This is a genomic window from Dyella silvae (genome assembly GCF_026421305.1).
Lineage (GTDB): Bacteria > Pseudomonadota > Gammaproteobacteria > Xanthomonadales > Rhodanobacteraceae > Dyella > Dyella silvae.
Window position 1 is genome coordinate 57,672 of record NZ_JAPJBQ010000007.1, and the last position, 115,343, is coordinate 173,014.

At 62.9% G+C, this 115,343-nt stretch carries 96 protein-coding genes, 1 other RNA gene and 1 riboswitch (1 of these 98 only partly in view); of the genes, 49 read left to right on the top strand and 48 right to left on the bottom strand.

Features of this window, described 5'->3' with window-relative positions; all coding sequences use genetic code 11:
- Nucleotides 1-125 precede the first annotated feature (125 nt).
- The gene (locus tag OQE56_RS15815; protein ID WP_267225613.1) at nt 126-950 is read right to left on the bottom strand and encodes an isocitrate lyase/PEP mutase family protein; all 825 of its coding nucleotides are present in this window, start codon (nt 948-950) and stop codon (nt 126-128) included.
- Nucleotides 951-1,348: 398 nt separating this feature from the next.
- On the opposite strand from OQE56_RS15815, the gene OQE56_RS15820 reads away from it, so the two are divergent.
- Together OQE56_RS15820 and OQE56_RS15825 are read left to right on the top strand one after the other, a co-directional pair.
- Nucleotides 1,349-1,813 carry a hypothetical protein gene (locus OQE56_RS15820; protein WP_267225614.1) on the top strand — a complete coding sequence of 155 codons (465 nt, stop codon included), beginning with the start codon at nt 1,349-1,351 and terminating at the stop codon, nt 1,811-1,813.
- Between the two features lie 20 nt (nt 1,814-1,833).
- A complete protein-coding gene (locus OQE56_RS15825) occupies nt 1,834-2,325 on the top strand; it encodes a hypothetical protein (protein WP_267225615.1) in 492 nt (163 codons plus the stop codon).
- Between the two features lie 72 nt (nt 2,326-2,397).
- Here the strand turns inward: OQE56_RS15825 and OQE56_RS15830 are convergent, their stop codons facing one another.
- The 3 genes from OQE56_RS15830 to OQE56_RS15840 all read right to left on the bottom strand — a co-directional run bounded on the left by OQE56_RS15830 (nt 2,398) and on the right by OQE56_RS15840 (nt 4,330).
- Nucleotides 2,398-2,640, bottom strand: a complete 243-nt coding sequence (locus OQE56_RS15830) for a hypothetical protein (RefSeq protein ID WP_267225616.1) — start codon at nt 2,638-2,640, stop codon at nt 2,398-2,400.
- Nucleotides 2,641-3,212: 572 nt separating this feature from the next.
- Entirely contained in the window at nt 3,213-3,665 is a 453-nt protein-coding gene (locus OQE56_RS15835; RefSeq protein ID WP_267225617.1) for a fasciclin domain-containing protein, read from the bottom strand.
- A 440-nt stretch (nt 3,666-4,105) separates the two neighbouring features.
- The gene (locus tag OQE56_RS15840) at nt 4,106-4,330 is read right to left on the bottom strand and encodes a hypothetical protein (RefSeq protein ID WP_267225618.1); all 225 of its coding nucleotides are present in this window, start codon (nt 4,328-4,330) and stop codon (nt 4,106-4,108) included.
- A gap of 573 nt (nt 4,331-4,903) precedes the next feature.
- On the opposite strand from OQE56_RS15840, the gene OQE56_RS15845 reads away from it, so the two are divergent.
- Together OQE56_RS15845 and OQE56_RS15850 are read left to right on the top strand one after the other, a co-directional pair.
- The gene (locus tag OQE56_RS15845) at nt 4,904-5,284 is read left to right on the top strand and encodes a hypothetical protein (protein WP_267225619.1); all 381 of its coding nucleotides are present in this window, start codon (nt 4,904-4,906) and stop codon (nt 5,282-5,284) included.
- 244 nt (nt 5,285-5,528) lie between these two features.
- Nucleotides 5,529-6,377: a hypothetical protein gene (locus tag OQE56_RS15850; protein WP_267225620.1), complete on the top strand. Its 849-nt coding sequence runs from the start codon at nt 5,529-5,531 to the stop codon at nt 6,375-6,377.
- 296 nt (nt 6,378-6,673) lie between these two features.
- On the opposite strand, the gene OQE56_RS15855 is transcribed toward OQE56_RS15850, so the two are convergent.
- Nucleotides 6,674-7,171 carry a hypothetical protein gene (locus tag OQE56_RS15855; RefSeq protein ID WP_267225621.1) on the bottom strand — a complete coding sequence of 166 codons (498 nt, stop codon included), beginning with the start codon at nt 7,169-7,171 and terminating at the stop codon, nt 6,674-6,676.
- 381 nt (nt 7,172-7,552) lie between these two features.
- On the opposite strand from OQE56_RS15855, the gene OQE56_RS15860 reads away from it, so the two are divergent.
- The 5 genes from OQE56_RS15860 to OQE56_RS15880 all read left to right on the top strand — a co-directional run bounded on the left by OQE56_RS15860 (nt 7,553) and on the right by OQE56_RS15880 (nt 19,800).
- Nucleotides 7,553-9,022 carry a hypothetical protein gene (locus OQE56_RS15860; RefSeq protein ID WP_267225622.1) on the top strand — a complete coding sequence of 490 codons (1,470 nt, stop codon included), beginning with the start codon at nt 7,553-7,555 and terminating at the stop codon, nt 9,020-9,022.
- A 176-nt stretch (nt 9,023-9,198) separates the two neighbouring features.
- Nucleotides 9,199-10,188: a TolB family protein gene (locus OQE56_RS15865; protein ID WP_267225623.1), complete on the top strand. Its 990-nt coding sequence runs from the start codon at nt 9,199-9,201 to the stop codon at nt 10,186-10,188.
- Nucleotides 10,189-10,240: 52 nt separating this feature from the next.
- A riboswitch (cobalamin riboswitch) is annotated at nt 10,241-10,470 on the top strand.
- A gap of 338 nt (nt 10,471-10,808) precedes the next feature.
- A complete protein-coding gene (gene btuB / locus OQE56_RS15870) occupies nt 10,809-12,707 on the top strand; it encodes a TonB-dependent vitamin B12 receptor (RefSeq protein WP_267225624.1) in 1,899 nt (632 codons plus the stop codon).
- 398 nt (nt 12,708-13,105) lie between these two features.
- Nucleotides 13,106-16,261: an efflux RND transporter permease subunit gene (locus OQE56_RS15875; protein WP_267225792.1), complete on the top strand. Its 3,156-nt coding sequence runs from the start codon at nt 13,106-13,108 to the stop codon at nt 16,259-16,261.
- A gap of 383 nt (nt 16,262-16,644) precedes the next feature.
- Entirely contained in the window at nt 16,645-19,800 is a 3,156-nt protein-coding gene (locus tag OQE56_RS15880) for an efflux RND transporter permease subunit (RefSeq protein WP_267225625.1), read from the top strand.
- Between the two features lie 411 nt (nt 19,801-20,211).
- Here OQE56_RS15880 and OQE56_RS15885 read toward each other — a convergent pair whose 3' ends face one another.
- The 6 genes from OQE56_RS15885 to OQE56_RS15910 all read right to left on the bottom strand — a co-directional run bounded on the left by OQE56_RS15885 (nt 20,212) and on the right by OQE56_RS15910 (nt 27,612).
- Nucleotides 20,212-20,685 carry a hypothetical protein gene (locus OQE56_RS15885; RefSeq protein WP_267225626.1) on the bottom strand — a complete coding sequence of 158 codons (474 nt, stop codon included), beginning with the start codon at nt 20,683-20,685 and terminating at the stop codon, nt 20,212-20,214.
- A 73-nt stretch (nt 20,686-20,758) separates the two neighbouring features.
- Nucleotides 20,759-22,801, bottom strand: coding sequence for an alkaline phosphatase family protein (locus OQE56_RS15890; RefSeq protein ID WP_267225627.1), 2,043 nt, complete (start codon nt 22,799-22,801; stop codon nt 20,759-20,761).
- An 842-nt stretch (nt 22,802-23,643) separates the two neighbouring features.
- Nucleotides 23,644-25,290, bottom strand: a complete 1,647-nt coding sequence (locus tag OQE56_RS15895; protein WP_267225628.1) for a multicopper oxidase family protein — start codon at nt 25,288-25,290, stop codon at nt 23,644-23,646.
- A gap of 101 nt (nt 25,291-25,391) precedes the next feature.
- Nucleotides 25,392-25,467, bottom strand: a non-coding RNA gene (locus tag OQE56_RS15900) — sX9 sRNA.
- 61 nt (nt 25,468-25,528) lie between these two features.
- Nucleotides 25,529-26,968 (bottom strand): MATE family efflux transporter, encoded by a 1,440-nt coding sequence (locus OQE56_RS15905; RefSeq protein ID WP_267225629.1) that lies wholly within the window; start codon nt 26,966-26,968, stop codon nt 25,529-25,531.
- A 44-nt stretch (nt 26,969-27,012) separates the two neighbouring features.
- A complete protein-coding gene (locus OQE56_RS15910; RefSeq protein WP_267225630.1) occupies nt 27,013-27,612 on the bottom strand; it encodes a DUF2239 family protein in 600 nt (199 codons plus the stop codon).
- A 317-nt stretch (nt 27,613-27,929) separates the two neighbouring features.
- Between OQE56_RS15910 and OQE56_RS15915 the strand changes: the two genes are divergently transcribed.
- Nucleotides 27,930-28,445 (top strand): acyloxyacyl hydrolase, encoded by a 516-nt coding sequence (locus tag OQE56_RS15915; RefSeq protein WP_267225631.1) that lies wholly within the window; start codon nt 27,930-27,932, stop codon nt 28,443-28,445.
- Between the two features lie 643 nt (nt 28,446-29,088).
- Here the strand turns inward: OQE56_RS15915 and OQE56_RS15920 are convergent.
- The 5 genes from OQE56_RS15920 to OQE56_RS15940 all read right to left on the bottom strand — a co-directional run bounded on the left by OQE56_RS15920 (nt 29,089) and on the right by OQE56_RS15940 (nt 34,209).
- Nucleotides 29,089-30,609, bottom strand: coding sequence for a DHA2 family efflux MFS transporter permease subunit (locus OQE56_RS15920; RefSeq protein WP_267225632.1), 1,521 nt, complete (start codon nt 30,607-30,609; stop codon nt 29,089-29,091).
- 71 nt (nt 30,610-30,680) lie between these two features.
- Complete coding sequence (locus OQE56_RS15925) at nt 30,681-31,910, bottom strand: HlyD/EmrA/EmrK family protein (RefSeq protein ID WP_267225633.1); 1,230 nt, start codon at nt 31,908-31,910, stop codon at nt 30,681-30,683.
- A gap of 11 nt (nt 31,911-31,921) precedes the next feature.
- Nucleotides 31,922-33,391 carry an efflux transporter outer membrane subunit gene (locus tag OQE56_RS15930; protein ID WP_267225634.1) on the bottom strand — a complete coding sequence of 490 codons (1,470 nt, stop codon included), beginning with the start codon at nt 33,389-33,391 and terminating at the stop codon, nt 31,922-31,924.
- A gap of 27 nt (nt 33,392-33,418) precedes the next feature.
- Nucleotides 33,419-33,877 (bottom strand): MarR family winged helix-turn-helix transcriptional regulator, encoded by a 459-nt coding sequence (locus tag OQE56_RS15935; RefSeq protein ID WP_267225635.1) that lies wholly within the window; start codon nt 33,875-33,877, stop codon nt 33,419-33,421.
- 86 nt (nt 33,878-33,963) lie between these two features.
- A complete protein-coding gene (locus OQE56_RS15940) occupies nt 33,964-34,209 on the bottom strand; it encodes a hypothetical protein (RefSeq protein ID WP_267225636.1) in 246 nt (81 codons plus the stop codon).
- 240 nt (nt 34,210-34,449) lie between these two features.
- On the opposite strand from OQE56_RS15940, the gene OQE56_RS15945 reads away from it, so the two are divergent.
- The gene (locus tag OQE56_RS15945; RefSeq protein ID WP_267225637.1) at nt 34,450-35,274 is read left to right on the top strand and encodes an AraC family transcriptional regulator; all 825 of its coding nucleotides are present in this window, start codon (nt 34,450-34,452) and stop codon (nt 35,272-35,274) included.
- Between the two features lie 962 nt (nt 35,275-36,236).
- On the opposite strand, the gene OQE56_RS15950 is transcribed toward OQE56_RS15945, so the two are convergent.
- A complete protein-coding gene (locus tag OQE56_RS15950; RefSeq protein WP_267225638.1) occupies nt 36,237-38,672 on the bottom strand; it encodes a S9 family peptidase in 2,436 nt (811 codons plus the stop codon).
- 215 nt (nt 38,673-38,887) lie between these two features.
- Here OQE56_RS15950 and OQE56_RS15955 point away from each other — a divergent pair, with 215 nt between their 5' ends.
- The 4 genes from OQE56_RS15955 to hemC all read left to right on the top strand — a co-directional run bounded on the left by OQE56_RS15955 (nt 38,888) and on the right by hemC (nt 42,410).
- Nucleotides 38,888-39,553: an alpha/beta hydrolase gene (locus tag OQE56_RS15955; protein WP_267225639.1), complete on the top strand. Its 666-nt coding sequence runs from the start codon at nt 38,888-38,890 to the stop codon at nt 39,551-39,553.
- A gap of 71 nt (nt 39,554-39,624) precedes the next feature.
- Entirely contained in the window at nt 39,625-40,701 is a 1,077-nt protein-coding gene (locus tag OQE56_RS15960) for a sensor histidine kinase (protein ID WP_267225640.1), read from the top strand.
- Nucleotides 40,682-41,386, top strand: coding sequence for a LytR/AlgR family response regulator transcription factor (locus OQE56_RS15965; protein ID WP_267225641.1), 705 nt, complete (start codon nt 40,682-40,684; stop codon nt 41,384-41,386). The genes OQE56_RS15960 and OQE56_RS15965 overlap by 20 nt, the downstream gene beginning before the upstream one ends.
- Before the next feature lie 106 nt (nt 41,387-41,492).
- A complete protein-coding gene (hemC, locus tag OQE56_RS15970; protein ID WP_267225793.1) occupies nt 41,493-42,410 on the top strand; it encodes a hydroxymethylbilane synthase in 918 nt (305 codons plus the stop codon).
- A 46-nt stretch (nt 42,411-42,456) separates the two neighbouring features.
- On the opposite strand, the gene OQE56_RS15975 is transcribed toward hemC, so the two are convergent.
- Complete coding sequence (locus tag OQE56_RS15975; RefSeq protein WP_267225642.1) at nt 42,457-43,281, bottom strand: DUF481 domain-containing protein; 825 nt, start codon at nt 43,279-43,281, stop codon at nt 42,457-42,459.
- Nucleotides 43,282-43,395: 114 nt separating this feature from the next.
- Entirely contained in the window at nt 43,396-44,298 is a 903-nt protein-coding gene (locus OQE56_RS15980; RefSeq protein ID WP_267225643.1) for a hypothetical protein, read from the bottom strand.
- A gap of 143 nt (nt 44,299-44,441) precedes the next feature.
- On the opposite strand from OQE56_RS15980, the gene OQE56_RS15985 reads away from it, so the two are divergent.
- Nucleotides 44,442-45,413 carry a helix-turn-helix transcriptional regulator gene (locus tag OQE56_RS15985; protein ID WP_267225644.1) on the top strand — a complete coding sequence of 324 codons (972 nt, stop codon included), beginning with the start codon at nt 44,442-44,444 and terminating at the stop codon, nt 45,411-45,413.
- A gap of 94 nt (nt 45,414-45,507) precedes the next feature.
- Nucleotides 45,508-46,467, top strand: coding sequence for a patatin-like phospholipase family protein (locus OQE56_RS15990; protein ID WP_267225645.1), 960 nt, complete (start codon nt 45,508-45,510; stop codon nt 46,465-46,467).
- A 4-nt stretch (nt 46,468-46,471) separates the two neighbouring features.
- Here the strand turns inward: OQE56_RS15990 and OQE56_RS15995 are convergent, their stop codons facing one another.
- The 10 genes from OQE56_RS15995 to OQE56_RS16040 all read right to left on the bottom strand — a co-directional run bounded on the left by OQE56_RS15995 (nt 46,472) and on the right by OQE56_RS16040 (nt 56,405).
- Nucleotides 46,472-46,840, bottom strand: a complete 369-nt coding sequence (locus OQE56_RS15995) for a DUF488 domain-containing protein (protein WP_267225646.1) — start codon at nt 46,838-46,840, stop codon at nt 46,472-46,474.
- Between the two features lie 84 nt (nt 46,841-46,924).
- The gene (locus tag OQE56_RS16000; protein ID WP_267225647.1) at nt 46,925-47,641 is read right to left on the bottom strand and encodes a glycosyltransferase; all 717 of its coding nucleotides are present in this window, start codon (nt 47,639-47,641) and stop codon (nt 46,925-46,927) included.
- A 686-nt stretch (nt 47,642-48,327) separates the two neighbouring features.
- Complete coding sequence (locus OQE56_RS16005) at nt 48,328-49,203, bottom strand: ParB/RepB/Spo0J family partition protein (RefSeq protein ID WP_267225648.1); 876 nt, start codon at nt 49,201-49,203, stop codon at nt 48,328-48,330.
- Between the two features lie 2 nt (nt 49,204-49,205).
- Nucleotides 49,206-50,072: a ParA family protein gene (locus tag OQE56_RS16010; RefSeq protein ID WP_267225649.1), complete on the bottom strand. Its 867-nt coding sequence runs from the start codon at nt 50,070-50,072 to the stop codon at nt 49,206-49,208.
- Between the two features lie 40 nt (nt 50,073-50,112).
- The gene (gene rsmG, locus OQE56_RS16015) at nt 50,113-50,760 is read right to left on the bottom strand and encodes a 16S rRNA (guanine(527)-N(7))-methyltransferase RsmG (RefSeq protein WP_267225650.1); all 648 of its coding nucleotides are present in this window, start codon (nt 50,758-50,760) and stop codon (nt 50,113-50,115) included.
- Nucleotides 50,761-50,988: 228 nt separating this feature from the next.
- The gene (locus OQE56_RS16020; protein WP_267225651.1) at nt 50,989-51,447 is read right to left on the bottom strand and encodes an SPFH domain-containing protein; all 459 of its coding nucleotides are present in this window, start codon (nt 51,445-51,447) and stop codon (nt 50,989-50,991) included.
- 360 nt (nt 51,448-51,807) lie between these two features.
- On the bottom strand, nt 51,808-52,641 hold the full coding sequence (locus OQE56_RS16025) for a pirin family protein (RefSeq protein WP_267225652.1): 834 nt from the start codon (nt 52,639-52,641) through the stop codon (nt 51,808-51,810).
- 170 nt (nt 52,642-52,811) lie between these two features.
- Nucleotides 52,812-53,489, bottom strand: coding sequence for a YecA/YgfB family protein (locus OQE56_RS16030; RefSeq protein ID WP_267225653.1), 678 nt, complete (start codon nt 53,487-53,489; stop codon nt 52,812-52,814).
- 30 nt (nt 53,490-53,519) lie between these two features.
- Nucleotides 53,520-54,299, bottom strand: coding sequence for an exodeoxyribonuclease III (xth, locus tag OQE56_RS16035; protein WP_267225654.1), 780 nt, complete (start codon nt 54,297-54,299; stop codon nt 53,520-53,522).
- 63 nt (nt 54,300-54,362) lie between these two features.
- On the bottom strand, nt 54,363-56,405 hold the full coding sequence (locus OQE56_RS16040) for a M3 family metallopeptidase (RefSeq protein WP_267225655.1): 2,043 nt from the start codon (nt 56,403-56,405) through the stop codon (nt 54,363-54,365).
- Nucleotides 56,406-56,556: 151 nt separating this feature from the next.
- On the opposite strand from OQE56_RS16040, the gene OQE56_RS16045 reads away from it, so the two are divergent.
- From OQE56_RS16045 to OQE56_RS16055, 3 genes are all read left to right on the top strand, one after another.
- A complete protein-coding gene (locus OQE56_RS16045) occupies nt 56,557-58,278 on the top strand; it encodes a patatin-like phospholipase family protein (protein WP_267225656.1) in 1,722 nt (573 codons plus the stop codon).
- 114 nt (nt 58,279-58,392) lie between these two features.
- Nucleotides 58,393-58,929, top strand: a complete 537-nt coding sequence (locus OQE56_RS16050; RefSeq protein WP_267225657.1) for a gamma carbonic anhydrase family protein — start codon at nt 58,393-58,395, stop codon at nt 58,927-58,929.
- On the top strand, nt 58,926-59,258 hold the full coding sequence (locus OQE56_RS16055) for a low molecular weight protein tyrosine phosphatase family protein (protein ID WP_267225658.1): 333 nt from the start codon (nt 58,926-58,928) through the stop codon (nt 59,256-59,258). The genes OQE56_RS16050 and OQE56_RS16055 overlap by 4 nt, the downstream gene beginning before the upstream one ends.
- Nucleotides 59,259-59,290: 32 nt before the next feature.
- On the opposite strand, the gene OQE56_RS16060 is transcribed toward OQE56_RS16055, so the two are convergent.
- The 4 genes from OQE56_RS16060 to OQE56_RS16075 all read right to left on the bottom strand — a co-directional run bounded on the left by OQE56_RS16060 (nt 59,291) and on the right by OQE56_RS16075 (nt 63,278).
- Nucleotides 59,291-59,821 carry a hypothetical protein gene (locus OQE56_RS16060; RefSeq protein WP_267225659.1) on the bottom strand — a complete coding sequence of 177 codons (531 nt, stop codon included), beginning with the start codon at nt 59,819-59,821 and terminating at the stop codon, nt 59,291-59,293.
- Between the two features lie 161 nt (nt 59,822-59,982).
- Complete coding sequence (locus OQE56_RS16065) at nt 59,983-60,276, bottom strand: hypothetical protein (RefSeq protein WP_267225660.1); 294 nt, start codon at nt 60,274-60,276, stop codon at nt 59,983-59,985.
- Between the two features lie 49 nt (nt 60,277-60,325).
- Nucleotides 60,326-61,357 carry an energy transducer TonB gene (locus OQE56_RS16070; protein ID WP_267225661.1) on the bottom strand — a complete coding sequence of 344 codons (1,032 nt, stop codon included), beginning with the start codon at nt 61,355-61,357 and terminating at the stop codon, nt 60,326-60,328.
- Nucleotides 61,358-61,508: 151 nt separating this feature from the next.
- Nucleotides 61,509-63,278, bottom strand: coding sequence for a peptide-N4-asparagine amidase (locus tag OQE56_RS16075; RefSeq protein WP_267225662.1), 1,770 nt, complete (start codon nt 63,276-63,278; stop codon nt 61,509-61,511).
- Between the two features lie 337 nt (nt 63,279-63,615).
- Here OQE56_RS16075 and OQE56_RS16080 point away from each other — a divergent pair, with 337 nt between their 5' ends.
- Nucleotides 63,616-64,575, top strand: coding sequence for a transporter (locus tag OQE56_RS16080; protein WP_267225663.1), 960 nt, complete (start codon nt 63,616-63,618; stop codon nt 64,573-64,575).
- 83 nt (nt 64,576-64,658) lie between these two features.
- Here OQE56_RS16080 and aroE read toward each other — a convergent pair whose 3' ends face one another.
- Nucleotides 64,659-65,489, bottom strand: coding sequence for a shikimate dehydrogenase (aroE, locus tag OQE56_RS16085; RefSeq protein ID WP_267225664.1), 831 nt, complete (start codon nt 65,487-65,489; stop codon nt 64,659-64,661).
- 154 nt (nt 65,490-65,643) lie between these two features.
- Here aroE and OQE56_RS16090 point away from each other — a divergent pair, with 154 nt between their 5' ends.
- Nucleotides 65,644-65,901 carry a hypothetical protein gene (locus tag OQE56_RS16090; RefSeq protein ID WP_267225665.1) on the top strand — a complete coding sequence of 86 codons (258 nt, stop codon included), beginning with the start codon at nt 65,644-65,646 and terminating at the stop codon, nt 65,899-65,901.
- Between the two features lie 206 nt (nt 65,902-66,107).
- On the opposite strand, the gene OQE56_RS16095 is transcribed toward OQE56_RS16090, so the two are convergent.
- On the bottom strand, nt 66,108-67,592 hold the full coding sequence (locus OQE56_RS16095) for a RimK family protein (protein ID WP_267225666.1): 1,485 nt from the start codon (nt 67,590-67,592) through the stop codon (nt 66,108-66,110).
- Nucleotides 67,593-67,810: 218 nt separating this feature from the next.
- Between OQE56_RS16095 and OQE56_RS16100 the strand changes: the two genes are divergently transcribed.
- Nucleotides 67,811-68,275: a GNAT family N-acetyltransferase gene (locus OQE56_RS16100; RefSeq protein ID WP_425601639.1), complete on the top strand. Its 465-nt coding sequence runs from the start codon at nt 67,811-67,813 to the stop codon at nt 68,273-68,275.
- Nucleotides 68,276-68,314: 39 nt separating this feature from the next.
- Here the strand turns inward: OQE56_RS16100 and OQE56_RS16105 are convergent, their stop codons facing one another.
- A complete protein-coding gene (locus tag OQE56_RS16105; RefSeq protein ID WP_267225668.1) occupies nt 68,315-69,412 on the bottom strand; it encodes a LysR family transcriptional regulator in 1,098 nt (365 codons plus the stop codon).
- Between OQE56_RS16105 and OQE56_RS16110 the strand changes: the two genes are divergently transcribed.
- Nucleotides 69,390-70,115 carry an SDR family NAD(P)-dependent oxidoreductase gene (locus OQE56_RS16110; RefSeq protein ID WP_267225669.1) on the top strand — a complete coding sequence of 242 codons (726 nt, stop codon included), beginning with the start codon at nt 69,390-69,392 and terminating at the stop codon, nt 70,113-70,115. The genes OQE56_RS16105 and OQE56_RS16110 overlap by 23 nt on opposite strands.
- Here OQE56_RS16110 and OQE56_RS16115 read toward each other — a convergent pair whose 3' ends face one another.
- Nucleotides 70,116-70,787 (bottom strand): hypothetical protein, encoded by a 672-nt coding sequence (locus OQE56_RS16115; protein WP_267225670.1) that lies wholly within the window; start codon nt 70,785-70,787, stop codon nt 70,116-70,118.
- A 408-nt stretch (nt 70,788-71,195) separates the two neighbouring features.
- On the opposite strand from OQE56_RS16115, the gene lptM reads away from it, so the two are divergent.
- The 7 genes from lptM (at nt 71,196) to OQE56_RS16150 (ending at nt 76,823) form a co-directional block, all read left to right on the top strand.
- Nucleotides 71,196-71,549 carry an LPS translocon maturation chaperone LptM gene (lptM, locus tag OQE56_RS16120; RefSeq protein ID WP_267225671.1) on the top strand — a complete coding sequence of 118 codons (354 nt, stop codon included), beginning with the start codon at nt 71,196-71,198 and terminating at the stop codon, nt 71,547-71,549.
- On the top strand, nt 71,549-72,391 hold the full coding sequence (gene dapF / locus OQE56_RS16125) for a diaminopimelate epimerase (RefSeq protein ID WP_267225672.1): 843 nt from the start codon (nt 71,549-71,551) through the stop codon (nt 72,389-72,391). The genes lptM and dapF overlap by 1 nt, the downstream gene beginning before the upstream one ends.
- A gap of 66 nt (nt 72,392-72,457) precedes the next feature.
- Nucleotides 72,458-73,141 (top strand): DUF484 family protein, encoded by a 684-nt coding sequence (locus OQE56_RS16130; RefSeq protein WP_267225673.1) that lies wholly within the window; start codon nt 72,458-72,460, stop codon nt 73,139-73,141.
- An 11-nt stretch (nt 73,142-73,152) separates the two neighbouring features.
- Nucleotides 73,153-74,043 carry a tyrosine recombinase XerC gene (xerC, locus tag OQE56_RS16135; RefSeq protein ID WP_267225674.1) on the top strand — a complete coding sequence of 297 codons (891 nt, stop codon included), beginning with the start codon at nt 73,153-73,155 and terminating at the stop codon, nt 74,041-74,043.
- Between the two features lie 167 nt (nt 74,044-74,210).
- Nucleotides 74,211-74,744: an ATP-dependent protease subunit HslV gene (hslV, locus tag OQE56_RS16140; protein ID WP_267225675.1), complete on the top strand. Its 534-nt coding sequence runs from the start codon at nt 74,211-74,213 to the stop codon at nt 74,742-74,744.
- Between the two features lie 90 nt (nt 74,745-74,834).
- Nucleotides 74,835-76,172, top strand: coding sequence for an ATP-dependent protease ATPase subunit HslU (hslU, locus tag OQE56_RS16145; protein WP_267225676.1), 1,338 nt, complete (start codon nt 74,835-74,837; stop codon nt 76,170-76,172).
- A gap of 36 nt (nt 76,173-76,208) precedes the next feature.
- A complete protein-coding gene (locus OQE56_RS16150; protein ID WP_267225677.1) occupies nt 76,209-76,823 on the top strand; it encodes a hypothetical protein in 615 nt (204 codons plus the stop codon).
- A 229-nt stretch (nt 76,824-77,052) separates the two neighbouring features.
- On the opposite strand, the gene OQE56_RS16155 is transcribed toward OQE56_RS16150, so the two are convergent.
- Complete coding sequence (locus tag OQE56_RS16155) at nt 77,053-79,329, bottom strand: S9 family peptidase (protein WP_267225678.1); 2,277 nt, start codon at nt 79,327-79,329, stop codon at nt 77,053-77,055.
- Between the two features lie 160 nt (nt 79,330-79,489).
- Nucleotides 79,490-80,194, bottom strand: a complete 705-nt coding sequence (locus tag OQE56_RS16160) for a glutathione binding-like protein (RefSeq protein ID WP_267225679.1) — start codon at nt 80,192-80,194, stop codon at nt 79,490-79,492.
- A 136-nt stretch (nt 80,195-80,330) separates the two neighbouring features.
- Between OQE56_RS16160 and OQE56_RS16165 the strand changes: the two genes are divergently transcribed.
- Both OQE56_RS16165 and rbsK read left to right on the top strand, forming a co-directional pair.
- Entirely contained in the window at nt 80,331-80,777 is a 447-nt protein-coding gene (locus OQE56_RS16165; protein WP_267225680.1) for a hypothetical protein, read from the top strand.
- Nucleotides 80,778-80,838: 61 nt separating this feature from the next.
- On the top strand, nt 80,839-81,720 hold the full coding sequence (gene rbsK, locus OQE56_RS16170; RefSeq protein WP_267225681.1) for a ribokinase: 882 nt from the start codon (nt 80,839-80,841) through the stop codon (nt 81,718-81,720).
- Between the two features lie 153 nt (nt 81,721-81,873).
- On the opposite strand, the gene OQE56_RS20090 is transcribed toward rbsK, so the two are convergent.
- The 5 genes from OQE56_RS20090 to rpmH form a co-directional block, all read right to left on the bottom strand.
- Nucleotides 81,874-84,423, bottom strand: a complete 2,550-nt coding sequence (locus tag OQE56_RS20090; RefSeq protein WP_323748591.1) for an FtsK/SpoIIIE family DNA translocase — start codon at nt 84,421-84,423, stop codon at nt 81,874-81,876.
- 108 nt (nt 84,424-84,531) lie between these two features.
- The gene (mnmE, locus tag OQE56_RS16185) at nt 84,532-85,872 is read right to left on the bottom strand and encodes a tRNA uridine-5-carboxymethylaminomethyl(34) synthesis GTPase MnmE (protein WP_267225682.1); all 1,341 of its coding nucleotides are present in this window, start codon (nt 85,870-85,872) and stop codon (nt 84,532-84,534) included.
- Between the two features lie 236 nt (nt 85,873-86,108).
- Nucleotides 86,109-87,809: a membrane protein insertase YidC gene (yidC, locus tag OQE56_RS16190; RefSeq protein ID WP_267225683.1), complete on the bottom strand. Its 1,701-nt coding sequence runs from the start codon at nt 87,807-87,809 to the stop codon at nt 86,109-86,111.
- Between the two features lie 58 nt (nt 87,810-87,867).
- A complete protein-coding gene (gene rnpA / locus OQE56_RS16195) occupies nt 87,868-88,266 on the bottom strand; it encodes a ribonuclease P protein component (protein ID WP_267225684.1) in 399 nt (132 codons plus the stop codon).
- A gap of 13 nt (nt 88,267-88,279) precedes the next feature.
- Nucleotides 88,280-88,417, bottom strand: a complete 138-nt coding sequence (rpmH, locus tag OQE56_RS16200) for a 50S ribosomal protein L34 (RefSeq protein ID WP_019464789.1) — start codon at nt 88,415-88,417, stop codon at nt 88,280-88,282.
- 214 nt (nt 88,418-88,631) lie between these two features.
- Here rpmH and dnaA point away from each other — a divergent pair, with 214 nt between their 5' ends.
- From dnaA to OQE56_RS16245, 9 genes are all read left to right on the top strand, one after another.
- Nucleotides 88,632-89,987: a chromosomal replication initiator protein DnaA gene (gene dnaA / locus OQE56_RS16205; RefSeq protein WP_267225685.1), complete on the top strand. Its 1,356-nt coding sequence runs from the start codon at nt 88,632-88,634 to the stop codon at nt 89,985-89,987.
- 246 nt (nt 89,988-90,233) lie between these two features.
- A complete protein-coding gene (gene dnaN / locus OQE56_RS16210; protein WP_267225686.1) occupies nt 90,234-91,334 on the top strand; it encodes a DNA polymerase III subunit beta in 1,101 nt (366 codons plus the stop codon).
- Between the two features lie 96 nt (nt 91,335-91,430).
- Nucleotides 91,431-92,510, top strand: a complete 1,080-nt coding sequence (gene recF / locus OQE56_RS16215) for a DNA replication/repair protein RecF (RefSeq protein WP_267225687.1) — start codon at nt 91,431-91,433, stop codon at nt 92,508-92,510.
- Between the two features lie 78 nt (nt 92,511-92,588).
- On the top strand, nt 92,589-95,006 hold the full coding sequence (gene gyrB, locus OQE56_RS16220; protein WP_267225688.1) for a DNA topoisomerase (ATP-hydrolyzing) subunit B: 2,418 nt from the start codon (nt 92,589-92,591) through the stop codon (nt 95,004-95,006).
- A gap of 321 nt (nt 95,007-95,327) precedes the next feature.
- Complete coding sequence (locus OQE56_RS16225) at nt 95,328-96,617, top strand: tetratricopeptide repeat protein (protein WP_267225689.1); 1,290 nt, start codon at nt 95,328-95,330, stop codon at nt 96,615-96,617.
- A 315-nt stretch (nt 96,618-96,932) separates the two neighbouring features.
- The gene (locus tag OQE56_RS16230; RefSeq protein ID WP_425601640.1) at nt 96,933-97,478 is read left to right on the top strand and encodes an energy transducer TonB; all 546 of its coding nucleotides are present in this window, start codon (nt 96,933-96,935) and stop codon (nt 97,476-97,478) included.
- 49 nt (nt 97,479-97,527) lie between these two features.
- Nucleotides 97,528-98,274, top strand: a complete 747-nt coding sequence (locus tag OQE56_RS16235; RefSeq protein WP_074549498.1) for a MotA/TolQ/ExbB proton channel family protein — start codon at nt 97,528-97,530, stop codon at nt 98,272-98,274.
- Nucleotides 98,275-98,285: 11 nt separating this feature from the next.
- Nucleotides 98,286-98,699, top strand: a complete 414-nt coding sequence (locus OQE56_RS16240) for an ExbD/TolR family protein (protein WP_267225691.1) — start codon at nt 98,286-98,288, stop codon at nt 98,697-98,699.
- Between the two features lie 5 nt (nt 98,700-98,704).
- Entirely contained in the window at nt 98,705-99,121 is a 417-nt protein-coding gene (locus OQE56_RS16245; RefSeq protein ID WP_267225692.1) for an ExbD/TolR family protein, read from the top strand.
- A 121-nt stretch (nt 99,122-99,242) separates the two neighbouring features.
- Here OQE56_RS16245 and OQE56_RS16250 read toward each other — a convergent pair whose 3' ends face one another.
- The gene (locus OQE56_RS16250) at nt 99,243-99,986 is read right to left on the bottom strand and encodes a pyridoxine 5'-phosphate synthase (RefSeq protein ID WP_267225693.1); all 744 of its coding nucleotides are present in this window, start codon (nt 99,984-99,986) and stop codon (nt 99,243-99,245) included.
- Between the two features lie 72 nt (nt 99,987-100,058).
- Complete coding sequence (locus OQE56_RS16255) at nt 100,059-100,700, bottom strand: 4'-phosphopantetheinyl transferase family protein (protein WP_323748592.1); 642 nt, start codon at nt 100,698-100,700, stop codon at nt 100,059-100,061.
- Between the two features lie 118 nt (nt 100,701-100,818).
- Here OQE56_RS16255 and OQE56_RS16260 point away from each other — a divergent pair, with 118 nt between their 5' ends.
- Nucleotides 100,819-104,283, top strand: a complete 3,465-nt coding sequence (locus OQE56_RS16260) for a PAS domain-containing hybrid sensor histidine kinase/response regulator (protein WP_267225695.1) — start codon at nt 100,819-100,821, stop codon at nt 104,281-104,283.
- Nucleotides 104,284-104,372: 89 nt separating this feature from the next.
- Here the strand turns inward: OQE56_RS16260 and OQE56_RS16265 are convergent, their stop codons facing one another.
- Nucleotides 104,373-105,044, bottom strand: a complete 672-nt coding sequence (locus tag OQE56_RS16265) for a response regulator transcription factor (protein ID WP_267225696.1) — start codon at nt 105,042-105,044, stop codon at nt 104,373-104,375.
- An 85-nt stretch (nt 105,045-105,129) separates the two neighbouring features.
- Complete coding sequence (acs, locus tag OQE56_RS16270; protein ID WP_267225697.1) at nt 105,130-107,070, bottom strand: acetate--CoA ligase; 1,941 nt, start codon at nt 107,068-107,070, stop codon at nt 105,130-105,132.
- A 217-nt stretch (nt 107,071-107,287) separates the two neighbouring features.
- Here acs and OQE56_RS16275 point away from each other — a divergent pair, with 217 nt between their 5' ends.
- The 6 genes from OQE56_RS16275 to OQE56_RS16300 all read left to right on the top strand — a co-directional run.
- Nucleotides 107,288-108,790, top strand: coding sequence for a hypothetical protein (locus tag OQE56_RS16275; RefSeq protein WP_267225698.1), 1,503 nt, complete (start codon nt 107,288-107,290; stop codon nt 108,788-108,790).
- Between the two features lie 177 nt (nt 108,791-108,967).
- A complete protein-coding gene (locus OQE56_RS16280; protein WP_267225699.1) occupies nt 108,968-110,626 on the top strand; it encodes an MFS transporter in 1,659 nt (552 codons plus the stop codon).
- Between the two features lie 98 nt (nt 110,627-110,724).
- A complete protein-coding gene (locus OQE56_RS16285) occupies nt 110,725-112,941 on the top strand; it encodes a hypothetical protein (protein WP_267225700.1) in 2,217 nt (738 codons plus the stop codon).
- A 77-nt stretch (nt 112,942-113,018) separates the two neighbouring features.
- Nucleotides 113,019-114,110, top strand: coding sequence for a PA0069 family radical SAM protein (locus OQE56_RS16290; protein WP_267225701.1), 1,092 nt, complete (start codon nt 113,019-113,021; stop codon nt 114,108-114,110).
- A 265-nt stretch (nt 114,111-114,375) separates the two neighbouring features.
- On the top strand, nt 114,376-115,041 hold the full coding sequence (locus tag OQE56_RS16295; protein ID WP_267225702.1) for a hypothetical protein: 666 nt from the start codon (nt 114,376-114,378) through the stop codon (nt 115,039-115,041).
- Between the two features lie 3 nt (nt 115,042-115,044).
- A protein-coding gene (locus OQE56_RS16300) for a helix-turn-helix transcriptional regulator (RefSeq protein WP_267225703.1) crosses the window boundary here: on the top strand, nt 115,045-115,343 show its beginning. It continues 358 nt past the right edge of the window; 299 of the gene's 657 nt are visible here — the first part of the coding sequence; it begins with the start codon at nt 115,045-115,047; its stop codon lies off the right edge, out of view.

Here is a 115,343-nt window from a genome sequence, read left to right on the forward strand (position 1 = left end):
TTCGAAGCCGATCTCACCGATAGCCAATGATCTCTTTCGGATTCACGCCACCGGATCGATAGCAGACGTCCAGAGAACTGCGCCACCCCTTCTTTCTGACTGTCAGGCGCCCATGTTCCCCTCACTTACTTACTGAATAATGCATTGAGTTCAGTGCCGGAACGAGCACCCGCAAATCCGTCGAAACGTCCCTGCTCGGCGAGCAAGCGGGCCGCGTGCAGGAAGCCACTCCATGCCGCGCGAGCCAGCGCGCCGCCGACACTGATGCGCCTGACGCCAAGATCGGCGAGATCCTGAACCGTCAGTTCGCTCTCCCAGCCAATCAATACATTGACCGGCTTTGGCGCGACGGCTGCGACCACGGCACGGATCTGTTCGCGCGTCCTGATGCCCGGTGCGTACAGGCAATCCGCTCCGGCATCCGCATAGGCTTTCAGACGCATGATGGTGTCGTCGAGATCGGGGCGGCCCAGGAAGAAGTTTTCCGCGCGTCCGATCAGCAAGGTTTCACCACCGCCTGCATCAATCGCGGCGCGCGCCGCACGCATCCGTTCGACCGACTCTGCAAGCCCTCGTATCGGGGCCTGCGGATCGCCGGTCGAGTCCTCGATGGAAAGGCCTGCCACGCCGGTATCGACCGCCATGCGCACGCTTTCGGCCACGCCTTCGGGCGTATCGGCAAATCCACTCTCGAAATCGGCGTTGACGGGCAGGTGGGTGGCCTCGGTCATGGAACGCAGGTGCGCCAGGGTTTCATCGCGCGAGAGCTGTCCGTCTGCCCGCGCACATGACCAGGCGTAGCCCGAGCTGGTCGTTGCCAGGGCTTTGAACCCAAGTCCGGCCAGAACGCTGGCGCTGCCGGCATCCCACGGATTCGGCAGCACGAAGCAACCCGATTGATGCAGCACTCTGAAGTCAGCGCGCTTCTGGGCGACACTGCGAGGGGTCATAAAACCTCCTTGATCATGTGCTCGATCCGGACGGGACGACCGGCTTCATCTCGTCGGACGTTGACGGGTCGCGTCCAGCTCGTTCTGGGTATGGGGGCATCCCTGGCCGAAGTGTAAGCGCTTCCGGTGCCGGTCCTCGTCGAAGCGTCTTTGATGGATGTGTCCGCTCTGGGTCAACGCCGGGCTGCTTATGCCTGCGCGTCACATTCCCCGGCCATTTTGTTATTTCAAAAATGGCGGGCGCCGGCGAATACTCGCCCCTTAGTTCTTGAAGACACGTGCAGAAGGGCCCCTGAAGCGCACGCCATGGGCGCCGGGAAGTACCCGTTCCGGAACTCGGAAATGAGGGCGTGCACGATCACCCCGGAGTCATGACCACGGCGACGGAGCACAGGCATATGACAGACGAACAGTTGACCTATCGGTGGCCCAGGGGCATGCCGCTCTTCAGCCTCATTGGCCTCTACGCCTTGGGCTTCCTGGTGGCAGCGCAGCCAAGTCTCACGAACCTGTTCGTAGGGAAGGTGGGCGTTGCCATCTACTTCCTCATGGCCACTTTGTTCTGCATACACCTGCATCGCTTTCGCGTCATGCTTGACGCCACATCCATACAGTCGGGCAGCTTCTTCCTTAAGAAGATGGCATTCGCCGATGTTGTTCGGGCGGAGTACGTCCAGGGCCATGACAGTGGACAGATCGTCCTCTATGCCAGCCATGGCATGCGAATCGGTGTAGGGGAGAACCTGGGCGATTTCCGGGCGTGCGCCAGGGCGATCAACGCAAGGCTCCCCAAACATCTTTCGATCCCTCATGTCGCCCGGACGTTGCCGTCCGATGTGCTGAGTGGAAGCGACCTGGTTTAGCGGGCGAACGGGTTGAGCTGTTGAATCCACAGCTTTCCGTTAAAGCCCGCAAAAACCGCATGGATAGTCAGCTTCAGTTCCCATCTATCGGCGCACCATCCGAAATGGTTCCGAGTCCTTTTTTGGGCACAAGGAGGCCACTCATGAAACGTTTAATGTTTCCCATGGTTCTTGCCCTCGGCTTCGCTTGCGTCGGACAGGCAAACGCCGCCGTGAGAACCTACACGATTAATCTGAATGGTTACGCGGTCGTGGGTTTCGTCGGATCCACACCTGCCGAAGCCGCCCAGGCGCAACGTCTGGCGAATGCCTGGGAACTTCAGCGTCATCTGATGCTTAAACCGCAATCGATGAAGGCCGTTGCCATCCGCGAGTCGCCGGCCGTCGCTCTGACGGAGGCTGAACTTAGCCGTGCCATCGCTTCGGCGGCACTGCGCAAGCACCCTCAAACGTCGTGGTACGCGGCAACACACGTTCACACCGCCAGCTCGAACTCCAGAAAGGCGCCCTGATGGCTTCCGAAACGGGGTCAGTTTCACTTTCGTTTGACTGGAAGTGAACCTGACCCTGTTTGTTCTTGTTTTTCAACGCGCCACAGGTGTGGCCGCTAGCGACATGAGTCGCGCGGACCGATGGTCCATAACGGCATAGAGCTGGCTCCACCACCAGAGGCGATCTCGTTGATCGACGGTTCGTGTCGACGAATTCACCGTGTGCTCAAGCACCGCTTGAATAGCTTCTTCCGCCACGCCGCCAGCCTCGAGCCTCAGCAGCTCTGCATCCAGCGCAAGCAAGTCGTCAACAAGCTGCGATCTCGTCAGTGCCATGGGGTCTACCGCCGCACGCTTTCCGCAAGAGCGCGAATGAATCTGCGCCATAAGTTGGTTGTCTGTGGCGGCCGGCTCTGCCGCATGACGTACAGCTCCTCGATGGAAGGGGCATGCTGGTACGCGCCGCTGCGAAACGGCCGGAAGAAGTACCTCAACCTTGCAGCTGCACCGATGATCATCGTTCGCGGCCTCGCCGGAGTCTGCGTGCGGACTCCATGGCCACGGACTCTTGATGCCTTTGCGACATAACCAAGCTGGTCCGCGTGTACGGTTCACTGAACATGTGATCGAGCAGATCGCCGAGGTATCGGATGAGTGCGGTTAGCCGCGCGGGTCGGTATAGAGAGTGAAAGTGGCCAGCCATGGGTATCACCTTAAGATGGGTGCCTTACCGATCAGTTCGGCGGTTTGCGAGTCCAGGCGGCCAGCCGCATGTTCCGCTGATCTACCTGCATAGTGATCGGGCTCACCATCGAATTCGACGTGTGCAACTGCGCGACAACGGATCCGCGTCGATGTTTCAGCAGATTCTGTGGTGGGAGCTAGCTCCCACCACAAACACCTGCGAGTTACTGCTTGGTTGGAACGTTCACCTTGTCGATCGCATGGATGACGCCGTTGCTGGATGCGATATCCGTCTCCGTGATGGTGGCTCCGTCAATCTGGAGCTTGTTCCCGTCCTTGGTGACCGCTGCAGTCTGACCCTGCATCATCTTTGGCGCAGTAAGATTTTCGACGTCCGCGCCTGACGCGCGGCCCGGCATAACGTGATACTTCAATACGGAGATCAATTCAGCTTTGTTCTCCGGCTTGAGCCAATTATTCAGTGTTTCCTTGGGCAGCTTCTCGAAAGCTTCATCCGTGGGAGCAAAGACCGTGTAGGGACCGGAGCCCCTCAGGACATTGGTAAGGCCCGCCGCTTCAAGCGCTTTGCCAAGAGTATGAAAGCGGCCATTGGCCGCCGCTGTATCGACGAGGTTCTTGTTGCCGGTGCGAGCAACATTGGTATCGTTATTGGACATGAGTATTTGCCTTCAGTGAGGATCCGTGACACGGACCCAGAGCGGACGAATCCGCAACTCCGATAGAGATCGGAGAAGTACTCAGATGGCGTTAGGAAAAGGACCGCGTGGCTGAGACGCCTGCCAAGGAGGAGGCTTTCTATCCTGGCGCCCAAGCAGGATGCGCTTGTAGTTGTTACGTGATGGTGATGTGGAGCCAGCTGCGGCTCCGAGAGGATCGCGGCTTCAGATAAGTCGATGCCGTCGGTCGGTGGCATGACCGATGACCTGCCGTGAGGAGTGTTCGCTCCGGCTAGACGACAGACGCTACTCGCCTCTCCAACGGGCCATCTACCCCGCACGGATCGTCAAAGTGACTTTGGACTTGGTGTCAGCGCCTGCATTCGCTGGTGAGCCAGCGACAGGAAAAGCAGGCATCGCCACCGGCGAGTGCATCGCAGCTACTCTCCGTGAACGAGCAAGGGCGCAATGCGGTTTTGCACCAGGGCGTGGACAAAGGCGCTATCGAGCAGTGCCAGGTGCGAAGCCTGCAGCAGCTCACCGCCCATTTCCCCCTGGAATTCGCCGTCTCTCCAAAGCAATGCGCGCCACACTGCGTACCGTCGATGTGTCGTATAGGAGCCTTCGTAAGTGTAGGGTCCAAACACGCCACGTAGATTCGTCATCTGGAACCTCTCCGCAAAACGCGTTGAGTGACGTTACTTTCAGCAACGGGTGTTTGACTGAGCCGTCCCGGACCAGCCGCCCTTCACGATACTCCGCTGCGGGAGATGGCAAGTCCATACGCCATCAAGTCGATCTTTTGTTCTGGCTACGTGCCTGGCAGTGGACTCTGATGGTTGCTCATTGCTGTTCGCGCCTCTCTCAAACAGGCGACTGGCGCCAGGCCGCGGCCCAAAACTGTCTGCTTCGTCTTGCGGATTCAACCGTGCGCGGACACTTTCGACTGAGAGCAGCATTTTCCCTCTTGTCCTGGTAGCTCCAGTGGCTCCTTTCGCAGCGGTAGCGATAGGCAAGCTGCGGTACTTAAGGGTGCGCAGTGGATGCGCGCGCTGATCACGGCAAATCTCTGCGACAATGCACAGGCAATAAGCACCGCACAGCTGCAATGTTCCAAAGGCCACGGATTGGCACGTCTTCTCCATGCAGTCAGGGAGACATGCGCGCTAGTCATCATGTACGCCCGAAATGGGCGTTTTTTATCGATGTCCGTACTAACGACTAGATGGAGAGCAGTTATGTTACTTCGCAATACGTCGCCGGCTTTATCCGGCGCGGTGCTGGGCTTGGCGCTTGGCTTCCTCATCAACGCGGTGACACCGTCGGCCGCTCATGCTGACGCTCCGCTGTCGTCAGCGACCAACCAGTACGCCGACATGTGCATGAATCAGGCCACCACCATCCCGGTGCCCTATGGCGAAGCCGATCTGAAAGGAAACCCCAAGCTGGGAGACTACTGCAAGTGTTTCGGCGCGAAGTTTGCGGAGCGTGCGATGGCGTCGATGCAGAGCGGCGGCAAGTCCTCCTCATCGCTGGACGACACCGTGAAGGAAGAGCAGGCCATGCGTAACGGTTGCCGCCAACAAGCGGGCTTGCCGTTACTCAAGTTCAAATCCTGATGCTTGAGAAGAGACGCCTGTTGGTGGGCCCGCAAGGCGGGACTCGCTGAGTAGTCCTGTTATGGGCGTGCATCAACCGAAAGCATTCGCCTCTCGCGCGATAACTATCTGATCGAACTTGCCGGAACTCCGGCAAGTTTTGGCCACGAATGCACAGCGTTGATGGGTCGCACTGGCGTCTACGACGGGATCGTTGGTCCGAAACAATCCTTGCTGGCCTGTTACTTCAAAAGGAAGATGATTTATGCCATTGAATGGCTTTTATGTATCGCGACTTGTGCAGGCTATGCCCATCCTGGCCGCCTGCTGTCTGACCCTGGCGGCATGCGGTAGTTCGGGTTCATCGACCGATAGCCACACCTCTTCCACCTCTGCAGCCACAAGTGCCAGCGCCATCGGCAATGGCTATGAAGTGGTGCTGATCGATCGACCGACTCCCGCCGATGGCATGCTCCATGTCATGGGCGATATGGCCTATAAGCTCTGTGAAGCCGCTGCCGAGTCTGTGCATGTACCGGTCAAGCCTCTCCCACACATGCCTGACGATTACATCACTCAGCGCACAACCTATATTTCCGACGGCCACTCATGGATGAGAAAAACAGAGTCGGTCTATAAGGTCGATCTTGACAATCTGGTGGCGGAAAAAGGTTGCGAGGTCAAGGTCGTACCGGATAAGTCCTTTGAGGTCACCATTGAGCATGCCGGTAAGCAGATCAGCGTGAGCGGGCATGAAGACGGCACGACATCCGTGGAATCGACGGACGACGTTCTGGGCGCCATGAATGCCAAGAATGCCATCGAGACCAATGATGACTACACGGACAAGCGCACGGTCGCTGGTGTCAATCTGCGTTGCCTCCCCAAGACCAGTCCGCTGATCAGCCCGAAGGGCATCATCGACATGTGCGTCTATGAGAAAGACGGTGTCGTGACGACGTCGGACAAGAAGTCCATCGTGCTGTATCAAAACGTCGATCCCGCCAACGCTAGTCCGCTAGCGCCTTATACGATGATTTCTGAGGTGCGGTCATTGAAACTTGGGGCGGCTATCGATCCCAACGTTTTCAAGGCGGAGACCTACACTAAGTAACCGTCCTGAAGAGTTTTCGGGCGCACCAGCAAGGCGCGGCGGTACCTGAGGCGCGGATTGACTTCAGGCCTCTAGCTATTGCTCGATGCGCCCGGATCTCAGGCACCATCACGAGACGCACCCGTCGTCTCGATCATTGGGTGTTGCAACGACCGGTTGAATCCGCAGTCGGAAGCGGACAGTTCTGAATCTACAATGCCACCGAAATTGGATGGTTATTCGCGCTTCCGCCGGAAGGTTCGACGGGGCGCGGCATCACCATGAAGATGCGCGTCGTCGTACCCCGCCAACTTGATTCACCGCGTGCGGCCGCCCTTGGTCATGTCGTCGGTGCGGAACATGGTTTGCCAGTGCAGCGGCATGGGATCCGTCGGGAAGATGACGTCTGGACGCGCTGCGCGAAGCTCGATCTCCCTCAAGCGGCTGGTTAAATCCCGCTTGTCCACCGTCTGGATGACGACGGAACGGCAGTCGTGCGAAACACCGGCATCGAGCGACACGATGCGATTCCCCGACAGCGCTGGCTGCGGGCAGCCTTCGTCGGTGGTCACCAGCCAGACGTCCTTATGCGATCCGTCCACGGTATAGAACGCAACGCGGTGATCGCCGAGCGGATCCACGCTGGTCACTACGGCCGTATCGGCGATGCCTTCCACCGCATGGCCGGCCGATTTGATGTAAGCATCGCGTTCGGCGGCCTGCAGGTCTTTTTGAGAATCCGCCATGGCAACGCCGCTCGCTATCAGCCAGGCGACGCAAGCCAGACTCCAGACTTTACCCGTGCGTATCTTCATGACGACGCTCCTTGGAATGATGATCCGAAAAGCGGGACGGAGGAGGTTAAAGCCGCTACCTATCGCGATGGTATGCGGTGTCCGCCATGGGTCGGAAGCGAGCCTGACGCCCCATCTCGCGACTGCCGTGCACGCACTAATCTCTCCAGAATCGGCTCACGATGTGTGACAGGTGGGCCGCAAGGATGCGACGGATGGCGCGACGGAATCGACAACGTCAGATGGATGAGCATGGCGCTGATGATTCAACTGAGCGGTCGACGGGTACCCAGGAATCTTCATCAAGTGCTTTCAGCGCAATAACTTGCGGTCACTTTGCCACATTGCAACTGAGAATGGTTTCTATTTAAAGTCGCGCCTCTTTCAGCCAGGGGGCGCTCCATGTCTTGCTTTTCTTCCCATCGCCGGGGACGCGGCGTGCTGGGTCTCGCGGTGGTCGGCGCACTGGTTCTGACGCCATTCTCGGCGCAGGCGACTGATGCCGAGCTCAAGGCGCTGATCACTCAAATGCAGCAACGGCTCGACGCGCAGGACGCGCAGCTGAAATCTCAGGCGGCAGAGATCAAGCAACTGCACGAGCAGACGGACCAGATCGCGGCCGTCCAGGGCAAGGCTGCACCTGCTGCTACGACGCCGGCGCAGATGGCATCGGCAAACGCGGTTCCCGCGGCAGCACCGATGCCTTCGACCATCGTTGTCACGGCGCCTTCCACCAGCCCTACGGCGAGCGTGGCGGCAGCACCCGCTTCACCGGCCAGCGCAGGCGGTACGAAGTCGGATACCTCGTTTGGTGGTTATGGCGAGATCAACTACAACAACTATGTGCACGATGGCAGCCGCACACAGGCCGATCTGCGGCGTTTCGTGGTGCTGCTCAGTCACCAGTTTTCCGATCGCCTGAGCTTCAACAGCGAAATGGAATGGGAGCATGCCGTCACCAGCGCCAGCGATCAGGGCGAGAGCGAGATCGAGCAGGCGTTTCTCAACTATCAGATCGCGTCGGGAGTGAACCTCAAGACCGGTCTGTTCCTCATGCCGTTCGGGTTCATCAACCAGGCGCACGAGCCGCCCATGTTCTACGGCGTTGAGCGCAACGAGGTGGAAACCCGGATCATTCCCTCGACGTGGCGCGAGGGTGGCATCGGGCTGTGGGGCAATACCAACGCAGGTCTGGCGTGGGATGTGGGCGTCACCACCGGGTTCGATATCGCCAAGTTCGACAACCCCAGCGCACCGCTGCAATCGGTGCATCAGGAACTGCAGCTGGCCAAGGCGCATGACCTGTCTGTCTATGGTGCGCTCAACTACCAGGGCGTTCCGGGATGGACCATTGGCGGTGGCGTGTTTACCGGCAATTCCACGCATGCCAACGCTGATTACAAAGCCAATCCGGACAACCCCGATCTGTCTGGTGTCCAGGGGCGCGTCACGCTGTGGGACGTCCATACGCGCTGGCAACGCAACGGTTGGGATCTCGAGGCGCTCTACACCCGAGGCACGATCGGTGATGCGGCGAAGATCGACGCGTCGATCCAGGCTTTCAACAACGCCAATCAGGCCACGCGTGCCTACGTGCCGGGAGCTTTCTACGGCTGGTTGCTGCAGGCCGCCTACACGGTGTGGGAACACGGCGACATGTCACTGACGCCTTTCGTGCGCTACGAACGATTCAACACGCAATCGCATATGCCTGCGGGTTTTGCCGCGGATCCGGCGAATGCCGATCACGTCGCCACCGCTGGCCTGACGTTCAGCCCTTATCCGCAAGTGGTGTGCAAGGCCGACTATCAGAAGTATCAAGCCAACCACAAGAACGACCGCTTCAATCTCGGCCTTGGCTACATGTTCTGACGCGATGCCAAGCCGGTTTGCCCGGACAGGGCGCCGGCTTTCCTTGCGCAAGGCTAACGCCGGGCTTCCGGCGCCTTTTCACGTGACTTCAGGCACGTCCTGCCGCTGAACACACGGCAGGAGAATGCGCCACCAAGCGACATCCGCCGTTTTCCAACCTGAAGAAGGATCGGCCTATGAAGTGCATGACGTACACGCGCCTCGCTGCCGTATGCGTGGCTTTGCTGGGTGGTTCGTTCGCTGTACATGCCGCTGATGCACCCGCACCCGAGGTGTTTGCGCCGGGAGTGGTGTCTGGCCCTGCCAATGAGGATTCCGCGGCGTTCACGCCGGATGGCGCGACGGTGTTTTTCGATCGCATCAATTGGCCCAATGCGGTGATTCTGGAATCGCACAAGGTCAACGGTGCGTGGACGGCACCGGTGATCGCGCCGTTCTCGGGGCAGTGGCTGGATCACGATCCGGCGATGGCGCCGGACGGCTCGTTTCTGATCTTCACCTCCAATCGCCCTGATGTGGAGGGTGGCAAACCGCTTGATGCGGTGATGGCCAACGGCAAGGTGTCGGCCGGTTCGGGCGGCCATTTGTGGCGTGTGGATCGCAAAGGCCATGGCTGGGGCCAACCGGTGCGGTTGCCGGACGCGGTGAACAGCAACACGCGCACCTATGCGCCAAGTGTCGCGGCCGATGGCAGCGTGTATTTTCAGCGGCCGGGTGACGACGGTGATTTCAGGCTGTTTCGCACGCAATATCAAAACGGGCGTTATCTGCCACCGGAGCCGGTGGTGCTGGGCGATCCCGCTGCGCACAAGCTGGATCCCGCGATTGCGCCGGATGAATCGTTCATCGTGTTCGACGCCAATGTCGCCGGCAAGGATGATCCCGATCGTCTCTACATTGCGTTCCGCGAGGGCGATCATTGGGGCAAGCCGATCGATCTCGGCAGCAGCATCAATGTGAAAAGCCCCTGGGGTTCGCATCTGGGACCGGATCACCGCACGCTGTATTTCAGCAGCACGCGTTCGGTGCATGTCAGCTACCCGCGCACACGTGAGCAGGCGGCGCAGGATATCCAGCGCATGCAGAGTTGGGACAACGGCAGCGACAACATCTGGTCGGTGTCGCTGGCACCGTGGCTCGATGCACACCAGGCATCGGCGCGCTGATCACGACAGGCAGCCGCAAGGCGCGTGCATTGCCCGCGCCTTGCATCACCGTTAGAATTTCGTTTGTTCGGGTGTCCCGGGGAGTGTCTTTCCCGGGATGAAACGGGAAGCCGGTGCGCTGTACACACAGCCAGTCCGGCGCTGCCCCCGCAACGGTAAGCGAGTGAATCCACCAGCGGACGTGATGCCACTGCGCAGAGGCGCGGGAAGGTGTCCGTTGGTGCATGCAGAAGAAGCATGCCGCTCGCAAGCCCGGAGACCGGCCCGACACGTGGAGCCTGATTCATGTCTCCACGTGGCTTGCGCAGGGAGCTGTTTGCACGCCAGCCAAGGAAGAACGAAGGAGTGTATGTCGATACACGACTGAGTGATGACGCGGGATGGCGGGCAAACAGACCCTGCCCGAAGGGTTGGAAACCAATGGTCGCTGGAAAGCGGCCATTGGTTTCCAACGCGAGCTACGTGGAGACATGAAGCAGGCTCCTTAACGCGTGGCTCGCGGTGGGCGAGGCCGGACGTCGTGCTTTGGCCAAACGCCTGCCGCCGTTTCCTTCTCCACCGTTTCGCCACGCCCTAAGTCATCTGGGGTAGCGCGAGGGTGCGCGCCCGAAGGAATGTGCATGAAGAAGACTCTGCTGGCAGCCGCGCTGCTTTCTGCCACCGTGACCGCCTATGCGGCTGAAGCGGATCAGACGCCGTCGCTGTCCACCGTGATTGTCACGGCCACGCGCACGTCGATCACCACCGACGAGGCGCTGTCCTCGGTGAGCGTGATCACCCGCGCCGATATCGAGCGCCTGCAGCCTGCCTCGGTACGCGATCTGCTGGTGGGTTTGCCTGGCGTGTCGTTTGCGCAGTCGGGCGGGCTGGGGCAGCAGAGTTCGCTGTTTCTGCGTGGCACCAACTCCACGCATGTGCTGGTGCTGATCGATGGTGTGCGTATCGGCGCGGTGGGCGCGGGCCTGCCGGCGTTCGAGCAGATTCCGGTGGATCAGATCGAGCGCATCGAAATCGTGCGCGGCCCGCGTTCGAGCCTGTACGGCGCGGATGCGATCGGTGGCGTGATTCAGATCTTCACCCGCCACGGCGCACAAGACGGCAAGCTTGATCCGTCGCTCAGCCTGTCGACCGGCAGCCACAGCTATGCGGATGGCCACGCGGGCCTCTCCGGTGGCGATTCGCATGCCTGGTTCAACGTGGGCCTGGGTGGCCAGTACACCAGCGGCATCAATGCCTGCCGCTTGGGCGCAGCCGAGCTGGGCGTGGCCTGCTTTGTGGATCAGCCGGACAACGACGCGTATCGCAACTGGAACGGCATGGCCAATGGCGGCTATCGCTGGGACAACGGCACGGAGCTTTCGGCCACCTGGCTGCGCAGCAAGAACTTCGTGGAGTTCGATGGCAGCCCGTATGGCGGCAACCAGGCAGTGAACGAGCAGCAAGTGGCGGGCGCCAAACTGGCGTTTACGCCGCTCGATCTCTGGAAGGTGACGCTGAACGCGGGACAGAGCCGCGATGATTCCACCACCTATTTCCAGGGTGTCTACAACGACCCGTTTGCCGGCACCACGACGTACTTCCCGCGCACGCAGGTGGGTCACGCCAATTCGCGCCGCAACCAGGCGTCGTGGCAGAACGATGTGACGGTGGCCACCGATCAATTGCTGACCGTGGGCGTGGATTACCAGCAGGAACACATCGACAGCGACACCGGCTACCTCAAGAGCACGCGTGAGGACACCGGCGTCTACGCGCAGTACATGGGCACGTTCGGCCGCAACGAAGTGCAGCTGTCGGCACGTCACGATCACAACGACCAGTTCGGCAACCACAACACCGGCGCTGTCGCGTGGGGCTATGCGTTCGACCATGGCCTGCGCGTGTCGGCAAGCTACGGCACGGCGTTCCACGCGCCGACGTTCAACGACGTCTACTATCCGTTCGGGCTGGGCAACCCCAACCTGAAGCCGGAGACGTCGCGTTCGGGCGAGCTGGGCGTGAGCCAGAAGCAGGACTGGTGGAACTGGGCGGTGAACGTGTACCAGACCACCATCAATGACCTGATCGTGCTGGACAGCAATTTCATTCCGCAGAACATCAGCCAGGCGCGTATTCGCGGCCTGGAAGGCCAGTTTGGCGTGAACGTGGCGGGGTGGCAGGTGCAAAGCTACTTCACGCTGATGCAGCCGAAGAACCGCGAAGGCACGTATGACGGCAACCTGCTGCCGCGCCGCCCCGAGCAGACGGCGCGCGTGGATGTGGATCGCCGCTTCGATGCTTTCGGTGTCGGCGCGACGTTCTTCGCCTCCGGCAAGGCTTACGACGACCTGGCCAACACGCATCGCCTGGGTGGCTACACCACGACCGATCTGCGCGCGAGCTACGACTTCCTGCCCCAGTGGCGTCTGGAAGCCAAGCTGGCCAACGTGTTCGATCGCAACTACGAGACGGCGTACTACTACAACCAGCCGGGCCGCACGTGGTATCTGACGGTGCGCTATAGCCCGGCGGTGCGTTGAGGATTGAAGTGATTTAAAGCACAACGGTACCCCTCACTGTCATCCCGGCGAAGGCCGGGATCCAGTGCCTTTTGCTTTTGGTGCTCAACGCAAGAGCATCAAAGTCGCTGGATCCCGGCCTTCGCCGGGATGACGGTGAGGGGGTATGAGCGGTGTGGGGATATGAGCGGTGTGGGTATGAGCGGTGAGCAAGCACTGCGGGTGCGCGGCACCACACTCATTCACGCGTTCCATACAAATGGCTCGGCACGGCGTGACTCACGCCTCTGCCAGACAACCCACTAACGGCACATTCGCCGTTAACCGTTTAGGCGCATAAAGACCGGCGAGGCGGCCTAGCTGACGCGCCACTCGCGCAGGCGCGGCGGGGACGCGCCCTTTTGACGGTCTGGAAACCGGTGAATCTGTTCGCGCCATTGATACGTCGTCCGATCGGCACGTCGGTGCTGGCGATAGGGCTCGCGCTCGCGGGCCTGTGGGCCTATCTGTTGCTCGGCGTCGCGGCGCTGCCTTCGCTCGAGTTCCCGGGCATGGTGGTATATGTGGAAGTGCCGGGCGCCAATGCGCAGACCATGGCCGCTACCGTGGCCGCGCCGCTGGAGCGCCATATTGGCCGCATCCCCGGCATCAAGGAGATGCACTCGGAGAGCAACGACGGCGCCACGTCGATCCGCGTGATATTCAACTTTGGCAACAACACCGATAAACGCGCACGCGATGTGCAGGCAGCCATCAACGCGAGCATGGCGGATCTCCCGTCCAACATGCCGGTGCCGCCGCGTTACTACAAATTCAACACCGCCAATATTCCGGTATTGCTGCTGTCGCTGACATCAAAGACGCAACCGCCAGACAAGCTGTTTGATCTGGCCGATACCTTGATCAACCCCGCGCTGGCGCAAGTGCCCGGCGTGGCGCAGGTGCGTGTGATCGGCGGCCGCCCCCGTGCGGTGCGCGTGGAACTGAATACCGCGGCGCTCGCCGCCAAGGGTCTCACCGCGAACGATGTGGCCAATGCCTTGCGTGCGGCGAATGTCACCTCGCCGCAGGGCATCCTGAGCGACGGCCGCACGCAGATGACGGTCACGGCGAACGACTCGATGCACAACCCGGAGGAGTTCGCCAATCTGTTGATCGCCACCCACAACGGTGCGCCCGTGCGGCTTTCCGACGTAGCGCATGTGGTCAACGGCCAGCAGGATGAGTATCAAGCCGCGTGGTTCAACAACCAGCGCGCGGTGGCCATTCGCATCGGCAAACGCCCCGAGGCGAACGCTGTCGCTACCGCCGACGCGATACGCGCGAAGCTGCCGCAGATCCAGGCCTGGCTGCCCGCCGATCTCCAGATCACGCCCATCTTCGACCTCACGCAGTCCACCAAGTCAGCACTGCATGAAGTGGAAGTAGCCTTGATGCTCAGCGTGCTGATGGTGGCAGCCGTGATGCTGGTGTTTCTGCGCCGCATCGGCCCGACCCTGATTGCCATGCTGAGCGTGCCGTTGTCGCTGGCCGGTGCGTTTGTCGTGATGTGGTCGCTGGGTTACACGCTCAACACGTTGTCGCTGGTGGCGCTGGTGCTGTGCATCGGCTTCGTGGTGGACGATGCGATCGTGGTCATCGAGAACATCGTGCGCCACATGGAGAACGGGGCACCTCCATTGGAAGCGTCGCTGGTGGGCGTGAAGGAAATTGGCTTCACCGTGGTATCCATCACGTTGTCGCTGATCGCAGTATTTGCGCCGCTGCTGTTCGGCAATAACCAGTTCACCACCTTGTTGCGCGAGTTCTCGGTGACGCTGACCGCTGCCGTGGTGATTTCGGCGGTTATTTCGCTCACGCTGACGCCTGCGCTATGCGGACGCTACCTGTCCCTGGAGAGCGCGGGGGGTCGCGAACCCAGCCGATTCGAACGCGCACTGGCACGCTTTGATCGCAGCCTGCACCGCATCTACGAACGCGCGCTGGACTGGGCCATGCGCCATCGCCGCCTGATGCGGTGGCAACCGGTGATTCTGCTGGCGTTGACGTTTGCCATGGCCACGCTGGTGGTGAAAATATTTGGTTTCAACTTCATGCCGCCGGAAGATATCGGCATGATTCAGGGCGACGTGCGCGCCGATGCGAATATCTCACCCACGCTGATGGCTCAGCGTGCCCAACGTGCCGCCGCGATCATGAAAGCGGACCCTGCGGTGCTGGATGTCACCACGTTTCTTGGCAGCGACAATCTGGGCGGCGCGGTGGGCAATCAGGCCACCATGTTTGTGGACCTCAAGCCGCGCGGGCATGGCCCCGGCGAGCGCCCCGAGTCGATCAAGACGGTGATCGAGCGGCTCAACAAGACTTACCAGGCGCTACCGGAGTTGCGTGTGGCGATCAGTTCCATCGGTTTCTTCAATGACAACGAGGACAGCAGCCGCGGTAGCCAGAACTTTCAGCTGATCAGCAGCGAAAATATCGACCTGCAACCCTGGGCGCTCAAGATCACCACGTTGATGCGGCAGCACAAGGAGTTCCACGACGTCAGCAGCGACTATGACGACATCGGCAAGCAGCAGATGCTGGTGGTGGATCGCGCCGCGGCGAGCCGGTTGCATCTGAACATGGGGCTGATCGACACGGCGCTGTACAACGCCTTCGGTCAGCGGCAGGTGTCGATCATCTACTCGAATATCAACCAGTATTGGGTGGTGATCAGCTCATCGGCGGAACGGTCGCTCAGCCCCGACACCTTGCTCAATACCTACGTGCGCAGCGATCTGGGCAGCATGGTGCCGCTGTCGGCGGTGGCGCGTATTGCGCCCAATGTGACACCGACGTTTGTGCTGCATACGAATCAGCTGGAGGCAGCGCAGATCTACTACAACATTGACCACGACTTTCCGCAGGACAAGGCGATGGCGCTGATTGAGCAGATTGTGGCCGACGCCCGTCTGCCGGCCGGTGTGCAGCTGGGTTATTCGGGCAACGCGAAGGATCTGCAGGAAACCCGCTCCAACGCGAATGTGCTGATGATCGGTTCGATTCTGGCGATGTATATCGTGCTGGGCATTCTCTACGAGAGCCTGGGCCATCCGCTGACGATTCTCTCCACGCTGCCTGCGGCGGGCGCGGGGGCGTTCCTGGCGATGCTGACCACAGGCATGTCGCTGTCACTGATGGCGATCATCGCGATCCTGATGCTGATCGGCATCGTGAAGAAGAACGCGATTCTGATGGTGGACTTTGCACTGGTGGCACAACGAGAGCGCGGGTTGTCGCCGCCCGATGCGATCAGGGAGGCGGCGCTGGTGCGCTTCCGCCCGATCACCATGACGACCCTGGTGGCGATGGGTGCCGCGCTGCCGCTGGCCATCGGCTTCGGCGTGGGTTCGGAAATGCGTGCGCCACTGGGCGTGGCCATCGTGGGTGGTTTGCTCGTGTCGCAGCTACTGACCTTGCTGAGTACGCCGGCGATCTATCTGTGGAATTACGACCGCAAGCTGCACAAGGAGGCGCGTCGCGCGAAGAAGGCGGCGAAGCGCGCGCTGAAGGCGCAGACGGCGGCTGGGTGATACGTGCGTAGCCCCTCCCCCTCCGGGGAGCGGGGTTGGGGTGAGGGGCGGGTGCTCGCGGTAGCGCTTCAAGTGACGCTCTCAAGCCCCCTGGGTTCTCGTTGCGCTTCATCCGACTACGAGCTGATGCATGGGTGAGGCCAGATTGCCCCCTCACTCCAGCCCTCTCCCCGGAGGGGAGAGGGAGAAGTGTGGTGTGTCGCCTGGCTCCCCCTGCCTTTCGGCACGGACGGACTTAAGGCACATTCGCGGGACCCGCCTCCCCGGGCGAAAATGGTGGTATGTCCGCGCCTTGCGCCTGCCTTGCGTGTGAACGCGCGCTTTTGCCGGCGGTCTCTCCGGGTGGCGGGCGCTCGCGGCCCCTGATCGGTATGGAAACCTGAGTGAATATCTTCGCCCCTCTGATCCGTCGACCCGTGGGCACCTCGTTGCTCGCGCTGGGCCTGCTGCTGGCGGGTACGTTTGCTTATCGCCTGCTGGGCGTAGCGGCGCTGCCATCGCTGGAATTCCCCGGCGTGTACATCGTGGCGCAGATGCCAGGGGCCAGCGCTCAGACCATGGCGTCCACGGTGCTGGCGCCACTGGAGCGCCATATCGGCCGCATTCCGGGCATCGACGATATGTACGGCAATGCCAGCGAGGGTAGCGCGGCGATCCAGGTGCGTTTCACCATGGACCGCACCGCCGACAAGGCGGCACGCGACGTGCAGGCGGCCATCAATGCCGCCCAGGCCGATCTGCCGGTGATGCCCTCGCCGCCGCAGTACTTCAAGTTTGATACGTCGCAGTTTCCCATCCTGCTGGTCTCGCTGACCTCCACCGGTTTGCCGCAGGACAAGCTCTACGACCTTACCGACACGCTGCTCAAGCCCGCCGTGGCGCAGATTCCCGGCGTCGCCCAGGTGCAGGTGTTCGGCGGCACGCCGCATGCCGTGCGCGTGGAGCTGGACGTCAATGCGCTGGCGGCCAAGGGGCTGACCGCCAATGACGTGAGCAACGCACTGATTGCCGCCAACGTCACCTCGCCGCAGGGCATCCTCACCGACGGCCGGACGCAGATGACGGTGACGGCCAACGACGGCCTGCGCGAGGCATCCGATTTTGCCAATCTGCTGGTCGCCACCCGGAATGGCGCGCCGGTGCGCCTGTCGGACGTGGCCAAGGTGACCAGCGGTCAGCAGGACATCTACCAGGGTGCCTGGTTCAATGGCCAGAACACGGTGGCGATGCAGATCAGCAAACGCGCCGAAGCGAATGCCGTGGAAACGGTGGATGAGATTCGCAAGCGACTGCCGGAGCTGCGCTCGTGGATGCCGGCGGACGTGCAGATCACGCCGATCTTCGACCTGACCCAGACCACCAAGTCCGCGCTGCACGAAGTACAGGTGGCGTTGCTGATCAGTATCGTGATGGTGGTGCTGGTAATGCTGGTGTTCCTGCGCCGCATGCGTCCCACGTTCATCGCATCGTTGAGTGTGCCGCTGTCGCTGGCTGGTGCGTTTGTGGTGATGCTGGCACTGGGTTACACGCTGAACACGTTGTCGCTGGTGGCGTTGGTGTTGTGCATCGGCTTCGTGGTGGACGACGCGATTGTGGTGATCGAGAACATCGTGCGCCACATGGAGAAGGGCGAACCGCCGTTGCAGGCGGCGCTGATCGGCGTGCGCGAGATCGGCTTTACGGTGGTGTCGATCACCCTGTCGCTGGTGGCCGTGTTTGCGCCGCTGTTGTTCGGCAACAACATGCTGATCATGCTGTTGCGCGAGTTCTCGGTGACGCTGGCGGTGGCGGTGGTGATCTCGGCCATTGTCTCGCTCACGCTGACGCCCGCGTTGTGCGGCAGGCTTCTCAAGCACGAGGAACCGGGCGAACGTACGCCGGGCCGCATCGAGCTGGCGCTCGAACGCTTCGACAAGGGTGTCCAGCGCAGGTATGAGCGCGCGCTGGACTGGGCCATGCGTCACCGGCGCCTGATGCGCTGGCAGCCGATTTTGCTCCTGCTTGGAACCTTTGCACTGGGCGCTGCTGTCGTGGCGACGGCGGGCGGCAACTTCATGCCGGAGGAAGACATCGGCATGATCCAGGCGGACATTCGCGCCGACGCCAATATCTCGCCCACCATGATGGCCACTCAGGTGCAGCACGTCGGCAAGATCATGCAGGATGATCCGGCGGTGCTGGATGTGCTCACCATTCTTGGCGGCAACGACAGCAACGGTGCCGTCGGCAATATGGGCACGATGTTCGTGGACCTGAAGCCGCTCGGCAGTGGTCCGCAGGATCGCCACGACAAGATCAAGGTGGTGGTCGATCGCCTGTCCAAGCAATACGACGCCATGCCGGGCGTGCGCGTCACCCTGAGCCCGATGCAATTCCTCGGCGGCGGTGGCAGCGGCGACAAGGGCGGCCAGTACGAATTTCAGCTGATCGGCACCAGTGGCGAGAACCTGCAGCCGTGGACGCTGAAGCTGGTGCAGCAGTTGCGCAAGACGAAAGAGCTGCGCGACGTCGGCAGCAACTTCGACCTGGTGGGCAAGCAGCAGATGCTGAAGGTGGACCGCGATGCCGCCAGCCGCTTGCTGGTGTCCATGGGCGATGTGGACACGGCGTTGTTCAACTCGTTCGGCCAGCGCCAGGTGTCGGTGATCTATTCGGATATCAACCAGTACTGGGTAGTGCTGACATCCAGCTCGGCGACCTCGCTGAGCCCCGAATCGCTGCTCAACGTGCGAGTGCGCAATGTGAAGGGCGAGATGATTCCGCTATCGGCACTCGCGCGCATCGAGCCCAACATGAGCCCGATGCGCGTGCGCCATCACAATCAGCTGCAGGCCTCTACCATCACGTACAACCTTGCCAAGGGTGTGACGCAGGATATCGGCGTGAAGCTGGTGGAAAACGCGGCGCTTGCCGTTGGTCTGCCCGCTGGCGTGCATGTGGAATGGACGGGTCAGAACCAGCGCATGCAGCAGGCCAAGAGCAACGGCATGGTGCTGTTGCTCGCCGCGATCGTCGCCATGTACATCGTGCTGGGCATTCTCTACGAGAGCCTGGGCCATCCGCTGACGATTCTCTCCACGCTGCCTGCGGCGGGCGCGGGCGCGTTCCTGGCGATGCTGGTGACGCAGACGCAATTGACGCTGATGGCGATCATCGCGATTTTGATGCTGATCGGCATCGTGAAGAAAAACGCGATTCTGATGGTGGACTTTGCGCTGGTGGCGCAACGCGAGCATGGGTTGTCACCGCCGGATGCGATCAGAGAAGCAGCACTGGTGCGTTTCCGCCCGATCACCATGACGACCTTGGTGGCGATGGGTGCAGCGTTGCCGCTGGCGATTGGCTTCGGCGTGGGTTCGGAGATGCGCCAGCCGCTGGGTGTGGCGATTGTCGGCGGTTTGCTGGTATCGCAGATGTTGACGCTGCTGAGTACGCCGGCGATCTATCTGTGGAGCTACGACCGCAAGCTGCGTAAGGAAGCGCGTCGCGCGAAGAAGGCAGCGAAGCGGGCGTTGAAGGCGCAGGTAGCGGTAGGTTGAGGTGTCGCTTCTTGGCGTCGGTCGCGAAACTTGAATGACCGGTAGCTAGTCCTCACCGTCATTCCGGCGAAGGCCGGAATCCAGCGTCTTTAGGCCCCAAACGTCACGCCTTGTAGAACTAAAAGGCACTGGATTCCGGCCTTCGCCGGAATGACGGTGAGGGGAGTACAGGCTACCGCAAGATGGGTGGCCCGGATGGAGCCTCCGGCGGAATCCAGGGATACCACGCTCGCCATCCCAGCACGATCCCGCGTTAGACGGCGTCTGGGGGACTTCACCCAATCATGTGAGTTCGCATGCCCCCAGATTTTCGCTGCGCTTCATCCGGCCTACGTGCTGATGAAAAGGTGACGCTAGATTGACCCCTCACCCCAGCCCTCTCCCCGCAGGGGAGAGGGAGCAAAACCATCCTCAGTCCTTCGGACTCGTGCACGCCGCATAGCGGCTTCCTTCCACCTGCACCACATCCTGCCCCTTGAGGCTGATGCTCGCCGTGTAGTGTTCCGCCGAGTCAAAGTTCACGCGCCCGCGCCCGCCGGGTGACGACAAGCCGGGACAACTGACCGACCAGGCGAGAGCGGTGCTGCTGCGATGTTCGTCAGTGCGGTGGCACTGCGTGTATCCGGGCACGCCAAGGTCTGCAAACTCGGTCCACGGGTCAGGGCCCTCGTCTACGCAATGCCATTGCACCTCTGGCTTGCCGGCATGGCCGTGGTCGATGTTGCGCATGACGATCTTCCACAGGCCGGGCATGGCCTGGAAGTCGCCGGGGTCGGCGTGGCTGGGTTCGCCGATCAATGCCGCGCCAAGCAAGACCAACACGGCGAGGGCACGCGCCACGAGAGGGCCTCGGCGGGCCTGCGCGGGTTGGCTGAACTGGTCCATCGATGCAACGACTCCGGCTGAAGCAAATGGAAAGCCCCGCCCGCATGGCGGGCGGGGCTGGGTGCCTATTCCATCAGTCCTGTGTTTCAGCTGATGCCATGTTGTCGTGACCGTGATGGTCAAAATTGAACATGTTCATCAGATTGCCGATGGCCGGGGCGTTGACCGGCACGTACGGGTTGCCGGGCATGGATACCGGGTTGGGCAGGTTGTCACGGCTGCGATGCGAGATGGTCTCGTGCAGACCCCAGTTGGCTTCGACGAATTTGTCGAAGGAGACATGGTCGTAGTAGGTGTGCACCACGCGGCCGCCTTCGGAGAAGCGCGAGACCACCAGCAGCGGGATGCGCGAGCCGTCGCCGAAGAAGTCGACCGGCTGGATGTAGCCCGAGTCGTAGTAACCGCCGCCTTCGTCGAAGGTGACCATGATGACCGTGTCAGCCCACACCTTGGGGTTGGCCTTGGCCATGTCCACGATCTTCTTCACGTAGCCTTCGAACAGATCCAGCTTGGACGATGCCGGGTGACCGTCCAGGATGCCGTCCGGCTTGGCAATCGACACCGCAGGCAGCGTGTCGTTCTGGATGTCGTTGTAGAGATCGTTGAGGTCCTGGTTGTTCGCACGCAGCTTGGGGTTGGTCATGACCTGCGTGGAATACAGGAACGGGTTGCAGATGTTGCAGAACGTGCCGGCTTCGCCGTTCTCCTTGCCGCCCGCCCAGCCTTCGCCGTAGTACTTCCAGCTGACGTGGTGGCGCGTCAGCAGCAGTGCGAGGTTGTCCTGGCGGGACGGCGGAATGGTGAATTGCTTGGCGCCCAGCGGTGCCGGCGTGCCGTCGCCGAGATAACCCGGGTTGTAGTTGTTCACCAGGTAGTAGGCGTTCTTCCGGCAGTCGGTGCCATGGAACGTGTGGTACGGCAGCGACTTGAGATAGTCCTTGACCGCGGCCACACCCGGTTGCGTGTCGTCAGCGCAGTTGACGTAGGAGCCACCGCCGTAGCCGTCCTGCACGTACCAGTTGTTGGTACCCGGCTGCGCATCGGGATTTTCGATCTGGTTGGACGGTGGCACGGCAGGTTCGCCGTTGGCGTCGGCGTAATAGATCAGGTCGCCGAAGCCCAGCATGATGTGGTTGGCACCGGTGCCACCCATCACCGACTGGTGGAAGTTGTCGCTGAGCGCGTAGGTGCGTGCGAGCTCGGCAAAGTAGGGCGCGTCACCCTGGGCGATGTTGAGGAACTGCATCGCCGTCGCACCTTCGTGCGTGCTCTGCTCGTTGAAGCCGGCTGCCTGCGCCTTGCCGTTGGTGCCCGCACCGATGGAGGTTTCGACCCACGGGAACAGGTCGTTGCGGCAACCGCTCGGATTGGCGGACGTTGCCGCACTCACGTCGCAGTCGAGCTGCTGCCACATCTGGAAGAAACGATGCACCGGGCTGTTGGCGTAGTCGTCGTAGTTGAGCGACGCATGCATATCCACCGGTGCGTTCACCAGCGTGGCCGGGAAACGCGTGTCGATGACGTCGTTGGGCAGACCGGTGCCGCCCGCAGCAAGCGAGCCGTAGACGCTGGTGGGCAGGCCCGGCTCAACGGCCTGTGCCTGTGCTGCGGAGGAGAACGGCGCCTGCGTGGGCGCGCCGCCGGTGTTCATCTTCGGCAGTTGCGCGTAAGGGCTGGTGTGCTTGGGTGCCAGCGAGAACTTGCCGGTGTTGCTGGCCTGCCACTGTTGGGCCGCAGCGACGTTCGGGCCCGGCGTACCGTCGGCGTTGACGATGCCTTCGGACAACAGGTTGTTGACCGTCTGTCCCTTGGGCGGCGTGTAGGTGGCGTACACATGATCGAACGTGCGGTTTTCGCCGATCAGCAAAATCACGTGCTTGATGGGCGTGCTGGTGCGATCGCTGTGGTCGTCGCCTTCGCCCGGTGAGTGCAGCACAGCGACGCCACCCGGAAGACCGGCACGATGGCCGACGGCGGCCGCAGGTACCTGATCGCGGAAGTTGGCATCCTGATCGGACGTGTTGGTGGTTTGTGCGCTGACAACGCCGGCAAGACCGGCGGCGAGTGTTCCGATGACAAACGGCAGTAACCGCTTGCGGACATGCGTCATAGACATGACTTCAATCTCCTGCAATCACCCTGTGCGGGCTGCAATCGAGTGGCCCCCCTGATTAGCCAGTGCACATGCGCAACGTTGGTGCACTGACCGGCGGCGAGTCTGGTCCGCGTGGATGACCGTCCCTTGGCGGTTTTGCGACAGTGAGGACGGGCTACGTGACAGTGGGGCTACGGCGCAAAACCTTTCGTATCGACGAAAGCTGAAAGGGCGCTGTGCATGGGGTAGGCGCCGCTGATGGAGATGGCGCATGAGCTATCGGCAAGAAATTGCTTACTGAACGCGTTGTGATGGGATGCAGGAAGTGTGTGGTGTTGCGCGTTTGTAGTTACTCCTGCCTGCATGTCGATGGCGGTAGAAACGCTGAGGCAAGCACCCGCCCCTCACCCCAGCCCTCTCCCCGGAGGGGAGAGGGAGAAGTGGGGTGCCCCCGCGAAAGACGCAGCGCGAACTGAGAGGAAGCGAAGCGACGTTCCGCTTTAAGTCCTCTCCGCTGTGGCGCGTTGCGGTGTAGCCGTACCGCGTGTCGGATGGATCGTGAGGTGCCGATTGCCGAGGCCGCCAAGGCTGGTATTAAACACGACGCTACGAGCCTTTCTAGGCCATTTTCTTTGGGTTACTTTTCTTTTGGGCCAGCAAAAGAAAAGTGACTCGGCCTCCGGCAGGAGGTCGAAACGCCCGCTGCGTAGGCGGCACGCTGGCGGAAGAGCCAGTTCAAGAGCGAAAGTCACTGGATCCCTGCCTTCGCAGGGATGACGGTGAGGGAGAACCCACCCAATCGCGAGTACCCAACCGTCTCCCTCAGGCAAAGATGGAGCACATATTTGCTTCGCGGAAGCGCATCAAGCGGGCAGCAATTGATATGGCCGCATCATGTCGTTGTCTTCGTGCTCAAGCAGATGGCAATGCCACACGTAGCGGCCGGGCTCGCCTTCGAAGCGCGCAATGATCCGCGTGACCATGCCTGGGTCAGCACGCACAGTGTCCTTCCAACCCATTTCTTCCGGTGGCGGTGGTAGCGCCGGGCCGGTGTACTTGAGCGTTTTCGTCGCATTCCAGGCGAACAGGTCGAACGGCCGCCGTTCAAGCACCTGGAAACGCACGAGATGCAAATGCACCGGATGCACGTCGCCGGTGAGATTCATCAGGCTCCATATCTCCACGCTGTTCTGGCGCGGGTTCTCCGTGATGGGTGCCGACCAGTGCTTGCCGTTGAGCAGCATCATCATGGCGCGGCCACCGGCGTCATCCTGTTCGCCCAGCGTGAGCACACGATCATGGACCGCACTCGCCGGATCGATACGCTTCACCGCGCGCAATGCGGCGGGCAGTGCGCTGGTATCGCGGCGGCCGCGATCACGTACGCGGAATGCCATGATCGCTTCGGATTGCTGGCGTAATTGCACCTGCGCACCGTCCATGCCGGAAAAGTCGACAACGACGTCGGCACGCTCAGCGGGATAAAGCGTCACGCGCGAACGCTCGACCGGCGCTGCGAGCAGACCCTGATCGCTGGCGATCTGCTGGAACGGCCGCCCGTTGGAAAGGGAGAGTTCGTAGAAGCGCGTGTTGGCGGCGTTGATCAGGCGCAAGCGATAGCGCCGCGGTTCCACCTCCATGAAGGGATACAGCTTGCCGTTACACAGGATGGCGTTGCCATTGCACTCGGAAACCCACGGCGCATCCGGGTCGTCGGACACGGGGTAGTAGAGCTGTCCGTCCTTCGCGATCAGGCGATCGCACAGGATCAGCGGGACATCATGCTCGCCAGCGGGCAAACCCAGTGCCTGTTCGTCGGCATCGTGCACGATGAAAGCGCCAAGCAACCCGGCGTAGATGTTGAGCCGCGTGATGCCCATGGCGTGGTCGTGGTACCACAGCGTGGCCGCATCCTGCGTGTTGGGATAGTGATAGACGGCCGAACGACCCGACGTAAACCAGGCTTCCGGGTAGCCGTCACTCGCGGCGGGCGCGCGGGCACCGTGCACGTGCGCAACGGTGCGTACCTCCGGCTTGTCGCGCTCCGCGCCGTGGAGCGTGTGATCGATGGGCAGGAAATGGCGGCCGGGCAGGGCGTTGGCCCATTCCACCAATACGGGCTGTTGGCGCGTCACATGGAAAGTCGGCCCGGGAAACGCGCCGCAGTATCCCCACATCGGCGTGGGTGGCAGATCGCGATGCAATTGCGCGTGGAAGGCGCGCATCTCCATGCGATAGAACGGCAGCGACTTGCCCGGATAAGCCGGATGCTCCCGTTCGCCAACGGCTTTCGCTATCGGCGGTATCGGCAACGGATCAACGAAGCGCTCCAACGTCACCGGGTTGACCAGCGGCACCTTGGGCGCGGCCAGTTGCGGCATGGCCATGCGTGCCATGTCATCCGTCTTCGACGCAGGTTTGGACAGGCCGAACAGCCCCATATCGGCAGCCGCGGCCACGCCCACAAGGTCGGCCAGTCCACGCAGGAATTCGCGCCGCGAAAGACTCACGCGATCACGTGTCCGTTGAATGAAAGGGGGCGGTATAAGCGAGCCATGTCACCCACGTTAGGAAGCGTGGGTGACAGTGGCATGGCAGCGGCGCGTAGAGCCGCAAACAAAACGTAGCGAGCGGCCGCGAGGTGGGCGTGGGCGGCGCGCAGGAACCGGAGTGTACGAGTTGTACATGAGGATTCCGAGCACCGACTGCGCCCGCCTCGTGGTCGCGCAGTAGTTTTGTTAGCGGCTCTTACTCGGCGGGTGCCGGCGCCGCTTCTGCTGCGGGGTGAGCCGCACCGCCCTTGGGCATGGACTTGGACAGCATGTGCGCATGCCGCCAGCCGCCCCAGCGGTAATAGCCCATGGCCATCAGCATCGAGGCCAGCGAACCGAGCGGGAAGCTCCACCAAATGGCGTCTGCGCCGATGCTGGACATCAGCGAGAGCGCGAACGGCGGGCGGATCAGCCACATCGAGATGAACAGGATGATCAGTGGCGGCCACACTGCGCCGGTGGAACGCACCACGCCGAACAGCACGAACGTGACGCCGAAGAACATGAAGGACCATACGGCGATGCTGTTGAGATGCTCGGCCAGCGCGAGGGCCACTCCGTCGTTGGGCAGGAACAGACCGAGTACGACCTTGCTGAACAGATAGATCAACAGAATCAGCGAACCGCTCAGCAAGAAGTTGTAGCTGACACCCACGCGTGCGATGCGCTTTACGCGATCCCACAACTGCGCACCCACATTCTGCGCAGCCATCGAGGACACGGCTGCGCCAATGGCCATCGCAGGCATCTGCACGTAGTTCCAAAGCTGTGCGGCAGCGCCATAGGCAGCGACGGTATGCGAGCCATAACCGTTTACCAGGCTCAGCATCAGCATCATCGACGAAGAGATCACGATCATCTGCAGGCCCATCGGCAGGCCCTTGAAGATCAGCGCTCGCAGGATGTCCCAGTCCGGCATGAGGAAGCGGCGCTCGCCGCGCGTAAGACGCAGAAAGTGCTTGCGCGAATACAGCGTGGTCAGCAGGGCGATCAGCGCCACGGTCTGCGCAATCAGCGTCGCGGTGGCCGAACCGGCGATGCCCATGCGCGGAAACGGCCCCACGCCAAAGATCAGTAGCGGGTTGAGCGCGATGTCCAGCAGCACCGACAGGATCATGAACATGAAGGGCGTGCGCGAATCACCTGCGCCGCGCAACGTCATCATCAGGAAGTTGTAGAAGTACATCGACGGCAACGCGATGAAGATGATGTGCAGGTACGGCACGGCGTACTTCAACGCATCTTCCGGCGTACCCAGACGCGCCAGCATCCACGGCGTGCCGACGTAGCCAAGGATGGCGATGATCACGGACAGGCCACAGAAGAAAGTGACGCCGGTGCCTACCACGCGCTTGGCTTCCACGATGTTGCGCGCACCCAGGCTCTGCCCCACCAGAATGGTGCTGGCCATGCTCACGCCGAACACCGCGCTGAGCAGCAGGAACAGAATCTGGTTGGCGTTGCTGATGGCGGTCAGCGCGGCTTCGCCCAGAAAGTGGCCGATCCAGATCGCATTGACCGACGCATTGAGTGACTGCAATACCGTGCTGCCGAGTATCGGCAACGCAAACATCAGCAGCGTCCGTGCGATCGGGCCTTCAGTAAGCAAGGGCTGCCTGGCAGCGAGTGAAGACATCGAGAAGGTTCCGAAGAAAAGAAAACGTGGGGATAGGGGAAGGGTCAGGTAACGACATCCGCGTCGTCCCATGCTCGGGACGCCAAGCGTCGCACATGCTCACGCACATCGGTGGGCCAATGGCCGGTCAGTTGTTCGAACTGGTCGCGCTCTCGCCGCCAGAATGCGCGCGTCGCCTCTTCGTAGCCCGGCAGATTGCCAGCCATGGCCAGCATGAAGCGGTCTACGGCTTCGCCGGCCTGACGGACACGATCGCGATCACGGTTCTGCCGCCGTGCTTCTTCCACCAGACGGCGCAGCGTGGCCGATGCACCGCCAGGTTGTGCGGCGAGCCATTCCCAATGACGGGGCAGCAAGGTGACTTCGCGCGCAACTACACCTAGCCTGGGTCGCCCGGGACCACGCGCCACCGATTCGTCGTCCGGCTCGGCGGGCGACGGCAGCCGGGCCAGTACATCGTCCGGCGAACCACGCAGATCGACTTCCACCGGCAAACTGCTGTGGTCATCAAAGATCAGCACGGGTCCGGCCGCGCCCGCGTCGACGGCCTGTTTGGTGGCAAGCACCACGCTGGCCAGGGCGCCCGAGGCGATAAGGCGATGACCATCGAAAGCGGTGCAAGTCATGGCATCCGGCAGCGACATGATTTTATCCGGGGTTAAAAGAGGACATATATTGTCCGGGTAATATTTAATCGTCAAGCGATCCGGGCGACCGTCACACCGCGACGCCAGTCCAGCAAAGCGTGCCATTTCTGTCGTTTTACGGTGTTTTCGGCGTGAATTTCACGCCGATGAGAACAAACTGACTACCCGCAAGGAGCTGGGGAACAAAGCGCTAGCACCGCCCGCGCAACACGCCATTACTGGGACTCGACCCGTTTCCAAAACCGGCCGGTCCAGTAATTTACTAGACGGTGCGGTGCATGAATACCCCCTCCCCCCATCAAGAAGAAAAGCGCATGCGTTTCCCCTTATGGAGGGGTGCGGTGGCGCTCGCACTGCTGGGTCTTTCCGCGTCAGCCCTCGCCGGCACGCGCATCGAAGTGGCGGGTGGCCGCAGCGATTCCGACGGCTACTGGACCAACACGGCCTGGCTCGAAGCGACCTTCAGCGAACGCGTCATCGGCCACAGCCGCTTCACCTGGGCACCCGACGCCTCGCTGGGTTTCATCAATGGCCGCCACGTGGCCCGCTATGGCGCAACGGTAGCCGACGACGTCTGGCTACTTGCCGGTGGCGTCCGCTTCCACTACGGCGAAAGCAGCGACTGGTATCACCATCTGTTCTGGACCGCGCAGATCGCCATCCAGGCCGGGCGCACGATGGCGTTGAGCAGCGGCGGCGAGTTCGTCAATTCAGTCGGCTGGCAGGGTCATCATTGGTCATTCCAGATACGCCATATATCCAACGCGGGCATCAAAGACCCCAACCGCGGCGAGACGATGGCGCTGGTGGGTGTGGCTTTTGATCCTTGAGGCGGCTTTGACCGAAAGGAACAACAGCGGCCCCGCAAGAGCGGCGTTGCTATTTGGACGTCTAAATGATCAAGGCGCTTCTAGCGCGGCTATCGATCCACTGAGGCAAGATTGGCCCCTCACCCCAGCCCTCTCCCCGGAGGGGAGAGGGAGAAGTGCAACGCCCCGCGAAGCACCCATGCCATCAGCATGCGCCGCTTTAAGTCCTCTCCGCTGTGGCGCGTTGCGGTGTAGCCGTACCGCGTGTCGGATGGATCGTGAGGTGCCGATTACCTCGAGCCCCAAGGCTGGTATTAAACACGACGCTACGAGCCTTTCAGGCCATTTTCTTTGGGTTACTTTTCTTTTGGGCCAGCAAAAGAAAAGTGACTCGGCCTTCGGCAGAAGGTCGAAACGCCCGCTGCGTAAGCGGCCAGGTCGCGGAATCGTGGCAACCGGAGCCCAGAAACAAAGAGCAAAGGCACTGGATCCCAGCTTTCGCTGGGATGACGATTCCTATGAAACGTTCAGGAGAGTCTGAGGCTTCCCATAAGACGTTCTGCGCGCTTAGCGCTTATCGCGCTTTCGCAGGGTTGACGGGAAATGAAGCCAAAAAAGAAAGAGGCCGCATCGCTGCGGCCCCTTTTCAACAAACATCCAGCGATCAGTGATCCGCTCCCGGCCCCGCCTTCGCACTAAACGGCGGCCGCGCCAGCCATACCACCAGAATCAGGCTCAGGAACACCCAACCCAGCATATGGAACACCTCGTTGAACGAGATCTGATAACCCTGCTGCGTGATGAGCTGATCGAGCATCGCATTGCTTGCCGGCCCGCTGATGCCCGCCGCCTGCAGTGTCGTCTGCGGCGAAGAGTCGTAAGCCGTGATGTGCTCGCTCAGGTGAGCGTGATGCACGATGGCGCGGTGATCCCACAGGAACGTGGTAAGCGATGCCGAGAAGCTCGCGCCCAACGTACGCAGGAACGTCGCCAGACCGCCGCCCGAGGCGATCTCGTGCGGTTGAAGATCCGACAGCAGGATGGTGGTCACCGGCATGAAGAACAGCGCTACACCCAGGCCCTGGAACAACTGCACGCCAGCCACATGCATGAAGTCCACCTGCAGGAAAAAGTTCGAACGCAGGAAGCAGGTGGCACCCATGATCAGGAACGCGCACGAGGCCAGCAGCCGCATGTCGGTGCGTGAAGCGTACTTGCCGACGATAAAGGTCAGCATCACCGGCAAGATGCCCAGCGGCGCCGCTGCAAAACCGGCCCAGGTAGACGTGTAGCCCACGTTTCGCTGCAACCATTGCGGCACCAGCAGACCGATCGCGAAGAAGGCCGCGTAGGCCAGCACCAGCGCGATCGTACCGATGCGGAAATTGTGGTGGCGCAGCAGACGCAGGTTGACGATGGGCTCATCGTCGGTCAGTTCCCAGATCAGGAAAATGGCCAGCGCCACGGCCGACACGATGCTGGTGATCACGATGAAGGGCGAGCTGAACCAGTCCTCGTCGTTACCCTTGTCGAGCACGATCTGCAGCGCACCCACACCGACGATCAGCGTGATCAGCCCAACGTAATCCACCTTCGGGCGCGAGGTGGTGTCCGGGCGCAGCTTCATCTGATTGCCGACAACCATGCTGGCGAAAATGCCGATGGGTACGTTGATGAAGAAGATCCACGGCCACGAGTAATTGTCGGTGATCCAGCCACCGAGAATCGGACCCGCGATCGGCGCCACCACAGTCACCATGGCCAATAGCGCCAGCGCCATGCCGCGTTTGGCGGGTGGATAGATCGAGATCAGCAGACTCTGCGTGATCGGATACATCGGACCGGCCACCGCACCCTGGAGGGCACGGAACAGAATCAGCATCGGCATGCTCTGCGCGAGGCCGCACAGGAACGACGCGATGGAGAACAACAGCGTCGACCAGATAAACAGCCTCACCTCGCCGACACGACGGGTGAGGAAGCCGGTGAGCGGCAGCGCAATGGCGGTGCTCACGGCGAAAGAGGTGATGACCCAGGTGCTTTGATTGACGCTGACGCCAAGGTTGCCGGCGATGGTCGGCAGCGACACGTTGGCGATGGTCGTATCGAGCACCTGCATGAAGGTCGCCAACGAGAGGCCGACCGTGGTCAGCGCCAGGTTGGGCGGACGAAATTCATTGCTCATCGCACGAATAACCTTGAAGGGTGAGGCGCCGGCTTAGAGCCGGCGCCATGTGGCTGTGTTGGCCTGAGCGCTCAACGACGAGCCTGGTTGTCGCCATCGGTGTGGCGGACATCGCGATCGCCCGTGGTATTGGCGTGAATGATGTCCTGGATGATGGCGTCGGCCTTGACCAGCTGCTGTTGATACACGTCGGTACTGAAGGTCGGCTGCGTGGGCGCATGCGTGGCCAGCAGCGGACCGGACTGGTCATGCAGGTTCACGTCCACCTTGGTCGACAGGCCGATGCGCAGCGGATGCTCCTGGAGCTGCTTGGGGTCGGTGAAGAACACACGCACCGGCACGCGCTGCACGATCTTGATCCAGTTGCCCGTGGCGTTCTGCGCCGGCAGCAGGGAGAACGCGCTGCCCGTGCCCACGCCGAGGCTTTCCACCTTGGCCTTGTACGTTACCGAACCACCGTAAACGTCGGCACGCACTTCCACCGGCTGACCGATGCGCATGCCGGCAAGCTGCGTTTCCTTGAAGTTGGCGTCGATCCACACTTGATTCAGCGGCACCACGGCCATCAGCGGCGTACCCGGCGATACGCGCTGGCCCAGCTGCACCGAGCGCTTCGCGACATAGCCGTCCACCGGCGCGATGATGGCGCTGCGCACCTCGTCGAGATAGGAAGCGCGCAAGCGGGCGGCAGCGGTCTGCACGTCCGGATGCGAGGCGACGACGGTGTCGTCCACCAACACCTTGTTGCTCTGGAACTGCTGCTGCGCGGTGGTCAGCGCACTCTGCGCCGTGGTCAGCGCATCGAGCGCGTGTGACAACTCTTCGGCCGAAATGGCACCGGACTTGGCAAGATCACGGCGGCGATTGAAGTCGGCCTGAGCCTTGTCCACGGCCGTCCTGCGCACAGCTACTTCGGCCTGGGCGCCGTTGACGTTGCTGTAGAGGCCGCGGACTTTGCGCACCGTGCTGGCGAGGTTGGCCTTGGCCTGCTGCAGCGCGACGGTGGCATCGGCCGGGTCGAGCTTCACCAGCACATCACCCGCGTGCACGAGGTCGCCATCGTCGACACCGATGGTGACCACCGAGCCGGCCACGAGCGGTGTGATCTGCACGAGGTTGCCGTTGACATAGGCGTCATCGGTGCCTTCGTACCAGCGGCCTTCGAGGAAGTACCAGGCGCCCCAGCCGACAGCGGCAAGCACGACCACGGTGCCGAGGGCTTTGAGCATGAAGCCACGGCGATTCTTGGGAGGTTGAACGGCGGCCGCGTTGTCAGCCGCGAGCGGAGTCTGGTTAGACATGGGGAGTGCCTTCAGAGCGAATGTTCGGGGGAGGTTTCAGCGACGGTCTGGGCCGCCTCACCCTGCGGACGGAAACCACCGCCGAGGGCCTGAATGAGTTGTACGGAGGATTCCACTTGTTGGGACTTGAGCGCGGCCAAGCGTTGCTGCGCTCCCAGTAGCTGTTGACGCACGATGAGCGCTTCGAGGTAGCTGCCCACGCCGGACTTGTAGCGCTGGTCGGACAACTGCCACGCCTGGGTGGCAGCATCCACCGCGCGCTGCTGGGCAGCGACCTGCTGCTGCGAGGACTGTACGGCGTCGTAGTCATCCGCCACTTCATTCACCGCGCTGACCAGCGTCTGGTTGTACCGGGCGACGGCCTCATCGTACTGCGCGTCCTTGCCGGCAAGGTTGGAACGCAGGCGGCCGCCATCGAAGATCGGCAGGCTGACCGATGGACCGAAGGTATAGAAGCGTGCCGGCAACTGCAGCGGATTGATGCTGCCAAACGCGGCGAAACCGGCCATGGCGCTGATGCTGACGTTGGGCAGGAACTCGGTCTTGGCGGCTTTGATGTCCTTGCCCGCGGCTTCGACCTGCCAACGCGCAGCGACGAGGTCGGGACGATGGCCCAGCAAGTCGATCGGCAGATCTGCCGGCACGGCGAGCACCACCGGTTCCAGCTCCTGCGGACGGGCGATGTCGAGGCCACGATCGGGGCCCTTGCCCAGCAGCACAGCCAGCGACGAACGCGCGGCGTTGATGGCGCGCTGCGCCGCAGCCAGCTGCTGATCGGCATTGGCCACTTCGGTTTCGCTCTGCTTGAGCTGTAGCTGGCTGTCGAGACCGGCCGCCACGCGCTGCTGCGTCAGCTGACGCGCCGTGCTGGCGCGCTCCTGCTCGGCCTTGGCTACGTCGAGCTGCGCGTAGGCGTAGCCCAGTTGCGTATATGCCCGCGCAACATTGCTGGAGAGTTCGATGCGTGCCGCCTGCGATTCGATGTCCGCGGCACGCTCTTTGCCCAGCGCGGCTTCCCACGCAGCACGCTTGCCACCCCACAGATCGAGGCCCCAGCTGAAGCTGGCGCGGACATCCTTGAACCAGGTGAAGTGACCGCCGCCAAGCTCCGGCGGCGCTGCCGTCAGCGGCAGGCGCTGGCCAATGACGTTGGCACCGGCGCTGACGCTCGGGCCACGATCGGCATCGGCGAAACCGGCCTCGGCCTGCGCCTGGCGGGCGCGTGCATCGGCAATGGCGAGCGAGGGGTTGTCCTTCAACGCTTCGGTGATGAGCGCGCTGAGCTGGGGATCGCCCAGGCCGGTCCACCAGTCTTCAGCCGGCCACGCGGCCGGTGAAACCTTCACGTCGGACAGGCTGCGATCACTCTTGAGGGTGAGGGCATCGATCAACGAACCAGACGGATGCAGGCCGCCGCTGCTGACGCAACCCGCCAGAGCGAGGGTGATGCCGGTGGCTGCTGCAAGGAGTTGCAGACGCATGGGCTTGGTTTCCAGAGATGAAGTGGTTCAGGTCTTGTCGCGGAGCGCGTCGAGCAAGCGCCCCAGGTAGTCGTGCAGTTGCTGCCGCTCGGCTTCGCTCAGCGCGCGCTGGGCGGCTACGAGTACCCGCTCGTTGCAATCGGCCATCCGGCTCCAGAGGGCCGCGCCCTCCGGGGTCAGCGCGATGCGCAGCGCCCTGCGGTCCTGCTCATGCGGTTGCCGGCGTAGCAGACCGCGGCCTTCCAGCTGATCGAGCTGACGGGTCATCGCGCCGCCATCCAGCTCGACAGAGCGGGCCAGTTCGCTGGCCGACATCGGGCCGAGCAGCGCCAGCCGCTTGAGGATCAGGAACTGGGTGAATCGCAGGTCCACACCCGAGGCCTGCAACTCCGCCTCGATGCTGCGCACCAGCTCGGTACGAACCAGCCCGATCAGGACGCCAAGGCTCTCCTGATGCTTCGGAGCGGAAGGGGAATTGGGGATCATGGCCGCGCATTCTATTGCCGAAATTATATTTGTCAAGGCAAATATATGCTGATCCTATTTTGTTCTGGCAAATTTTGTGGGCGCGCTTAACCAGCACTTCTGGCCATCTCGTCCGCCAGCCAGGTGCGCAGCGCCGGATCGCGCAACTCAAACAGCTCGAACACGCCCAGCGCCCGCACCGACGGCAGCAGCGCCAGCAGGCGAGGCTCAATAGCCCGCCGTACCAGCTCGGGCGTGGCGGGGTCCAGCATCTGATGGGCGCACGCCACAAAAGCCTCCAGCGGTGCGGTCACGGTTGCGGCGTCAGGCGCCCTTACAGCGGTCATCGACATGGCTCAGCTCTCCCTGGGCGCCCCGGGGATGGCGCCCCTTGATGAAGCAAGGACGTAGTGTCGGGTGCGGGCGTGACCGGCCGAGATCAAGCAGGAGAAATGGCACGGGTACCGCGAACTGCCACCGACACCACGTTCACACCGCGAGCGGCGGCAGCGGTGGGAATCGGGCAAGCATGATTGAGCAGGCGACCGGGTTACTGTTAGCGTTATTTGGTCAAGTTATATCGAGAATCAGCCATGGGGCATCTTCGCGAAAAAGATGAGAACCGGTTCCACGAGATGATCGAGCGCCTCGATGGACCCTCGGTGATCGCTTACTGGACGGAGGGCGAAGCCACCAGTGAGTACAACGAAGGCACGCGCGAATACGGCTGGCACTCGCACGCGCGCGGGCAGCTGTACTGCGTGGAAAGCGGCCTGGTACATGTACGCACCGCCAAAGGCTCCTGGCTGATGCCACCGCACAGGGCCGGCTGGATGCCGCCGGGCGTGGAGCACACCGTCACCATCAGCGGCCCCATGACTGGCTGGGGCGTTTTTGTCGTCCCCCTCGAATGCGGCTGCCTGCCCGCCGAACCCTGCGTATTGGGCGTCACTGAGCTGATGCGGGCGCTGGTGCGCCGTGCCAGCTCGTGGGTATGGAACACGGAGCTGGACGAAAGCCAGGAACGCATTTCGACAGTTCTGTTGGAAGAAATTTGCCGTGCGCAACGAGAGCGTTTGCACCTGCCGATGCCGTTGGACCGGCGTGCATTGCGCATCGCGCTGGCTCTGCTGGAGAACCCGAACGACAACCGCAGCCTCGACGAGTGGGCGGTGTGGGCGGGTCTGTCGGCGCGTAGCCTGAGTCGTTTGTTTCGCAGCGAAACGGCGTTGAGTTTTGCGCAGTGGCGTCAGCTGGCGAGGCTATCGCGTGGATTGGAACGGCTGGCCGATGGCGAAGCGGTGTCTGCGGTGGCGGATGCGCTTGGCTATGCAAGTGTGAGTGCGTTTGTGGCGATGTTTCGGCGGAGTTTCGGGCAGCCGCCGGCTAGGTATTTTGCGGCGCAGGGGGCGCAGTAGCGCCGCATTCTCGCGACGCCGTGTTCCCTCTCCCCTGCGGGGAGAGGGTTGGGGTGAGGGGCGGGTGCTCGCGGTAGCGTTCAATCCCCTCACCGTCATCCCTGCGTAGGCAGGGATCCAGTGACTTTGCTCTTGGACCTGATCTGGCGTTCCCGCCAGCGTGCCGCCTACGCAGCGGGCGTTTCGACCTCCTGCCGGAGGCCGAGTCACTTTTCTTTTGCTGGCCCAAAAGAAAAGTAACCCAATGAAAATGGCCTGAAGAGCTGGCAGCATTGCGCAGGGATAAGCCCGAACGGTAGAGGATCGTTGTCACTTGGCAACCTTCGCCGCTACACAGCGGGTACTTCAGAGCGCTTCGCAACGCGCCATCGCGGAGAGGGCTTAAAGCAGCTATCGCTACGCTTTCCGACAGCAGGGGCGAAGTAAAGAGGCCGCTACGCCTCCTGATTCTCGTGGAGAACTCGCTGGATAACGGCGTGCCCGCCTGCAGTGAGCCAGGAGCAACGCGCTCTACCAGCGCGATGTGCAGCGCAGCTGCACGAGCCGTCGGCTTTGTGCTTTTGATCTTCCGGGTCCCCGTATGAGGCGGCGGGCGGGTGGAGGAACAGCCCGAAGGGTGGCCGGCATGGATGCCGGCCAGTTTGGCGTCAGGGCAGGATGCCCTGTCGACAAACCCCGCAACCCGATCGCGCACCTGGAGGGCGAAGCCCGGAAGGCGCCTCATCCGGGGGGCCCTTCTCTTTGGTTACTTTCTCTTGGGCAAGCAAGAGAAAGTGACCCGGCCTCCGGCAGGAGGTCGGAAGCCCGCCGCAGGCGAGCCAGGTTGCGGTAGCGCCGAAAAGAGCGAAAGTCGCTGGATCCCAGCCTTCGCTGGGATGACTGTGAGGGAGATCAGCGTTACCGCGAGCACCCGCCCCTCACCCCAACCCTCTCCCCGAAGGGGAGAGGGAGCCAAAAGCGATTTACTGCTTCGCCGGCTTCACATACGTGTTGAACAACTCATCAATCCGACGGTACTCGTCGTACCACGAGTCCGGATGCGTGAAGCCATGACGCTCCATCGGGTACAGCGAGATCCAGAAATTATTCTTGTGCAGCTCGATGAAGCGCTGATAGATGCGCACCGTGTCGCTCGCCAACACGTTGTCGTCGATCAGCCCGTGCTGCAACACCAGCGGGTCCTGCAGCTTGTCGGCATAGTTGATCGGCGAGCTGATCGCGTACGACTCCGGATCGAGCAGAGGATCGTTGAGAATGTTCGAGGTGTATTCGTGGTTGTAGCTGCTCCAGTCCGTCACCGGACGCAGCGCCGAACCCGCCGCGAATTCGCCAGGCGCGCGCAGCAGGGACATCAGCGTCATGAAGCCACCGTAGCTGCCGCCATACATGCCCACCCGCTTGGGATCCACGCCGTGGTTCTTCACCAGCCACGCCTTGCCGTCGAGCAGGTCTTCCAGTTCCGGATGACCCATCTGGCGGTAGATCGCGGTACGCCAGTCGCGGCCGTAGCCTTCCGAGGCGCGGTAGTCCATGTCGAGTACGACAAAGCCCTGCTGCACCAGCAGGTTGTGGAACATCTGCTCGCGGAAGTAGTTGGAGTACGACAGCGTGACGTTCTGCAGGTAGCCGGCGCCGTGCACAAAGATCACCGCCGGACGCGATGCCGCCGCTGCCGGATCAGCCGGGCCGTAGTACTTGGCCCAGATGGTGCCCGCGCCATGCGAGGACGGCACGCCGACGATCTGCGGCTGCAGCCAGGCATGCGCGGAGAATGCAGGCTTCATCGTGTTGGTGAGTTCGCGCGGCGCACCGCCAGCCGCGTCCTGCACGGCAAGCTGCGGCAGCACGTACGGAGATGAGTGCAGCACCGCCAGCTGGCGTCCATCCGGTGACAGCGCGAAGTCGTTCATGCCCTGGTACTGGGTGACGCGGCTCAGTTCACCGCCGCCCGCTGGCACGCGGTAAGCGTCATAGCTGTACGGCGCGACCTGGTTGGCACGCACGTAGAACCACTGGCCGTCGTCGCTGAGCACCGGGTGGCTCACTTCGAACTTGCCGCTGGTCAGCGCTTTGGCCTTGCCGCTCAGGTTCTTGCTATAGAGCTGCGAGTAGCCGGTTTCCTCGCTCAGATACCACAGCGTGCTGTTGTCCTTGAGCCAGCCGAAATCGTTGAAGTTCCAGTTGATCCACCCCTTGTCGGTGAGGCGGTGCTGGTTGACGAGCGCATGCTTGCCTAAGTCCACGCTGGCGATCCAGCGATCCTTGTTGTCGATCGCGCGCAGCTGCACGGCCACATTCTGGCCGTCATCGCTCCACACGATACCGCCACCACCGCCGTCGTCCGCGCTGGAAATGATGCGCACGGCGCGCACGTCAGGCGCCTTCAGCGCTTTTGCCTGATCGCCTTTGCCGTCTTTCTGGAGTGCGGCGATGGCCTTGGCGCGGAGATCTTTGAGCGGATCGTCCTTGATGCCCGGCAGTGCGTCGGTCTTCAGCGGATAGAACTTGGCGGCCGTCAGATCCACCAGCATCAGCGACTGGGGCATGGGATCGTTGCGCCCGACATAGACGCGCGTTTCCTGCTGCTCGGCGTAACCGGACTCGGTGACGTAATGGGTGACCTCGGGCTTCTTGCCGCCCTTGGCGTCCTTGGGCTGGGTAACCACCAGCATCCAGCGGCCATCGGGCGACAGCTCGGTGTCCATCAGCTCGCTGCCTTCGCCGAGGTAGATCGGCTTGGGTGCGCGGCTGGGATCAGCAGCCATCAACGCATCATCGTTGGCGCGTTGTGCGTCCTTGTCGGATTTGTTTTCGCGCAATGCGCGGAACATCTCCATCTGCTGCGCGCCGAGCGCGTCCGGCTGTTTGGCCTGCGGGTCGTCGGCAAAACGCAGCACGGCGGCAGGCGCGCTGACGCCAGCGGCGATGTCGTAGACGAACCAGTTGTTGCCCTGGCGGTACTGCAGGCTGCGGCCATCGCTGGAAAAACGTGGCGACGATTCCGGCTCGCTGCTGCGCGTCACCTGCACGCGGCGGCCACTGCCGAGATCCACCATGAAGACGTCGCCATGAAGCACGAACGCGGCGTGGCGATGCGTGCGGTCGTATACCGCCGGGCCTTCAGCCTGTGCCATGGCGGCCGGCTCCAGCTTGCTGCTCTGGCCGCTGGCCAGGTCGACGCGATAGAGATCACGCACCTTGCTGCCGTCGCGCTTGAGCGCGTAGTACACGCTGCGGCCGTCCACGCTCCAGTACGGCGATTCCACCGCGGCGCCGATCCAGTCCGGATTGGCCATGATGGTTTCCAGATCCAGCTGCCCGCTGTTGGCGGATGGCGACAGGGCCGCCGCAGGTAAGGCGGCGAGGGCGGCAAGGCCGGCGAACAGCATTCGGCGCATGAAGGGCTCCACAGTCAAAACGTTTGAGCATAGCCAAGGTATGCGAGCATTCAAGCGCCGATGGTCCCGGTTCAATCTGGATGCCTAGACAGCTAATCTTTGCGGCTACCCAGTCGTCCCGTGTCGGCTGACCGGCCGTTTGTACGTTCGGTGAGGTTCCGCCGCGTGCCCTTGGGGCATGCTCCCCCCCGACTCGTTGATACCTGCAAACGCCCATGCTCCTGCCCACCGTTGAGACCGAAACCGCCACCCAACCCACCCACAGCGTGCTCTGGCTGCACGGCCTGGGAGCGGATGGCAATGACTTCGCCCCCATCGTGCCGGAGCTGGTGTCGCCCGCGTGGCCGTCGCTGCGCTTCGTGTTTCCCCATGCGCCGGTACGCCCGGTGACGGTCAACGGCGGCATGCCGATGCGCGCGTGGTACGACATCGTGGGCGTGGATCTGGTGTCGCGGCAGGACGAGAGCGGCATGCGCGCCTCCATCGCCAGCGTGGACGCCTTGATCGCCCGCGAGAACGAGCGCGGCGTGCCCACCGCCAACATCCTGCTGGCCGGTTTTTCCCAGGGTGGCGCCATTGCGCTGTCGGCCGGCCTGCGCCATGCGGACAAGCTGGCCGGCATCATCGCGCTGTCCACGTATTTGCCGCTGCAGGATTCCTTTGTCGCCGAGCGCAGCCCCGCCAACGCCAGCACCCCGGTGTTCTGGGGTCATGGCACAGGCGATCCGATCGTGCCGCTGACGCGCGGCGTGGCATCGCGCGATCTGCTGCAGTCGCTGGGCTATCCCGTGTCCTGGCACACCTATCCGATGCCGCATTCGGTGTGTGCGGAGGAAGTGGCCGATCTGCGCGCGTGGATGACCACTCGTCTGTCGGGCTGAGCCGGCCAGTCACTGCGCCGCTGGGATGACGTGCAAGGAAGCGGTCGCATGCTTGCGGCATACTTCCCGGCATGAGGGGATCCATCACTGAACCGCCCGCGCCTCAACGCGCCGAACACCATCAGCTGCCTGATTTCTGCAGCGGCACGGTGATTTTCGCGCTGTTGGTCACGGCCGGGATCACTGTCACCGTGATGTGGCTGGCGCCCAACAATAGTCACGGTTGGCGCGGTTACAGCGTCGGCATGCTGTTCGCCGTGTGGCTGGCGCTGGTGATCGGCCTGGCCTTGTGCAAATTGCGGCCGCTGTTGCAGCGCTTGCCCGGCAACGCCTCGTATGGCGGGGTGTGGTTGGTGATGGTGCTGATCGTTGGGGGCGGCAGCGCCATGGTGTACTGGATGGACCAGGCCATGCAGATGGCCTTGCTCACCGATACCGCCGGGGACTTCGTGCTCAACAACATCGCGATTGCCGCTCTGCTCGGCGCCGCCATGCTGCGCTACTTCTACCTGCTGGCGCAGTGGCAAACGCGCCTGGCCGCCGTCAGCAAGGCGCAGGTGGCGGCGTTGCAGGCACGCATTCGCCCGCATTTTCTGTTCAACAGCATGAACACGGTGGCGGCGCTGGTCCGTGTCGATCCAGACGCAGCGGAACGGACCGTGGAGGATCTCTCCGAACTGTTCCGCGCCGCGCTGGGCGAGCACAGCACGCAGGACGGCACGCTGGGCGAAGAGGTGACGCTGGTGGATCGCTATCTGGCCATCGAGCAGCTGCGCCTTGGACCACGCCTGCGCGTACATCGCGAGTGGGACGAGCTGCCGCTCGCCTTTCCCCTGCCGCGGCTGTTGCTGCAACCACTGGTGGAAAACGCTGTCCGCCACGGCATTCAGCCGCTGCGCGAAGGCGGCGATGTCATCCTGCGCGGCTGGCGCGAGCGCGATGGCGTGATCATCGAAATCGACAACCCTCGCGGCGGCGAGCCATCGCAAGGGGGCCACGGCCATGGCCTGGGCAGCGTGCGCCAGCGTGTGGCCTATCGTTACGGCCCGCGTGCTGAGGTATTGGCGGGCCCCATGGGCGATCGCTTTGTGGTGCGTCTGCAACTTCCGGAACAGGCAGGTTCTATCGATGCGCGTATTGATCGTTGACGACGAGCCTTTGGCCCGCACCCGGCTCGCCGCCCTGCTTGGCGAAAGCAGCGACGTCGAAGTGGTCGGCAGCGTGGCCGATGGCGAAGCGGCGCTCGAGGCGCTTGGCGAACTGCAGCCGGATTTGCTGTTGCTGGACATCAACATGCCAGGGATCAGCGGCACGGCCGTGGCTCAGCGCCTGGCCGGGCGCAGGCGTCCGCAGGTGGTGTTTTGCACGGCGTACGAAAGCCATGCCTTGCACGCCTTTGAGCTCGGTGCGGTGGACTATCTGCTGAAGCCGGTCCGCCTGGAGCGGCTCAACGAGGCCTTGCAGCGCGCACGCCAGCGTCTGCAGCAGACGCCGCGCGAAACGGTCAGTTATCTGCATGGCCGTTTGCGCGGTGAACAAGTGCGTGTGGCGCTGGACGATGTGATCTGTCTGCAGGCCGAGGAAAAGTACGTGGTTGTGCAGCATCGCGGTGGCCAGCTGCTGCTGGAGGAATCGCTGCGGCAGCTGGAAGAGATCCATCCCGAGGCGCTGATCCGCCTGCACCGTAATTGCCTGGTGCCATCGCAACGGCTGGTTGGCCTGAAAACCCTCACCGACGGCCGCGTGCTGGCCCGGCTGAGCGGCACTGAACTGACGCCCGAGGTCAGCCGGCGCAACCTGCCGACGCTGCGCAAGCTGCTGCGCATGGGTTAGACATGCGACCACGTGCAGCGTCTGAAACCGCTGCGCGGAAGGTCTGGATTACGCGACAATGGAGGCCCCCGACGACGCGATGCGCGACGCCTCCACCGAGATCACCATGACGCCATCCATTCTGCGTATTGCCACCCGCAAGAGCGCGCTCGCCCTTTGGCAGGCCGAACACGTCGCCGCCGAGCTGCGAGCCGCGCATCCCGGGCTGGCGGTGGATCTGGTGCCGATGTCGACGCGGGGCGACGAAATTATCGACAGGCCGCTGGCCGACATTGGCGGCAAGGGCCTGTTCCTCAAAGAGCTGGAAGTGGCCATGCTGGAAGGCCGCGCCGATCTCGCCGTGCATTCCCTGAAGGACGTGCCCGCGGAGCTCGAACCGGGCTTCGCACTGCCGGCCATCCTGCCGCGCGCGGACGCCGCCGACGCCTTTATCAGCAACGACTACGCGACCCTCGCCGCGCTGCCGCTCGGTGCCCGCGTGGGCACCTCGTCGCTGCGGCGCCAGGCCCAACTGCGCGCAGTGCGCCCGGACCTCACGCTGCTGGATCTGCGCGGCAACGTCGGCACACGACTGTCCAAGCTCGATGCCGGTCACTACGACGCCATCCTGCTGGCCTGCGCAGGTCTGGAGCGGCTGGGATTGGCCTCGCGTATCCGCAGCCGTCTTGCTGCACCGGACTGGTTGCCGGCGCCGGGGCAGGCCGCCATTGCCATCGAGGCACGCGCCGATCAGCTCGCCGTGCTGGACCTGCTGGCCGCGCTGGACGATCCGCAAACCCGCCTCGCCGTCACCGCCGAGCGTGCGATGAACCACGCCCTGGGCGGCAGCTGCACCGTGCCGGTGGGTGCGTGGTGCACGGTGACCGAACGCGGCTTGCACCTGCGCGGCCTGGTGGGCGACGTGCGCAGCGGCCGCCTGATTCTGGCCGAGGCACAGGCCGAGGGCGATCAAGCGGAGGCGCTCGGCAAGCGCGTGGCTGACGCCTTGTTCGAACAAGGCGCCGGCCAGCTGCTGGGACACTGATCGCACTCTCTGTGGGGTCGCTCCCACAGGTGTGCCTCGCGGCAACTTAGAAGTTGTAGACCAGGTTGGTGGTCAGCAAGGTGTCGGTGCTGTCCGTACCGGGCTGCGCATCGCTGTTGTAGCGCACCTGGTAGCCCAGCTTGAGCGCCATCTTGCGGGTCATGCCGACCGACACGCCGATGTCGTTCTGGTAGTACTTGTTCTTTGAACCCACTTCCATCAGCAGCGTGTCTTCCAGCGCCGTGTTGTCGGTGAGGCGCTGCTTGTAGTTCACCAGGCCACGGCCGACGGCTTCGCTCTGCGTGTCCTGCCGAACGTTGGTGGTGACGCCGTTCACCTGCTCGCTGACATCGGCCGGGCGATAGCGCTTGTAACCGGGGCCAACTTCGAACGACAGCTCGGAGCTATTGGTCTTCAACGCGATGTAGCCGTAGCCGACCGAAACGATGCCCTGCCACAGGTTGGCGCCGAAATCGTCATGCGAGTAACGCGTCGCGGTGACGATGTAGCTGCGCGGGTCGAGCTTGTAGCCCACGGAAGCGCCGGCGTCGTAGCGGTTGGCCGTGGTTTCGAGACGATCCACCTGGTTGCCGGACTGATCGATCACCTTGACCTCGCCCTTGGAGCGCAGGCCATTGAGGAAGAAATTGTTCCTCCACAGATCGTTTTCCTGGTTCAGGCCCAACTTGGCATTGACGTTCTCCGAGCGGGAGTTGCCGTAGGAGGACGCGAAACCGAACTCGCCCGACCCCGACCAGCCGCCGTTGTCGGACGGATTGGACCCGGCCGTGCCAGCCGGCGCATCGTCAGCCTGTGCGCCAAAACTCACCAGCGCCGCGAGCAGGGCGCCCGCCATCAGGGTCTTCTTCATCAACATTTGTTCCTTTTTCGTTAAACAATAGCAGGCCGCCACCTTAGCTCGGTGGATTGAACTCCCTCTGAACAGGGAGGGCTTTTTGCGGGTTAAATGGCGTCAGATAGCCGTTTAGTGGCTATCGGGGAGTGCCGCCAGGGCGCCATCATACAAACTCAGCTCGGTCGCCATGCCGAGACTGCAACTAATGGCCGCGATGGCTGCGATAGCGATGTGCCCCTCGGTGAAGCTCATCAGCATCAGCGCCAGGCTGGGCAGGGCATAGGCCAGGAAGGCGGCGAGATAGCGGCGCGGTTGCAGTTCCAGCCGGGCGCGTGGCCCCGCGACCCGTTGCAGCGCCGCCTGCCAACGCAGGCTTTCAATCAGACCCCGCAGCAAGGCCAGCGACAGCAGGGTGACGATCCATGCCAGCGGATGCCCGTGGCCCTCGCTGTTGTCCTGCCCCGTGGCGCACACCCACAGCCACAGGCCGCCGCCGTAAGCGGCCGACACGACGCGGCTGAGCGGTAATTGCGTGGCCAGATGGATGTCGATGCCAGGCGCCTGACGCCTGGCGTCGCTGTGGGCGGTGATGATCAGGCTGCCCAGGCTACACAAGGTCAGTGCCGAGCCGGCCAGACGCGTGGCCCAGAAGGCGTTGTCGCCTCGGGCCAGCCCTGCCACGGCCATGGCGGGCAACACGGTGGCAAGGGTGATCAAGGCATCGCGCGTGGGTCGCGCACCTTTGCCGATGCGCCAGCCATGCCAGACCGGCATCCAACGCAGATGCATGCACGCCGCGAGCAGACCCACAGCTGCCAGCATGCCGCCCAGCGCCAGCGGCACCAGCACATCGCCACGGCCATCCGGATACACGCCCACCGCCAATGACAGCCCAAGCAGCATCCACGCGCCCAGGCCATCGTAGGCAAGCACGTGCAGGAGCGTCGCCCCCACCGTTCGGGGACGGCGAGGCGCGGCGGCCTGGTCACTGTCGGCGGCCGTGCTCCAGGGGATTTCGTGGCGCGATTTCATGAGCGCGGCGTCTTCTCTGCGTGAAGGGCGAATCACATGCGTATGACCGTTGCGTGATCCAATGCCATTCCACCCTTTGTTGGACTTGCGGCTTCAGCCAACCGTGCGCATGCTACGCGGAGGCTGCCGTCGAAAATCATTTCATGGATCGTTACGAGCGCATTCTGACCCTGCACCGGCTGCTCAAGTCGGCGCATTACCCCGTGCCTCTGCCTCGCCTGATGGACGAGCTGGAGTGCTCGCGCGCCACGCTTTATCGCGATGTGGCGTTTTTGCGCGACGCACTTGGCGCGCCCATCGAAAGTGCGGGTGGCGAACACGCCGCGTTCCGCTATGCCGTCGGCGAGGGCGAACGGTTCGAGTTGCCGGGATTGTGGCTGACTTCCGATGAACTCGCGGCGCTGCTTGCGCTGAACGAACTCATCGGGCGCAGCGGACCTGGTGTGCTCGCCGGTGCGCTCGCACCGTTCAAGGCGCGCATCGAGCATTTGCTGTCCGATCAAGGCAGCGGCAAAGCGTTGCCGATCGAACGCATTCGCGTCATTGCCTGGGGCGAGCGCAAGCTCGACCAGCAGGTGTTTCGCGTGGTCGCCGGCGCGGTGCTTGAACGCAAACAGCTGCGCTTCCGCTATCGCGCGCGCACCACCAATGCCGACAGTCACCGCAAGGTGTCGCCGCAGCGACTGACGCATTACCGCGACAACTGGTATCTGGACGTATGGGATCACGACCGCGAAGCGCTGCGCAGCTTCGCCGTGGACCGCATTGCCGAGCCGCAGGCGCTGGACGAACCCGCGCGCGATGTGGCCGAGCAGGAGCTCAACGATGCGCTGGCCTCCAGCTACGGCATCTTCGCTGGCAAGCCCAAGGCCTGGGCCACGCTGCGATTCTCGCAGCACGCCGCGCGCTGGGTGGCAGACGAGCACTGGCATTCGCAGCAGAAGGGCGAATGGCTGCCCGACGGCCGCTACGAACTGCAGGTGCCCTATTCCAACTCCAAGGAACTGCTGATGGACGTGCTCAAGTACGGCCCGGATGCAGAAGTGGTCGCGCCACTGTCGCTGCGCGAAGAGTTGAAGATCCAGCTGCAGCTGGCGCTGGGTAGCTATAAGTGACAGAAGTGAGTAAACAGGAGTGAGAAGTGCGAGAGAGCCGACACACCCTCTCTCACTTCTCACTCCTCTCCACTCATTTCTTAGCTTTTCACGCATGAGCTCTGTCGACATCGCCGAATCCTCTGCTGCACCTTCCACTTCCGCCGCTACCCGCAAACCGACCATTGCGCTCGCACTTGGTTCCGGCGGCGCGAAGGGTCTCGCGCATATCGGCGCCATTGAAGAAATCGAAGCGCAGGGCTACGACATCGTGGCAATTGCCGGCACCTCGATGGGCGCGGTGATCGGCGGCATCTACGCCGCCGGCAAGCTTGGTGTGTATCGCGACTGGGTGTGTTCGCTGGCCAAGATGGACGTGCTCAAGCTGATTGACTGGACTTTGTCCGGCGGCGGCTTGATCAAGGGTGAACGCATCATCGGCACACTGCGCGACCTGATCGGCGATATCGCCATCGAAGAGCTGCCGATTACGTTCACTGCCGTGGCCACCGATCTGGACCGCGAACGCGAGGTATGGCTGACGCGCGGTCCGCTGTTCGATGCGATTCGCGCGTCTATCGCCATACCGAGCGTGTTCCGCCCTCAGTTGCTGGACAACCGGCGGCTGATCGACGGCGGCCTGCTTAATCCCGTGCCAGTGACGCCGCTGATCCGCGAAACGGCCGACTACCTGTTCGCCGTGAGCATGGACGGCCCCATCGACAACACAGAGCCGGTCGATGCACAGCTCGTTCCAGCAGAGACACCCGATAGCTATCGCGCACGCATCGGCGATTTCATTGGCAAGCTGATGCCGCTCGGCAACGACAAGCCGCGCGAGCCCGGCGTGCTCGAGTTGCTTACCCAATCTATGGACCTGATGCAGGCCAATCTCTCGCGGCTGCGGCTAGCGGCGTATGAGCCTGATCTGCTGATCCGCATGCCGCGCAACGTCGCCACGGTGTACGAGTTCTATCGGGCTCGCGAGCTGATCGAATTGGGCCGGCAACAGGCGCGGCGCATGCTGACCGGCTGGCAGCCGACGCATCGCGGTCACTACACGCAGAATCCGTAGCCGGTCAGTGCGGCCCGTGGCCCTTGAGCCAGGCGTCGAGATAACACTTCAGTGCGACGGCGTTGTTGTGCTCGTCGTCGCGGGCGCCGTAGAGCAGGGTGATGCGCAGGCGCGAAGCCTTGGTCGCCAGGGGTTGCCAGTATTCGGAAACCCCATCCAGCTCCGTCGCATAGCGGTGGCGAAAAGCCTCCCAGCGCGCCGGATCATGGCCAAACCATTTGCGCAGCGCTGACGAGGGCGCCAGCTCCTTGGTCCACGCATCAAGCGCGGCGTCTTCCTTCTTCAAGCCTCGCGGCCAGAGCCGGTCGACCAAGACACGATAGCCGTCGCTTTTGGCGGCAGGCTCATACACGCGCTTGATAGTGATGGACATGGGCGGGCGGCCTCCCAAAAGGAGAATCTTCAGCATACGCCGATGAAAGACGCGTCACGACCCGCCCACGATCTGAGGCAGAGCTCAGATCTCTTCGACCTGAGTCACCTTGCCACGGCGCATCAGCCAGGCCACGCCACGCAGGTCGGCGATACCTACCCACAAGCGATCGAGCATGCCGTACTTAGACGTACCGGCGGTGCGCGGACGATGACCGACCGGCACGCTGGTGCTCTGGAAGCCTGCGCGCTTCACCAGTGCCGGCAGATAGCGGTGCATGTGGTCGAAGTAGGGCAGGCGCAGGAACACGTCGCGATCGAACAGCTTGAGACCGCAGCCGGTATCCGGCGTGCTGTCCTTGAGCATGCGCGAACGCACGGCATTAGCAACTTTCGACGAGATGCGCTTGTTGAAGCTGTCACGGCGCGTGGTGCGCCAGCCGGCGAACAGGCGCACGTTGGCCTGCGCCTTGTCGCGCTCGGCGAGCAGCTTGGGAATATCAGCCGGATTGTTCTGGCCGTCGCCATCGAGCGTGGCGATCCACGGCGAACGCGCGGCGCGCACACCGTTCCACACCGCGGTGCTCTGACCGCTGCGGGTCAGGTGGCGCACAACGCGCAGTTCCGGGTACTTGGATTTTTCCGCAGCAAGCACGGCCACGCTGTCGTCGCTGGAATCGTCGTCCACGTACACGATCTCGAAATCGGTCTTGCCGCGCAGGGCGGTAGCGATTTCGGCGAGCAGCGGCGGGATGTTGTCGCGCTCGTTGAACACCGGCACGACGACGGACAATTGGGGCATGGGGTGGGCCTTGTCTTGAACAGGGGGGCGCCTGGCGCCAGGGGCGATATTCTAGTGGGTGGAGGGCGTCCCGTCAGGAGCGGGGTGGCCGCTGGTTCGGCAGGGCTCATGCTCGCTGAATAATTCCCTCTCCCCGCCGGGGAGCGCACCCTGTGCGCGATGACGGCACGACACGCCCCCTCGAGACCCGTGATGCGATGTGCAGCTCTGCTGCACGAGCCGTGCGCTCTGAGCTTTTGACCTTCGGGCCCCCTGTGCGGCGGTGAGGGGTGGACGATCAGGCCCGCAGGGGGATCGGCAGGGATGCCGATCCCTTTTCGTCAGGGCAGGATGCCCTGTCGAAAAGCCCGGCCGCCCCTCACGGACTGGCCGGCTTCACCGGCCAGCGCCAAGCGGGGGTGCCTTTTCTTTTGGTTACTTTTCTTTGGGCAAGCAAAGAAAAGTGACCCGGCCTCCGGCAGGAGGTCGGAAGCCCGCGGCAGGCGAGCCAGGTCGCCTCACCGTCGACAAGAGCCAAAGTCACTGGATCCCAGCCTTCGCTGGGATGACGGTGAGGGATATGAACCGTGCCGCGAGCACCCACCCCTCACCCCAACCCTCTCCCCGGAGGGGAGAGGGAGCCGGTCTGTCGCACGGCTACGCGCTTCAGCGAGCAAACCCGCAAAAACAAGCCAGGAAAACCCGCCTCAGCGAATCTTGCCCAGAATCCCGTCCAGCTCGTCGTTGCTGTGATAGTGGATCACCAGCTTGCCGCGACCACCGCGTCCCTGGGCCAGCTCAACACGTGTGGCGAAGCGATCGGCCAGCTCACGTTCCAGCGCATCGATGTTGGGATCGCGCGCGGGGGCGTGCTTAGCCTTGCCCTTGGGTGCCGTCTGCGCACGGCGAGCGGCTTCTTCCAGTTCGCGCACGCTCCAGCCCTTGCGCGCTGCTTCCAGCGCCAGGCCTTCAGCCATGCTTTCCGGCAGCGTGATCAGGCAGCGGGCATGGCCCATTTCGAGCTGCCCCTCGTCCAGCAGACGCTTGATCGACTCGGGCAGCTCGGTGAGACGCAGCATGTTGGATACGGAGGCGCGCGAGCGGCCCACGGCATCCGCCGCCTGCTGGTGGGTGAGGTCGAAGTCGTCGATGAGGCGCTTGAGCGCGTCAGCTTCTTCCAGCGGAGTGAGGTCCTGGCGCTGGATGTTTTCGATCAGCGCCATGGCCGGCACGGCCACTTCCGGCACGTCCTTCACCAGCGCCGGCAGCTCATGGAGCTGCGCACGCTGGGCGGCGCGCCAGCGGCGTTCACCGGCAATCAGCTCGTAGCTGTTCTTGCCGATGGCGCGAACCACCACCGGCTGGATCAGGCCCTGCGCGCGGATCGAGGCGGCCAGTTCGTCCAGCGCCTCGTCGTTCCAGTGACGGCGCGGCTGGTATTTACCGGGCTGAATCTGCTGGATCGGCAGCGTGCGCAGCTCGCCTTCCTGCTCCAGTACCGAGGGCTTGCCGGGTTCGTCGGCACCACCACCCAGCAGGGCATCGAGCCCGCGACCCAGGCCCCGTTTTTTCGCAGCAGACATGCTTACTCCTGGTGGATATCGACGACGTCGTCGAGCGTCTCGTCTGAGTCATCGTGCAGCATCGGCGCCGCCACGTCGCCCGCCTGATCCTGCTGCTGGACGTTATGCCCACGCTCGCGGCGGATCATTTCGCCGGCCAGCCCGATATAGGCAATGGCGCCGCGCGAGCTGCGATCGTACAGATGGATCGGCTGGCCGTGGCTGGGCGCTTCGGCCAGGCGGACATTGCGCGGAATGATCGAGCGCAGCACCTTGTCGCCAAAGTGCGTGGTGAGCTGCGCTGACACTTCGTTGCCGAGGTTGTTGCGCACGTCGTACATGGTGCGCAGCAGGCCTTCGATTTCCAGCCCCGGATTGAGGCGCTGACGCACGGCCTTCACCGTATCGAGCAGGCTGGAGAGACCTTCCAACGCAAAGTATTCGCACTGCACCGGAACCAACAGACCATGGGCCGCCGTCAACGCGTTGAGCGTGAGCAGATGCAGCGTGGGCGGGCAGTCGATGAGGATGGTGTCGTAGCGATCAGCCACCTTGGCCAGCTGCTCTTTGAGCCGGCCTTCGCGGGCAATCGCGTCCATCAACTTCAGTTCGGCCGCGGTGAGGTCGCCGTTGCCGGGCAACAGATCGTAGTTTGCCTCGGTCCGGACAATGGCCTTTTCGATCGGCGCTTCGTCCAGCAGCACTTCGCAGCCGTTCGGCTTGGCCTCGTGCTTGTCCACACCCGACGCCATGGTCGCGTTGCCCTGCGGGTCGAGATCGACCAGCAGCACTCTGCGCTTGGCGGCAGCCAGCGCAGCGGCGAGATTGACGGCGGTGGTGGTCTTGCCGACTCCGCCCTTCTGGTTGGCGACAGCGATGATGCGAGCCATGGTGTCGTCGGTACCGTGAACGAGTGAAAAGGGGGCTAGATTAGCAGCCTGCTTGATCGCCTGTGCGGGCCAGCACGATGAGATGGCGCTCGCCGCCCACATCCGGCACTTCCAGCGTATGGATCGCACGCACCTCGAAACCCGGTGGCATATCGGCGAGCTCGTCGTCGGGGTGCTTACCCTTCATGGCGAGCCAGGTGCCGTCTTTGGTCAAAAGATGACCACCCCAGTCCAACATGTCCCGCAGGCTGGCAAAGGCCCGGGCCGTGATGCAGTCGTACTGGCCTTCCACCTCTTCAACCCGCGACTGCACCGCGCGCACGTTCTCAAGCTTAAGTGAGCGGATGGCCTCGCGCAGGAAGCGGACCTTTTTGCCGTTGGAATCCACCAGCAATATCTGGCGTTCCGGCGCAGCGATGGCGAGGGGAATGCCCGGCAGCCCCGGGCCGGTGCCGAGATCCGCCAGCGAGCTGCCCTGCACATACGGCAGGATGGCCAGCGAGTCGACCAGATGACGGCTGATCATGTCAGCCGGGTCGCGGATGGCGGTGAGGTTGTAGGTGGCGTTCCAGCGCGCCAGCAGCGCCTGGTAGTCGAGCAGGCGCTCCACGGCACCGTCCGGCAGCTGCACGCCCAGCGAGGCGATGCCGCGTTCCAGCCGGATTTGCAGGTCGTGACGGGAGGTCATGGGAGTGACGCCTTGGTAAAACGGGGCCGCAAGTATCCGGGTGTGGCGCTCCGGACGCCAGTTTGGGGGCAGGAGTGAGTGAAGAGGAGTGAGGAGTGAGAAGCGAGAGAGAGCCAGACCTTCTCTCACTTCTCAAAGAAAAACCCGCCGAAGCGGGTTTGAAGTGTCTCCCCTGTGGCGGGCGCTCTGGGGCCACCTTCGCCATGGGCCTGCCGGCGTTAAGGCCGGTCAGGCAAATTCCAGCTCCACACGCGTGACCATCATGCCGCGCTCACGCAAAGAGCCGTTCATGCTCTGCTTGAGACGGGAGCCCGAGTCGCGGCGATCCGCGCTGTAGGCTTCCGGCTCTTGCCGCAACGCGGCCAGCGCACCGCCACGGATCAGCTGGTCGGCCTGCTCGATGACGCAGTCGGCACGTTCAGGCTCAAGCACCTGCCAGTACACCGTGCCGCGCACGTCGTGGGCGTTGGGCAGCAGCTCTTCGAAACGGAGAACCTGGCCGCTCAGATCGATGCGGTGTTCCACGCGATCAATCAGCGGGAGGGCCATGTGGGTACCCGGCTGCAACAGGCGGTAAGGGCGGCCCCTGCGATAGAGGCTATGCACCTGGTCGGCCGGCACGCGCTTGATCGCGGTAGCGAACATCGCGATCAGGGCCAGGACAATGAGCGTAATCAGGGCGTTCATAGCAATAAAAACAGCTAGTTATGCGTGGATTCTTCGCAAGGGACTGTAAGTTGATAGTACAGCCGGTTGCGCCCCCTTGGATTAATCCTAATTTAACGGCGAACTAAGGACTTTTTACAATCCGCCTTTCGGGCTAAATGCTTGATTCTGTGAACCCGGTGGCAGGCACGGGTGGACATGCATCGACCACGCCAGGCGCGTCGACGGGGCTGGATTCGCCTTGCGGCCAGGGGGATGGCCGGCGAGGACAGCGGAGGGAGAGAGGAGTGAGTTAAGAGGAGTGAGAAGTGAGAGAGAGCGAAAGCTCGCAAACTTGCGGCTTTCTCTCACTACTCACTTCTCTTCCCTCGTTTCTCGCTCTTAGAACTTGCCGGCGCGGAAATCCGCAATGGCTTCGTGGATCTGTTCGGGCGTGTTCATCACGAACGGCCCATAGCGCGTCACGCTTTCGTTGAGCGGATGCCCGGCCACCAGCAGCACGCGTGCAGCGGTATCGCCGCCCGCGATGCGCAAATCGCCGCTTCGCGTGAGCACTGCCAATTCGCTGCGGGCCAGCGGCTCGCCAGCCACCATGGCACCGGTACCGTCGAACACGTAGGCGAAGCCGGCATGGCCTTCCGGCAATGGGATAGTCACCGACGCACCGGGCTGCACGGCAATATCCAGGTAGATCGGCTGCGTGACGATCTCCGACACGGGGCCGGTCACGCCGTCGAACTCACCGGCGATCACCTTCACTTCCACACCATTCGAAGGACGGGCCACCGGAATGCGCTCGGGACCGATGTCCTGATAGCGCGGCGCGATCATCTTGTCCTTCGCCGGCAGGTTCACCCACAGCTGGAAGCCCCACATCAGGCCGTCTTCCTGCACGGGCATTTCCGAATGCAGGATGCCGCGGCCTGCAGTCATCCACTGCACGCTGCCCGCTACCAGATCACCACTGTTGCCGTGGTTGTCGTGGTGCTTCATGTGGCCCGCGAGCATGTAGGTCACGGTCTCGAAGCCGCGATGCGGATGCTCCGGAAAGCCGGCGATGTAATCGCCTGCCTGGTCGGAACGGAATTCGTCCAGCAACAGGAACGGATCGAGCATATCCAGGCCCGGCTGGCCGATGACGCGCTTGAGCTTGACGCCCGCGCCATCGGAGGTATCGATGCCGCGAATGCGGCGAACAATGCTGCGCTCAGTCATGGCTGGCCTCCAAATTGGACTGGCCACATGATGATCCCGCACGCGGCGTTGCCCAAGATGGCAAACAGGAACGGATTGTTCGCGTAGAGCGAGAAGTGAGTGAAGTGGATTGAGAAGTGAGAGAAGCGCTGACCCTCTGACTTCTCACGCCTCTCCACTCACACCTGCCCTCAATGCACCCAGTGTCCGCTGCGATGACGCGGCGGCGGCACTTCCTTCTCCTTGTCGTCCGTCGACTTCACGGCCGCTTCAATCTCGGCTTCGCTGACGGGGTGATCGTGCCAGTACTGGTTGACCGCGCCGAGCACCATCGGCACCTGGCCGAGGCACTCGTCGTATTCCTCTTCGCTGAGCTTCTCGAACTCGGCGTCCGCATTGAGGATGCCCTCGTCGACCGCCAGCGCCATCACCGGGCCCAGCAGCTCCATGAGCGACGGATCATCGGCCAGGCGCTTTTCCCACAACCCGGCGCGCAGGTCGATGCCGCGGCTGAAACCTTCGCACCAGCCGGCCGCGGAAAGCACCGGCCCGGCTTCGGTGTCCACTTCGCCGAGAATCGGTTCGTACGCATCGACGTCGAGTTCGGCGCTGATGGAATCGTTGAGCTTGGCCAGCAGGGCCAATACGCGATTGCCTTCGGACTCGTCCTTGAAGGGCTCGTGCAGCACTTCCGGCAGCCATTCTTCCGGCAGCACCCGCATCGGCCCCACCGCCAGCGCGGAGAGCAGACCATGCACGCCATCAAGCAGCAGGTCGCCCTCGCCGACGTGGGCACGCAGGTATTGGTCCAGTTCCTCGAGTTCGTTGTCGCCTAGCGAGCTGGGCCAGTCGGTCTTGGGTGTATTCATCAGCAGCCTGTTTGCGGTGTTGCGTGCGTCTTAGATATCCAGATCAACCGTTACCGGCGTGTGATCGGAAGGTCGTTCCCAGGTCCTTGGCGTCCGGTCGATAGCGGCCGCCTTGGCTGCGGATTTCAGGGCGTCTCCGATCAGGATCAGGTCGATGCGCAGACCCATGTTGCGCCGGAACGCACCCTGTCGATAGTCCCACCAACTGTAGTGTTCACCCGCCGGTTCGAACAGGCGGAAGCTGTCGTGCAGGCCCAGGTCGGTGATGCGCTTGAGCGCCTCCCGCTCGGGCGGCGAGCACAGAATGTCCTCGCCCCAGGTCGCCGGGTCATACACGTCGCGATCGTCGGGCGCGATGTTGAAATCGCCCAACACCACCAGGTTGGGATGGCGCTCGTGCTCGCGCGCAAGGAACTCGCGCATCTTCGCCAGCCAGTCGAGCTTGTATGCGTACTTCTCATCGCCCACGGCCTTGCCGTTGACCACGTAGAGATCGACCACGCGCACGCCGCCGATGGTGGCGGCGAGAATGCGTCGTTGCGGATCGTCAAGGTTGGGAATGTCGGTGACAACATCCTCAAACTCGGGATGGGCATCGGCGCGCGCCAGCAGCGCAACGCCGTTGTAGGTTTTCTGACCTGAAAACACTGCGCGATAGCCAGCGGCTGCCAGTTCATCGACCGGGAACTTGGCGTCCTCCAGCTTGGTTTCCTGCAGCGCGACGATGTCGGGCTGCGCGTCGGCCAGCCACTGGGTGAGGTGCGGTATGCGCACCTTCAGCGAATTCACGTTCCATGATGCGATCTTCATGGGGACATTGTAAGCGAAGGTTGCGCCAACACTGCCGCCCACGCGGGGCGGCAGTGACGAAGGTCAGGCGAGACCGTGACTTCTCAGCAACGCCTCGGGCTCCGGCGGGCGGCCGCGGAACGCGATGAAGCTCTCGAGGGCCGGCCGGCTCGCTCCCACGGCGAGGATTTCCTTGCGGAAACGGTCGCCGGTGGGGCGGTCGATCACGCCATGCTCCTCGAACTCTCCGAACGCATCCGCACTCAGCAATTCGGCCCACAGATAGCTGTAGTACCCCGCCGCGTATCCACCGGCGAAGATGTGCGAGAACGCATGCGGGAAACGCTGCCACGCCGGCGGATGCAGCACCGCGACGTCGTGACGGACTTCTTCCAGCACTTCCATCGTGCGCGCGCCCTTGGTCGGGTCGTATTCCAGATGCAGCAGGAAGTCGAACATGGCGAATTCCAGCTGACGCACCAGGAACAGGCCGGCGTGGAAGTGACGCGCCGCCAGCATGCGCTGAAACAGTTCATCGGGCAGGCGCTCGCCGGTTTCGTAGTGGCGTGCGAACAGGTCGAGCGCTTCGCGGTTCCAACCGAAGTTCTCCATGAACTGGCTGGGCAACTCCACCGCGTCCCACTCCACGCCATCGATGCCGCCGATGGAGGGCAACGCGATCTCGGTCAGCAGGTGATGCAGACCGTGTCCAAATTCGTGGAAAAGGGTGAGCACGTCGTCGTGCGTGAGCAACGCAGGGCGGCCCTCGGTGGGCGGTGCGAAGTTGCAGGTGAGAAAGGCCACCGGCAACTGCTCCTGGCCGCCATCGCTGAAGCGCGCGCGGCACACGTCCATCCACGCGCCGCCGCGCTTGCCGGTGCGTGCATAGAGGTCGACATAGGCGCCGGCAAACACACGGCCATCGGTATCGAGCACGTCGTAATAGCGCACGTCCGGATGCCACACGTCGACGCCTTCGCGGACGCGGAGCGAAATGCCGTAGAGACGCTGGGTGAGACCAAACAGCCCCTCCATCACTGCCGGCAACGGGAAGTACGGCTTGAGCTGTTCTTCGTCGAGGTCGTATTCGCGCTGACGCAGTTTCTCGGAGGCGTAGCCGACGTCCCAGGATTCCAGGTTGTCGAGCTTCAGTTCCTGCGTGGCGAACTCGCGCAGGCGATTGAGCTCGGCGCGCGCCACCGGCTTGGCGCGGGTGGCAAGGTCGTGCAGGAACTCCATCACCTGCGTCGGCGTACCGGCCATCTTGGTCGCCAGGGATTCCTCTGCGGCATTCTTGAAGCCCAGCAGCTTCGCCGCTTCATAACGCAGCGCCATGATGCGTTCGATGCGCTCGCTGTTATCGAACTTGCTTGCCTGCGGACCCTGGTCGGAGGCGCGTGTCTGGTACGCCCAGTACACGCGCTCGCGCAGGCCACGGTTGTCGGCATAGGTCAGCACGGCCTGGACGCTGGGCTGCTTGAGCGTGACCAGATAGCCGTCGAGATTCTGTTCCTTGGCGTACTGGCGCAGCACCGCGCGGCCCGACTCGGGCACACCGGCCAGATCGCGTTCGTCCGTGATGTGTTCATGCCAGGCATCGGTCGCGTCGAGCACAGCGTTGGAGAATTCGGTGGAAAGCCGGCTCAGTTCCACGCCGATCTCGCGATAGCGCGACCGCTCCGGTTCTTCCAGCGCGACGCCGGACAGGCGGAAGTCACGCAAGGCATGCTCGACCAGCGCGCGCTCGGGACGCGGAAGGCCGGCAAACGTCGGTGCATCGGCCAAGGCCTGTACGGCCTGATAGAGCGCGCGGTTCTGGCCGACTTCGATGGCGTGGTCGGTGAGCTTTTCTTCCGCCGGGCCATAGACCTTACGCAGCTCCTCGCTGTCGGCGACTGAATGCAGATGGCTCACCGGTGCCCAGGCGCGTGCTAGCCGCTGCTCCAGGCGTTCCTGCGTGAGCATGACGCTGGCGAAGTCCCGCGGTGCGCCGGGCGCCGTGAGGGCGTCGATGCCGGCGCGGTAGTCGGCCAGGATGGTGTCGATGGCAGGCGTGACCTGTTCGGGCCGGATCTGCGAAAACGCCGGCAGCGCGTCGTCAGCCAGCAACGGATTGTCGTGTTCCATGAAATCTCCTCGGATCACCCGCAGGGCCGGAACGGGCCAGCAGGGTGTCCGCCAGCGTGGCGACCCACCCCGGCGAAATCAAGACGGCGTAGGGTGTCGGTGATCACCGCGCTCACGAATTGTCACATCCCCCGCCGTACCATCCCGCGCCATGTCTAAGCCCGATTTTTCCGCCCTGCTGCGTCGAAGCGACGTGTTCGGGCATTTGGGGGACGAGGCGCTAGCCGCTCTGCTCCCCGAACTTCAATGGTTTTCCCTGCCCGGTGGACGCACGCTGTTCCGCCATGGCGACGTTGCGGATGCGCTTTACCTGGTGGTGAGCGGCAGCCTCGGCGTGTTTGACGGGCCAACGGAGCGGGTGCGTCTGGTGGCCGCTGGCGACAGCGTGGGCGAAATCGGGCTGATTACCGGTGAGAGCCGCCAGCACACAGCGCGAGCCCTGCGCGACAGCGAGCTGTTGCGTCTGGATATTGCCGCCTACGAGGCGCTTACCCAACGTCATCCGCAAGCCATGCTGGGCGTCGCCCGCGTGGCCATTGCCCGTCTGCAGACGCGCATGCGCGGCGACGAAAGCCCCGGCATCGCGCGCACGTTTGCGTTGCTTCCCGCTTCGCCGGACGTACCGGCCCGCTCGCTGGCCATGCAGCTGGCCATGGAACTTGAGCACTGGGGCAGTTGCGTGGTCATCGATGCCGAACACGGCGCCGGCCGCGGCAGCGACTGGTTTGCCGAGCGCGAAGCGCAGGCCCGCTTCGTGATCTATCTGGACAGCAGCGGCGACGACCTCTGGCGGCAACGCTGTCTGCGCCAGGCCGACGTGCTGCTGTTACCTGCACTGGCGGCACAACCGGCTCGGCCATGGCCGGAAGCCACGCCGATGCATCCGTCGCGGGCGGGGCATCGGCCACGTCATTTGGTGCTGCTGCACCCAGGCCGCCAGCCTGCACTGGGAGCAGCCCAGCGCTGGCGGGCGCAATTCAGTGGCGAGCTACAACACCACCATGTGGGCGGACGCGCGGATATCGCGCGGCTGGCCCGGGTGATCAGCGGCCATGCCCGTGGACTGGTACTGGCAGGCGGTGGCGCGCGCGGTATTGCGCATCTTGGCGCCCTCCGTGCGCTGCAGGAGGCCGGCCACACGTTCGATGCCGTGGGCGGCACCAGCATCGGCGCGATCATTGGCGCGAGCGTGGCCGCCGGTTGGGAATTGGACACGATGGTGCAGACCTTCCATCGTGCCTTCGTCGAAGGACGCCCGTTATCGGACTGGACGCTGCCCATCGTGGCGCTCACCCGCGGGCGGCGGGCGGCGTTGATGCTGCGGCGTGCGTTTGGCGCGCTGGATGTCGAAGACCTCACGCTGCCGTTCTTCTGCGTGTCCACCTGCCTTTCCGGCGAAGGGATGGTGGTGCACCGCGAAGGTCCACTATGGCTGTGGCTGCGTGCTTCCAGCGCCATTCCCGGCGTACTGCCACCGGTGCTGCATCACGGCCGCGTGTATGTCGACGGCGCCCTGGTCGACAACCTGCCCACCGACGTCATGGCCGACGACGGCCTGGCGCACATCACCGCCATCGACATTCGCGCCGAAATTTCCCTGCTGACTACCGCGGAAGAATTCGCCACGCCGCCATGGTGGCAAGTGCTGTTGGGCCGCCAGAACATTCAGCGCCCCGGGCTGGTGTCCACCCTGGTGCGCGCGGCCATGGTCAACAGCGAGGGGCCCAGCGAGCACCGCCGCGAACGCGCCGACCTGCTGTTGACGCCGCCGTTGGAGCACATCGGCATGCTGGATTGGAAAGACTGGGAGCGCGCTATTGAAGCGGGCTATCTCTATACGAAGGCGGTGCTGGACAAGCAGGGCTCACTGTAGAGGTGAGGAGTGAGTGAAGAGGAGTGAGAAGTGAGAGAGAGCCAGAGCGCGAGCCGGCGCTATCTCTGTTTTGCTCACTTCTCTTCACTCACTCCTCGCTCTTACCATAGAGCGATGGACCCATTACGCAAATACAAGGGCATCTGGCCCACGCTTCATCAGCGCGTCTATGTCGACCAGGCATCGACGGTCATCGGTGCGGTTGAGCTGTTCGACGACGTCTCGATCTGGCCGGGCGCGGTGTTGCGTGGCGACGTGAACTTCATCCGTATCGGTGCGCGCACCAACGTGCAGGATGGCGCCGTGATTCACGTGACGCACGACGGCCCGTACACACCCGGCGGCATGCCGACCATCATCGGTGAGGGCGTCACGGTCGGCCATGGCGCCGTGATTCACGCCTGCACCATCGAGGACTACTGTCTGATCGGTATGCACGCCTGCGTACTCGATGGCGCGGTGGTGAAGCAGTACGGCTTCGTGGGCGCCGGCAGCGTGATTCCACCGGGCAAGGTCGTCGGCGAACGCGAGCTGTGGCTCGGCAACCCGGCGAAGATGGTGCGCGTACTCAGCGATCAGCAAATCGAACAGCTGCGTTATTCCGCGGATCACTACGTGCGCTTGAAAGACGAGTATCTCGCCGCGCGATGAGCACGCCTCGACGTGTCCTTTTCCTGTGCAGCCGACATAAGCTGCGCAGCCCGACGGCCGCGGCCGTGTTCGGAACATGGCCAACGCTCGATGTGGATTCGGCCGGACTTGCTGATGATGCAGAGACGCCGTTGTCTGCCGATCAGCTCGAATGGGCGGAGCTGATCGTCGTGATGGAAGCCGCACATCGCCGACGCCTGCAGGCACGGCACGGCGCGCGGCTGCGAGGTAAACGCATCGTTTGCCTGGATATTCCAGACCGTTACGAGTTCATGCAACCCGAGCTGGTGGAGTTGCTTATGAAGAAAGTCGGACCGTTGCTTCGTTGACCATTCCGGCACCGGCCGGAACGGTCAAAAGCTCAGTACACGCCACCGCCGGCCGCAGACTGCTGCGCCTGGATAACCGCCGCGCGCGCTTCGTCTTGATGGATCTGGATCTGGCGCTGGGCATCCAGCTTGCCGCCAAGCAGCGAGAGGATGTAGTTGGTTTTGTCGTACTCGCGCAGCAACGACAGCTCGCGCTGGGCTTCGTCCAGATTGTTGTCGTTGATGGAGCGCTCGACATCCGCCGAGGCAGATGGAAACGCCTCGTGCAGCTGGTCCAGGGCCACCTTGTTCTCTGGATCGAGCTGCAACACGCTGAGATAGAACTCGTAGGCATTGCTGCCCGCCGGCGCTACCAGGCGCTTCTCGGTCACCGCGGTTTTGGCGAGGTCCAACATGATCGTGACGCCGCTATCGTCCTTGCCCGACGACGCGCTGGCGGCAGCCGAACTGCCTGTGCCTGAGCCATACAGCCAGTAGGCAGCACCCGCAAGGGCAGCGACCACGATGACGGAAACGGCGACGATCACACCTCGGTGAGGCGCAAGGGAAGCGAAACGAGACATGGCACCGCTGCAATGGTGTAACCGCACGCAGGGCCGGCTGTTCTCAGCCGCCCCGGCGGAACTGTCACAATAGCGTTACATCATGTCAGCGATGTGACTTGCGGGTGGCTTGCCTGATGAATAGACGTCCATTCCCGTAAGAACTCACTGTCGCCAGACCATCAACTGAAGCGGCCACCCACAATACGTCCGTCTTTGTCGAGCTCTGCGTAATAGCGGCTGTTGTTCATGCGGAGCTCGAGCGTCGTGACCGAGCCCGGCAATACCAGTAGCACGTCGGGATACGCGGCATGGAACTGATCGGGCGTGGGATGCGTGGCGATGAAGGCATCGAACGCTTTCATGTCGGTGACGTAGCCATGCACAGGGGCCGGGGCGGCAGCGCGGGTCATGTCCTGGCAACCTCCCAACGCGATGACCATGGCAAGGGCAACAGGGGCGAGCAGTCGGTGCATGGCGTTCCTCCGTGATAAACCGCTACCGATTATGCCTTCGCCGACATGATTAGAGGCGGAACTCGATGCGCTGACGCATGGGCGATGCCACCGGCTTGCCGTCTTGCATGCCCGGCGTGAACTGCCAACGCGTCACGGCGGTAAGTGCCGCGCGATCGAAGACATACCGCGGATCGGCATCAGCGACATTCGCCCCGCTGACCGTGCCATCCGGCAACACGGTGAAGGTCACGTCCACCCAGCCCTGGCGCCGCGTGCGTCTGGCATCCGGCGGATAGGCCGGTTCCACACGGCGAGTGAGGGTCGGGGCCACGGCGCCATTGCTATCGGCCGTCGCGGCGGCTACGGCGCGTGGGCGCACGGCGGCCCTCGGCGCCGCTTCGACCGGCGTCGATTCGACGTGCAGTTGCGCGAGGGCGTGTTCTGCCGGAGTCAAGGCGACCGCCGGTTTTGCAACGACTGGGGCAGGGGCCGGCGCGGGTGTCGGCGGCGTTACCACTGCCGTCGTTGGCGCTACCGGCGCAGGCGCCGAAACCGCAACGGGTGCCCGGTTGGTGGATGGCGACGCCTGTTGCTCGCGCTTTGCATTCTGTTGCGCAACCGCACGCTGATCCTCCAGCTTCGCCTGCAGCAGGGTCAGCGTGTAGTTCTTCGGATCGGCGCGTGTCAGCAGCTCGATCTCGCGCTGCGACTCGGCCTCATCCCCGGCATCGATGGATTGCTCCGCTGCGTGGGCGGCAAACGGAAAGATCTCACGCAAGGCGTCTTGCGCCACCTGATTGCCCGGCTCGCGCTTGAGCACGGCGAGATAGAACTCAAACGCGTTGTTGCCTGACGGCGCCAGCAGACGCCCGTCGGACATCGCCTCGCGTGCGTGTTGCAGCAGCTCGGCGGTGTCGGCGCCCTCACGTATGACCGGGCCGGTAGCGGCAACGACACCGGTCGTGGCTGTTGCGCCCTCGTCGCGGCCGATGATCTTCCAATAGATCACCGCCGCGCCCGCCACCATCAAGGTGGCGACAATCAGCAAGCCATAGCGGGCAACACCCTGGGTACGACGACGCGACGAAACAGGAGACATGGGGACACACACGACAATGGGGACCGGCACACCAGCGCGCCGGCGGGGCGCGCAAGCTTAGAGGAACCATGTTGCGGAGATGTTGCCTGCGGTCACGTCGATCGCGCGCGGCCACATCACGTCGCCGCGCACGAACCGTCACGACTTACCTTTAGCGGCCCGGCAACAGGCTGCTGTCGGGCGAACCATCAGGGTGAGCGAACCAGGACACGCGGTTGTTGCCGTCAGGGCAGCCGCTGCCTGTCGTGTAGCTGGCAAGCGCACCGCTCTGCGTGGTCAACGCGGTGCGATAGCAACCGCCAAGTGTGTCGCGGAACGCGAACTTCTGCGCGCTTTGCTGTCCGCTGTGGCTGCTCAGGTTGCCGCTGGCGTCAAACTGCAGCGTATCGGCGCTATCGACCGTGTTGTCGATGTCGGCTGCATACAACGTCATGCCAAACAGTCGATGGTCGTCATGCTGGCGGTAGCCTTGATGCACGGTAGTGGCCACACTGCTGCTGCCATCATTCGCCACCTGCTGGTTGTAGTCGATGGTGAGCGGATAGCTGACGTGCTGGCGCCGCTCCACCGTAAGCAGCTTGCCCACACGGCTTTCACTCACGCTTTCGGCCCAGCTGCGCTGCCCGGTTTGCTGACGATACGTGCTTGCGTTGATGGTGAAGTCCTGCACGCCCTCGAAACCTGCCGTCTGTCTCACCGAACTGGTCACACGCCCACGCGACGTCATCGCATAGCCCTCGATGACAAAATGCCGCTCAAGTTGGGTGGTGACGTCACCGGAGACATCGCCATTGCTGGCGGCCACCAGCGTGCTGGTGACCGTGGGTGTCGCCGGCTGGCTGGCCAGTGTGTTGCGGATGATCTGGCCGGTGACCTGTTTCGCGTGTGCATCGCGATAGATCAACAAGGTGGCGGTTGCCGAGAAGTACTGGTTCGCACCGGCTACCTGCACGGCGACCTCATGCGGGTTGCCATCACTGAGCTGGCCCGCGAACGGCGTGAGGTCGACGCGGTACGGCATGAAGTTCAGTGTTTGTACGCCGGGCGTAGGGCGCCACAGATAGGGATCGATGCCGCCGGTGTAGATCCACGGATAAACCGGCGCCACGCCTGCTGGCTGTCCGTCGATGCTGATCTCCGCCTCGCGGAAATTGCCGCCACCGCAGTCGTTGGTTTCGGTCGCATACGCGTTGGGCACGCAGGTGTACCAAAACTCATCGTTGCCCTGACTCTGGGTGAATACATCGAGGTACGCCCGCTCCACATTGCGCGGCAGCGTAAGCGTACGGGCCAGTTTGTCGCTCGGCGTGTTCAGTGACGTGGTGCTGCCCACCGGGTCACTGCCCAGGGGATACACCGCATCCGGCGCTTCGGCCGCCCGCGCCCGCGCCGTCGCGGGGTAGAAGAGCAAGCGGGCACTGCCATGGATCACACCGGTGTAAGTGCTGTTCACCAGATTGCCGATAACCGCCTGCCCCAGGCTCGGCAGACGTAGCAATGCCGTGTAATCCGTCAGGTCGCGCTCGACGTGCCAGGCGGGCGATACGGTGCGTGACGGTTCCTGCGTGGTGCCGAAGTACAGGTTCACGCCACCGAGCCATAACGTGGCGGTGCGGTCGTACTGGCGGCCGGCCGTCACCGAGAAGTCCGCCTCCAGAACGACTTTGGCCCATGCGCCGGTGCAAGCCGTCGGCGGTGCGTAGCTATAGGGACGCGATTGGAAGTCATCGAAGGCCAGGTTATTGAACAACGTCACCACGCAGGGTTGGCCGGGAGGTCGTGGCACACCAGGGTCGGCCGTCACGACATTCATGGAGCCGATGACCGGATCAGCATGGACTTGCGCCGCAAACCCAGCCGTCAACGCGATCAGCAACGCGCCTGTCGTGAGGCGATAGCGAACGAACCCTTCAGGCACCATGGCAACTTTCTCCCCGCAATGAGCCCCCCGCGCCGCGCACGCTAACACGGCGGCGTTTGGTATGGACGTCCAAATGCCCCGGGCCGGCTGTATCGACCTGTTTTGTGATGGGCAGTGTGAAGAGACCGTCACGCGCGCTTAAGAACCTTATGCACGACGGATTGACGATCACTGTGTCTTAATGGCCGTCCGGGATGGGAGCACCGCCCGCAAGAAAGGTGGATTGGCCGCGCAGTATGCACGCTGCCTTTTCTGCGGTCCGAACGCTGGTTGTCTTTCCGGCGTTGCGTAGAAGTACATAGGTGGAATCAAACTTTTTCCTGTCGAGGGCATCGCCATGTGCGCATGGTGGATGGCTGCAGCCACGGCGTCGCTGGCCGTTATGGCGTGGTCAGGGTCAACGCTTGCTGCCGAGGACGGCGGCGGGCCTTCGTCAATGGGACCGCCGGTGTCGTCTTATGCGGGCCTGGCGTCATCCAGTCAGGGGCTCTCCTGGCAAAGCCGCATGGCCTACGCCGCCGGACCCTCCGCGCAAGCAGCACAGATGGCCGATGCCAACTTCACCGCTGGCGCGCTCAACAGCGTCTCCATGTTCCCCACCGTCAGCAGCTTTCATGCGTGGGGGCCCTCGCTGGGCCGCTGGAGTTTCGGTTCGCAGATGACCGTCCCTGAGGGTGTGCCATCGACGCCTGCGAGCGTTGAGGCGGCGTCGTGGACCGCCCATCAGCAAGTGGGCGACATCGGTAGCGGCAACGTCGCCTTTGCGCCCGTGGTTGCCAGCTATCACATCAACCAGACCGACCGTCTTGCCTTCTCCATGGGCGTCTCGGCGCCAACCATGAGTTTTCAGCATGGCCGCTATGTCTACGCCGGCGCCAATGTCTGGAGCGTTACGCCCAAGGTCGCTTACACCAAGGTGCTTTCGTCGCCTGATGTCGAGTCCTCGACCATCGTGGCCGTGGGCACGTTCTCCAGAAAGTCCGTTGAGGATTATCAGAACGGCGCAGTAGGGCGGATTGAAGCCGTCGTGATGGAGCGGAACCCCAACGGGTGGGGATTTGGCGGCGTAGCAGCGGCGATCCAGCAACTGTATACGAACCCCAACACCATGGCCGGACGATCACCGAACTACAGCAACATGGGCGGTCTCGCCATGGGCGTGGGCCCGCAGGTGAGCTGGAGCACCCATTGGATGGGTAGCAACGTCGAGCTGCAGTACCGATGGATCTACGAATTCACCGCGCCCAATGGGCACGCTGATCAACCCATGCTGTTGTCGGCCACGCTGCATCTGTGAGTGGCTTGCGTCCACCGGCGCTTCTGACGAGAGACGGCCTTCAACGCACTCATCGTTGAAGGCCGCACCGACGCGTCAGGCACTCAGCTGTATTGCTTGCGCAACTCGATATAGACCGGCTCGGTGTCGGGGCGCTTGCCGTGCCAGAGTTCGAAGGCATCAGCCGCCGTTTCCACCAGCATGCCAAGACCGTCGAAGGCGTAGCGGGCGCCTGCCGTACGTGCCCATGCGAGAAAGCTCAGTGCCGCCTTGCCGTACGAGAGGTCGTAGCACAGCGCACGGTTGCCAACGATGGCGAAAGGCAGATCCAGCGACTTGCCGAGCACGCCTGCCGAAGTGGCGTTGAGAATGAGGTCGAACGCGCCGAGGTCAGCCAGATCTTCCCAGTAGCGCGTGTGTGCGCGAGCCGGGTCACCGATGGCATCGGCCAGCGCATCGGCGGTTTCCGGCGTGCGATTGACGATGGTCAGTGTTTCCACGCCAGCATCGAGCAACGCCCAGGCCGCGCCGTGTGCTGCGCCGCCCGCGCCGAGCAGCAACGCCGTGTGGCCGCGCAGATCCACGCTATGACGTTCGGTGATATCCCGCACCATGCCGTCGCCGTCGGTGTTGTGCGCGGCGATACGGCCACCGGGCAAGGCCGTGAGCACATTGGCGCTGCCGGAACGACGCGCGGTGGCGCTGACCTCATCCGCCAGCGCGAAAGCGCTGGCCTTGTGCGGCAGCGTGACGTTGGCGCCGCGGCCACCGGCCGCAAAGAATTCGCGCACGGCCGAGACGAAGTCCGACGGTGCGGCGTCGATGGTGCGGTACTCCAGCTCCAGCCCGAACTGACGGGCAAAGGCCTGATGGATCTGCGGCGACAGCGAATGGCTGATGGGGTGGCCAAACACCGCGAAGTTTCCTGCACTCATGCGCGCTCCTGTGGTTTTCGATGTCGCAATGGGCGGGTTCCGGTACCGCCGCTTCGGCCATTTTAGCCTTCGGAGACCAGCCGCGGCGCGCCATCGCAGGTTTTGAGATCGGGCCGCGGCACGCTGTGCCCATCGACATCAACGGACCTGCCCGATGCGCACCAACGCCCGTATCACCCATCACGAACGTCTGCTCGGCGCTGCGTTGTTGTGGCTGCTGGGGGGCGCTGTGTCGCTGTTGACCACGCTGGTGCCCGCCCATACGGACGCCCTCGGCTGGACACCGGCGTTCTGGCTGGTGGGCGCACCGCTGGTGGTGCTGTTGGCGCTTGAACCGGCGCTGCCGCGCCAGCTGTTCGGCCTGTGGGTACGCCCCCGCCGCCGCAGCGCTTCGCAACTGATCTGGAACTGACGAATTCACTTGGCAGTGGATGCCGCGACAGGCATGTCGCGGCGTGGGGCTCCGCGATGGCCTGGGATGGCTGGGCACCTCGCTGGAGCGGCGCGATGGACCGCGCCCGCGTGACGGCAGTTCAGGGACGGACTGCCGGAATCACCCCACTTGCCACACCAACGAATAGATAGATGGTGGTCGCGCACAGGGTGCGCTCCCACATGTCAGTCGGCCGCACCAGAGCGCTTGCGCTCCATGCGCCGCAGGAACTCCTGCATGATCCGGAGATATAGCGCGTCACCGAGGTGCTGGTCTTCCACGCCATGATCGATGGAGGGGTTGTCGTTCACCTCGATCATCACCGGCTTATCGCCAACGCGCTTGATATCCACACCATAGAGGCCATCGCCCACGGCCTGCGTGGCCTTGAGCGCCAGCTTCACCACGTCGGCCGGCGCCTTCTCGATGGGCAGCGTTTCCGAATCACCGGTTTTCGACGCGCCTTTCGCGCCGTGGTTGTAGATCTGCCAGTGGCCGCGCGACATGAAGTATTTGCAGGCATACAGCGGCTCGTTGTTGAGCACACCGATGCGCCAGTCGAACTCAGTGAAGACGAATTCCTGCGCCAGCAACAGCGCACTGTGCTGAAACAGTTCCGTGGTGGCCTTGGCGAGCGCCGCTTCGTCTTCCACTTTCACCACGCCACGCGAGAACGAACCGTCGGGAATCTTCAGCACCAGCGGATAGCCAAGCTTTTCCGATAGCTCCCGCAACCCCTTCGCATCGTCGCGATAGAGGATCTCGGTGCGCGGCACCGCCAGCTTGCGCGACACCATCAGGTCGTTGAGGAAGATTTTGTTCGTGCAGCGCAGGATCGAGGTAGGGTCATCCATCACCACCATGCCTTCCTTCTCTGCGCGATGCGCGAAGCGGTAGGTGTGGTTGTCGCTGGCCGTGGTTTCGCGGATGAACAGGCCGTCGTACTCGGCCAGACGCTGGTAATCGTTCTTGCCAATGGGATCGACTTCGATGCCCAGTTCCTTGCCCGCCGCAATGAACAGCTTCTGCGCCTTTTTGTTCGATGGCGGCATGGCCTCGTTCGGATCGACCAGCATGGCGATGTCGTAGCGGAACTGCTTGCGCGCCTTGGGTTTGCGCCACAGCTTTTTGCTGAAGCGATCCAGCTCTTCGGCAAAGGCGTCTTCCTGCGCATCGTCGAGCGTGTGCAACCCGACCGGCTTGATGGCGCTGATCTGCCACACGCGGTCGCGCTCGAACTCGATGCGCAGCAGCGGGCAGGGAAACATTTCAAAGACCTGGCGCGCAAGATCCTGCAACGCCGGGTGGGCCGTCTGCCCAAAGTAGACAAGAATGCCGAAGTCGGTGGTGTCGCGGCCGCCGGCAGGCAGAAAGTGCGTGAGCTTGGCGCTGAGGTCTTCGATCTCCAGACCGTACAGCGAGCGGCGACGCAGGTCGTTCACCGTGCGCACCGACGGCATCACGCGATGTCCGCGCGCTTCGCCCAGCAGCGACACGTAATAGCCGGCGCCCAGGTATTTGTAGCTGCGGCACAGGTTGATGACGTGCGTGCGCTCGTCGTCGACGCCGACAGGTTCGCGCAGGTAATCCATCGCGGTGACCACGTCTGCGGACGGGTAGTAGACACTCCAGTCGGAGGCCTTCTCGACAACAAGGACGAGCCGGGTCATGACACCTCTGTTTAATGGAACCGAGGAGTGTCGTCACGCGGGGGAACGGGGCGGCACAGCGCAAGGGGCGGAGTTTGGCACATGAAGCGCGAGGCACAAGCACCGGCACTGAAGGTGGGTTAAACGCGCCAAAAGTCATCGTTGTCCCCGAGGGGTACGGGGACTAAAGTGCGCCGCTTGTTTCACTGCGCGCCATCGGACTGCCACTGATGACCCCCATGCCCGCGACCGCCGCTGTACGCGTGCGCCGAGCCGAACTTTCCGATCTCGACGACCTGGTTGCGCTTGAAGAGAGCAGCTTCGCCACCGACCGCCTGAGCCGGGCGCAGTACCGCCGCCATCTGGACAGCGAAACTGCACAGGTGCTGGTGGCCAGCGCCAATCACCGGCGCTTTCTCGGCACCGCTGTGGTGTTTTTCCGCAAAGGCGCGCAGGTGGCTCGACTGTATTCGATCGCCACCCGGGCCGAAGCACGCGGCAAGGGCGTGGGCTCAGCCCTGTTGGAAGCGGCTGAGCAGGCCAGTCGCCGGCGCCGCTGCAAGGCGCTGCGCCTGGAAGTACGCGCCGGCAACGACGAGGCCATCCGGTTGTACGAGCGGCTGGGCTATCAGCGCATCGGCGAATACAAGCGCTACTACGGCGACGGCGCCGATGCTTGGCGCTATGAGAAGACCCTGGACTGAGACGTTGAGGCACCGGCCAGGACAAGGTGCCGACGAAGGCTAAGCCCTCATAAGGTCGACGAGTGCCCTGAGACCTGCCGACTGGTGCTTTCGGCTGGGGAAGTAGAGGAAGAGGCTCTCGCCGGGGCTACGCCAGTCGTCCAGGCAGTACTGCAATCGGCCGTCGGCCACATAGGGAGCGGCGCGATCCTCCCATACGTAGGCGAGCCCAATCCCTCGCGCTGCCGCGTCCACCATCAACTCCTGGCTATCCACGGTCAGAGGTCCGTCGACCTCCACTTGAACGGCCTCGCCTTTCTTGGCGAACTCCCAGTGGAGAAGAGCGCCGCTAGGGAAGGCATAGCGAATGCAGTCATGCCCGCGCAGATCCTGTGGCGTGATGGGAGCAGGCTTCTTCTCGAAATAGCGGGGGGATCCCACCACGCAGAAGCGGAATGCCGGTTTGATCCGGACCGCGATCATGTCCTGGGAAAGACGCTCACCAAAGCGAATGCCGGCGTCGAAGCCGCCTTCCACGATGTCTACCAGCGAATCGGTGGCTACAACGTCGAGTTTCAGGCCCGGGTTGTTGGCAAGCAGCGCTGGCATGACGTTGCCAAGTACATAAGGGGCGAGCGAGTTGGGAACATTCAATCGAATGGTTCCGAAAGGCGTTGCGCGAAAGGCGTTCAACGCATCAACCGCCGCGCGCATGTCGATAAGCGCAGGCTCAACGCGAGCGAACAGCCGTTCGCCGGCTTCCGTCAGCGACACGCTGCGCGTGGTGCGATGAAACAGGCGCACCCCGACTCTCGATTCGAGGTTCCGGATGGCATGACTGATCGCCGAGGCCGACGTACCCCGCTCGGTAGCGGCGTGACGAAAGCTCCGGTGTCTGGCGACCGCAGCGAATACCGCAAGCTCGCTCAGCTCGGCGTTTTCCATTGATGAATTCCAATCATCACTGAATTCGATATTGCCTACTTTATCGCAACAGTATCCCTGAGCAGAATGCCGCCCAACGACGAGGCCGGGCTGAAGCTCCTGCCCGCCGATCTGTGACAACTCATTGATTATGGAGATTAATGTGAACGCACATAGCTCAAACAGGACGCTTACCGGGAAGGTCGCTCTGGTGACCGGGGCCAGCTCGGGCATCGGCCGCGCCGCAGCCGTCGAGCTCGCGCGCCGCGGCGCCAGGGTCGTCGTCAGCGCCCGGCGCAAAACGGACATTGAAACCCTGGCCGACGAGATCCGGCGCGAGGGCAACGACGCCACTGCCGTGACCGCCGACATCAACGTCGAGCAGGACGTCATTAACCTGGTGGCCCAGACGATCAACACTTATGGACGCATCGACGTCGCCTTCAACAACGCGGGCACCGAGGGTGAGTTCACACCGTTCGTCGATCAGTCCAATGATGTTTACGACACCATCTTCAACGCCAACGTCCGCGGTGTGTTCTGGTCGATGAAGCATGAGGCCAAGGCCATGCTGGCCCAGGGCAGCGGCGTCATTATCAACAACGCATCGATGGGCGGCGTCATCGGCTTTGCCAACGCGGCGCTCTATATCGCCAGCAAGCATGCCGTGCTTGGTCTGACCAAGACCGCATCGATCGAGCTCTTCAAACAAGGTATTCGGGTCAATGCCGTCAACCCCGGCATCATCGACACGCCGTTTCAGGATCGTGTCTGGCCGAGCACGGAAGCCAAGAACGCCTTCGCCGCATCGACCGTGCCGGGCCGCGCTGGCTCCGCTGAGGAAGTGGCCAACGTGGTGGCTTTTCTTGCGTCGGACGATGCGTCATTCGTCTCGGGCCACGGCCTTCTCGTTGACGGTGGCTACTCGATCGCCTGATCAGAACGGCTGCGCAATCTTCTGTTGCGTAGCCTCATCCGGCCGCGCCACCAGCGCGCCGGTGCGCATCAGGCTCACGCTGTAATGCCCCTGGTCAACCAGGGGCAAATACACGCCGCTGCCAAACAACACATCCACGTCGGGAACCCAGCGCGGGTATTGCTTGTGCAGGTCGAGCAGATCGAACTGGCCGGCTTCGCGAAAATCGATCACCGTGCGCAAGGCGTGCGCTTCGTCGGCCGGATCATCGTAACGGCCAGACAAGCGGTCGAGGCGATACAACGGCGGCAGCAGCGGCGTCTTCCACTTCAACACCACCGCCTCCACGCGCCAGGCATCGCCCGCCAGCGACACCTCGCGCGTGGCGCCATCGGGCCAGTGCAGCGTGAGCGCCCAGCGCTGCGGCGAAAGAATGCGCGCGTCGAGCTCCACCACCGGTGTTTCTTCGGTGAGCATCCGGTACCCGCGCAGGGCGACGCCTGCACCCGCCAGTACCAGGGTGAGGGCGAACGCCAGCAGCAACAGCGGCGCGCGCAACGCGGCCGCCAGCCGCCGCCCGTCATGCAGGCGCTGGCGCAGTGCCACCAGTTGAACCAGGGTAAACATCATGGCGATCGCTGCCAGGATCAGCAGGATCGTCGAGGGCAGGCGCAACAGCGCAGTCCAGTCCATCTTTGGTCGTTCTTACTTCCGTACCGCACGGCTGCGGCGTCAGCCGCATGATAACGGCTGATGGCAGGGGTCAAGCACTAGGGCCTGTTCACACGATCCGTGTAGCCCGCGTTGCCTGTCCGTGGCCGTCAGGTGGTAGTGCGTGGCGCAGGGCCTGGCTGGTTGCCAGGTCAAGCCGCGCGCTGCCGCATGGCGGCCACGCACAGGCAACCCGTAGGGCCGGGTCTTTTTGCCCACCATCCTGCGTCATCGCTCGGGCGTGAATCGACATACACTTCCTCGCTCTTCCTTGTCTGGCGGGCAAAAAGCTCCCGGCGCGGGCCACACGGATCGTGTGAACAGGCCCTCGCTCGCCACGTTTTTGAGGCTTCCCTATACTGGCCCCGTTCCTGCCGGAAACCCTACGCCATGCGCCGATCTCTTCTACTGCTTCCGCTGTGCTCTGTTCTCGCCCTGCTCGCCGGTTGCGGCAACAAGGGACCGCTCTACATGGCCAAAGCCACGCCCACACCCGCGGCCGCACCGGTTCAATCGGCAGCTGCCACCGCGCCGGCGGCTGTGCACGGGTTCGTGACGGACATGAAGGCGTTTGATGCCTTTATCGCCACGCATCCGACGCCGGATCAGTTCCGTGCCACCTATCCGGACGTGTTGCTGGTGCTGCCTGGCACCGTCGCCACGCGTGAGTTCCGCAGCAATAACAGCCGCTATTTCGCCGAACTGGATGCCAACAGCCGCATCACCGGCGGCAAGTTCATGTGATGAAGCTCGCCTTCACCAAAATGCATGGCATCGGCAACGACTTTGTGATGGTCGATTGCCGCCATCGCCCGTTCCCGCTCAACGAGGCGCAGATCCGCGATATCGCGGACCGCCACACCGGCGTCGGTTTTGATCAGCTGATCAGCATCGAGCCGCCGCGCGATGCCTCGTGCGCGTTTTATTACGGCATCTGGAATGCCGACGGCTCGCCGTCGGGGCAGTGCGGCAATGGCGTGCGCTGCGTGGCGGCCTGGCTGCATCGCGCCGGTGAACTGGCCATCGGGGACACGGTTCGGTTGGAAAGCCCTTCCGGTCCGGTGACGGTACGCCTTTCGGGCCCGCTCGAGGTCACGGTGGATATGGGCGTGCCGGTGTTTGAGCCCTCGCGCATTCCGTTGCGCGCCGATGCAGAGGCCGACCGCTACGCCATCGAGGTGGGCGGCGAGACGCTGGAGATCGGGTCCGTATCAATGGGCAACCCGCATGCTGTAGTGCTGGTTCCCGACGTGCAGGCGCCCTCGCTGTACCGGCTCGGCCCCCTGTTGACCACGCACGAGCGCCTCCCGGAAGGGGCCAATACCGGCTTCGTGCAGAAGATCGGCCGCGGCCAGTTGCGGTTGCGCGTGCACGAGCGCGGCAGCGGCTGGACACTGGCCTGCGGTACCGGCGCCTGCGCCGCGATGGCGGTGCTGCACCGTTGGGGTGAGGTGGATGACCGCGTGCAGGTCACTTTGCCGGGCGGCACGCTGACCATCGACTGGGCCGGGCCAGGCCATACCCTGTGGATGACCGGACCGGCAGCTTTCGCGTTTGAAGGTGAATGGCTGGGGTCAGCGCATTGAAACCCGGCACCCGGGCATCGCACACTCGGCCCCGCGACGCATCGACTCTGCTGAGGTAAGCCACGCATGTCCGACCCCGCACTCGCCGATACCCTCCATGCCAGCGACGTGGCGGCGTACTTGCGCCGTCATCCGGAATTTCTCAGCGATTATCCCGACCTTGCCGCGCAGCTCACGCTGCCGCGCGAACAGGGTCCAGTCGCTTCGCTGGCTGTCTATCAGTTGCAAAGCCTGCGCGAGAAGAACGCCGATCTGGAGCGCCAGCTCGCCGGCCTGATCGCCATCGCCGCCGAGAACGAGCGGCTGATGCAGCGTGTGCACGAGCTCAACCTCGCCGTACTGCGGGCGACCACGCCTGCCGTGGCAGCCCGCAGCGTGGTGGCCCGCCTTTCCGAAGATTTCCAGACCGATCAGGTGCGCTTGATGCTGTTCGGCCCCATCGGCCTGCCGCCCGCCGACTGGCTGGTGCATGTGCCGGGCGGCCGCACGGCAGTGCCGGAGTTCGCGGAGTTTCTTGCCCATCACGAGCCGGTGTCCGGGCGCCTGTCAGCGGAGCGGTTGTACCGGCTGTTCGGCGACCACGCGCCCGAGATCCGCTCAACGGCCGTCATGCCGCTGGGCGAATTCGGCATTCTTGCCATCGGCAGCGGCGACCCGGATCACTTCCAGCCTGGCATGGGTACGGTGTTCCTCAAGATGATCTCCGCCACCGTGACCGCCGCGCTGCGCCGTTCGCAAGAAGGCATGTAAGCGCGCACGCCATGTCGTCTTCCCTGCAGTCACAGGTTGACGCCTGGCTCACGCGCCTTACCAGCGAACGCCAGGCTTCCGCGCACACGGTGGAGGGTTATCGCCGTGACCTGGCCAAGCTGTTGCGTTGGATGGAAGCGCAGGGCATCGCCAGCTTTGACGCTCTCGAACCCAATCGTATGCGCAGTTTCGTGGCCGCCGAACATCGCGGCGGCCTGTCGCCCAAGAGTCTGCAGCGGTTGCTCTCCTCATGCCGCAGCCTGTTCCGCCAGCTGACTCGCGAGGGTTTGCTCGCCCACGATCCGCTGGCTGGCGTGCGCGGCCCCAAGGTGCATCGCAAGCTGCCGCAAGTGCTCGATGTCGACGAAGCCACCTCGCTGGTGGAAGCGCAGGGCGAGGGTGCGCTGAATCTGCGCGATCGCGCGATGATGGAACTGTTCTATTCCTCCGGCCTGCGTTTATCGGAACTCACCGGCCTGCGCTGGATAGACCTCGATCTGCATGCCGGTGAAGTGCGCGTGCTGGGTAAGGGCAGCAAGACACGTATCGTGCCGGTGGGCCGCCATGCGATCACTGCGTTGCGCGCGCTGGGCGAAGCCGAAGGCATGGTTCCCGAACAACCCGTGTTCAAAGGACGCGGCGGCGCTCCGATCAACCCCCGCACTGTGCAGATGCGCATGAAGACGCTGGCGTTGCAGCAAGGTCTGCCCAAGCGCGTGCATCCGCATTTGCTGCGCCACACCTTCGCCAGCCACATGCTGGAATCGTCCGGCGATTTGCGTGCGGTGCAGGAGCTGCTGGGGCACGCCGATATCGCTACCACGCAGATCTACACGCATCTGGACTTCCAGCATCTGGCGCGGGTGTACGACGCCGCGCATCCGCGGGCGAAGCGCAAATGACCAGGTGAGGAGTGAGTGAAGAGGCGTGAGAAGTGAGAGTGACGGGGTCCGCCAGCGGGCACGCCTGTCACTTCTCACGCCTCTCCACTCGCTCCTGGCTCCTTGGTTTCCGCGCCCCCGGGCCCCACCTCTGGCGAATTCACTCTTTACGCTTTACGGAGTCCCCCATGGAATCCTTTCACGCCACCACCATCGTCTCGGTGCGCCGCAACGGGCGCGTCGTGATCGGCGGGGACGGCCAGGTCACCCTTGGCAACACGGTGATGAAGGCTAACGCCCGCAAGATTCGCCGCCTGGGCAAGGGCGACGTGCTGGCAGGTTTCGCCGGCGCTACCGCCGACGCTTTCACCCTGTTTGAGCTGTTCGAGCAAAAGCTGGACAAGCACGGCGGCAACCTCACCCGCTCTGCCGTGGAGCTGGCCAAGGAATGGCGCACCGACCGTCGCCTGGGCCGCCTGGAAGCCATGCTCGCCGTGGCCGACAAGGAGGCCTCGCTGCTGATCTCGGGTAACGGCGACGTACTGGAGCCCGAGCACGGCCTGATCGCCATTGGCTCGGGTGGCCCCTACGCACAGTCCGCGGCGCTGGCATTGATGGAGAACACCGATCTGGATCCGCGCGCCATTGTCGAGCGTGCGCTGAAGATTGCCGGCGACATCTGCATCTACACCAACCACAACACCACCATCGAGGAGCTGTAAGCGCGAGGCGCGACGGCTGCTTGAATCCGTCATCCCGGCCGGTCGAACCCGCCGGAGCGACGGTCAGAAAACTACTTTCCCGGTGACCCCATGTCCGAACTGACACCCCGCGAAATCGTCAACGAACTCGACCGCTACATCATTGGCCAGCACGACGCCAAGCGCGCCGTGGCCATTGCGCTGCGCAACCGCTGGCGCCGCATGCAGCTCGAGCCGACCATGCGCGACGAAGTCACGCCCAAGAACATCCTGATGATCGGCCCCACCGGCGTGGGCAAGACCGAAATTGCCCGCCGCCTCGCCACGCTGGCCAACGCGCCGTTCGTGAAGGTGGAAGCCACCAAGTTCACCGAGGTGGGCTATGTCGGCAAGGACGTCGAATCCATCGTGCGCGACCTGGCGGATGTGGCTTACAAGCTCACCCGCGAGCAAGCCATGAAGCGCGTGCGCACGCAAGCCGAAGATCGCGCCGAGGACCGCATCCTCGACGCGCTGCTGCCGCGCCGCCAGACACCCTCAGACTGGACCCACGACGCAGCCCCGAGCGCCGAGCAGAGCGACACGCGGCAAAAGCTGCGCAAGCAGCTGCGCGAAGGCGCGCTGGACGATCGCGAGATCGAACTCGATTTCGCCATGAACGTCGGCGTGGAAATCATGTCGCCGCCGGGCATGGAGGAGATGGGCCAGCAGCTGCGCCAGATGTTCCAGAACATCGGCGGCGCCAAGACGCAGCAGCGCAAGCTCGCCATCAAGGCAGCCCGCCCGATGCTGATCGAGGAAGAAGCCGCCAAGCTACTCAATGAGGAAGAAGTGCGCGCCCAGGCCATGCAGGCCGCCGAGCAGAACGGCATCGTCTTCATCGACGAAATCGACAAGGTCGCCCAGCGCTCCGAATTTGGTGGCGCGGGCGTGAGCCGCGAAGGCGTGCAGCGCGATCTGTTGCCGCTGGTGGAAGGTTCGACGGTGTCGACCAAGTACGGTCCGATCAAGACCGACCACATGCTGTTCATCGCCTCCGGTGCGTTCTCTCTGGCCAAGCCGTCGGACCTGATTCCCGAGTTGCAGGGTCGCCTGCCGATCCGCGTGGAGTTGTCGGCGCTGTCCGTCGACGACTTCAAACGCATCCTTCGTGAGCCACATAACGCCTTGACCAAGCAGTACGTCGCGTTGCTCGGTACGGAGGGCGTCACCGTCAACTTCACCGAAACGGGCGTCGACCGCCTGGCCGAGGTGGCGTTCCAGGTAAACGAGCGGACCGAGAACATCGGCGCCCGCCGGCTGCACACGGTCATGGAGCGCCTGCTGGAGAAGATCTCCTACGAAGCTGCTGACAAATCCGGCGAAAATTACCTGATTGACGCCGAATATGTCGATAAAAACCTCGGAACGCTGGTCAAGGACGAGGATTTGAGCCGTTACATCCTGTAAACAAGGGGTCAGCCCCGGGCTGTTAAAATTGCACCCATGGGAAATGTGATTGAACTGAAGACCACCGGCCAGCGGGCCCAGCTGCGCGAAGCGCAGCAACAGCACCAGCTGATCCGGTTGTGGCGCGGCGAACTCGAACACGGCAGCTTCTGCGGTTACGTGGGCGGTGTGGGCCGTGAATTCTTTTTGCTGTGGGTGGTTGGTGACGGCATCACTTATGACGGCATGTATGTGATGCGTCACCGCGACGTCTCCGAACTGGAGGCGCCGGACAAACACGCGCCCTTCATGGAGAAGGCGCTCACCCTGAAGCACCTGATGCCACGAACCCCGCGGGGCTTCCCGCTGGACGACATCCGCAGCGTGATCCAGGCGGCTGCCGCGCAGGCACCGGTGATCGGCGTGCATGTGGACAGCGAAGACGAGGCAGAGGTCTGTTACATCGGCCGCCTGATCAGCGTCGAGGAAGACGGCTTCAACATGCAGGAGATTTCGCCGGACGCAGAGTGGCTGCGCGAAGCATCGTTCTTCGCGTGGGATGAAGTCTCCACCGTCAGCATCGAGGACGGCTACGCCACATCGCTGTTGGCCGTGGCCGGCACGCCGCCGCCGCTGGAGCAGGGCGATTCGGGCGTGGGGCACGCGCACTGAGCTTGCTGTTGAGTTGAACGAAAAGGCCGCCCTCAGGGCGGCCTTTTTTTGGCACAGAACATGGGATCGCGACGAGTTTCCCTGACCGTCATTCCGGCACAGGCCGGAATCCAGTTTCGGCACGGCCAGGTTTTCGCGATGAAGCCAGAAACCCTGTCGATTATCGCGATAACCCGCCACTGACGCTGCTGGATTCCGGCCTGCGCCGGAATGACGGGCGAAAAGCGGGTTACCGCACCGTGGCCGCAGCCGCTGGCTGCGCTACGGGAGCCTTCGGTGCCACCGGCACCATCGCCCCCTTCACCTGCTGCTGAAAGAAATTCTCGATCAGGTGATACACGTGGCTGCGTTGCCCCGGCAGGTTCAAACCATGCTTGGCACCGGGGTAGGCCATGAACTGGAACTGCGTGCCGCGCTTCTGCAACTCGGCCATCAGCTCGGTCGAGTTGAGGAACAGTACGTTGTCATCGGCCATGCCGTGCACCAGATACAGCTTGCTGGTGAGTCCATCGAGCCAGGCCAACGGCGAACTGCGGGTGTAGCCGGCGTCGTTGTCCTGTGGCCGGCCGAGGTAGCGCTCGGTATAGAACGTGTCGTACAGGCGCCAGTTGGTGACCGGTGCCACCGCCACGCCACCAGCCAGTTCATTCGACGCCTTGGAAAGCATCATGGTGGTCATGTAGCCGCCGTAGCTCCAGCCGAACACCCCGATGTGCTTGCCATCGACCCAGGGTTGCGACTTCAGCCAGTGGATGCCGACGAGCTGGTCGTCCACCTCGGCCGCGCCGAGCTGCTGGTAGATGGGATTCTCGAACTGGCGACCGCGCCGTGCCATGCCACGGTTGTCCAGGGTGAACACCACGAAGCCCTGATTGGCCATGTACTGGTTGAAGTAGTCGCCCCAGGCATTGGTCACCAGCTGCGCATGCGGGCCGCCGTAGTACATGTCGAACACCGGGTACTTCTTGTTCGGATCGAAGCCAGCGGGCTTGTAGAGACGGTAGTACAGCGTCTGTCCGTCGGCGGCCTTGAGCGTGCCGAATTCGGGCTTGATCAGGCTGTCGCGATACGGCCAATACGGATGCTTCTCGTCGAGTTTGTTCGGCTCGATCCACGTGACGAGACTACCGTCAGGCTTGTGCAGGCTGACCTGCGGCGGCGTATCCGCACTGGAGAAGTTATCCAGGTAGAAGCTGCCATCCGGTGCGAACGTCGCCGTGTGCGTGCCTGCGCCCTGGCTGATGCGCACGGGTGCCTTGGCGTTGCTGCCATCGAGTCTGAGGCCATAGACCTGCCGCTCCGGCACCGCGTCCTTGTTGGAGCTGACATAGACCGTGCCCGTGTGTTCGTTCACCGCCAGCAGGCCGTCGATGGGCCAGTCACCTTCGCTCACCGCGTGCTTGAGCTTGCCGTCGAGGCTGTATAGATACAGGTGGTGATAGCCGCTGCGCTCGCTGCCCCACAGAAAGCTCTTGCCGTCTTTGAGGAAGGTGAGGTCGTCGTTGAGGTTGATCCACGTGTCGCTGGTTTCGGTCAGCAGCGTGCGCTGCGCCAGCGTCCTGGCATCCACCAGGCGCAAGTCGAGGTGCTGCTGATTGCGCGGCATGCGCTGGTAGGTCACGTGCTTGCCGTCGGGCAGCCAGTTCACACGCGTGAGATAGATGTCCGGGTCCTTGCCCAGGTCGATCCAGCGTGGCTGGCCTCCCGTGGGCGATACCAGCCCTAACTTCACCGCCACGTTGGGCGTACCGGCGGCGGGGTAGCGCTGATCGATCACATCGGTGTGATCGGCGTACAACTCGGTACGCTTGGTCACCGGCACCTTGGCTTCGTCGTAACGCTCGAAGGCAATCGCCGAATCGTCCGGCGCCCACCAATAGCCGGTGCTGCGATCCATTTCCTCCTGCGCGACGAATTCCGCCTCGCCGTTGTGCACGGTGCCACCGCCGTCATGCGTGAGCTGCCTGGCTTCGCCGTTGGCGAGATCGATCACCCACAGATTCTGCTCGCGCACATAGGACACATAGCGGCCCTTGGGCGAGATCTTTGGATCGATCACGCCATCGCCCGCCTCCAGCTGTTTAGGCGCCGCGTTGGGCGTCGCCAGCATGTAGACATAGAGCTTGCCGTTGATCGGGAACAGCAACTGCTTGCCATCGGGCGACCACTGGTAGCTCACAATGCCGTGCAAGCCTGCCGTGCGTTCGCGCTCGCGCCGCGCCTTCTCCGCGTCGGACAACTGCTCGCCATTGGGCTCCAGCTTTTTGGAATCCACCAGCAGGCGCGTCTTGTTGTCCTTGAGCTGGTACTCCCACAAATCCAGCTGGAACTGGTCATCGGGCCGCGCTCGCAAGAACGTGACGCGGCTGCCGTCCGGCGAGATCTGCAAGCCACGCGGCGCGGCGCCAGCCAGACTACCGCCGTCGAAGATGCGTTCAATCGTGAGTTTTTCAGCCATGGTCGGCAGGGCCACCATCGTCAGGGCGGCAAAAAAAAGGGCGCGCATGGGTACTTCCTTGGGCGACGCGACGTGCTACGTAAGAACAAGCGGCGATTAGAACGCTTTGCGCCCGCGGAAACCAGCGGTTTTTCTTCGAGGAGCGAGTGAAGAGAAGTGAGAGAAAGGCCGGCTGCCAGCTCCTCTCCCACTTCTCACTTCGTCCCCCTCACTTCTGGCCGATCGCCCCCTGCCCAAACAGGACTTTCCGCGCTTCCTCATCGGTGGTCAGGTCGAACTTCCCCTTGATCTCATCACCCAGTGCATAGGCCCGTTTGGTGGCCGGGCGCTCGCGAATCGCTTCAAACCAGGCCTTCAGATGGGGAAAATCCTCCAGCGCCATGCCCTGGTTCTCGTAGGGCACGATCCACGGATACGCCGCCATATCGGCAATGGTGTAGTCCTTGCCGGCGATAAAGGCGCGGCCTTCAAGACGTTTATTCAGTACGCCGTAGAGGCGCCGCGTCTCATTGACGTAGCGGTCGATGGCGTAGGGGATCTTCTCCGGTGCGTAGCGGTTGAAGTGGTGGTTCTGGCCAAGCATCGGCCCCAGGCCGCCCACCTGCCAGTAAACCCATTCCAGCACCTTGTACTTGCCGCGGACTTCGGCGGGCATGAAGCGGCCGGTCTTCTCGGCCAGGTACTGCAAGATGGCGCCGGATTCGAACACGCTGATGGGCGCGCCCCCATCCGCCGGCGCGGTATCCACGATCGCCGGCATCCGGTTATTGGGCGAGATGGCCAGGAATTGAGGCTGAAACTGCTCACCTTTGCCGATGTTCACCGGCTTGATGGTGTAGGGCAGTCCGGCTTCTTCCAGGAACAAGGTGATCTTGTGGCAATTCGGGGTGGGCCAGTAGTACAGCTCGAGCATGGGGATTCCTCGGGGGCGGCGATGGTCTGATGTTCGGGCCGGCCACCGGGGATTCAAGCGGATGCGGCGCCATGGCCGTCAACCACGATTCCACGCTCGCGTTCCCCCTCAGGCAGACCCAACGGAGAAAACGCTCATGGCACGCCTTTCATGTTTCGCCGTGTTCACGCTTGGCCTGGCGCTGGCTGGCAGCGCCCTCGCCCAATCGCAGACAACCCCCGCCACCAACGCCGGCGACGCCAGCACTCCGCCTCAGCACATGCATGCGCCCAATCCGCAGCAGCAATTGCAGCACATGGCCAAGCAGCTTCAGCTGACGGCTGACCAGCAGGCGAAGATTGGCCCGATCCTTCAGCAACGCGCCCAGCAGATGGAGGCATTGCGCGCTGACAACAGCCTCGCGCCTGCTGACCGCAAGGCCAAGGCGATGTCATTGATGCAGAACACCGCCCAGCAGGTCGACGCCGTACTCACGCCGGCCCAACGCGACCAATGGAAGGCGATGCGTGAGCGGGCCATGGAACGCGCACAAGAGAAGCGCGGGCAGAAGGTGCCTTCGGCGCAGGGCAGTAGCGGCGGCTAACCAATCTTCGCTGCATTTCGTATCCTGCTCCATCCCTGCATAAAGAAGTGATGGAGCACGCATGGCCCGCGTCGTCGTCGTTGGCAGCATCAACATGGACCTGGTGACGCTGGCGCCGCGCTTTGCATTGCCGGGCGAAACCATTCTCGGTGACCGCTTCCTCACCGTGCACGGCGGCAAGGGCGCCAATCAGGCCGTAGCGGCGGCCCGCCTTGGCGCGGACGTGGCGCTGATCGGTGCCGTGGGCGACGACGTCTTCGGCACCCAGCTGCACGACGGCCTCACGCATGAAGGCGTGTCGACGGAACACGTCGCGCGCATCGCCAACGGCAGTAGCGGCACCGCATCGATCACGGTGGCCGAAGGCGAGAATCACATCATCGTCGTGCCAGGTGCCAATGCGCAGGTGATGCCTGCGCAGATCGAACGTGCGCAATCTACCCTGGCCAGTGCCGATGCCATCCTCGTGCAGATGGAGATTCCACTCGAATCCGTGGAAGCCACGCTTCGAATTGGGCAACGGCTTGGCAAACCGGTCATCCTCAATCCCGCGCCGGCGCAGAAGCTTCCCATGGAATGGCTGAAGCTGGCGCGTTATCTCACGCCGAACCAGCACGAGCTGGCGATACTGCTTGGTGCCGACGCCTCCGAAGATTTTCACGCGCTGATGCAGCGCGCGCCTGCACCCGTTGTGCTCACACGCGGTGGCGAAGGCGCGTGGTACCGCGAGAGCGGCGAACCGGTGCATCAGCCTGGCTTCGAGGTCAAAGTGGTCGATACCACCGGCGCGGGCGATACCTTTAACGCAGCGCTGGCCGTGTTTCTGCACGAGGGTCTGCCGACCGCTGTGCGCAAAGCGTGCGCTGCAGCTGCGTTGTCAGTCACGCGGCTGGGTGCACAAGGCGGCATGCCGACGCGTACCGAACTCGACGCGTTTCTCTGAATACCGTCGATCGACTTTGTAGGAGCGCACTTGTGCGCCACAAACCTACAGTGCGACGACGAAGGAACGCGAATCGATGCAACCAACGAGCGACGACGCACGGTGAGTGCCGCGGTCGCGCACGCGTGCGCTCCTGCAAAAAGAACAAGGCGCCTAGTCTGATGGCCCCGGCGCAATCACTTCGCGCTGCCCATTGATGCCCATCGACGAGACGAGGCCGGCCGCTTCCATAGCTTCCACCAATCGCGCGGCGCGGTTGTAGCCGATGCGGAACTGCCGTTGCACGAACGAAATCGACGCGCGACGCGAACGCAACACGAACGCGGCGGCCTCGTCGTAAAGCGGATCAAGCTCGGCGTCGGCGCCTTCTTCCCCGAACAACTCACCCGAACCTTCGCTCGGCGGTCCGGCAAGAATCTCTTCCTTGTAATCGGGCTCGCCATAAAGCTTGAGGTGCGCCACGACGCGGTGCACTTCCTCGTCCGCCACGAAAGCACCATGGATGCGCTGTGGATAACCGGTACCCGGCGGCAAGAACAACATGTCGCCCTGGCCGAGCAGACTCTCCGCGCCCATCTGGTCGAGGATGGTGCGCGAGTCGATCTTCGAGGAGACCTGGAAGGCAACGCGCGTCGGGATGTTCGCTTTGATCAAGCCGGTGATCACATCCACCGACGGCCGCTGCGTGGCAAGGATGAGATGGATACCTGCCGCACGCGCCTTCTGCGCAAGGCGGGCGATCAGTTCTTCGATTTTCTTGCCGGCGACCATCATCAGGTCAGCCAACTCGTCGATTACCACCACAATCATCGGCAGGGTATCGAGCGTCTCCGGCACTTCCGGATGCGCGGGGAACGGATTCATCAACGGACGTCCAGACGCCCGTGCCTCGCGCACCTTTTGATTGAATCCGGCGAGGTTGCGCACACGCAAATCCGACATCAGGCGATAGCGGTTTTCCATTTCGCCGACGCACCACGCAAGCGCGTTGGCCGCCAGCTTCATGTCCGTCACCACGGGCGCGAGCAGATGCGGAATACCCTCGTACACCGAGAGTTCCAGCATCTTCGGATCGATCATGATCATGCGCACGTCATCAGGCGTGGCCTTGTACAGCATCGACAGGATCATCGCGTTCACCGCGACCGACTTGCCTGAGCCCGTGGTGCCGGCGACCAGCATGTGCGGCGCCTTGGCAAGATCGGTCACCAACGGCTCGCCGGTGATGCCTTTGCCCATCGCCAGCGTGAGCAGCGAATCTGAATGGCGATAGACCGGCGAGTCGAGAATTTCCGATAGCGCGATCATCTGGCGCTGCTCGTTCGGAAGCTCCAGGCCCATGCAGGTCTTGCCTGGAATGGTTTCGACGACGCGAATCGAGCTTCGTCCCAGACCACGCGCGAGATCCTTCATCAGCGCGACAATCTGGTTGCCGCGCACGCCCACCGCCGGTTCCACCTCAAAGCGCGTGATCACCGGACCCGCTGACGCACCCACGACGGTGACGGGCACCTTGAACTCGCGCAGGCGCTGTTCGATCAGTTCGCCGGTTTCTGTCAGTTGCATCTCGTCGACAGCGGCGATCTCCATGCGCGGAGGCGCCAACAACGACAGCGGTGGCAGTGGCATGGCCGGGCGCGGATGATGCAAGGGCGCAGCGCGCGACTCTTGTACGACGGCCGCTTCGTTAGCTTCGTCATCGTTGGCCGCCATCCGTCGGGCGGGCGCTACGGACATCGGGCTCGGGGCAGGAGCTGGCAGCCCGGTGTCAATGGCTGCGGCTTCTTCGAGCGGATCCTGTACGTCCATGGCATCGGCATGCACGGGTGCGGGCGCGATGGGCGCGCTCAGCAACATGTCCTCGATGACGTCGGCATACGGCGATACCGGCAACGGGGCCGCAACAACAGGCGCCACCTCCACCGCGGGCACAACAACGGCCTGTGCCGTTGCTGCCGTTGCCGGCGCACTTGCCGTCATCACCGGCGCGGGCCGGAGCACCGAAGCAGGGGTGGCCGGCGCCGCCTGACGGGCATGCCTGGGCAGCAACCATGGTTCGCGAATGACCTTCTCTTGCTTTGCCGCCTGTTTGACCCGCGACATCATGGGCGTCGATGTGACGGGAGCAACGGGCTCAACCACGGGCGAGGTCGCCGCGGTCGGCATGGTCTTGGCAGGCGCGACACGCTTGGCCACTTGCGATGTACGACGCGCTTTCGGCACCGGGCGATCAACGCGGCGTACGGCACCTCGCGTCCGACGCACCGATGGCGCTTTGCCGCGGCGCGCGGCTATGGCATCCACGATGTGCTGCAACAACGCGGCGAGCCGATCCACCGCCGCGGAAACCCGCCCGAACACCATCGGCCAACCCACGCCCAGATACCAGGGCAGCGCAGCGCCCAACAGCGCCAGCATCAGGATCGCGGTGATGGGCCCACCAAGGACGCCAGCAAAGGCATGCGAGAGCGCCCGGCACGCCACGCCACCTGCTTGCGGATCGTCCGTGTACTGATCGATGACGAGGCCTTCCAGCGTGGCGCTGGTCATCAGCACCAACGCTGCGCCCAACCAGAACCGTATCGTTCCCTGCCCACCGGGCGTCAGCGCACGGCGGGTCAGCAGACTCCTGCCGACACGCCAGAGCAAGGGAATGAGCCAGAGAGTGGACAGGCCGAAGCCGCCGAAGAGGAATGTGAGCATGCCTGAGTGTTCGATACGACCGCGTGCAAACTCAGCATGTTAGCGCCAACGCATAAGGAGCGTCAGCAGATGACGCCGTAACGGCCTGTAATGTATGGCAACGTGCCGCTATTTGCCAATGCAGAACGAGCTGAAGATCGCGCCCAGCAGGTCGTCGCTGGTGTAGGTGCCGGTGATTTCGCCCAATGCCTGCTGCGCCTGACGCAGCTCTTCCGCGGCGAGTTCACCAGCACGGGTAATGCGCAGCACCTCATCGGCGCATGCCAGATGCGTCGCCACTTGCTCCAACGCCAGCACATGGCGGCGGCGGGCACTAAAGGCGCCTTCGCCACTGCCGGCGCCAGCCAGCTGCTTCAGGTGATCGCGCAAGGCATCCAGGCCCGCGCCGGTTTTCGCGGATGCCCAGACCCAGATCGCATCGGCGCGAATGTCATAGCGCGGCGCGTGCCGGTCGAGGTCAATCTTGTTGATCAGCACGATGCGCTCGACGCTTGCGGGCAAATCGGCGAGCAAGGTGAGATCGTGACCGGCGTGCTCCGCATCGGTCACCAGCAACGCGACGTCGGCGCGTGCGAGTTCACTGTGCGCACGGCGCACACCTTCGCGCTCGACAGGATCCTCCGTTTCGCGCAGACCTGCGGTATCAGCAAGTTCGAGTGCGATGCCATCGAGGTTCAACTGTTCGCGCAATACATCGCGCGTTGTGCCGGCGATATCGGTAACGATGGCGCGATCGCTGCCTGCGAGTGCATTCAACAGGCTGGACTTGCCTGCGTTTGGACGTCCAATGATGGCCACCCGCAAACCATCGTTAAGCCGAACGCCGCGTTGCGCTTCGCGCAGAAGTGCTTCGAGCCGCTCTCGAACGGCATGCAGTTGCTGCATGATCGCCGGGTCGGCGAGGAAATCGATTTCCTCCTCGGGGAAATCAATCGCCGCTTCGATATGCACACGCAAGGCAATCAATGCCTGCAGCACCTCGTGCACCTTGTGCGAGAACGCACCTTCCATCGAGCGCAGCGCGGCGCGCGCTCCCGCTTGTGAGCGTGCGGCGATCAGGTCGGCCACGGCTTCAGCCTGGGCCAGGTCAAGTTTGCCGTTGAGAAATGCGCGCTCGGTGAATTCGCCTGGTCGCGCCAGCCGTGCGCCCATCGCGCACACGCGGCGCAGCAGTGCATCGAGCAGCACCGGGCTGCCGTGCCCCTGCAGTTCCAGCACATGTTCGCCGGTATAGGACGCAGGGGCAGGGAAGTAGAGCAGCAAGCCGCGATCGATCAGTTCGCCATCGCGTTCGCGGAAAGCGGTGAAGTGGGCACGCCGGGGATCGGGGTCTCGGCCTAGCAATTCGCAGGCAATGCCAGGAACCGCGGGGCCCGATACGCGCAATACACCGACACCGGCGGCGCCGGGTGCGCTGGCAATAGCGGCGATCGTGTCGGTGTGAGTCATGAGGGGAATTATGCGGTTTGCGCCAGGGAATACGAAAACGACCAATCCTTCCTGACTGTCATCCCGGCGCAGGCCGGGATCCAGTAGCGAGAGCATTGGGCTATCGCGTTAACGTTCGATGTATCGGCGCCGTCGCGAAGACCGACCATTGCCGAAACTGGATCCCGGCCTGCGCCGGGATGACGAGCAAGAAAAAGGCCGCATCAGCGGCCTTTTTCCCCGAAGCCTTTCAGCCGTCAGGCCGCCTTGGCTTTCTCTTCCGCGCGATCCACGCTGCGGGTGATCAACCACTGCTGCGCCAGGCTGGTGATGCCGTTCACCACCCAGTACAGCACCAGGCCAGCCGGGAAGAACAGGAACATGAAGCCGAAGATCACCGGCATCACCTTCATCATCTTCTGCTGCGCCGGATCCATGCCCGCCGCCGACGGCGACAGCCACTGGGTGGCCAGCATCACCAGGATGTAGATCACCGGCAGCACGAAGAACGGATCGGGCGCGGAAAGATCGTGGATCCAGCCGAAGAACGGCGCGTGACGCAGCTCCACGCTTTCCATCAGCACGCGGTACAAGCCGAAGAACACCGGCATGGTGATCAGCACCGGCAGGCAGCCCGACATCGGGTTGACCTTCTCCTTCTTGTACAGCTCCATCATGGCCTGCTGCATCTTCATCTTGTCGTCGCCGTAACGCTCCTTGAGAGCAGTCACGCGCGGCTGCAGCTTGCGCATCTTGGCACCGGAACGGAACTGCGCAGCCGTGAGCTTCCACAGCACGGCCTTCAGGCCCAGCACCAGCAGGATGATGGCGATGCCCCAGTTGCCGCTGATGGCGTGCAGCTGCGACAGCAACCAATGCAGCGGCTGCGCCACGACGGTGAGCCAACCGTAATTGGTGGTCAGGTCGAGACCCGGCGCCACCTGGTCAAGCGTGCCCTGCAACTTCGGACCCATATAGAGGCGCGAGGCGGTGGTCACGCTCTGGCCCGGTGCCACGCTGAGCGACGGACCCACCGCGCGGATCAGGTACACCGGCTGCGCCGTGTCCGGATTGATCACGCTGGTGCTATAGGTGTTGGCGTCCTGCGCCTGCGGAATCCAGGCGACGAAAAAGTAGTGCTGCAGCATCGACGCCCAGCCACCGGTGATCGCGTGGTTCAACGGCTTTTTGGCGAAGTCCGCAAACGGCAGGGTGGTGAGCTTGTCTTCCGGGCTGTACCAGGCCGCGCCGTAGAAACTGTGCGAAGAGGGATCGCTGAAGTTCTGCCACCAGCTCTTCTGCTGAGCCGGGGCCACGCGCTGCAGCTGCTGGTAGGCGTTGCCCTGCCATGCCGCGCTGCCGCCGTTTTCGATCTTCTGATCCATCGTGACGACATAGCTGCCGCGCTTGAGCGCGAAGGTCTTGGTGACCTTGAGGCCGGCGGCATCCTGCCAGGTCAGGTCGACCTTCAGCTCGTCCTGACCCTGCGCCAGTGCATAGCTGGTCTGCGCCGCCTGGAACACGGCGCGATGATCGGGCGCCTGACCCTGGTTGCTCACCAGGCCGCTCTGCGCAACGAAGTACTGCGCTTGCTCGTCATCGAGCAGGCGAACCGGCGCAGGTTCCGGCGTGGCCTTGGTGCGCGGTACCGCCGGATACTGCAGCAGTTCCGAACGCACCACGGTGCCACCGCGCGTGTCGACCGTGAGCCGCAGCATGTCGCTGGTCAGCGTGATCAGCTGAGCGGACGCTTCATTGACCGTGCCCGGCACGGCAGCCGGTGCGGCGGTACCGCTGGCACCCGGCACACTGCCGTCAGCGCTGGCAGGCGCACCGGCGGTGGATGCGGCAGCGACGGCAGCCGGCGGTTGCGGGCTGTAATCCTTCTCCCAGGCCATGAACAGCATGTAGGCCACAGCCAGCAGGGCGAAGATGAGGAACGTACGCGTTTGATTCATCGCGGAGCAGATCCGGTGGATGCCGCGACAACGGGCCGCGGAAGAGGGTGAAAAAAGGTCAACGTACGATTGTGCCGGTCGGGTCGTCCGGCTTCAACGTGGCCTCGACTTTGACGGAACGCAGTTTCTTCCACAGGAGCTGCAATTCGGCGAGCAGCTCAGGGCCGGGCAGGCCGCAGGCCTGCTCGCGCGCCATCACCATAAGGTCGACGGGCGGAAGCTCAAGACGGGCGCGGCGAAAAGACTCGCGGACAAGGCGCTTGATGCGGTTGCGATCAACCGCGCGCTTGGAGACGCGCTTGGAGATGGCCAGGCCCAGGCGTGGGTGGCCGAGGTCGTTGACCCGATAGCGCACAGAAAAACAGCGGCCGCCGAGGCGGCCGCTGGCTTGTCGCAGAGCAGCGAAATCACCGGCGCGGCGGAGCCGCGCCTCGCGCGGCAAGCCGGCGGCAGGCATAGATGCCCGCCGCTTACGGGATCAGACGCTTACGACCCTTGGCGCGACGTGCGTTCAGGATCTTGCGGCCATCGGCCGTTGCCATACGAGCACGGAAGCCGTGGGTGCGGGCACGCTTGAGCTTGCTGGGCTGGAAGGTCCGCTTGGACATGGCTTCCTCCGAAGTTAAGTTGGTAAAAAGGTTGGAAATTATGAAGTGCCCAGATCCCCTCTGTCAAATAGGGGTATTTTCGGGGTTGACAAAAGGCTGTTTACTTCCTGTGGATATCCATGTGGATATCCATGCCATGAAGGGGGCTGCGTGCTGCTAGACTTTCCGGTCCACCCCGCGCGAAAGCGCCCCTTTCAGTGGTTGAAGAATTCCCATGAGTGATCTGTGGCGGCGCTGTCTCGAGCGTCTCGAGGGCGAATTGAACGCCGAAGACCTGCATACGTGGCTGATGCCGCTGCAGGCACGCGACGACACCCATGGCCTGCAGCTGTTTGCGCCCAATCCATACACCCTGGAGACGGTGCGCGAACGCTATCTGGCACGTATCGAGACGGTGATCAGCCAGCTGACCGGCCATGAGCTGACCGTGCGGCTCGAGGTCGGCTCCAGTTCGCCGCGCGCCACGCCCAGCGGCAAAGCGGCGGCACCGGCTCCCCCGGTTCCCGCCAAGACGGCGCCGGCGGTGGCCGAAACGCCTGCCCCCAGCTTTACCCACAACCTGGACCCGCACTACACCTTCGAAACATTTGTCGAAGGCAAGTCGAACCAGCTGGGCAAAGCAGCCGCCATGCAGGTGGCAATGAACCCTGGCCGCGCCTACAACCCGTTGCTGCTTTACGGCGGCACGGGCCTCGGCAAGACGCATTTGATGCATGCCACCGGCAATCTGATGCGCGAGCGCAATCCGGATTTCAAGGTGCTGTATCTGCGCTCCGAGCAGTTTGTCGGCTCGATGATCGAAGCGCTGCGCACCAAGAGCATGGACGAGTTCAAGCGCCGCTTCCGCTCGGTGGACGCGCTGCTGATCGACGACATCCAGTTCTTCGCCGGCAAGGACACCACTCAGGAAGAGTTTTTCCACACGTTCAATGCGCTGTTTGAATCCAAGCAGCAGATCATCCTCACCTGCGATCGCTATCCGAAGGAAGTGGACAAGCTGGAGCCGCGCCTGAAGTCCCGGCTGGGCTGGGGCCTCTCGGTGGCCATCGAACCGCCGGACTTTGAAACGCGTGCGGCGATCCTGCTTTCCAAGGCTCACGACAAGGGCGTGGCGGTAGGGGAGAACGTGGCGATGCTGCTGGCCAAGCGCATTCGCTCCAACGTGCGCGATCTGGAAGGCGCGCTCAACACGCTGGCAGCGCGCGCCAACTTCTACGGTAAGCCCATCACCATCGATTTTGCCGAGGAAACCCTGCGCGACCTGCTGGCCACGCATGCTCAAGCGGTGACGGTGCCCAACATCCAGAAGATCGTCGCCGACTATTACCAGGTGCGTCTGCAGGATCTGCTGTCCAAGCGACGCGTGCGTTCGCTGGCTCGCCCGCGTCAGATCGCCATGGCGCTGTCCAAGGAACTCACGGAGCACAGCCTGCCGGAAATCGGCGAGGCGTTTGGCGGCCGCGACCATACGACTGTGCTGCACGCCTGCCGCACCATCAAGAAGTTGTGCGAAACCGACACGCGGATGCGACAGGATTGGGAACAGCTGATCCGCATCCTCACCGGTTGATACGGCGGCTGTGCACTAATGCCTTGAAAAGTACTGTGGCAAGCTGTGGATAATAGGTGGACGATTTGGATGGCTAAGTTATCCACAATTGGCCCACAATCATCAGGCTCTTTGGAACACAATGTGAAAATCGTCTAATTTGTTGATTTTCATAGTGAATTTCGATTTAAAAAGTTATCCACGCCGCCTACCACCACTACAGAACTTCTTTTAAAAACAGAAAAGCAGGATTGGGGAAGCGCATACATGCAATTCAGCATTCAACGAGAAGCTCTGCTCAAACCGTTGCAGCAGGTCGTTGGCGTCGTCGAACGTCGCCAGACGCTGCCGGTGCTGGCCAACCTGCTGGTGAAGGTCGCCGACGGCAAAGTGTCGATGACGGGTACCGATCTGGAAGTGGAAATGATTGCCACGACGACGGCTGACAAGCTGGTCGACGGCGAAATCACCATTCCAGCGCGCAAGTTGTTCGACATCGTCCGCGCATTGCCTGATGGCGCTCAGATCGAACTGAAGCTCAACGGCGATCGCGTGGCGATGAATGCGGGACGTAGCCGCTTCACGCTGGCCACGTTGCCCGCCACCGAGTTCCCGACCATCGATGAAATAGAGCTGGTTGAGCGGGTCTCGCTCCCGGAAGAAGTGCTGCGCGATCTCATGGAGCGCACGGCCTTCGCCATGGCCAATCAGGATGTGCGCTACTACTTGAACGGCATGCTGCTGGATCTCCAGGAGCACACGCTGCGTTGCGTGGCCACTGACGGTCATCGGCTGGCTCTCAAGGAGACCAAGCTGGAGAGCAAAGTTTCCACGCGTCGCCAGATCATCATTCCGCGTAAGGGCGTGAACGAGCTGATTGGTTTGTTTGAAGCAGGGGATGGCGAGGTCGAGCTCGAGTTCGGCCGTAACCACCTCCGTGTCCGCCGTGGCGACGTGGTGTTTACCTCCAAGCTCATCGATGGCCGCTTCCCGGATTACGAAGCGGTGATTCCGCTCGGCGCGGACAAGCATGCGACGCTGGATCGCGAAGTGCTGCGTGGCGCGTTGCAGCGTGCGGCGATTCTTTCGAACGAAAAGTATCGCGGCGTGAAGCTGGAGCTTTCACCGGGCAAGCTGCGCATCGTCGCTCATAACCCGGAGCAGGAAGAGGCCGTGGAAGAGGTTGAGGCCGATACGCCCGTGTCGGATCTCGCCGTGGGCTTCAATGTCGGCTATCTGCTCGATGCACTGGCTGCGCTTCGCGGTGAGCGTGCTCGTCTGAACCTTCGTGATGCGCAGTCGAGCTGTCTGGTTCAGGAAGACGATAGTGATCAGGCCCGCCACGTGATCATGCCGCTGCGCCTCTGATGACGGTTTCTCGTTTGCCTAAGCCGGGCAAGCCACCATTGAACGCCGGAGTTGTCGCCAGACGCTCCGGCGTTTCTGTTTACGGAGTTAGCTGAGATGTGGCTGGAGAGCCTGCGTATTCGAGGGCTGCGTTGCCTGGGGGACGTCTCGGTACCGTTGGCACCGGGGGTGACCGTCTTTGCCGGCCCCAATGGGGCTGGGAAGACGAGTCTGTTGGAAGCTGCGTTTCTGCTGTCGCATGCGAGATCCTTTCGGGCTGGTGCTAAAGACGCGCTGTTGCAGCGTGGTGCCGATGGTTTATCGGTGTTTTCGGAGTTGCGGCATGCGGATGGCCGCGGGCGGCGGCTGGGGTTAGGGCGTCAGGGTGTGCGCTGGGAAGCCCGCATGGATGGCGAAGCGGTGACGCTCAGCGAGCTGGTGGGGGAGTGCGCCGTGGTTTGTTTCGAGCCCGGCTCGCATGCCTTGATCGCGGGAGGAGCCGAAGAACGTCGCCGCTACCTGGATTGGGGTGTGTTCCACGTGGAACACGAGTTCATTCTGGCCTGGCGGCGGTATCAGCGGGCGTTGAAGCAGCGGAACACCTTGCTTCGGGCGTCCAATCTGGTGCCGGAAGCTCAGTTCCTCCCCTGGGAAGCCGAACTCGACTCAGCCGCCACCACCATTGATGCCCTTCGACAGGTTTATTTGGCGGCTCTTCGCCCCCATATCCAAGCGGCAATGGCGGGACTATTGCCCGAGCTCGGGGAAGTTGAATTGCGCTACCGGCGCGGTTGGTCCGAAGAGGTCCCCCTGGGGGAACTTCTGGCTTCCCAACGGGGTAGGGATCTGGCCCGCGGGCACACCACCATCGGGTCACACCGCGCAGACTGGTCCCTTGCCTTCGAGCATGCGCCCTTGCGTGAACATCTCTCGCGCGGCCAGGAAAAGCTGACAGCGTTGGGCTGCACGCTCGCGCAGGCGGCCTTATACGCTGAGCGGCGGGGCGAGTGGCCTGTGGTATGCCTGGACGATCTGGCTTCGGAGCTCGATAAGGCTCATCAGGCAGCGGTGGTCAGCCAGCTAAGGGCCGTAGGAGCCCAGGTATTGGTTACGGGAACAGAGGTTCCGGACGCGCTACAGACCGGTCCGACCCAGGTGTTCCACGTGGAACAAGGTCGTATCAACCCCCTGCTATAATCAATCGATTAAGTCCCCAGCCCGGCCTTGCATGGCGCCGAACCGGGCGGGTTAAGGCGCCCAGGAATCGGTCACCGAATGAACGATAAAACCTACGACTCAAGCAACATCAAGGTTCTGAAGGGTCTGGAAGCGGTGCGCAAGCGCCCTGGCATGTACATCGGCGATACCGATGACGGCACCGGCCTCCACCACATGGTGTTCGAAGTCGTCGACAACTCGATCGATGAAGCCTTGGCAGGCTACTGTGACCACGTGACCGTCACCATCCTTGAGGATGGTTCGGTAAGCGTCAGCGACAACGGCCGTGGCATTCCCGTGGATGTCCACCCGGAAGAGGGCCGTTCCACCGCCGAAGTCGTCATGACCGTGCTGCATGCAGGCGGCAAGTTCGACGCCAACTCGTACAAGGTGTCCGGCGGCCTGCACGGCGTGGGCGTGTCCGTGGTGAATGCGCTCAGCTCGCACCTGTGGCTGACCATCTACCGCGAGGGCAAGGAGTACCAGCAGGAATACGCCCATGGCGAGCCGCAGTACCCCATCAAGCCCGTGGGCGACTCCAGCAAGCGCGGCACCACGGTGCGCTTCCTGCCCAGCACCGGCACGTTCACCAACGTGGAGTTCCACTACGACATCCTGGCCAAGCGCCTGCGCGAGCTGGCGTTCCTCAACTCGGGCGTCACCATTGACCTGAAGGACGAGCGGGGCGAAGGGCGCCACGACACCTTCGCCTATGAGGGCGGCATCAAGTCATTCGTACAGCACCTGGCCCAGCTCAAAACCGCGCTGCATCCCAACGTGATCAGCCTGAGCGCCCAGCAGGAAGGCATTTCGGTCGAACTGGCGATGCAGTGGACCGATGCCTACCAGGAAACGATGTACTGCTTCACCAACAACATCCCGCAGCGCGACGGCGGCACCCACCTCACCGGCTTCCGCGCCGCGCTGACCCGCTCGCTGCAGGGCTACATCGAGAAGGAAGGCCTGGCCAAGAACGCCAAAGTCGCGCTGTCGGGCGATGACATGCGCGAAGGCCTGATCGCCGTGCTGTCGGTGAAAGTGCCTGACCCGAAGTTCTCCTCGCAGACCAAGGACAAGCTGGTTTCCTCCGAGGTGAAGACCGCGGTGGAGCAGGCCGTCAACGAGAAACTCGGCGAGTTCCTGCTGGAGCACCCGAACGAAGCCAAGGCCATCGCCTCCAAGGTGGTCGACGCCGCTCGTGCGCGCGAAGCCGCCCGCAAAGCCCGCGAGATGACCCGCCGCAAGGGTGCGCTGGACATCGCCGGCCTGCCGGGCAAGCTGGCCGATTGCCAGGAGAAAGATCCGGCGCTGTGCGAACTGTTCCTGGTCGAGGGTGACTCCGCAGGTGGCTCGGCCAAGCAGGGCCGCAACCGCAAGACCCAGGCCGTGCTTCCGCTGAAGGGCAAGATCCTCAACGTCGAAAAGGCTCGTTTCGACAAGATGCTGGCCTCCGCCGAAGTCGGCACGCTGATCACCGCGCTCGGCACGGGCATCGGCAAGGAGGAGTACAACCCGGACAAGCTGCGCTACCACCGCATCGTCATCATGACCGACGCGGACGTGGACGGCTCGCACATCCGCACGCTGCTCCTGACGTTCTTCTACCGTCAGATGCCCGAACTGATCGAGCGCGGCCACGTCTACATTGGCCTGCCGCCGCTCTACAAAATCAAGCAGGGCAAGACCGAGATGTACCTGAAGGACGATGCGGCGCTCAACGGCTACCTCGTCAACAGTGCCGTCGACGGCGCGGGGCTTCAGCCTTCAGCCGATGCGCCGGCGATCTCCGGGGAACCGCTGGAAAAGCTGCTGCGCGACTACCAGACCGCGCTCGACCAGATCGAGCGCCTCGGCCATCGCTTCGACGCCACCGTGCTCACGGCGCTGCTTGAACACACAGCGCTGGAGACTGCGCTGTGGAGCGACCCGGCGGCGATGCAGGGTTGGCTGAAGGGTGTGGAATCGCGCCTGGCTGCCAGCGGCCTCGGCAAGCCGCGCTACCGCCTGGCTTTGCGTCCGGCCGAAGGCGAACAGCCGGCGGCCGTCGAAGTGGTGCGCGAGCAACATGGCCTCAGCCATACCTGGTTGCTGCCTCAGCCTTTCTTTGGCAGTGCGGAGTTCCGCCCGGTCCTGCAGGTCAGCCAGCAGCTGGCGGGCCTTGTCCAGGCCGACGCCGTGGTTCGTCGCGGCAACGGTTCGCGCGGCGTGCAGAGCTTTGCCGAAGCGCGCCATTGGTTGCTGGAAGAGGGTAAGAAAGGCCGCATGATCCAGCGCTTCAAGGGTCTGGGCGAAATGAACCCGGAACAGCTGTGGGAAACCACCGTCAATCCGGAAACCCGCCGCATGCTGCAGGTGGGCATCGAAGACGCCTTTGCGGCGGACCAGATGTTCTCCATGCTGATGGGCGAGGCGGTGGAGCCGCGGCGCGACTTCATCGAAGCCAACGCGCTCAAGGTGGCCAATCTGGACATCTGACGCAAAGGCCGACGGCGGCGCACCCGGAACCCCGGTTGCGCTGCCGTTGGCCTCTTCTTTGGCGTCGTGTACTAACGCATTAATACGCTAATTTAAGTCGGGAAAAGCCCTGCCGATAGCAGCTTTCCAAGGCCATAAAGTCATGGGTGACATCGGCCTTCCGCTCGAAAATGAAGACCAATCGCGCGCGTATGGCTCAACTTATTGATTCTTAACAATCTTTGTTGTGGCACTGCGACTTGTTATCTGCCGCCGAGTCAGGTTACGCTCAGCGATCCCCCGCGTTGTCGACGCGTGAAACCTTACACCCTGAGGACTGCCATGAAGCGTGTTCCCCTGATCAAGATGCTTGCCGGTACGGCGCTGGCGCTGGCCGTGGTGAGCACCCCGGTCATTGCGGGCAACAGCTCTTCCAAAGACAAGAAGGAAGCGCTGTATCCCAACGCCACCCGCACGGAACCGAAGCTGGACCTCACCAGCGATAAGGATCAGAAGGCCATCAACGAAGGCCTCGACGCGGTCAACAACCAGGATAAGGCCAAGGCAGAGCAGATCCTTCAGCCGATCGTTGACAACAGCAAGAGCAAGTACGCTCAGGCGCTGGCCCTGCAGGGTCTGGCCAACGTGCACTACAACGACGGCGACGTGAAGGGCGCCATCACCTTGCTCAAGAAGGCGCTCGACAACGGCGTGATGCCGAACGACACCTACTTCCAGCTCCAGTACATGCTCGGCCAGTTCTACCTGGCCGACGAGCAGTACCAGCTCAGCGTTGACACCATCGAGAAGTGGCGCGCTGAGGGCAAGAAGGAAACGGCCGAGTCGTACGCGCTGGAAGGCAATGCGTACTACCGCCTCGAGAAGTATCCGGAAGCGATCGCCGCCATCAAGAAGGCGCAGTCGATGACCGACAAGCCGAACGACAGCTGGAACCAGATCCTGCTCGCTTCCTACTCGGAGTCCGGCCAGAGCGACCAGGCTGCCCAGGTGGCACAGCAGCAGCTCGCCTCCAACCCGAATGACGCCAACGCGCTGAGCAACACCGTCGCTGTGCTGATGCAGGCCCAGAAGTATCCGGAAGCGATCGCGCTGATGGAAAAGGCCAAGGCCGCCGGTCAGTTCAAGACCGAGAAGGACTACGTCAATCTGGCCAAGCTCTACCTCGTCACCGGTCAGGACAGCAACGATCCGAAGACGCCGGCTGGCAAGGCTGCCGCGACCCTGCAGGAAGGCATGAGCAAGGGTGTGGTGACCGCTTCGGCTGAGAACTACTCGCTGCTCGGCGCAGCCGCTTATATGTCTGACAACACCTCAGCGGCGCTTGCTGCGTACCAGAAGGCTATCCCGCTGGCGAAGGACGGCGAAGCGAATATTCGCGCCGGCCAGCTGTTGATTCAGGAAAGCAAATTCAGCGAGGCCAAGAGCCTCATCCAACAGGGCATCGACAAGGGCGTGCAGCACAAAGGCACCGCTTATATGTTGCTGGCCGAAGCGTGTCGTGGCCTGAAGGACAAGCCGGGCACGATCGCAGCCATGGAAAAGGCGGCACAGGATCCCGAAACCGCAGCCAAGGCGAAGGCCTGGCTGAAGGCTCAGGGAGCAAGCAAGTAAGGCATGGTTGTAAGGCCTGGGAGACGCAGCCGTATGGACGTCTATCCGCCTCCCAGGTGCTATACAAACGCCATGTGCTGTTGTACCGTTGAAACCTTTCCGTGCTCGCGTCCAGTGGCAAATGTCATCCCTTGGATCGATATTTTGCCAGCAGGAGCTGTGACCACGTCTCACCGATCTATTAGCTCCAGATAGTGACAGATGGCCTCAAGTAACGAAGCAACCGGCCAAGGGCCGTTTAATTGGAGGCGTACCTGGGCGCTGGCAGTTGCCATCGCGATCCATGCGTTCGCGTTCCTGTTGCTGGTGGCGCCTATGGCACCGCCGAAGCAGGTGCAGAAGGAAAAGGAACGCACCGTCCAGGTAAACTTCATCGAGCCCCCGCCGCCGCCGCCGCCGCCGCCGCCGCCGCCGCCGGAGCCGCCGAAGCAGCCGCCGCCGAAGATCATCACGCAGGTGAAGCCGCCGCCGACCCCGCCGCCGCCGGCTCCGCCGCCGGCTGTCGAGGAGCGGTCCGCCAACGCGGTTGCGGCAGCGCCTCCGGCACCGCCGGCACCGCCGGCCGCGCCGAGCGACATTGCAGCTGGTCAGGACGTCAGCTACAACAGCCGTATCCAGCCCAAGTATCCGCCGCAGGCTATCCGCCAGCGTCACGAAGGCACGGTTACGCTGATGATTCTGGTCTCCGTGGACGGCACGCCTAAGGACATTAAGGTGGAAGCGTCCAGCGGTTATCGCGAGCTGGATCAGGCCGCGATTGAAACGGCACGCAAGTGGCGCTTCAATCCGCAGATCAAGAACGGACAGAAGGTGGAAGCTTTCGTCCGCGTCCCGGTCAATTTCAATCTCAATCAGCTGTAACTCCGGTTACGGTCAATCAGTTCACGCTTGACTTTCCAAGGGTAGCGTTATGTTCCTGCAAACTTCTCCGGCCCCCGCGGGCGGTACCACCAACGCCGAAGCCATGAAGTCGATGGGCTTCGACCACCTTATCCACAACTTCGATTTCCTTGGCTGGATCGTGTTCGTGGTGCTGGTGGTGATGTCCTTCTCCTCCTGGTACTTCATCGTCGCCAACGCGATCCGCAACTCGATGGTTCGCGGCCGCGCCGACAAGGTCATCAACGGTTTCTGGTCCAATGGCTCCACGCAGGACGCCATTCGCGAACTCGAAGCCCAGCCCAAGGGCGAACCATTCTCGAAGATCGCTCTCGACGCCGCTTCGGCCGTCGCTCACCATCAGCAGGCTTCGGCCGGCGGTGGTCGCCTCGCCGAGTCGCTGAGCCGCTCCGAGTTCATCGATCGCGCCCTGCGCCAGGCCGTGGCTCGTGAGAGCCTGCGTCTGGAAGGCGGCCTGACCCTGCTCGCCACGGTCGGTTCGTCGGCACCGTTCATCGGTCTGCTTGGTACCGTGTGGGGCATCTACCATGCGCTGATCAAGATCTCCGCGTCGGGCAACGCTTCGATGGAAGCAGTGGCCGGTCCGGTGGGTGAAGCTCTGATCATGACCGCCTTCGGTCTGTTCACCGCTATCCCGGCCGTGCTTGCCTACAACTTCTTCAACCGCTCCAACCGCCTGACCTACGCTCAGTTCGACGAGTTCGCGCACGACCTGCACGACTTCTTCGCTACCGGCGCTCGCGTCGAAGGCAAGTGAGGGATTGACCCATGGCGATGAGCACTGGAGACAGTTCCGGCGGCCCGATGTCGGAAATCAACGTCACGCCGCTCGTCGACGTGATGCTGGTGCTCCTGATCATCTTCATGATCACGGCACCGCTGATGTCCCACCGGATCACGGTCGATCTGCCGACGGCTAACCCGAAGGTTTCGGATTCGGAACCGGTTACGCCGATGGATCTGGCCGTTAAGCCGGATGGCACGATGTACCTGGATGACGTGGAAGTCACCGAAGCGGAACTGAAGTCGAAGTTCGCGGTTGCGGCGCAGCAGTCGCCGCAGCCCGAGCTTCAGATCCGCGCGGACAAGACCACGGAATACAAGATCGTGAAGAAGGTCCTGGCTGACGCTAAGGGCCAGGGCATGGTCCATGTCGGTTTCATCACGACCGGCAAGGAGTAAGAGTCATGGCATTTAGTTCTGGAAGTGGTAAGGGGCCGATGGCTGACATCAACGTCACGCCGCTGGTCGACGTGATGCTGGTGCTGCTGATCATCTTCATGATCACGGCGCCGATGCTTACCCACAAAGTGAAGATCGATCTCCCGCAGCCGAATCCCAACGTCATTCAGCCAGAGAACCCGCCGGAGCCGGTTCGCTTGAAGATTGACCAGTCGGGCGCGCTGTACTGGAACGACACGCCGGTGGACGAGCTGGGCCTCAAGGCACAGCTTGCCGTGATCGGTGGTCTGGGCGATCCGGCCAAGCAGCCGGAAGTGCAGATCAACGCTGACGACGGTGTGGCTTATGAGCATGTGGCCCGCGTGTTGGCCGATGCGAAGAGCTACGGTCTGACCAAGATCGGCTTCACTGAAGGCGAGTGATTCCGAAAGGAATCGCAGTAACACTACCCTTAGAACCCCCGCCTGGTGCGGGGGTTCTTTTTTTGCACGGGTGGTTCTGGAACCGGTAAGACGTACAGACGTCCAGACGGCTATTCGTTGATCAGCGAAGGATTTGAAGATAGTTGCGTACGGTCGGCGCGAGGCCGTCGTACAACGCTTCGCCGATCAGTGCATGCCCGATGGAAACTTCCGCCAGCCCGGGAATGGCGGCCTTGAATGTACCGAGATTGGCCTGGCTCAGGTCGTGACCCGCATTGACGGCGAGGCCGGCATGCAACGCGCGGCGCGCCGTATCCGCGCAGCGCTCCAACTCATCCTGCACATGACCTTCCGCGAAGGCTTCGGCGTAAGGGCCGGTGTAGATCTCGATGCGCTGAATGCCGATCGCTACGGCAGCTTCGAAACCGATGGCACCCGAATCCACGAACACGCTCACGCGACAACCGATATCGCGCAACTCGGCAACCAGCGGACGAAGCGTATCGATATCGCGTGTGAGGTCGAAGCCATGGTCAGAGGTAATCTGACCGTCGCTATCGGGCACCAGCGTCACCTGCGTCGGGCGAGTCTCGCGGGCGAGCGCAATCAGGCCGGGATACGAGCCACGCGCGGGCGCGAAAGGATTGCCTTCGATGTTGTACTCGACACGCCCGCGCACCAGGCCGGCAAGCGCACGCACATCGTCGGGACGCACGTGGCGCTGATCAGGACGCGGATGCACGGTAATGCCGCCGCAGCCAGCATCGATACAGGTGTGGGCGGCGCGAAGCATGTCCGGTTCGGTGCCGCCGCGGGAATTACGAAGAACAGCAATCTTGTTGACGTTGACGCTAAGCAGGGTCATGGGAAGAACATTACTCGCAGCAAGGGCGGCGCCTGGCGCCACAACAACAGCGGGTTGCACACAGTGCGCCGATCAGCCGGCGTCGACAAGTGTCCACTGACGGACTCGGCGTGGCGGGCCCAGCCAGGCCAGCGTGCCGATATGAGCGTCGTCCAGTGTGAGCCGTCGCAACTGCCACCGGTTCGCCTCATGGCCATCCAATCGGCCTAACACGGGCACATCGGACGAACCGCTAATGCTCAGGCGATGAAGGCCAAACGCCAGACCTCGCCCCAGCGCTTTCAACACCGCCTCCTTCGCCGTCCAAAGTTCCAGGAACGCGCGATCACGCTGCTCCGGCGGCAAGGCCTCGAGCGACGCCGCCTCGTCTGGACTGAAATAGCGCTGAGCGATGAGCACTGCCCTCGGATGGGGGCGCAAACGCTCCAGATCGACCCCCGGCGTCACCCCCCGGGCGATAGCGATAAGCGCCTGGTCGTGGCTGTGCGACCAGTTGAACGAGAAAGCGTCGCCCGGCGCGCCGGCGAGCGCCGGGCGTCCGTGCGCGGAAATTTCCAACTGCACATCATCCGCCGGCAGGCTGAGATAAGCTCCCAGCATGGCCAGCAATGGTGCGCGTCCGGTGTGGTGGTCGTAGGCCAGCCGCCAGACATGTATCTCGTCATCGCTCAGCTGCTCTGCTACTTTCGCTGGCGTCTGGCCGTCCGTCGTCATCATCCCTCCATGTTGCCGGGTGAATGGCGATACTTACAAGCGTGGCGGGCGCCCCCAGGCGCGTATGCCGCCCGGTCTCTTTCCCAAGCACGGAAGCGCTCGCTACGGAGAATCAGGTTTGATCGCCGGATGGCTGCTGCTGCTGGTTTCGCTGCTCTACGTGGGCCTGCTGTTTATAGTGGCCTACGCCGGAGACCGGCGGCCGCTTTATCCCCGGCAGCCGCGGCTGCGCCCGATCGTGTACAGCCTGGCGCTCGCCGTGTACTGCTCGTCATGGACGTTTTATGGCGCGGTCGGTACGGCAGCACGCGAAGGCCTGGGCTATCTGCCCATTTATCTCGGTCCCATCCTGCTCTTCGTATTCGGCTTCGGGTTGTTGCGGCGATTGGTGCTGGTTGCGCGCCAGCGCAACATCACCTCGATCGCTGACTTCATCGGCGCCCGCTTCGGCAAGTCGCACGGTCTTGCCGCTCTCGTGGCGATCATCGCGGTGATCGCCGTCGTGCCGTACCTCGCTCTGCAGTTCAAAGCTGTAGCGATGTCGTACGCAGTACTGGGTGATCTGGGTGTTCCCGGCGCACCGCAGTTTGGCGACGCTGCACTGTGGTGCGCCATTCTGCTGGCCACGTTCTCCATTCTGTTCGGCACGCGCACCATCGATGCCACCGAACATCATCACGGCATGATGTTGGCGATCGCCGTCGAGTCGCTGATCAAGCTGGTGGTGTTCATCGCGCTGGCCGGCTACGCACTGTGGCGGGGACCTGGCTTGTTGAGTACCGCACACCTGCCTTTGCAGCAGCTTTCGCAGGGCGTGTCGCCGGGCTTCCTTGCGCAAACATTGTTGGCCTTCACGGCGATGTTCTGTTTGCCCCGCCAGTTTCAGATCGGTGTGGTGGAGTGTGAAGACCCCAAGGATCTCACGCGCGCTCGCTGGCTTTTTCCGGCGTACATGGTGATCGTAAGTCTCGCGGTGCTACCCATCGTGGCTGCTGGCTTGCATCTTCCACAGGTGCAGATGGGCAACAAGGATGCGTGGGTGCTCACCCTACCCATGGCGCACGGCGATCGCGCCATGGCGCTGCTTGCCTTCCTCGGTGGTTTCTCCGCCGCGACCGGCATGGTGATCGTGTCTTCCGTGGCCTTGTCGACCATGATCAGCAACGATCTGGTCATGCCGATGCTATTGCGCGTGCGTCGCTTCAAGCTCGACCAGCATGCCGATCTGTCGCAGCTTGTGCTGCTGGTGCGCCGCATAGCGATCATTGCGCTCGCTGCGATGGCTTATGTGTATCACCGCGTCGTGGCGGATTCGGCGAACCTCGCGGCCACAGGTCTCCTGGCGTTCGCGGCGGTGGCGCAGTTCGCCCCGGCCATCGTCGCGGCCTTGTACTGGCGTAGCGCAAGCCGCAAGGGTGTCGCTGTTGGCCTCGCTGCAGGTTTTCTGGTGTGGTGCTACACCTTGTTGTTGCCGGCCATGAATCGTGCCGCGCCCTGGCTGGATAGCGGCCCCATGGGCCTCAGCTGGTTGCAGCCTCAAGCCCTGTTTCACCTGAGTGGCTGGGATCCGGTGATGCACGGCACGTTCTGGTCGCTGCTGGTCAATGTCGCCTGCCTTATCTTTGTTTCGCTGCGCTTCCGTCCGACGCTGGAGGAGCGTTTGCACGCCGCGATGTTCATCGATCCCTACGCTATCGACAGCCGTGGCGCAGGCGATTGGCGCGGTCGCGTCGCGGTGGCGGATTTGCGCACCATTGCCGAACGCATCGTGGGCGAACGTACCAGCCAGCGTGCATTCGATGAGTATGCGGAGCGACGAGGCAAGCCACTGCAATCGGGCGAGGCCGCTGATCGTGCCCTGATCCAGTACACCGAACGTTTGCTGGCCTCGGCCGTCGGCGCAGCTAGCGCGCGGCGCATTTTGATGGGTGCGCTGTCGGGTTCCGGTCTGGATATCGCCGAAGCCATGGCCCTGATGGACGAGGCCTCGCAGGAACTGCGCTTCAACCGCGAACTGCTCTCCACCACGCTGGAGAATGTATCGCAGGGGATCAGCGTGGTGGACGCCGGCATGCGACTCGTCGCATGGAACCGGCGTTACCTTGAGTTGTTCGACTATCCGGATGGCATGGTCTATGTCGGCGTACCCGTGGCCGATCTGATCCGCTGGAACGCTGACCATGGCGAATGCGGTCCCGGCGAGGTAGAGGCGCATGTCGGCAAACGCATTGGCCATATGCGCGCGGGTTCGCCTCATTTGTTCCAACGCATCCGTCCCGACGGCTCGGTGATCGAAATGCGTGGACGTGCCTTGCCGGGTGGCGGTTATGTCACCACCTACACCGACGTCACCGCGTATAAACATGCCGAGCAAGCGCTGATTGAAGCGAACGAGAACCTCGAGCAACGCGTTGAGCGACGCACCGCGGAGCTCAGTGAAGCGCTCAGCGCCACGGCTCATGCGCGACGCGAAGCAGAAGCGGCCAACGCGTCGAAGTCACGTTTCCTTGCAGCAGCCAGTCACGATTTGTTGCAGCCATTGAATGCTGCTCGATTGTTCACGTCTGCACTGCGCCAGCATCCGGGACTGGATACGGAAGCGGAGCAGCTGGCTGAGCGCATCGATGCCTCCTTCCGTGCGGCGGAAGATCTGCTCGATGCACTGTTGGATACGTCACGTCTGGATGCGGGAAGCTATCGCGCGGATGTCAGCAACTTCGCTCTGGCCGATCTGTTCGATTCATTGAAAGCGCAGTTCGCAGTCGTCGCTGAGCGTCGTGGCTTACGCCTGTGCGTGGTGTCGACACGGCTTGCCGTACGCAGCGATCCGCAGTTGCTGCGCCGTGTGCTGCAGAACTTCATTTCCAACGCGCTTCGCTACACGCGGGAAGGTGGCGTTCTGCTGGGCGCGCGGCGCGTAGGTAGTGACGTGCGTATCGAAGTGTGGGACACCGGCCCGGGCATCGCGGAAGAACAGCGTGCACGCATCTTCGGCGAGTTCCAGCGACTCGACCGGCCATCGCCGTGGGGAGAGAAAGGCCTGGGTCTTGGACTCTCCATCTGCGAGCGTATCGCGGGCATTCTGAATCACCATCTGGAACTTGAATCGCGCGAAGGTAAGGGCAGCCGGTTTGCCGTGCGCGTGCCGCGTGCCGAAACCGCCGTACCGCGGCGCCGCACCGTTGTGCATCCGATTTCCAACGAGCAACTGCCGCTCACTGTTCTCTGTCTGGACAACGACCCTTCGATTCTCGACGGCATGCGCGCGCTGCTACAGCGCTGGGGTGTCGATTGCCGCACCGCGCTCGATGTGGTGGAAGCCCAAAAGGAGCTGCAGCGCGGGCGTATCGACCTCATTCTTGCCGACTATCACCTAAGCGATGACATGGATGGATTGCAGGCGTTGCAACAACTTCGCACAGTGACAGATGAACTTCCGCCCGTAGCGATGATCACCGCGGACGGCAGCAGCGAGCTCAAACAGCGTGCGCGAGCACTGGGTTATCCGTTGCTGCACAAACCGGTGCGGCCGGCTGCATTGCGGGCGTTGCTGAGTGCCTTGGTCAGACGGCAAACGGCTTGAGAGCCAGGAGTGAGTGAAGAGAAGTGAGGAGTGAGAGTGCAAATGCTCTCTCTCGTTTCTCACTACGCATTACTCACTCTTCGTTCTCACTATTCGTCGTCATCTGGCAACGACGGCATCGCTTCCTGGTCGATGGCCAGATGGCTCGCTGCCAGCGCGACCTGTGTGCGGTTGTTGACGCCGAGTTTGCGCATGATGGCAGTCATATGCGCTTTTACCGTGGCCTCCGACACGCCAAGGTCATAGGCAATCTGTTTGTTGAGCATGCCTTCGGCGATCATGGTGAGCACGCGGAACTGCTGTGGCGTGAGTGTCGCTACGCGGACAGCCACCGCCGCCTCGTCTGCTTTCAGTTCGACACCGCCACCGACCAGCTGGTGTGGTAGCCACACATCGCCATCCAACACCTTGCGGATGGCGGTGATGATGTCTTCGCCCGGCGTGGATTTTGGAATATAGGCAGAAGCGCCATGCGCGAGTGCGCGACGCGCCACCTGCACATTTTCGTGTCCGGAGACCACGATGGTCGGCAAGCCGGGAAACTGTCCGCGAATATGGGCGAGCGCTGAATAGCCGCGAGCACCGGGCATATGCAGATCCAGCAACAGCAACTCTGCATCGGGATATTGCTCGATCAGGCTGAGCAAGGAATACACGCTGTCCGCACAGTGCACGCTTGCGTCGGGAACAGCGGCCACCACGGCGCGTTGCAGGGCGTCGCGGAACAGGGGATGGTCGTCAGCAATCAGTACGTCGGGCATAAGGACCGAAAATAGTGAAGAGAAGTGAGTCGTGAGAGTGGCTAGCTCATGCTCTCGTTAATCACTCCTCTTCACTCACTCCTTGTTATTTGATGAGTCGTTCGTCGACAAGGTTCTTCACCACGCCAGGGTCGGCCAGTGTCGAAATGTCGCCCAGCTGGTCCGTGGCGTTCTCGCCGATCTTGCGCAGGATGCGGCGCATGATCTTGCCTGAGCGCGTCTTAGGCAAACCCGGCGCCCACTGCAGATAATCCGGTGTGGCGATGGGGCCAATTTCCTTGCGCACCCATGCGATCAGTTCCTTGCGCAATTCGTCGCTGCCCGTTTCGCCCGCCACCAGGGTCACATAGGCATAGATGCCCTGGCCCTTGATCTCGTGTGGACAACCCACGACGGCGGCTTCCGCGACCTTTGGGTGTGCCACCAGCGCACTTTCGACTTCGGCCGTGCCGATGCGGTGGCCGCTGACGTTGATCACATCGTCGACGCGGCCGGTGATCCAGTAGTAGCCATCGTCATCGCGGCGCACGCCGTCGCCGGTGAAGTAGTTGCCCGGATAGGCGCTGAAATACGTATCGATAAAACGCTGGTGGTCGCCATACACCGTGCGCATCTGGCCCGGCCACGAGTCGGTGATCACCAGGTTGCCTTCGGTCGCACCCTGCAGCACGTTGCCGCCGGCATCGACCACCGCCGGCGTGATGCCGAAGAAAGGCTTGGTTGCCGAGCCAGGCTTGGTATCGATGGCGCCTGCCAGCGGGGTAATCAGAATGCCGCCCGTTTCGGTCTGCCACCACGTATCCACAATCGGGCAACGCTCGTCGCCCACCACGCGGTAGTACCACTCCCAGGCTTCCGGGTTGATCGGCTCGCCCACCGAGCCAAGCAGACGCAGCGAGGCGCGCGACGCCTTTTTCACCGGACCTTCACCCTCGCGCATCAACGCGCGGATCGCGGTGGGCGCGGTATAGAAGAGCGTGACCTTGTGCTTGTCCACCACGTTCCAGAAGCGGCTGGTGTCGGGGTAGTTGGGCACGCCGTCGAACATCACCGTGGTGGCACCGTTGGCGAGCGGGCCGTAGACCACGTAGCTGTGGCCGGTGACCCAGCCCACGTCGGCAGTACACCAGTACACATCATCCTCACGCAGGTCGAACACCAGTTCATGTGTGTAGCTGGCGAACACGAGATAACCGCCCGAGGTGTGCAGCACGCCTTTCGGCTTGCCGGTGGAACCCGACGTGTAAAGGATGAACAGCGGGTGCTCAGCGTCCACCGGGGTCGGCGGGCAGTCAGCCGATTGGCCGTCCATCAGCGTGTGGTAGTAGCGGTCACGCGGCGATTGCATCGGCACGGCACTGCCAGTGCGGCGCACCACGATCACGGTTTCCACGCTGTTGGTGCCGGGGCGCTCCAGTGCGGCGTCGACATTGGTCTTGAGCGGAATCTTCTTGCCACCGCGCGTGCCCTCGTCGGCCGTGATCACCACCTTGGCGGTGGAGTCGGCGATGCGGCCGGCCAGCGAATCGGGCGAGAAACCGCCAAACACCACCGAGTGAATGGCACCGATGCGCGCGCAGGCCAGCATGGCCACGGCAGCCTCCGGGATCATCGGCAGATAGACCGCCACGCGATCGCCCTTGCTGACGCCAAGATGCTTCAGCGTGTTGGCGAACTTGCACACCTCGGCGTGCAATTCCTTATAGGTGATGTGGCGCGAATCGTTGGGGTCGTCGCCCTCGAAGACGATTGCGGTCTTGTCGCCCCGCGTGGCGAGGTGGCGGTCCAGGCAGTTGGCCGAGACATTCAGCTCACCGTCCTCGTACCAGCGGATGTGCAGGTTGTGGGGATCGAAGGAGACGTTCTTGATCTTGGTTGGTGCTTTGGTCCACTGCAGGCGCTGGCCCACCTTGCCCCAAAAGCCCGCCGGATCGTTCACCGATTCGGCATAAAGCCGCTCGTAGTCATCCTTCTTGATGCGGGCATTAGCGGCGAACTCGGGCTTGACGGGGTAGAGCTTGGTCATCGTAGGGCTCCTGCGGCCGGGCCTCCCCCTGCCGCCTCTATCGGTGGACGCCACACAGCACCGTTGCTATGCAGCAAGCCTCGAGTGTAGCGGCTGGCCGGTGATCGGTACGTTTCGGCTTGCTTTCGACTTTGGTCGAGGTTCGACCAATGGGGAATAGGCGGCTGCGTTGCAGCATGGACATGCTCGACCTGTCATCGACCTGGGGAGGCACGTTATGACAGCACCTACGACTGCACGACGCCCTGCCTTGCTGGCTCTCGGCATAGCCTGCGCGCTGAGCCTGCCACTTGGCGCCCACGCGCAAAGCACGACGAAAAGCAGCAAGAGCACCACACGCGAACAACAGCTTGAGAAGCGGGTGAACCAGCTGGAGTCGGAGCTGGCCGAACTGAAGGCCATGATCCAGGAGCAGAAGGCCGCTACCACTCAAGCCGCGCAGACTGCACAGCAGGCGCAGGTCACGGCCGTGCAGGCGCAGTCCACTGCTCAGGCGACATCGACCAAGGTGGAAGCAGCGCCCAAGCCGCAGTTCACCACGGCGCCGGGCCTTTCGGTGGCGTTCCATGGCTTCATCAGCGCCAGCGGCTTTGGTCAGGACAAGACCTTCATCAACTATGGCAATGGCCAGAACGCCATGGTGGTGGCACCGACCACGCCGGCCAACAAGGCGAATGGCTATGACGGTTCGCTCAGCGGCTTCGATGTACGCAATACACGCTTCTGGCTGGACGTTACGGGTGCGAAGTTCAACGAGGACTGGAGCGGCGGTGGCCGTATCGAGATGGACTTCTTCGGCGGCAACAACGGCACGGGCGCTTATGCGCAGCAGCAGCCCATCCCGCGCCTGCGTCAGGCCTACATGGACATTATCAATCCGAACAGCGGGAGCACCATCCGCATCGGACAGGAGTGGGATCTGATGTTCCCACTGGATAACACGCCGACTTCGTTGTCACACATCGCTTTCCCGCTCGGTTACGGTACCGGCTTCATCGGCTGGCGCTTCCCGGGCGTGATCTGGATGCAGGATCTCAACCACGGGTCGGACGGGATCAAGTGGCGCCTGGATATGGCCGTGATGGAGGGCAACTGGAGCGGCCCGCAGAACGAGGCAGGCAACGCCAACGTCAACTACCTCAATGCGGGTGCCGCCAACTTCCGGCCGCAAGTGGAAGCGCGTATCCGCGCACAGGGCAGCGACTGGCTGGCTTACTTCGCGGCGCATTATTCAGAGATCAAGGTCGCCGGCGTAGGCGACATCAATAAAAAGCCGCTGGAGAACACGCTCGACAGTGTGGGCTATGAGTTGGGCGGGCAGTGGAAGCCAGGCGCATGGACCCTCAAGGGCCTGATCTACGGCGGCAAGGCCCTGGGCGAGATCTTCGGCGCCATGTCGCAATTCGGCGACATCAACGAGTCGGGCGGCTTCGTGCAGGTGAGCTACAACTTCACCCCGAAGTGGAGTGTCAACGGCTTCTTCTCGGCATCGCGGCCGAACAACGACGACGTCGTGCGCTGGACCACCACCGGTCCGGCGGCGGGTACGGCACTGTTGCGCAACAACCTCTCGGCCCTCAGCGTGCAGTACGCCTCAGGCAACTACGAGCTGGGCGTGGAGTGGCTATACGACAAAGTGCGCTGGCAGCTGGGCTCGGAAGGCCAGCGCCAGTTCACTTCAGGCAACCAGGTCAGTGTCAGCGGCCTGTATCGATTCTGAGTATCCCGACGGCGGCGCAGGACGCGCCGCCGCCTGACCGGTCGGGGCAAGGCCGAAGGAATTGCCAGGCTCCGGCAACGCAGAGAACAGAAGGGCGGCGCGACCGCTCCAGCGGCGTGCACCCGATATTCCTGACTCATCGTCCCGACCGGACTGTTCACCATCGAGGGCTACATCATGGCTACGACCGCAGTCGACATGCGCGGATCGCTCAACACCGGCCACCGCCGCGTCATTCTGGCTTCCAGCCTGGGTACGGTATTTGAGTGGTACGACTTTTACCTTTATGGCTCGCTCGCTGCGCTGATCGGCAAACACTTCTTCAGCGGGCTCAACGAAACAAGTCAGTTCATCTTTGCCCTGCTGGCGTTTGCCGCAGGTTTCGCCGTGCGTCCGTTCGGCGCCATCGTGTTTGGCCGTCTGGGCGACATGATCGGACGCAAGTACACGTTCCTCATCACCATCGTCATCATGGGCCTGTCGACTTTCTTCGTCGGCGTGTTGCCCGGCTACGAAACCATCGGCGTCGCCGCGCCCGTCATCCTGATCGCCCTTCGACTGCTGCAAGGTCTCGCACTGGGCGGCGAGTATGGTGGCGCCGCCACGTATGTGGCCGAACATGCTCCGGATGGCAAGCGTGGCCTTTACACGAGCTTTATCCAGATCACCGCCACGTTCGGACTGTTCCTTTCGCTGCTGGTGATTCTTGGCACACGCCTGAGCGTCGGTGATGCCAAGTTCGACAGCTGGTGGTGGCGCTTCCCGTTCCTGGTGTCGTCGCTGCTGCTGGCGGTGTCGGTCTACATCCGCCTGCAACTCTCCGAGTCGCCGGTATTCCAGAAGATGAAAGCGGAGGGCAAGCACTCCAAGGCGCCGCTTACCGAGGCGTTTGGTCAGTGGAAGAATCTCAAACTGGTGATTCTCGCGCTGCTCGGTGCAACGGCCGGTCAGGCTGTGGTGTGGTACACGGGCCAGTTCTATGCGTTGTACTTCCTTACCCAGAGCCTGAAGATCGACGGCACTACCGCTAACCTGCTGATCGCTGCCGCGCTCGCCATTGCAACGCCGTTCTTCGTGCTGTTTGGATGGCTGTCTGATCGCATAGGGCGCAAGAGCATTGTGTTGACCGGATGCCTGCTGGCCGCACTGACCTATTTCCCCATCTTCAAAGGCATCACCCACTTCGGCAATCCCGCCATCGAAGCGGCGGCGGCGACAGCGCCTGTCAAAGTGGTCGCGGACCCCAACGCCTGCAGCTTCCAGTTCGATCCCGTGGGCAAGACCAAATTCACCAGTTCGTGCGACGTCGCCAAGAGCGCCCTGGCCAAGAAAGGCATTCCGTATACCAATGTCACCGCAGAGCGCGGCGCTGTTGCCCAAGTGAAAATCGGCGACCGTGACATTGCTTCGTTCGAAGGTGGCGCGCTGGACAGCAAGGGGTTTGCGGATCAGAGCAAAGCCTTCGGTACGGAACTCGGCGCAGCGCTCAAGGCCGCAGGCTATCCGGAGAAAGCCGATCCCGCGCAGCGCAACGATGTAATGCTGATCGTTCTGCTCAGCATCCTGGTGTTCTACGTCACCATGGTGTACGGACCGATTGCGGCATGGCTGGTGGAAATGTTCCCCACCCGCATCCGTTATACCTCGATGAGCCTCCCGTACCACATCGGCAACGGCTGGTTCGGTGGCTTCGTACCGACCATCGGCTTCATGCTGGTGGCCTGGAAGGGCGATATCTACTACGGCTTGTGGTATCCCATCATCGTGGCGATCGGAACGTTTTTCATCGGTCTGCTGTTCCTGCGCGAAACCAAGGATGTGGATATCCGCCAATGATCCTTGCTCGACGGCCATGACAAGAGCGCGGCGGGTAACCGTCGCGCTCTTTCGTTGTGGCGCTAAGATGCTCCCTTAAGACACGCAACGGGAGCGGCATGTCGAACGGCGTACCAGGAAGGCACAGGCGCAAACCCACCATCCGTCGCCGCTGGCGGCGCATGCTCGGGTGGACCGCGCTGCTGCTGGATCACCTGAAGCCGGTGCGCGTGACGCTGCTGGTGCTGGCAGCGGCCATCATCGCGGCCATTGCCGTGGATCAGGCCGCCGAACTGTTTGTGATTGCGCTGTGGACAGATCCCAGCGGAGCGCGTTACGTCGCCTTGCTGCTGACCAGCGCACTGGCCGGACTTGCGATGTGGCATGGCGCGCGCAACGCCTACCGCCTGCGCTACCCGCGCTGGCCCGCGCTGCAGGATCCGCGGGCGGCTGCGCTACGCGATTGGTTGCCTCGTATTCTCGGCGCATCCGTTCCGCTGTTGGTGTGTCTTGGCTACGTGCTGGCGCTGGTCAAGCTGCCGATGGGTCCTTGCGGGCCAAGCGATCAGTGCGTACAGCGAAACTGGCGCGCCTTCGGTCTGCTGGCCGAATCGCTCTTGCTCATCGTGTTCTTCATCACGCGGCGGTACATGTGGCGCGCGATGTCGCGATACATGCCAGCGATATCGTTACCCACACGCTTTCCTTCCGACGCCAGGCGCGTATGGCGCGTGCGCGAGCTGGGCCGGTGGCCGGTCGCGCTCTACATCGTGGCGGTGACACTCAACCTGCTTGCAACCGTACTCATTGGGCTTCGGCCGGAGGCATTGGATGGCATCGGTCCGCTCGCCATCCTGCTGATCTCCGCGGCGTTCCTCTGTTATAGCGGTGGCCTGCTATGCATGATCGGTGATCGCCGTGGGTTACCGCTGCTGACCATCATGCTGCTGGTCAGCGCCTCGCTGCATTGGTTGCACCTCAACGACAATCATCGGGTGCGGCAGTACCCGTCGATGAGCACACACGAGTATGCCGTCCTGCAACCGGCGGACAATCGTCCCGCTTTTGATGCCTATCTCGATGCATGGATGGCCGATCGGTGCGCGATGCGCGACCCTTGTCCGATAGTGTTGGTGTCAGCGGAAGGCGGTGGCATTCGAGGCGCGGCATGGACGGCGTTGGTACTGAGCCGGCTCACGGCGGCTGTCGAAGGCGGCGCCCAACAGGGTGATCGGCCGTTGCTGGCGCGCTATCTGTTTGCCGGAAGCGGTGTTTCGGGTGGAAGTCTCGGGCTAGCCACCTATGTGAGCATGCTGTCGCAACCCGCAGCGGCGGATCCATCCGGACTGGAAACGCGCGCGCAAGCCATGCTCAGCCATGACTTTCTTGCGCCCACGTTGGCCAATGCGTTTTTTGTCGACTTTACGCAGCGCTGGTTGCCTGGCGCATGGTTCAACGATCGCTCGCGTGCGCTGACTCGCGCGTGGGAGGCGGCTGCGCACAAACAAGGCATGGACGCCTTCGCACAACCTTTTGCCGCGCTCTATCAACACGCGGACGAGGCGCCGGCGGCGATGTTGCCGGCTCTGTTCCTCAACAGCACCACCGTCGCTGAGGGCAGGCGCTTCATCCAGCATCCCTTTCAACCCATCGCCACGCCACAACGACAACCCTGGACGGCGGGTTTCGACGGTTCGCTCTGGCTTGATCCACGCGTGCCACTGAGCGAAGTCGTACTCAACAGCGCACGCTTCACCTATGTGAGTCCTGCCGGAACACTGGAAGTGCACAGCGCCAATCCACCCGTGCCAGATCGTCTGCAGTTGGTCGATGGTGGTTACTTTGAAGACTCGGGCGCCACGACCCTGCTCGAAATCATGCGCCTCGTGCGAGCCAGAGCAGCGTCGCGCGGCCAGCGAGTCCGTTTCATCATTCTTCACATCAGCAACGATCCGCAGATGGTGGACTTTGTGGATCAGCATGATCCGCAACATCCCCTGCCGTTCTACTCCGTCATGTGTCCACAACAACCAGGTGCAGTGAAGGACGGGATCAGTGGCGAGGCGGTTGCGCCGCTCAACGCATTGCTGGGTACGCGAAGCGCGCGCGGCGAATACGCCCGAGTGCAATTGCTGCATGCGCTGAGGAGCGACACCACCGATCCCGCTAACGGCGACATGCTGTGGCACTTCCGGTTGTGTCCCGGCAACTACCCGATACCGATGGGCTGGACCATTTCCACGCCGGTCTTTGCAGAGCTGGACAGGCAACTGCAGCGCTACCCACTCAAAGCCATGGGCGCTACGCTGAAAACCCAACTGACGCCGGCAAAGTAACGCGCGATGCGCAGGGTGGGAGCGGGGACTCCTGAGGTGTCTTATCGACTGAGACATTCCGGGTGCACACTAAGCGCATGTCCGATATCCCATTGCCGCCACAGGCCCACAAGGGTCGTGGAGCCGCTTCCAATCCGCAAGGACGCTTCGAATCGATCCGTCATCACGCGGAGGATGATGGCTGGCAAAGCCTTTTGCTGGACGAGCAAGCACCACGGCCGCGGACCGAAGTGACCGAGGAACGTGCGCGCAGCGTCATCACCCGCAACGACTCGCCGGACATCCATTTCAACCAGGCGCTTAACCCCTATCGCGGTTGCGAGCACGGCTGCATTTACTGCTTTGCGCGTCCCTCGCACAGCTATCTCAATCTGTCGCCCGGGCTGGATTTCGAAACGAAATTGCGAGCCAAGAGCAATCTCGCCGAAGTGTTGCGCCATGAACTGGCGCGGCCTGGCTACACGGTGAGCCCGATCAACATCGGCAGCAACACCGATCCGTACCAGCCCATCGAGCGCCGATGGAAGCTCACGCGAGCCGCGCTGGAAGTGCTGGCCGAATGCCATCATCCATGCACCATCGTCACCAAGAACGCCATGGTGGAGCGCGATCTCGATATTCTCGCGCCCATGGCGCGGGAGGGGCTCGTGCAGGTCTTTTTCTCGGTGAACTCGCTGGACAATCAGCTCGCCGCAAAGCTCGAACCCCGTGCCAGTGCGCCACACCGCCGCATCAAAGCCATTCGCACTTTGGCCGAAGCCGGCGTTCCCGTCGGTGTGCTGGTGGCGCCGATCATTCCCGCGCTCAACGATCGGGATATGGAAGCGGTGCTCGCGCAGGCGGCCGACGCGGGAGCACGTTGCGCGGGCTATACCACCCTGCGGCTGCCGTACGAACTGAAAGCCTTGTTCCGCGAATGGCTGGCACTGCATGTACCGCAGCGCGCCGACCACGTGATGAGCCTGGTGCAACAGATGAACGGCGGCCGCGACTACGACAGCGACTTCACCACCCGCATGCGCGGGCAGGGTGTGTTTGCCGAACTCATCCGCCGTCGTTTCGATGTGGCATGCCGCAAGCACGGCTTTGGCCGGGCACGCGAACTCCGACTGGATACCACTAAGTTCACGCCACCGCGCAAACCGTCGCCGCAAGGCCAGTTGTTCTGACGCTTACCAGACGATTCGCACACCCAGGCGTTCGCCAACGCCGATCATGTGGCGGTAATCGATCGAGCCAAACCGACCTGCCCGGTCGCTGATCTGGCCGGACACGCCCGTCTACGGGGCGCATGGTTTGCATTTGAAGGTTCCCCGATGCCTGACCTCTTGAAAGGCATTGATGGGAGGCCTTTACACATAGATATATTGCGCGAAAATGGGACGCGCTCAGACTGTCCGGAGTCGCCTTTTGCGACCTTACCGGAGGTGTTCCATGAAGACGAAAACATGGTTGTTCAGGGTAGCGGGCGTGTGCTTCGCCGCGACGGGTCTGGTGTCAGTCGCTGCGATGGCGCACGACATGACGGCGATGGCCGCAGCGGCGCCCGACGCCGCATCCGTCGCAGCGCCCAAGCTGCATGCGGCGCTGCGTACGCTTTGGCTGGGTCACGTAACCCACACGCGCGAATACGCCATGGCGGTGCACGCGCACGATAGCGCCAAGGCCAAAGCAGCCGAAGACGCCGTGGTGGCCAATGCCAAGCAGATCGCCGATGCCGTGGGCGGGTTCTATGGCAAGGCGGCCGGCGAGCAGACACTGAAGTTGCTGGCGGCCCATTGGGGCGGCGTGAAGGCACTGACGGATGCCACGGCGGCCAACGACAGCGCGCGCGAGCAGAAGGCCATGGCGGATCTCAACGCCAACGTGACCGATATCGCCAAGTTCTTCTCCGGCGCCAATCCCTATCTGCCGGAGAATGCCGTGCAAGGTCTGTTCGCTACGCACGTGGCGCATCACGCCAGCCAGATCCAGCAGATCATGAAGGGCGACACCAAGGACGAGCAAGCCACCTGGACGGCCATGCAGGCGCATATGAATGCCATTGCCGACGCTCTGGCCGGCGGCATTGCCAAACAGTTCCCGGACAAGGCGAGCTGACCGATGTCGGCGCTCAGGCAACTCGGGACCACTCAGCAGCGCTTGCTTCGGCAGTTGCTGATGGGTAACGAGGGCGGCACGGTCGAGGGGTTGTGCGAACGCCTGCACATCAGCCATAACGCCGTGCGTCAGCACCTGAGCGCCCTGATCGCGCGCGGCTATATCGAGCGCGCGCAATCTCGTCCTAGCGGGGGCCGGCCGTTGGCGTGTTATCGCCTTACCGAAGAAGGGCGCGCTCTGTTTCCGCGCAACTACAGCCTGATAGCTACAGCGTTGTTGACGCAATTGCAGTCGCGTTTCGG

Coding starts and splice junctions, on each gene's coding strand:
- OQE56_RS16030 (WP_267225653.1), bottom strand. CDS start 53,489: ATGAATACACCCAAGACCGACTGGCCCAGCTCGCTAGGCGACAACGAA.
- OQE56_RS15950 (WP_267225638.1), bottom strand. CDS start 38,672: ATGCGCCGAATGCTGTTCGCCGGCCTTGCCGCCCTCGCCGCCTTACCT.
- OQE56_RS15915 (WP_267225631.1), top strand. CDS start 27,930: ATGCGTTTCCCCTTATGGAGGGGTGCGGTGGCGCTCGCACTGCTGGGT.
- OQE56_RS15995 (WP_267225646.1), bottom strand. CDS start 46,840: ATGTCCATCACTATCAAGCGCGTGTATGAGCCTGCCGCCAAAAGCGAC.
- OQE56_RS15855 (WP_267225621.1), bottom strand. CDS start 7,171: ATGAAGATACGCACGGGTAAAGTCTGGAGTCTGGCTTGCGTCGCCTGG.
- OQE56_RS16235 (WP_074549498.1), top strand. CDS start 97,528: ATGTTCCTGCAAACTTCTCCGGCCCCCGCGGGCGGTACCACCAACGCC.
- OQE56_RS15840 (WP_267225618.1), bottom strand. CDS start 4,330: ATGACGAATCTACGTGGCGTGTTTGGACCCTACACTTACGAAGGCTCC.
- OQE56_RS15930 (WP_267225634.1), bottom strand. CDS start 33,391: ATGCGTCTGCAACTCCTTGCAGCAGCCACCGGCATCACCCTCGCTCTG.
- OQE56_RS16005 (WP_267225648.1), bottom strand. CDS start 49,203: ATGTCTGCTGCGAAAAAACGGGGCCTGGGTCGCGGGCTCGATGCCCTG.
- OQE56_RS16010 (WP_267225649.1), bottom strand. CDS start 50,072: ATGGCTCGCATCATCGCTGTCGCCAACCAGAAGGGCGGAGTCGGCAAG.
- OQE56_RS16020 (WP_267225651.1), bottom strand. CDS start 51,447: ATGAACGCCCTGATTACGCTCATTGTCCTGGCCCTGATCGCGATGTTC.
- OQE56_RS16290 (WP_267225701.1), top strand. CDS start 113,019: ATGTCCGATATCCCATTGCCGCCACAGGCCCACAAGGGTCGTGGAGCC.
- OQE56_RS16070 (WP_267225661.1), bottom strand. CDS start 61,357: ATGTCTCCTGTTTCGTCGCGTCGTCGTACCCAGGGTGTTGCCCGCTAT.
- aroE (WP_267225664.1), bottom strand. CDS start 65,489: ATGAGTGCAGGAAACTTCGCGGTGTTTGGCCACCCCATCAGCCATTCG.
- OQE56_RS15920 (WP_267225632.1), bottom strand. CDS start 30,609: ATGAGCAATGAATTTCGTCCGCCCAACCTGGCGCTGACCACGGTCGGC.
- dapF (WP_267225672.1), top strand. CDS start 71,549: ATGAAGCTCGCCTTCACCAAAATGCATGGCATCGGCAACGACTTTGTG.
- OQE56_RS16075 (WP_267225662.1), bottom strand. CDS start 63,278: ATGGTGCCTGAAGGGTTCGTTCGCTATCGCCTCACGACAGGCGCGTTG.
- dnaN (WP_267225686.1), top strand. CDS start 90,234: ATGCAATTCAGCATTCAACGAGAAGCTCTGCTCAAACCGTTGCAGCAG.
- OQE56_RS15945 (WP_267225637.1), top strand. CDS start 34,450: ATGGGGCATCTTCGCGAAAAAGATGAGAACCGGTTCCACGAGATGATC.
- OQE56_RS16285 (WP_267225700.1), top strand. CDS start 110,725: ATGTCGAACGGCGTACCAGGAAGGCACAGGCGCAAACCCACCATCCGT.
- OQE56_RS15935 (WP_267225635.1), bottom strand. CDS start 33,877: ATGATCCCCAATTCCCCTTCCGCTCCGAAGCATCAGGAGAGCCTTGGC.
- acs (WP_267225697.1), bottom strand. CDS start 107,070: ATGACCAAGCTCTACCCCGTCAAGCCCGAGTTCGCCGCTAATGCCCGC.
- OQE56_RS16165 (WP_267225680.1), top strand. CDS start 80,331: ATGGCACGCCTTTCATGTTTCGCCGTGTTCACGCTTGGCCTGGCGCTG.
- OQE56_RS15865 (WP_267225623.1), top strand. CDS start 9,199: ATGAAGTGCATGACGTACACGCGCCTCGCTGCCGTATGCGTGGCTTTG.
- OQE56_RS16100 (WP_425601639.1), top strand. CDS start 67,811: ATGCCCGCGACCGCCGCTGTACGCGTGCGCCGAGCCGAACTTTCCGAT.
- hslV (WP_267225675.1), top strand. CDS start 74,211: ATGGAATCCTTTCACGCCACCACCATCGTCTCGGTGCGCCGCAACGGG.
- lptM (WP_267225671.1), top strand. CDS start 71,196: ATGCGCCGATCTCTTCTACTGCTTCCGCTGTGCTCTGTTCTCGCCCTG.
- rpmH (WP_019464789.1), bottom strand. CDS start 88,417: ATGTCCAAGCGGACCTTCCAGCCCAGCAAGCTCAAGCGTGCCCGCACC.
- OQE56_RS16080 (WP_267225663.1), top strand. CDS start 63,616: ATGTGCGCATGGTGGATGGCTGCAGCCACGGCGTCGCTGGCCGTTATG.
- OQE56_RS15990 (WP_267225645.1), top strand. CDS start 45,508: ATGAGCTCTGTCGACATCGCCGAATCCTCTGCTGCACCTTCCACTTCC.
- OQE56_RS16250 (WP_267225693.1), bottom strand. CDS start 99,986: ATGACCCTGCTTAGCGTCAACGTCAACAAGATTGCTGTTCTTCGTAAT.
- hslU (WP_267225676.1), top strand. CDS start 74,835: ATGTCCGAACTGACACCCCGCGAAATCGTCAACGAACTCGACCGCTAC.
- OQE56_RS15820 (WP_267225614.1), top strand. CDS start 1,349: ATGACAGACGAACAGTTGACCTATCGGTGGCCCAGGGGCATGCCGCTC.
- OQE56_RS16275 (WP_267225698.1), top strand. CDS start 107,288: ATGACAGCACCTACGACTGCACGACGCCCTGCCTTGCTGGCTCTCGGC.
- yidC (WP_267225683.1), bottom strand. CDS start 87,809: ATGAATCAAACGCGTACGTTCCTCATCTTCGCCCTGCTGGCTGTGGCC.
- OQE56_RS16240 (WP_267225691.1), top strand. CDS start 98,286: ATGGCGATGAGCACTGGAGACAGTTCCGGCGGCCCGATGTCGGAAATC.
- OQE56_RS15965 (WP_267225641.1), top strand. CDS start 40,682: ATGCGCGTATTGATCGTTGACGACGAGCCTTTGGCCCGCACCCGGCTC.
- OQE56_RS16060 (WP_267225659.1), bottom strand. CDS start 59,821: ATGTCTCGTTTCGCTTCCCTTGCGCCTCACCGAGGTGTGATCGTCGCC.
- OQE56_RS16130 (WP_267225673.1), top strand. CDS start 72,458: ATGTCCGACCCCGCACTCGCCGATACCCTCCATGCCAGCGACGTGGCG.
- OQE56_RS16065 (WP_267225660.1), bottom strand. CDS start 60,276: ATGCACCGACTGCTCGCCCCTGTTGCCCTTGCCATGGTCATCGCGTTG.
- OQE56_RS16000 (WP_267225647.1), bottom strand. CDS start 47,641: ATGCCCCAATTGTCCGTCGTCGTGCCGGTGTTCAACGAGCGCGACAAC.
- OQE56_RS16230 (WP_425601640.1), top strand. CDS start 96,933: ATGGCACCGCCGAAGCAGGTGCAGAAGGAAAAGGAACGCACCGTCCAG.
- OQE56_RS16245 (WP_267225692.1), top strand. CDS start 98,705: ATGGCATTTAGTTCTGGAAGTGGTAAGGGGCCGATGGCTGACATCAAC.
- OQE56_RS16025 (WP_267225652.1), bottom strand. CDS start 52,641: ATGACTGAGCGCAGCATTGTTCGCCGCATTCGCGGCATCGATACCTCC.
- OQE56_RS16295 (WP_267225702.1), top strand. CDS start 114,376: ATGAAGACGAAAACATGGTTGTTCAGGGTAGCGGGCGTGTGCTTCGCC.
- rnpA (WP_267225684.1), bottom strand. CDS start 88,266: ATGCCTGCCGCCGGCTTGCCGCGCGAGGCGCGGCTCCGCCGCGCCGGT.
- OQE56_RS15845 (WP_267225619.1), top strand. CDS start 4,904: ATGTTACTTCGCAATACGTCGCCGGCTTTATCCGGCGCGGTGCTGGGC.
- OQE56_RS15850 (WP_267225620.1), top strand. CDS start 5,529: ATGCCATTGAATGGCTTTTATGTATCGCGACTTGTGCAGGCTATGCCC.
- OQE56_RS16150 (WP_267225677.1), top strand. CDS start 76,209: ATGGGAAATGTGATTGAACTGAAGACCACCGGCCAGCGGGCCCAGCTG.
- OQE56_RS16155 (WP_267225678.1), bottom strand. CDS start 79,329: ATGCGCGCCCTTTTTTTTGCCGCCCTGACGATGGTGGCCCTGCCGACC.
- OQE56_RS15980 (WP_267225643.1), bottom strand. CDS start 44,298: ATGAAATCGCGCCACGAAATCCCCTGGAGCACGGCCGCCGACAGTGAC.
- OQE56_RS15975 (WP_267225642.1), bottom strand. CDS start 43,281: ATGAAGAAGACCCTGATGGCGGGCGCCCTGCTCGCGGCGCTGGTGAGT.
- OQE56_RS15835 (WP_267225617.1), bottom strand. CDS start 3,665: ATGTCCAATAACGATACCAATGTTGCTCGCACCGGCAACAAGAACCTC.
- OQE56_RS16115 (WP_267225670.1), bottom strand. CDS start 70,787: ATGGACTGGACTGCGCTGTTGCGCCTGCCCTCGACGATCCTGCTGATC.
- OQE56_RS15960 (WP_267225640.1), top strand. CDS start 39,625: ATGAGGGGATCCATCACTGAACCGCCCGCGCCTCAACGCGCCGAACAC.
- mnmE (WP_267225682.1), bottom strand. CDS start 85,872: ATGACTCACACCGACACGATCGCCGCTATTGCCAGCGCACCCGGCGCC.
- btuB (WP_267225624.1), top strand. CDS start 10,809: ATGAAGAAGACTCTGCTGGCAGCCGCGCTGCTTTCTGCCACCGTGACC.
- OQE56_RS16280 (WP_267225699.1), top strand. CDS start 108,968: ATGGCTACGACCGCAGTCGACATGCGCGGATCGCTCAACACCGGCCAC.
- OQE56_RS15905 (WP_267225629.1), bottom strand. CDS start 26,968: ATGTCTTCACTCGCTGCCAGGCAGCCCTTGCTTACTGAAGGCCCGATC.
- hemC (WP_267225793.1), top strand. CDS start 41,493: ATGACGCCATCCATTCTGCGTATTGCCACCCGCAAGAGCGCGCTCGCC.
- OQE56_RS16160 (WP_267225679.1), bottom strand. CDS start 80,194: ATGCTCGAGCTGTACTACTGGCCCACCCCGAATTGCCACAAGATCACC.
- OQE56_RS15890 (WP_267225627.1), bottom strand. CDS start 22,801: ATGTCTATGACGCATGTCCGCAAGCGGTTACTGCCGTTTGTCATCGGA.
- OQE56_RS16090 (WP_267225665.1), top strand. CDS start 65,644: ATGCGCACCAACGCCCGTATCACCCATCACGAACGTCTGCTCGGCGCT.
- OQE56_RS15830 (WP_267225616.1), bottom strand. CDS start 2,640: ATGGCACTGACGAGATCGCAGCTTGTTGACGACTTGCTTGCGCTGGAT.
- OQE56_RS16040 (WP_267225655.1), bottom strand. CDS start 56,405: ATGGAACACGACAATCCGTTGCTGGCTGACGACGCGCTGCCGGCGTTT.
- OQE56_RS16255 (WP_323748592.1), bottom strand. CDS start 100,700: ATGACGACGGACGGCCAGACGCCAGCGAAAGTAGCAGAGCAGCTGAGC.
- OQE56_RS16055 (WP_267225658.1), top strand. CDS start 58,926: ATGAGCACGCCTCGACGTGTCCTTTTCCTGTGCAGCCGACATAAGCTG.
- OQE56_RS15910 (WP_267225630.1), bottom strand. CDS start 27,612: ATGTCGCTGCCGGATGCCATGACTTGCACCGCTTTCGATGGTCATCGC.
- OQE56_RS16050 (WP_267225657.1), top strand. CDS start 58,393: ATGGACCCATTACGCAAATACAAGGGCATCTGGCCCACGCTTCATCAG.
- OQE56_RS20090 (WP_323748591.1), bottom strand. CDS start 84,423: ATGCTCACATTCCTCTTCGGCGGCTTCGGCCTGTCCACTCTCTGGCTC.
- OQE56_RS16265 (WP_267225696.1), bottom strand. CDS start 105,044: ATGCCCGACGTACTGATTGCTGACGACCATCCCCTGTTCCGCGACGCC.
- OQE56_RS15940 (WP_267225636.1), bottom strand. CDS start 34,209: ATGTCGATGACCGCTGTAAGGGCGCCTGACGCCGCAACCGTGACCGCA.
- gyrB (WP_267225688.1), top strand. CDS start 92,589: ATGAACGATAAAACCTACGACTCAAGCAACATCAAGGTTCTGAAGGGT.
- OQE56_RS15925 (WP_267225633.1), bottom strand. CDS start 31,910: ATGTCTAACCAGACTCCGCTCGCGGCTGACAACGCGGCCGCCGTTCAA.
- rsmG (WP_267225650.1), bottom strand. CDS start 50,760: ATGACCTCCCGTCACGACCTGCAAATCCGGCTGGAACGCGGCATCGCC.
- OQE56_RS16105 (WP_267225668.1), bottom strand. CDS start 69,412: ATGCCCGAGCTGGCCCCGGTCACCAGAGCGACCTTCCCGGTAAGCGTC.
- OQE56_RS15955 (WP_267225639.1), top strand. CDS start 38,888: ATGCTCCTGCCCACCGTTGAGACCGAAACCGCCACCCAACCCACCCAC.
- OQE56_RS16045 (WP_267225656.1), top strand. CDS start 56,557: ATGTCTAAGCCCGATTTTTCCGCCCTGCTGCGTCGAAGCGACGTGTTC.
- xth (WP_267225654.1), bottom strand. CDS start 54,299: ATGAAGATCGCATCATGGAACGTGAATTCGCTGAAGGTGCGCATACCG.
- OQE56_RS15860 (WP_267225622.1), top strand. CDS start 7,553: ATGTCTTGCTTTTCTTCCCATCGCCGGGGACGCGGCGTGCTGGGTCTC.
- dnaA (WP_267225685.1), top strand. CDS start 88,632: ATGAGTGATCTGTGGCGGCGCTGTCTCGAGCGTCTCGAGGGCGAATTG.
- rbsK (WP_267225681.1), top strand. CDS start 80,839: ATGGCCCGCGTCGTCGTCGTTGGCAGCATCAACATGGACCTGGTGACG.
- OQE56_RS16095 (WP_267225666.1), bottom strand. CDS start 67,592: ATGACCCGGCTCGTCCTTGTTGTCGAGAAGGCCTCCGACTGGAGTGTC.
- OQE56_RS16225 (WP_267225689.1), top strand. CDS start 95,328: ATGAAGCGTGTTCCCCTGATCAAGATGCTTGCCGGTACGGCGCTGGCG.
- OQE56_RS15985 (WP_267225644.1), top strand. CDS start 44,442: ATGGATCGTTACGAGCGCATTCTGACCCTGCACCGGCTGCTCAAGTCG.
- OQE56_RS15885 (WP_267225626.1), bottom strand. CDS start 20,685: ATGGACCAGTTCAGCCAACCCGCGCAGGCCCGCCGAGGCCCTCTCGTG.
- recF (WP_267225687.1), top strand. CDS start 91,431: ATGTGGCTGGAGAGCCTGCGTATTCGAGGGCTGCGTTGCCTGGGGGAC.
- xerC (WP_267225674.1), top strand. CDS start 73,153: ATGTCGTCTTCCCTGCAGTCACAGGTTGACGCCTGGCTCACGCGCCTT.
- OQE56_RS15815 (WP_267225613.1), bottom strand. CDS start 950: ATGACCCCTCGCAGTGTCGCCCAGAAGCGCGCTGACTTCAGAGTGCTG.